Origin of the sequence: Nocardioides sp. zg-1230, assembly GCF_013155335.1 — a bacterium.
Lineage (GTDB): Bacteria > Actinomycetota > Actinomycetes > Propionibacteriales > Nocardioidaceae > Nocardioides.
On sequence record NZ_JABJQZ010000005.1, the window covers coordinates 339,322 to 454,664 of the forward strand.

Annotated in this window: 95 protein-coding genes and 4 tRNA genes (1 of these 99 running past the window's edge); 60 read left to right on the forward strand and 39 right to left on the reverse strand. The window is 71.5% G+C overall.

Annotation, left to right across the window (positions count from 1 at the left end):
* Positions 1–85 precede the first annotated feature (85 nt).
* Positions 86–1,408 (forward strand): sensor histidine kinase, encoded by a 1,323-nt coding sequence (locus HOO61_RS17450; protein WP_172260758.1) that lies wholly within the window; start codon positions 86–88, stop codon positions 1,406–1,408.
* A 1-nt stretch (position 1,409) separates the two neighbouring features.
* A complete protein-coding gene (locus HOO61_RS17455; RefSeq protein WP_172260760.1) occupies positions 1,410–3,443 on the forward strand; it encodes a histidine kinase N-terminal 7TM domain-containing protein in 2,034 nt (677 codons plus the stop codon).
* Position 3,444: 1 nt separating this feature from the next.
* On the opposite strand, the gene HOO61_RS17460 is transcribed toward HOO61_RS17455, so the two are convergent.
* The gene (locus HOO61_RS17460; protein WP_172260762.1) at positions 3,445–3,816 is read right to left on the reverse strand and encodes a response regulator transcription factor; all 372 of its coding nucleotides are present in this window, start codon (positions 3,814–3,816) and stop codon (positions 3,445–3,447) included.
* Between the two features lie 205 nt (positions 3,817–4,021).
* Here HOO61_RS17460 and HOO61_RS17465 point away from each other — a divergent pair, with 205 nt between their 5' ends.
* Positions 4,022–5,278: an alpha/beta hydrolase gene (locus tag HOO61_RS17465; protein WP_172260764.1), complete on the forward strand. Its 1,257-nt coding sequence runs from the start codon at positions 4,022–4,024 to the stop codon at positions 5,276–5,278.
* Between the two features lie 80 nt (positions 5,279–5,358).
* Here HOO61_RS17465 and HOO61_RS17470 read toward each other — a convergent pair.
* The 3 genes from HOO61_RS17470 to HOO61_RS17480 form a co-directional block, all read right to left on the reverse strand.
* Positions 5,359–5,433 (reverse strand) — tRNA-Val (locus HOO61_RS17470).
* Between the two features lie 35 nt (positions 5,434–5,468).
* A tRNA-Cys gene (locus tag HOO61_RS17475) sits at positions 5,469–5,539 on the reverse strand.
* A gap of 35 nt (positions 5,540–5,574) precedes the next feature.
* Positions 5,575–5,647: transfer RNA gene (locus HOO61_RS17480), tRNA-Gly, on the reverse strand.
* A 148-nt stretch (positions 5,648–5,795) separates the two neighbouring features.
* Between HOO61_RS17480 and HOO61_RS17485 the strand changes: the two genes are divergently transcribed.
* The 12 genes from HOO61_RS17485 (at position 5,796) to pyk (ending at position 20,239) form a co-directional block, all read left to right on the forward strand.
* Positions 5,796–6,623, forward strand: a complete 828-nt coding sequence (locus tag HOO61_RS17485; protein WP_172260766.1) for an aminotransferase class IV — start codon at positions 5,796–5,798, stop codon at positions 6,621–6,623.
* Positions 6,620–6,982, forward strand: coding sequence for a phosphoribosyl-AMP cyclohydrolase (gene hisI, locus HOO61_RS17490; RefSeq protein WP_172260768.1), 363 nt, complete (start codon positions 6,620–6,622; stop codon positions 6,980–6,982). Before HOO61_RS17485 ends, hisI begins: the two co-directional genes overlap by 4 nt.
* A complete protein-coding gene (locus HOO61_RS17495) occupies positions 6,975–7,607 on the forward strand; it encodes a Trp biosynthesis-associated membrane protein (protein ID WP_172260770.1) in 633 nt (210 codons plus the stop codon). The genes hisI and HOO61_RS17495 overlap by 8 nt, the downstream gene beginning before the upstream one ends.
* A gap of 52 nt (positions 7,608–7,659) precedes the next feature.
* Positions 7,660–7,860, forward strand: coding sequence for an HGxxPAAW family protein (locus tag HOO61_RS17500; protein WP_172260772.1), 201 nt, complete (start codon positions 7,660–7,662; stop codon positions 7,858–7,860).
* 81 nt (positions 7,861–7,941) lie between these two features.
* Positions 7,942–8,739, forward strand: a complete 798-nt coding sequence (gene trpC, locus HOO61_RS17505; RefSeq protein WP_172260774.1) for an indole-3-glycerol phosphate synthase TrpC — start codon at positions 7,942–7,944, stop codon at positions 8,737–8,739.
* A gap of 2 nt (positions 8,740–8,741) precedes the next feature.
* The gene (gene trpB / locus HOO61_RS17510) at positions 8,742–10,061 is read left to right on the forward strand and encodes a tryptophan synthase subunit beta (protein ID WP_172261056.1); all 1,320 of its coding nucleotides are present in this window, start codon (positions 8,742–8,744) and stop codon (positions 10,059–10,061) included.
* A complete protein-coding gene (trpA, locus tag HOO61_RS17515) occupies positions 10,058–10,861 on the forward strand; it encodes a tryptophan synthase subunit alpha (RefSeq protein WP_172260776.1) in 804 nt (267 codons plus the stop codon). The genes trpB and trpA overlap by 4 nt, the downstream gene beginning before the upstream one ends.
* Positions 10,851–11,450 carry an SCO family protein gene (locus tag HOO61_RS17520; RefSeq protein WP_172260778.1) on the forward strand — a complete coding sequence of 200 codons (600 nt, stop codon included), beginning with the start codon at positions 10,851–10,853 and terminating at the stop codon, positions 11,448–11,450. The genes trpA and HOO61_RS17520 overlap by 11 nt, the downstream gene beginning before the upstream one ends.
* Before the next feature lie 8 nt (positions 11,451–11,458).
* On the forward strand, positions 11,459–12,412 hold the full coding sequence (gene lgt / locus HOO61_RS17525) for a prolipoprotein diacylglyceryl transferase (protein WP_172260780.1): 954 nt from the start codon (positions 11,459–11,461) through the stop codon (positions 12,410–12,412).
* 146 nt (positions 12,413–12,558) lie between these two features.
* On the forward strand, positions 12,559–17,100 hold the full coding sequence (gene gltB, locus HOO61_RS17530) for a glutamate synthase large subunit (protein WP_172260782.1): 4,542 nt from the start codon (positions 12,559–12,561) through the stop codon (positions 17,098–17,100).
* A 56-nt stretch (positions 17,101–17,156) separates the two neighbouring features.
* Complete coding sequence (locus tag HOO61_RS17535) at positions 17,157–18,641, forward strand: glutamate synthase subunit beta (protein WP_172260784.1); 1,485 nt, start codon at positions 17,157–17,159, stop codon at positions 18,639–18,641.
* A 149-nt stretch (positions 18,642–18,790) separates the two neighbouring features.
* Complete coding sequence (gene pyk, locus HOO61_RS17540; protein WP_172260786.1) at positions 18,791–20,239, forward strand: pyruvate kinase; 1,449 nt, start codon at positions 18,791–18,793, stop codon at positions 20,237–20,239.
* 1 nt (position 20,240) lies between these two features.
* Here the strand turns inward: pyk and HOO61_RS24270 are convergent, their stop codons facing one another.
* Both HOO61_RS24270 and HOO61_RS17550 read right to left on the reverse strand, forming a co-directional pair.
* Entirely contained in the window at positions 20,241–20,687 is a 447-nt protein-coding gene (locus HOO61_RS24270; protein ID WP_253942528.1) for a hypothetical protein, read from the reverse strand.
* Positions 20,688–21,025: 338 nt separating this feature from the next.
* A tRNA-Leu gene (locus tag HOO61_RS17550) sits at positions 21,026–21,098 on the reverse strand.
* A gap of 41 nt (positions 21,099–21,139) precedes the next feature.
* On the opposite strand from HOO61_RS17550, the gene HOO61_RS17555 reads away from it, so the two are divergent.
* The 7 genes from HOO61_RS17555 to HOO61_RS17585 all read left to right on the forward strand — a co-directional run bounded on the left by HOO61_RS17555 (position 21,140) and on the right by HOO61_RS17585 (position 27,659).
* Entirely contained in the window at positions 21,140–21,784 is a 645-nt protein-coding gene (locus HOO61_RS17555; protein ID WP_367650227.1) for an ANTAR domain-containing response regulator, read from the forward strand.
* Between the two features lie 211 nt (positions 21,785–21,995).
* Entirely contained in the window at positions 21,996–23,144 is a 1,149-nt protein-coding gene (locus HOO61_RS17560; protein ID WP_172260788.1) for a branched-chain amino acid ABC transporter substrate-binding protein, read from the forward strand.
* Positions 23,145–23,272: 128 nt separating this feature from the next.
* On the forward strand, positions 23,273–24,217 hold the full coding sequence (locus HOO61_RS17565) for a branched-chain amino acid ABC transporter permease (protein WP_253942529.1): 945 nt from the start codon (positions 23,273–23,275) through the stop codon (positions 24,215–24,217).
* Positions 24,214–25,353 (forward strand): branched-chain amino acid ABC transporter permease, encoded by a 1,140-nt coding sequence (locus HOO61_RS17570; protein ID WP_172260792.1) that lies wholly within the window; start codon positions 24,214–24,216, stop codon positions 25,351–25,353. Before HOO61_RS17565 ends, HOO61_RS17570 begins: the two co-directional genes overlap by 4 nt.
* Positions 25,346–26,299 carry an ABC transporter ATP-binding protein gene (locus tag HOO61_RS17575; protein WP_253942530.1) on the forward strand — a complete coding sequence of 318 codons (954 nt, stop codon included), beginning with the start codon at positions 25,346–25,348 and terminating at the stop codon, positions 26,297–26,299. Before HOO61_RS17570 ends, HOO61_RS17575 begins: the two co-directional genes overlap by 8 nt.
* Positions 26,292–26,999 carry an ABC transporter ATP-binding protein gene (locus tag HOO61_RS17580; protein WP_367650244.1) on the forward strand — a complete coding sequence of 236 codons (708 nt, stop codon included), beginning with the start codon at positions 26,292–26,294 and terminating at the stop codon, positions 26,997–26,999. The genes HOO61_RS17575 and HOO61_RS17580 overlap by 8 nt, the downstream gene beginning before the upstream one ends.
* Before the next feature lie 90 nt (positions 27,000–27,089).
* Entirely contained in the window at positions 27,090–27,659 is a 570-nt protein-coding gene (locus HOO61_RS17585; protein ID WP_172260796.1) for a GNAT family N-acetyltransferase, read from the forward strand.
* 22 nt (positions 27,660–27,681) lie between these two features.
* On the opposite strand, the gene HOO61_RS17590 is transcribed toward HOO61_RS17585, so the two are convergent.
* A complete protein-coding gene (locus HOO61_RS17590; RefSeq protein ID WP_216659048.1) occupies positions 27,682–28,122 on the reverse strand; it encodes a hotdog fold thioesterase in 441 nt (146 codons plus the stop codon).
* Between the two features lie 42 nt (positions 28,123–28,164).
* On the opposite strand from HOO61_RS17590, the gene polA reads away from it, so the two are divergent.
* Entirely contained in the window at positions 28,165–30,867 is a 2,703-nt protein-coding gene (polA, locus tag HOO61_RS17595) for a DNA polymerase I (RefSeq protein WP_172260801.1), read from the forward strand.
* A 32-nt stretch (positions 30,868–30,899) separates the two neighbouring features.
* Here the strand turns inward: polA and HOO61_RS17600 are convergent, their stop codons facing one another.
* The gene (locus HOO61_RS17600; RefSeq protein WP_172261064.1) at positions 30,900–32,150 is read right to left on the reverse strand and encodes a lipopolysaccharide biosynthesis protein; all 1,251 of its coding nucleotides are present in this window, start codon (positions 32,148–32,150) and stop codon (positions 30,900–30,902) included.
* Positions 32,151–32,265: 115 nt separating this feature from the next.
* On the opposite strand from HOO61_RS17600, the gene HOO61_RS17605 reads away from it, so the two are divergent.
* Positions 32,266–33,522 carry a PQQ-binding-like beta-propeller repeat protein gene (locus tag HOO61_RS17605; protein ID WP_172260803.1) on the forward strand — a complete coding sequence of 419 codons (1,257 nt, stop codon included), beginning with the start codon at positions 32,266–32,268 and terminating at the stop codon, positions 33,520–33,522.
* Between the two features lie 37 nt (positions 33,523–33,559).
* Here HOO61_RS17605 and HOO61_RS17610 read toward each other — a convergent pair whose 3' ends face one another.
* The gene (locus HOO61_RS17610) at positions 33,560–34,249 is read right to left on the reverse strand and encodes a class I SAM-dependent methyltransferase (RefSeq protein WP_172260805.1); all 690 of its coding nucleotides are present in this window, start codon (positions 34,247–34,249) and stop codon (positions 33,560–33,562) included.
* A gap of 117 nt (positions 34,250–34,366) precedes the next feature.
* On the opposite strand from HOO61_RS17610, the gene HOO61_RS17615 reads away from it, so the two are divergent.
* Together HOO61_RS17615 and HOO61_RS24605 are read left to right on the forward strand one after the other, a co-directional pair.
* On the forward strand, positions 34,367–36,046 hold the full coding sequence (locus tag HOO61_RS17615) for a hypothetical protein (protein WP_172260807.1): 1,680 nt from the start codon (positions 34,367–34,369) through the stop codon (positions 36,044–36,046).
* Positions 36,047–36,129: 83 nt separating this feature from the next.
* Positions 36,130–36,264, forward strand: coding sequence for a hypothetical protein (locus HOO61_RS24605; protein ID WP_301539077.1), 135 nt, complete (start codon positions 36,130–36,132; stop codon positions 36,262–36,264).
* Here HOO61_RS24605 and HOO61_RS17620 read toward each other — a convergent pair.
* The 3 genes from HOO61_RS17620 to HOO61_RS17630 are packed head-to-tail and all read right to left on the reverse strand — an operon-like array spanning position 36,252 to position 40,856.
* Entirely contained in the window at positions 36,252–37,373 is a 1,122-nt protein-coding gene (locus HOO61_RS17620) for a glycosyltransferase family 4 protein (protein ID WP_172260809.1), read from the reverse strand. The genes HOO61_RS24605 and HOO61_RS17620 overlap by 13 nt on opposite strands.
* The gene (locus HOO61_RS17625; protein ID WP_172260811.1) at positions 37,366–39,399 is read right to left on the reverse strand and encodes a hypothetical protein; all 2,034 of its coding nucleotides are present in this window, start codon (positions 39,397–39,399) and stop codon (positions 37,366–37,368) included. The genes HOO61_RS17620 and HOO61_RS17625 overlap by 8 nt, the downstream gene beginning before the upstream one ends.
* On the reverse strand, positions 39,396–40,856 hold the full coding sequence (locus tag HOO61_RS17630; RefSeq protein ID WP_216659049.1) for a bifunctional glycosyltransferase/class I SAM-dependent methyltransferase: 1,461 nt from the start codon (positions 40,854–40,856) through the stop codon (positions 39,396–39,398). Before HOO61_RS17630 ends, HOO61_RS17625 begins: the two co-directional genes overlap by 4 nt.
* An 89-nt stretch (positions 40,857–40,945) precedes the next feature.
* On the opposite strand from HOO61_RS17630, the gene HOO61_RS17635 reads away from it, so the two are divergent.
* The gene (locus tag HOO61_RS17635) at positions 40,946–41,794 is read left to right on the forward strand and encodes a 2OG-Fe(II) oxygenase (protein ID WP_172260813.1); all 849 of its coding nucleotides are present in this window, start codon (positions 40,946–40,948) and stop codon (positions 41,792–41,794) included.
* Here HOO61_RS17635 and HOO61_RS17640 read toward each other — a convergent pair.
* Positions 41,718–43,040: an acyltransferase gene (locus HOO61_RS17640; protein ID WP_172260815.1), complete on the reverse strand. Its 1,323-nt coding sequence runs from the start codon at positions 43,038–43,040 to the stop codon at positions 41,718–41,720. The two genes, HOO61_RS17635 and HOO61_RS17640, sit on opposite strands and share 77 nt — an antisense overlap.
* A gap of 37 nt (positions 43,041–43,077) precedes the next feature.
* On the opposite strand from HOO61_RS17640, the gene HOO61_RS17645 reads away from it, so the two are divergent.
* The 6 genes from HOO61_RS17645 (at position 43,078) to HOO61_RS17670 (ending at position 50,970) form a co-directional block, all read left to right on the forward strand.
* Positions 43,078–44,061, forward strand: coding sequence for a DUF3068 domain-containing protein (locus HOO61_RS17645; protein ID WP_301539078.1), 984 nt, complete (start codon positions 43,078–43,080; stop codon positions 44,059–44,061).
* A gap of 55 nt (positions 44,062–44,116) precedes the next feature.
* Positions 44,117–45,256, forward strand: a complete 1,140-nt coding sequence (locus tag HOO61_RS17650; RefSeq protein ID WP_172260819.1) for an acyltransferase — start codon at positions 44,117–44,119, stop codon at positions 45,254–45,256.
* Positions 45,253–46,440 (forward strand): hypothetical protein, encoded by a 1,188-nt coding sequence (locus tag HOO61_RS17655; protein ID WP_172260821.1) that lies wholly within the window; start codon positions 45,253–45,255, stop codon positions 46,438–46,440. The genes HOO61_RS17650 and HOO61_RS17655 overlap by 4 nt, the downstream gene beginning before the upstream one ends.
* A gap of 101 nt (positions 46,441–46,541) precedes the next feature.
* A complete protein-coding gene (locus HOO61_RS17660) occupies positions 46,542–47,519 on the forward strand; it encodes a MoxR family ATPase (RefSeq protein ID WP_172260823.1) in 978 nt (325 codons plus the stop codon).
* A 122-nt stretch (positions 47,520–47,641) separates the two neighbouring features.
* Positions 47,642–48,730, forward strand: coding sequence for a DUF58 domain-containing protein (locus HOO61_RS17665; protein WP_172260825.1), 1,089 nt, complete (start codon positions 47,642–47,644; stop codon positions 48,728–48,730).
* Complete coding sequence (locus HOO61_RS17670) at positions 48,727–50,970, forward strand: transglutaminase domain-containing protein (protein WP_172260827.1); 2,244 nt, start codon at positions 48,727–48,729, stop codon at positions 50,968–50,970. Before HOO61_RS17665 ends, HOO61_RS17670 begins: the two co-directional genes overlap by 4 nt.
* Here the strand turns inward: HOO61_RS17670 and HOO61_RS17675 are convergent.
* Positions 50,908–51,726: a class I SAM-dependent methyltransferase gene (locus HOO61_RS17675; RefSeq protein ID WP_172260829.1), complete on the reverse strand. Its 819-nt coding sequence runs from the start codon at positions 51,724–51,726 to the stop codon at positions 50,908–50,910. The two genes, HOO61_RS17670 and HOO61_RS17675, sit on opposite strands and share 63 nt — an antisense overlap.
* 59 nt (positions 51,727–51,785) lie before the next feature.
* Between HOO61_RS17675 and HOO61_RS17680 the strand changes: the two genes are divergently transcribed.
* From HOO61_RS17680 to HOO61_RS17690, 3 genes are all read left to right on the forward strand, one after another.
* Positions 51,786–52,688 carry a phosphotransferase family protein gene (locus HOO61_RS17680; protein WP_172260831.1) on the forward strand — a complete coding sequence of 301 codons (903 nt, stop codon included), beginning with the start codon at positions 51,786–51,788 and terminating at the stop codon, positions 52,686–52,688.
* Positions 52,689–52,907: 219 nt separating this feature from the next.
* Positions 52,908–54,398 carry a 30S ribosomal protein S1 gene (gene rpsA / locus HOO61_RS17685; RefSeq protein WP_172260833.1) on the forward strand — a complete coding sequence of 497 codons (1,491 nt, stop codon included), beginning with the start codon at positions 52,908–52,910 and terminating at the stop codon, positions 54,396–54,398.
* A gap of 125 nt (positions 54,399–54,523) precedes the next feature.
* On the forward strand, positions 54,524–55,366 hold the full coding sequence (locus HOO61_RS17690) for a patatin-like phospholipase family protein (RefSeq protein ID WP_172260835.1): 843 nt from the start codon (positions 54,524–54,526) through the stop codon (positions 55,364–55,366).
* Between the two features lie 46 nt (positions 55,367–55,412).
* On the opposite strand, the gene HOO61_RS17695 is transcribed toward HOO61_RS17690, so the two are convergent.
* The 4 genes from HOO61_RS17695 to HOO61_RS17750 form a co-directional block, all read right to left on the reverse strand.
* Positions 55,413–57,668, reverse strand: a complete 2,256-nt coding sequence (locus HOO61_RS17695) for an arylsulfotransferase family protein (RefSeq protein ID WP_172260837.1) — start codon at positions 57,666–57,668, stop codon at positions 55,413–55,415.
* Between the two features lie 9 nt (positions 57,669–57,677).
* Positions 57,678–58,952 (reverse strand): class I adenylate-forming enzyme family protein, encoded by a 1,275-nt coding sequence (locus tag HOO61_RS17700; protein WP_172260839.1) that lies wholly within the window; start codon positions 58,950–58,952, stop codon positions 57,678–57,680.
* An 80-nt stretch (positions 58,953–59,032) separates the two neighbouring features.
* The gene (locus HOO61_RS23785) at positions 59,033–66,985 is read right to left on the reverse strand and encodes a PKD domain-containing protein (protein WP_216659050.1); all 7,953 of its coding nucleotides are present in this window, start codon (positions 66,983–66,985) and stop codon (positions 59,033–59,035) included.
* A gap of 124 nt (positions 66,986–67,109) precedes the next feature.
* Positions 67,110–67,268, reverse strand: coding sequence for a hypothetical protein (locus HOO61_RS17750; protein ID WP_172260841.1), 159 nt, complete (start codon positions 67,266–67,268; stop codon positions 67,110–67,112).
* Between the two features lie 94 nt (positions 67,269–67,362).
* Between HOO61_RS17750 and HOO61_RS17755 the strand changes: the two genes are divergently transcribed.
* On the forward strand, positions 67,363–68,313 hold the full coding sequence (locus HOO61_RS17755; RefSeq protein ID WP_172260843.1) for a GlxA family transcriptional regulator: 951 nt from the start codon (positions 67,363–67,365) through the stop codon (positions 68,311–68,313).
* A gap of 121 nt (positions 68,314–68,434) precedes the next feature.
* Positions 68,435–69,721, forward strand: coding sequence for an aminotransferase class I/II-fold pyridoxal phosphate-dependent enzyme (locus HOO61_RS17760; protein ID WP_172260845.1), 1,287 nt, complete (start codon positions 68,435–68,437; stop codon positions 69,719–69,721).
* Positions 69,722–69,736: 15 nt separating this feature from the next.
* Here the strand turns inward: HOO61_RS17760 and HOO61_RS17765 are convergent, their stop codons facing one another.
* Positions 69,737–71,581 (reverse strand): ABC transporter ATP-binding protein, encoded by a 1,845-nt coding sequence (locus HOO61_RS17765; RefSeq protein WP_172260847.1) that lies wholly within the window; start codon positions 71,579–71,581, stop codon positions 69,737–69,739.
* Between the two features lie 83 nt (positions 71,582–71,664).
* On the opposite strand from HOO61_RS17765, the gene HOO61_RS24275 reads away from it, so the two are divergent.
* Genes HOO61_RS24275 through HOO61_RS17780 form a run of 3 tightly spaced genes read left to right on the forward strand, consistent with a single transcriptional unit; the run spans position 71,665 to position 74,053 of the window.
* Entirely contained in the window at positions 71,665–72,096 is a 432-nt protein-coding gene (locus HOO61_RS24275; RefSeq protein WP_367650228.1) for a MarR family winged helix-turn-helix transcriptional regulator, read from the forward strand.
* Positions 72,093–72,689, forward strand: coding sequence for a dephospho-CoA kinase (gene coaE, locus HOO61_RS24280; protein WP_172260849.1), 597 nt, complete (start codon positions 72,093–72,095; stop codon positions 72,687–72,689). The genes HOO61_RS24275 and coaE overlap by 4 nt, the downstream gene beginning before the upstream one ends.
* Positions 72,690–72,730: 41 nt before the next feature.
* Positions 72,731–74,053 carry a glycoside hydrolase family 3 N-terminal domain-containing protein gene (locus tag HOO61_RS17780; RefSeq protein WP_367650229.1) on the forward strand — a complete coding sequence of 441 codons (1,323 nt, stop codon included), beginning with the start codon at positions 72,731–72,733 and terminating at the stop codon, positions 74,051–74,053.
* Between the two features lie 163 nt (positions 74,054–74,216).
* On the opposite strand, the gene HOO61_RS17785 is transcribed toward HOO61_RS17780, so the two are convergent.
* Positions 74,217–75,179 (reverse strand): RNA polymerase sigma factor RpoD/SigA, encoded by a 963-nt coding sequence (locus HOO61_RS17785; protein ID WP_172260851.1) that lies wholly within the window; start codon positions 75,177–75,179, stop codon positions 74,217–74,219.
* A gap of 184 nt (positions 75,180–75,363) precedes the next feature.
* Here HOO61_RS17785 and HOO61_RS17790 point away from each other — a divergent pair, with 184 nt between their 5' ends.
* The 3 genes from HOO61_RS17790 to HOO61_RS17800 all read left to right on the forward strand — a co-directional run bounded on the left by HOO61_RS17790 (position 75,364) and on the right by HOO61_RS17800 (position 77,925).
* Positions 75,364–76,083 (forward strand): 5-oxoprolinase subunit PxpA, encoded by a 720-nt coding sequence (locus HOO61_RS17790; RefSeq protein WP_172260853.1) that lies wholly within the window; start codon positions 75,364–75,366, stop codon positions 76,081–76,083.
* 388 nt (positions 76,084–76,471) lie between these two features.
* The gene (locus HOO61_RS17795; protein ID WP_172260855.1) at positions 76,472–77,074 is read left to right on the forward strand and encodes an allophanate hydrolase subunit 1; all 603 of its coding nucleotides are present in this window, start codon (positions 76,472–76,474) and stop codon (positions 77,072–77,074) included.
* Complete coding sequence (locus HOO61_RS17800) at positions 77,071–77,925, forward strand: biotin-dependent carboxyltransferase family protein (RefSeq protein ID WP_172260857.1); 855 nt, start codon at positions 77,071–77,073, stop codon at positions 77,923–77,925. The genes HOO61_RS17795 and HOO61_RS17800 overlap by 4 nt, the downstream gene beginning before the upstream one ends.
* Positions 77,926–77,941: 16 nt before the next feature.
* Here HOO61_RS17800 and HOO61_RS17805 read toward each other — a convergent pair whose 3' ends face one another.
* Positions 77,942–79,243 (reverse strand): DNA polymerase IV, encoded by a 1,302-nt coding sequence (locus HOO61_RS17805; protein WP_172260859.1) that lies wholly within the window; start codon positions 79,241–79,243, stop codon positions 77,942–77,944.
* A gap of 188 nt (positions 79,244–79,431) precedes the next feature.
* Between HOO61_RS17805 and HOO61_RS17810 the strand changes: the two genes are divergently transcribed.
* Together HOO61_RS17810 and HOO61_RS17815 are read left to right on the forward strand one after the other, a co-directional pair.
* Entirely contained in the window at positions 79,432–80,457 is a 1,026-nt protein-coding gene (locus tag HOO61_RS17810) for a DUF4192 domain-containing protein (RefSeq protein ID WP_172260861.1), read from the forward strand.
* Between the two features lie 53 nt (positions 80,458–80,510).
* A complete protein-coding gene (locus HOO61_RS17815; RefSeq protein ID WP_172260863.1) occupies positions 80,511–81,974 on the forward strand; it encodes a glutamate-cysteine ligase family protein in 1,464 nt (487 codons plus the stop codon).
* A 24-nt stretch (positions 81,975–81,998) separates the two neighbouring features.
* On the opposite strand, the gene HOO61_RS17820 is transcribed toward HOO61_RS17815, so the two are convergent.
* Positions 81,999–82,463 carry a hypothetical protein gene (locus tag HOO61_RS17820; protein ID WP_172260865.1) on the reverse strand — a complete coding sequence of 155 codons (465 nt, stop codon included), beginning with the start codon at positions 82,461–82,463 and terminating at the stop codon, positions 81,999–82,001.
* Positions 82,464–82,587: 124 nt separating this feature from the next.
* Here HOO61_RS17820 and HOO61_RS17825 point away from each other — a divergent pair, with 124 nt between their 5' ends.
* The 4 genes from HOO61_RS17825 to HOO61_RS17840 all read left to right on the forward strand — a co-directional run bounded on the left by HOO61_RS17825 (position 82,588) and on the right by HOO61_RS17840 (position 86,436).
* Positions 82,588–82,989, forward strand: coding sequence for a universal stress protein (locus tag HOO61_RS17825; RefSeq protein WP_172260867.1), 402 nt, complete (start codon positions 82,588–82,590; stop codon positions 82,987–82,989).
* Between the two features lie 74 nt (positions 82,990–83,063).
* Positions 83,064–83,630, forward strand: coding sequence for an HhH-GPD-type base excision DNA repair protein (locus tag HOO61_RS17830; protein ID WP_172260869.1), 567 nt, complete (start codon positions 83,064–83,066; stop codon positions 83,628–83,630).
* Positions 83,631–83,777: 147 nt separating this feature from the next.
* On the forward strand, positions 83,778–85,283 hold the full coding sequence (locus tag HOO61_RS17835) for an RNA polymerase sigma factor (protein WP_367650230.1): 1,506 nt from the start codon (positions 83,778–83,780) through the stop codon (positions 85,281–85,283).
* 340 nt (positions 85,284–85,623) lie between these two features.
* Positions 85,624–86,436, forward strand: coding sequence for a M28 family metallopeptidase (locus HOO61_RS17840; RefSeq protein WP_367650231.1), 813 nt, complete (start codon positions 85,624–85,626; stop codon positions 86,434–86,436).
* 6 nt (positions 86,437–86,442) lie between these two features.
* Here HOO61_RS17840 and HOO61_RS17845 read toward each other — a convergent pair whose 3' ends face one another.
* Complete coding sequence (locus HOO61_RS17845) at positions 86,443–87,390, reverse strand: CapA family protein (protein ID WP_172260871.1); 948 nt, start codon at positions 87,388–87,390, stop codon at positions 86,443–86,445.
* Positions 87,391–87,658: 268 nt separating this feature from the next.
* On the opposite strand from HOO61_RS17845, the gene HOO61_RS17850 reads away from it, so the two are divergent.
* A complete protein-coding gene (locus HOO61_RS17850) occupies positions 87,659–88,204 on the forward strand; it encodes a hypothetical protein (RefSeq protein WP_172260873.1) in 546 nt (181 codons plus the stop codon).
* 10 nt (positions 88,205–88,214) lie between these two features.
* Here the strand turns inward: HOO61_RS17850 and HOO61_RS17855 are convergent, their stop codons facing one another.
* From HOO61_RS17855 to HOO61_RS17880, 6 genes are all read right to left on the reverse strand, one after another.
* Positions 88,215–88,631 carry an ATP-binding protein gene (locus HOO61_RS17855; protein ID WP_172260875.1) on the reverse strand — a complete coding sequence of 139 codons (417 nt, stop codon included), beginning with the start codon at positions 88,629–88,631 and terminating at the stop codon, positions 88,215–88,217.
* Positions 88,621–88,953 carry an STAS domain-containing protein gene (locus HOO61_RS17860; protein WP_172260877.1) on the reverse strand — a complete coding sequence of 111 codons (333 nt, stop codon included), beginning with the start codon at positions 88,951–88,953 and terminating at the stop codon, positions 88,621–88,623. The genes HOO61_RS17855 and HOO61_RS17860 overlap by 11 nt, the downstream gene beginning before the upstream one ends.
* The gene (locus HOO61_RS17865) at positions 88,950–90,932 is read right to left on the reverse strand and encodes a glycosyltransferase family 2 protein (RefSeq protein WP_172260879.1); all 1,983 of its coding nucleotides are present in this window, start codon (positions 90,930–90,932) and stop codon (positions 88,950–88,952) included. The genes HOO61_RS17860 and HOO61_RS17865 overlap by 4 nt, the downstream gene beginning before the upstream one ends.
* Positions 90,929–92,089 carry a SpoIIE family protein phosphatase gene (locus tag HOO61_RS24995; RefSeq protein ID WP_172260881.1) on the reverse strand — a complete coding sequence of 387 codons (1,161 nt, stop codon included), beginning with the start codon at positions 92,087–92,089 and terminating at the stop codon, positions 90,929–90,931. The genes HOO61_RS17865 and HOO61_RS24995 overlap by 4 nt, the downstream gene beginning before the upstream one ends.
* Before the next feature lie 69 nt (positions 92,090–92,158).
* Positions 92,159–92,635 carry a DUF456 domain-containing protein gene (locus tag HOO61_RS17875; RefSeq protein ID WP_172260883.1) on the reverse strand — a complete coding sequence of 159 codons (477 nt, stop codon included), beginning with the start codon at positions 92,633–92,635 and terminating at the stop codon, positions 92,159–92,161.
* Between the two features lie 106 nt (positions 92,636–92,741).
* Positions 92,742–92,987 carry a hypothetical protein gene (locus HOO61_RS17880; protein ID WP_216659052.1) on the reverse strand — a complete coding sequence of 82 codons (246 nt, stop codon included), beginning with the start codon at positions 92,985–92,987 and terminating at the stop codon, positions 92,742–92,744.
* Between the two features lie 234 nt (positions 92,988–93,221).
* On the opposite strand from HOO61_RS17880, the gene HOO61_RS17885 reads away from it, so the two are divergent.
* Positions 93,222–95,294 (forward strand): type IIA DNA topoisomerase subunit B, encoded by a 2,073-nt coding sequence (locus HOO61_RS17885; protein ID WP_367650232.1) that lies wholly within the window; start codon positions 93,222–93,224, stop codon positions 95,292–95,294.
* 222 nt (positions 95,295–95,516) lie between these two features.
* Here HOO61_RS17885 and HOO61_RS17890 read toward each other — a convergent pair whose 3' ends face one another.
* The 4 genes from HOO61_RS17890 to HOO61_RS17905 are packed head-to-tail and all read right to left on the reverse strand — an operon-like array spanning position 95,517 to position 101,053.
* On the reverse strand, positions 95,517–96,011 hold the full coding sequence (locus tag HOO61_RS17890; RefSeq protein WP_367650233.1) for a beta-class carbonic anhydrase: 495 nt from the start codon (positions 96,009–96,011) through the stop codon (positions 95,517–95,519).
* Between the two features lie 20 nt (positions 96,012–96,031).
* Positions 96,032–97,807 carry an MFS transporter gene (locus HOO61_RS17895; protein WP_367650234.1) on the reverse strand — a complete coding sequence of 592 codons (1,776 nt, stop codon included), beginning with the start codon at positions 97,805–97,807 and terminating at the stop codon, positions 96,032–96,034.
* Positions 97,804–98,532, reverse strand: a complete 729-nt coding sequence (locus HOO61_RS17900) for an LppX_LprAFG lipoprotein (protein WP_172260889.1) — start codon at positions 98,530–98,532, stop codon at positions 97,804–97,806. The genes HOO61_RS17895 and HOO61_RS17900 overlap by 4 nt, the downstream gene beginning before the upstream one ends.
* 4 nt (positions 98,533–98,536) lie before the next feature.
* The gene (locus HOO61_RS17905; protein ID WP_172260891.1) at positions 98,537–101,053 is read right to left on the reverse strand and encodes a DNA topoisomerase (ATP-hydrolyzing) subunit A; all 2,517 of its coding nucleotides are present in this window, start codon (positions 101,051–101,053) and stop codon (positions 98,537–98,539) included.
* 76 nt (positions 101,054–101,129) lie between these two features.
* Here HOO61_RS17905 and HOO61_RS17910 point away from each other — a divergent pair, with 76 nt between their 5' ends.
* The 3 genes from HOO61_RS17910 to HOO61_RS17920 are packed head-to-tail and all read left to right on the forward strand — an operon-like array spanning position 101,130 to position 105,576.
* Positions 101,130–103,853 (forward strand): GNAT family N-acetyltransferase, encoded by a 2,724-nt coding sequence (locus tag HOO61_RS17910; protein WP_367650235.1) that lies wholly within the window; start codon positions 101,130–101,132, stop codon positions 103,851–103,853.
* Positions 103,854–103,876: 23 nt separating this feature from the next.
* On the forward strand, positions 103,877–104,458 hold the full coding sequence (locus HOO61_RS17915) for a DUF5998 family protein (protein WP_172260893.1): 582 nt from the start codon (positions 103,877–103,879) through the stop codon (positions 104,456–104,458).
* A complete protein-coding gene (locus tag HOO61_RS17920; RefSeq protein WP_172260895.1) occupies positions 104,455–105,576 on the forward strand; it encodes an alkaline phosphatase family protein in 1,122 nt (373 codons plus the stop codon). Before HOO61_RS17915 ends, HOO61_RS17920 begins: the two co-directional genes overlap by 4 nt.
* A 7-nt stretch (positions 105,577–105,583) precedes the next feature.
* On the opposite strand, the gene HOO61_RS17925 is transcribed toward HOO61_RS17920, so the two are convergent.
* Positions 105,584–106,246, reverse strand: coding sequence for a thymidine kinase (locus HOO61_RS17925; RefSeq protein WP_172260897.1), 663 nt, complete (start codon positions 106,244–106,246; stop codon positions 105,584–105,586).
* A gap of 54 nt (positions 106,247–106,300) precedes the next feature.
* Between HOO61_RS17925 and HOO61_RS17930 the strand changes: the two genes are divergently transcribed.
* The gene (locus HOO61_RS17930; protein ID WP_367650236.1) at positions 106,301–107,140 is read left to right on the forward strand and encodes a sulfurtransferase; all 840 of its coding nucleotides are present in this window, start codon (positions 106,301–106,303) and stop codon (positions 107,138–107,140) included.
* On the opposite strand, the gene HOO61_RS17935 is transcribed toward HOO61_RS17930, so the two are convergent.
* Both HOO61_RS17935 and sepH read right to left on the reverse strand, forming a co-directional pair.
* Positions 107,141–107,980: an MOSC domain-containing protein gene (locus tag HOO61_RS17935; RefSeq protein WP_172260899.1), complete on the reverse strand. Its 840-nt coding sequence runs from the start codon at positions 107,978–107,980 to the stop codon at positions 107,141–107,143.
* A 3-nt stretch (positions 107,981–107,983) separates the two neighbouring features.
* A complete protein-coding gene (sepH, locus tag HOO61_RS17940) occupies positions 107,984–108,970 on the reverse strand; it encodes a septation protein SepH (RefSeq protein WP_172260901.1) in 987 nt (328 codons plus the stop codon).
* A gap of 140 nt (positions 108,971–109,110) precedes the next feature.
* Between sepH and HOO61_RS17945 the strand changes: the two genes are divergently transcribed.
* On the forward strand, positions 109,111–109,746 hold the full coding sequence (locus tag HOO61_RS17945) for a trimeric intracellular cation channel family protein (RefSeq protein WP_172260903.1): 636 nt from the start codon (positions 109,111–109,113) through the stop codon (positions 109,744–109,746).
* Between the two features lie 15 nt (positions 109,747–109,761).
* Here the strand turns inward: HOO61_RS17945 and HOO61_RS17950 are convergent, their stop codons facing one another.
* Positions 109,762–111,084, reverse strand: coding sequence for a D-arabinono-1,4-lactone oxidase (locus HOO61_RS17950; protein WP_172260905.1), 1,323 nt, complete (start codon positions 111,082–111,084; stop codon positions 109,762–109,764).
* On the reverse strand, positions 111,081–112,265 hold the full coding sequence (locus tag HOO61_RS17955; protein ID WP_172260907.1) for an MFS transporter: 1,185 nt from the start codon (positions 112,263–112,265) through the stop codon (positions 111,081–111,083). The genes HOO61_RS17950 and HOO61_RS17955 overlap by 4 nt, the downstream gene beginning before the upstream one ends.
* Before the next feature lie 33 nt (positions 112,266–112,298).
* Between HOO61_RS17955 and HOO61_RS17960 the strand changes: the two genes are divergently transcribed.
* From HOO61_RS17960 to HOO61_RS17970, 3 genes are all read left to right on the forward strand, one after another.
* Positions 112,299–113,414, forward strand: coding sequence for a ferrochelatase (locus tag HOO61_RS17960; RefSeq protein ID WP_172260909.1), 1,116 nt, complete (start codon positions 112,299–112,301; stop codon positions 113,412–113,414).
* Complete coding sequence (locus tag HOO61_RS17965; RefSeq protein ID WP_172260911.1) at positions 113,411–114,220, forward strand: inositol monophosphatase; 810 nt, start codon at positions 113,411–113,413, stop codon at positions 114,218–114,220. Before HOO61_RS17960 ends, HOO61_RS17965 begins: the two co-directional genes overlap by 4 nt.
* Positions 114,221–114,421: 201 nt before the next feature.
* Entirely contained in the window at positions 114,422–114,712 is a 291-nt protein-coding gene (locus tag HOO61_RS17970; RefSeq protein ID WP_056600397.1) for a DUF4193 domain-containing protein, read from the forward strand.
* A 74-nt stretch (positions 114,713–114,786) separates the two neighbouring features.
* Here HOO61_RS17970 and HOO61_RS17975 read toward each other — a convergent pair whose 3' ends face one another.
* A protein-coding gene (locus HOO61_RS17975; RefSeq protein ID WP_172260913.1) for a helix-turn-helix transcriptional regulator crosses the window boundary here: on the reverse strand, positions 114,787–115,343 show its 3' portion. It continues 76 nt past the right edge of the window; the window shows 557 of its 633 coding nt (coding positions 77–633); its start codon lies off the right edge, out of view; it ends in the stop codon at positions 114,787–114,789.

Consider the following 115,343-nt stretch of genomic DNA (forward strand, 5'->3'; position numbering starts at 1 on the left):
CGACCCCTCGACGTGCGGCTGACCCACCCCTGCCGGGCGGTCACGCGCCTGACCCGACCGGGCCGGGGAGGGCGACACTTGACCCATGGGCAACTTGGGCACGCTGAGCGCTGTCGCCCGGCGCGGCGACTCGCTCGCCGGTTGGGCCGCCGCAGCCGTCCTGACCGTGGCGGTCTACGTGGTGATGGTCGTGGTCGGCGGACAGCTGGTGGGGCGCACCGGCACGCCCGACCTCGCCCTCTCCGTCCTGGCGACCTTGGTGGTCGCGGGCGTGCTGGAGCCGGTCCGGGCCCGTGCACAAGCGTATGCCGCCCGACGCCTGAGCCCTGCGTCCTCCTCCCCCTACGACCTCTTGGCCGACTTTCCCCGGCAGCTGGCCGCTCCGGGGAGCCATCGACAGGCGCCCGCGGTCATCGCGCGGATGCTTGCGACCGGCCTCGGCGTGCAGTGGGCCCAGGTGTGGGTCCTGACGGGGGACCGGCTGAGTCTGGTCGCCACCTATCCCCGGGGCGACGGGCAGGACGAGCCTCCGCCCTCGCTCTACGACAACCACCCGCACGGCGTCGTGCGCTCGGTCACCGTGGCGCACGCCCAACGGCCACTGGGCGTCCTGCGGGTGCGGGAGGACCCGTCCCGTCCCATGACTCCGGTCGAGGAGCGACTGCTGGGCGGCCTGGCCGCCCAGGCGGGAATGGTCCTGGAGACCGCGCAGCTGCGGGAGGAGCTCTCCCTGCGGCTGGAGGAGCTGAGCAGTCGGGAGCTCCAGCTGCGTCGGACCCGCGAACGGCTCGTGACAGCTCAGGACAGGGAGCGTCGTCAGCTCGAGCGGGACATCCATGACGGGGCGCAGCAGCAGCTGGTGGCCATCGCCATCAACCTGAAGCTCGCCGGAGCGCTGCTCGAAACCGACACCGCCCAGGCATACCGAGTCCTCGAGGAGCAGGCGGACGCCGCCGCCGACGCCGTGCGCAATCTCTCCGACCTGTCCGCCGGTCTCCTGCCCGAGTCCTTGGGGCGAGAGGGGTTGGCGGGCGCCGTACGAGCGGCGACGGCGAACAATCCGGTGCCGGTGCAGGTGCACCCCTCGTCCCTCGAGCGGCTGGCGCCGGCCGTCGAGGCGACCCTGTACTTCTGCGTGCTGGAGGCGGTCCAGAACGCGACGAAGCACGCGGACGCCCGTCGCATCGACGTCCGGCTGGTCGCGGAGCACGCGCGGACCACCGTCGAGGTCCACGACGACGGTCGAGGGATTGCCCCCGCCCGGCCGGATGGCAGTGGCCTGGCGAACCTGCGGGAGCGGGTCACCGCTCTGGGCGGAGAGCTCACCGTCGACGGGACGGGCGGTGAGGGGACCACGGTCCGAGTGACCCTCCCGCACGTCGCGCCGGCAGAGCGCGGGGTGGCGTGACATGCGGGCACGACTGGCGAGAGGTCTGTTCGGCCTGACCCTGCTGGTGAGCGTGGTCCACGTCTTGCTCCTCGCTTCGTCCGAGCGTTCGATGTTCCACACGGACGTGATCAGCGACGGCTTCCCGCTCGTCACACTGGGCGCCATCGCCGGAGCGGGGGTGGGCGCCGTCATCGTCTCCCGCTACCCCGGACACGTCATCGGTTGGCTGCTGGTGGTGGGACAGCTCGTCAGCGAGCTCGGCCTGATGCTGCGCGCCTACGGCCACAACGTCCTGGCCGGTGAGCTCGGCAGCGCACCGGGGGGAGAGGTCGCGAACTGGCTCTCCCTCCAAGCCGGGGGACTCTTCGTCGTCGCGCTCCTCACGATCCTCTTCCTGCTGGCGCCGGACGGTCAGCCGACCTCCCGCTGGTCGCGCCGCGCCGTGGCCCTTCCTCTCCTGGGCCTGGCGATCAACACGCTGGCCATCTGCACGGTCCCGCCGAGCCGGCTCGACGCCGACGCCCAGCTCGAGAGCCACCCCGGCCGCCTGCTGGAGGTGGCGCTGGTCGCGGCGTTCCTCCTCGTCAGTGCCGGGGCGGTGGCCGCCGCCGTGCTGCTGTTCCGCCGGCTCCGACGCGCCACCGGCGACGAACGGGCCCAGCTTCGCTGGGTGGCCGTGGCTGCGATCGTCCTGGCCTTCGGAGTCGTGGTCAACGTCGGTCTCGCCGCGCTCCCCACTTCCGTCTGGTTCCAGCCGTTGCCGGTCATGGTCGGCTACCTCTCCATCCCGTTCTTCCTGGGCATCGCGATCCTGCGTTACCGGCTCTACGAGATCGACGTGTTCCTCAACCGCGCCATCGTCATGGGCGTGCTCACCGGGATCGTCACGGTCGGCTACGTAGGGCTGGTCGTGGCGATCGGCCGGGTCTTCCCGATGACCGACGGGAAGGTGTGGCCCTCGATCCTCGCGACCGCGCTGGTGGCCGTCGCCGCCCAACCCTTGCGGGCCCGCGTCGGGCGGATGGCCGGCCGGATCGTGTACGGCGCGCGGGCTGCGCCGTACCTGGAGCTCGCGAGCTTCAGCAGCCGTCTGCAGGAGGCGCCCAGCACCCAGGAGCTGCTCCGCCGGGTGAGCGAGGCCGTCGGCGACGCGGTCGGTGCCCGCAGCACCACGATCCGCGCCGAGGTCCCGGGAGGGCCTGCCAGTCTGGTGACCTGGCCGGAGCACGTCACCGGTGCCTCCGGGCCGGCCTCCACCTTGCCAGTCATCGAGCAGGGCGAGCGACTCGGGGAGCTGACGGTGACGATGCCTCCCGGAAGATCGCTGCGGGCCGATGACCAGCGTCTGCTCGCCGACTTCGCGGTGCAGCTGGGACGCGCCTTCCGCAACATCAGCCTCGAGTCGGCTCTGGCCCAGCGTTTGAAGGACCTGCGCGCCAGCATGGAAGACCTCGAAGCCTCCTCCCGACGTCTCGACCTCGCCCAGGAGCTCGAGCGACAACGGTTCGAGTCCGACCTCGCCGAGAACGTCGTACCGCACCTGCGCGTGGTGGAGGGGCAGGTCAGGGAGATCCTGGCCGCGGGCCCCCCAGACGCCACTACACGGCATCGCTTGGACGGGCTGCACCGGGAGGTGCAGGTCGCCCTCGAGGCGCTGCGTACTCTGACGCGGGGCGTATTTCCTGCGCAGCTTGCCCGTCTGGGGCTGTCGGCGGCGCTCACCGGGCTGCTCTCGCGGACGGGGATGGGCACGCTCGTGGGTGACCTACAGCCCGGACGTCGGTTCGAACCCGCGATCGAGAGCGCCGCCTACTTCTGCGTCGCGGAGGTCCTGCGCGTCGTCGGCTCCGGCATCGAGGTGCGCATCGAGGAGGGTGAGCAACGCCTCTCGCTGACGATCCGGGCGTCCACACCGGCCCCGGAGCCGCAGAGGCTGCTGCACCTGAGCGACCGCGCGGCGGCGCTGTCCGGACAGCTGACACTGCCACGCGAGGGTGGGCAGACCGTCGTGTCCTTGGACCTGCCCGTGACCCTGCCGATGCCCACCCCGTGACTCAGCCGGCTGACTCGCGCCAGACCTGGCGCAGCCGGGCAGAATCGAAGTCGGCCTTGGCGAGGTAGGCGTGCGCCCCACACTCGAGGGGGTCAGCGCCCAGCTCGGTCAGCTCGTAGGTGGAGAGCAGGACGACGACGGGCGACGGCTCCAGCTGCTTGATCCGGCGCGTCGCCTCCAGCCCGTCGATGCCGGGAAGGTTGACGTCCATGAGCACGAGGTCCGGACGGTGACGGAGCACGGAGGTCAAGGACTGCTCGCCGTCGCTGGCGTAGCCGACCAGCTCGAAACCTTGGCTGGCGTCGACGACCGCTCCGGCGGCGCGGCGGAACGGCTCCTGGTCGTCGACGACCACCACGCGCACGTCCGCCATCCTGAACCTCCTGCTCACAGCCTGCCGGATCCTGCGGCGCGCGCGCAGGGTGGTTCCCGCACGACGTCCGGGCGGGTTCCCACCCGATGACGTGCGGACCGCGCCTGGAGCGTGAGCGGTCAGCCCGGTCCCTCCGAGCGGCCGCGACACCTAGCGTCGATGGCGAGCCAGGACCGTCCCGGCTCACTCGATGCAGGAGAAACCGATGACCTCGTCGAAGCCGTCGTGGCGCACTGACCGCCCCTTTCTCGTCTTCCTCGCCGGCACCGTCGCCGGGCTCGTGCACGCCCTCGACGACGCCGTGTTGCACCGCCAGCCGGGCGTCCCGGGCGACCAGCACCTGCTCGCGTTGGCCGTGGTGTCCGTCGCAGCGGCGGTAGCCCTGTGGTGGTTCCGCCATGCGGGCACCGGCGTCCGCGCCATGCTGGCCCTCGTCGTGGGTGCAGTCACCGTGGCCAACGGCGCGATGCACGTCATGCACGTGGCCGTCAGCGACTCCATCTCGGGCAGCGATGTCACCGGGATGATCGCGGCAGTGTTCGCCGCCGCGCTGCTGGTGATGGCAGCGCTCCTGCCGCTGCTCCACCGCGGCGAGCGGGGGACCACACGGCGCCGTACGTGGGCCGTCAGGGTGCTCGTCACGAGCGCCGTGGTGTTGGGCGTCACCTTCGTGCTGATGCCGGTGGGGGTCGGCATCGGCCAGACGCACCTCTTCAGGTCTCCGGTGGGGGACCCACCGGACGACCGTTTCCGGCCCGTCAGCTTCGACTCCTCGGACGGCCTGTCGCTGTCGGGCTGGTACGCGCCCTCGCAGAACGGGGCGGCCGTGCTCCTGGTCAGCAGCGCCCGGGGCGACCGGAGCGCCGCTGTCGACCACGCCGCAATGCTGGCCGACCACGGCTACGGCGCGCTGCTGTACGACGCCCGGGGCACGGGCCGCAGCGAGGGCACGCCCAACGGCTATGGCTGGGGATGGGGGGATGACGTCGCCGGGGCCCTCGACTACCTCGAGGCCCGCCGGGACGTCGACGCCTCCCGGATCGGCGGACTGGGGCTCTCGACCGGCGCCGACGTGCTGATCGAGGCCGCCGCACACGACCGAAGGCTGTCGGCGGTGGTGGCGGACGGTGCAACGATTCGCTCGCTGGCCGACATCCCGCCGGAGCAGGCGAGCAACGTCGCAATGATGGCGCCGGTGCTGGCCACGGCGCAGTTGTTCTCCGGAGAGTCGCCCGGCGACCCGTTGGTCGAGCTGGTGCCACAGGTCGCCCCCACGCCGCTCCTCCTCGTGGCGACCGGGTCCTTGGCCGGTGAGCTGGATGTGAACGAGCGGTACGCGGAGGTCGCGGGACCGGGCACGGTGCTCTGGGCGCTGCCGGAGGCAAGGCACACGGCGGCGATCCACGACGAAGCGGCGGAGTACGAGCGCAGGGTCGTGGCGCACTTCGAGGACGCCCTGTGAGCCAGCCACTACGAGATCGCCGACAGTGGCCTGTTGCACGACAGGCCGGTTCCCTGACGGGAACCGGCCTCTCGTGGTGCTGGTGGGCGATACTGGGTTTGAACCAGTGACCTCTTCCGTGTCAAGGAAGCGCGCTACCGCTGCGCCAATCGCCCAAGTCTTGAGTTGTGTCGGTGTCGATCTCTGGCGGAGGTGGGTACGGGATTTGAACCCGTGTAGACGGATTTGCAGTCCGTTGCCTCGCCTCTCGGCCAACCCACCGTGGAGGTTCCGAAATGAACGGGGGAGACCTTCCGAGCGGACAACGAGACTCGAACTCGCGACCTCAACCTTGGCAAGGTTGCGCTCTACCAACTGAGCTATGTCCGCCTGCATCCTGTGCCGTTTCACCGGCCCTGAGTGCGAGTGGAACAGTAGTACATGCCCGACGAGGCGCCAAAATCGCCCCCCTCGTCCGTGTGTCCCACCCGTCCCACGAGCACCCGCGCGGCACCCGGCCGGCCCCTAGAGTGACGCCATGCGCGCGTGGATCGACGGTGACCTCCTGGCCGACCCGACCCAGGGGGCGATCGCGGTCACCGACCACGGGTTCACCGTGGGTGACGGGGTCTTCGAGGCGGTCAAGACCCTGCACGGCGAGCCCTTCGCGCTGACCCGCCACCTCACCCGGCTCGAGCGGAGCGCGGCCGGCCTGGGGCTGCCCGCGCCCGACCTCGACGACGTACGACGTGGCGTCGCGGCCGTCCTCGACGGCGCGCAGGGCGACCCGATCGGCCGGCTCCGCGTCACCTGGACCGCCGGGCCGCACCGGATGGGGTCGGGGCGCGGCGGGGGACCGGCGACCCTCGTCGTCGCCTACAGCGCGATCGACCACGCGCCCGCCGAGACCACCGTCGTGACCGTTCCCTGGACCCGCAACGAGAACGGCGCGACCGCGGGCCTCAAGACCACGTCGTACGCCGAGAACGTGATCGCCCTCGCGCACGCCCACCGGCACGGTGGGACCGAGGCGGTGTTCGCCAACACCGCGGGCAACCTCTGCGAGGGCACCGGGTCCAACGTGTTCTACGTCCTCGACGGCGAGCTGCGCACCCCGAGCCTGGCGTCGGGGTGCCTCGCCGGCATCACCCGCGAGCTCGTCCTCGAATGGTCCGGTGCCCGGGAGGTCGACGAGCCGCTGGCCGAGGTGCGGGCCGACGCGAGCGAGGCCTTCCTCGTCTCCACGACCCGCGACGTCCAGGCCATCACCCGCTGGGACGACCGCGACCTCCCCGCGCCCGGTCCGGTCACGAAGCAGTGCGCGGAGACGTGGGCCGCCCGCGAGGCTGAGACCATGGACCCATGACGAGCCCCCACTCCTCCCTCGACCCGGCGATCGCCGCCCGCCTGCGCCACACCGCCGAGGGCCTCGTCCCCGTCGTCGTGCAGCAGCAGGGCTCCGGCGAGGTGCTGATGCTGGCCTGGGTCGACGACGAGGCGCTCGCCCGCACCATCGAGTCCGGGCGGGCGACGTACTGGTCGCGGTCGCGGCGCGAGTACTGGGTCAAGGGCGACACCTCCGGCCACGTGCAGTGGCTCAAGGAGGTCCGCCTCGACTGCGACGGCGACACGCTGCTCTTCGTCGTCGACCAGGTGGGTGCCGCCTGCCACACCGGTGACCACACCTGCTTCGACGCCGACCTGGTGCACCGGGTCGATGACTGAGCCGAGCGCGCAGCGTCCCGCCGGCCGGCGCACCTTCGGACCGGTCGTCCTGGTCGGCGTCGCGTCCGCGGCACTGGCAGCGTGGGCCGCCAGCAAGCCGTGGGTCTCGGGCACCGGTGCCGACTCGTCGGCGCAGGCGTCCCTCTCCGTCGCCACGACCGCCGCCGGGGAGATCGCGTCCTCCCCGCTCGGGACGGCACTCGCCTTCGTCGTGCTCGCCTGCTGGGGCGTCCTGCTGGTGACCCGCGGGCGGTTCCGCCGGGTGATCGCGGGGCTCGCCGTGCTGGCGGCGACGGGCTACGTCGCGACCGTCGTCTGGGCGCCGTTCAGCCTGCCCGACCACCTCGTCGAGCAGGTGCGCCGGAGGACGGGCGTCACGCTCGAGGACACTGCGCTGACCGGATGGTTCTGGCTCGCGTGCGTGGCGGCGCTCCTGGTGCTCGCCTCGACCGTCCTGGCGCTGCGCCTGGTGCGCACCTGGCCCGAGATGGGGACGAGGTACGACGCCCCCACGGGAGCCCGGGCCACCGGCGGTGTCGACCCGGCGCAGGCGCCGGGCGACCGCCCCACCGAGAACATCGACATCTGGAAGGCCCTCGACGACGGCCGCGACCCGACCGCCTAGACTCGTAGCGCACTCGCCCGACCGCGCACCGACCGACGAAGGAGCACCCACGATGGCTGCTGGCCACGGCAACACCCCCGCTGCATGGACCGCCGTGGGGATCGCGATGCTCGGCTTCGTCGTGGGCAGCGTCGCGCTGCTGCAGGTCCCGACCCAGATGACCCTGCTGTGGATCGGCATCATCATCGCGGTGGTCGCGTTCCCCCTGTTCCTGGTGCTGTCCAAGCTCGGCTTCAACTCCTCCGACCACTGAGCCACGCACCCGGTCGTCGTACCCGTCCGTCCACTGGGCACCGGCCCAGGTCGGGCTGGGGCCGGGTGAGAGGCTGAGTCCATGCCAGCGACCGGTTCCGTGCTCGACGACATCGTCGCGGGGGCACGTGACGACCTCGCCCGCCGCGAGGCCGCGCTCCCGCTCGGCGAGCTCCGCGCCCACCTCGCCGACGCCCCGCCCCCGCGCGACCCGATGCCGCACTTCCGCGCTGCCGGGTCGAGCGTGATCGCCGAGGTCAAGCGCCGCAGCCCGAGCAAGGGCGCGCTCGCCGACATCCCCGACCCCGCCTCGCTCGCGCAGGCCTATGCCCGCGGCGGTGCCGCGGCCATCTCGGTGCTGACCGAGGAGCGCCGCTTCGGCGGCAGCCTGGCCGACCTGCGCACCGTGCGTGCCGCCGTCGAGACCCCGATCCTGCGCAAGGACTTCATCGTCGAGGGCTACCAGCTCGTGGAGGCCCGCGCGGCCGGTGCCGACCTCGCGCTGCTGATCGTGGCGGCCCTCGACGACACCACCCTCCGCCGGCTCCACGACGAGGCGACGGCGCTCGGGCTGACCGTGCTGGTCGAGGTGCACGACGAGGCGGAGGCCGAGCGCGCACTGGCGCTGGATGCCGCGCTGATCGGCGTCAACAGCCGCAACCTCAAGACCCTCGAGGTGGACCCCGACGTGTTCGGGCGCCTCGCCCCCCAGATCCGGGGCGACGCGGTCCTCGTCGCCGAGAGCGGCATCACCGGCGTCGCCGACGTCGAGCGCTTCGTCTCCGAGGGAGCAGGCGTCGTGCTGGTCGGCGAGGCACTGGTCAAGGACGGCGACCCCGAGGCCGCCGTACGAGCGATGACAGGAGTGACGGCACCGTGAGCGTGCAGTCGAGCGTGCCCACGAGCGGCACCGGGACCACCAGGTACGACGCCGACGAGCGCGGCTACTTCGGCCAGACGTGGGGCGGGCGGTTCATGCCCGAGGCCCTCGTCGCCGCGCTGGACGAGCTGACCGAGGCCTGGCAGGACGCGATGGCCGACGCGGCGTTCGTCGCCGACTTCGAGCGGGTGCTGCGCGAGTACGCCGGCACGCCGAGCCGGCTCTACCACGCCGAGCGGCTCTCCGAGCTCGTCGGCGCCCGGGTCCTGCTCAAGCGCGAGGACCTCAACCACACCGGCGCCCACAAGATCCGAAACGTCCTCGGCCAGGCCCTGCTGACCAAGCGGATGGGCAAGACCCGCGTGATCGCCGAGACCGGTGCCGGCCAGCACGGCGTCGCCAGCGCGACTGCCGCGGCGTGGTTCGACCTCGACTGCACCGTCTACATGGGTGCCGTCGACACGCGCCGCCAGGCGCTCAACGTCGCCCGCATGCAGCTGCTCGGCGCCAAGGTCGTGCCGGTGGAGTCCGGCAGCGCGACGCTCAAGGACGCGATCAACGAAGCCCTGCGCGACTGGGTCGCCAGCGTCGACCACACCGCCTACCTCTTCGGCACCGCCGCCGGGCCGCACCCGTTCCCGAGCATGGTCCGCGACTTCTGCCGCGGCATCGGCGACGAGGCCCGCGAGCAGTGCCTCGAGCAGTACGGCGTCCTGCCGGACGCGGTCGCGGCCTGCGTGGGCGGTGGCTCCAACGCGATCGGCCTGTTCACCGCGTTCCTCGAGGACGAGGGCGTCGAGATCCACGGCTTCGAGCCCGGCGGCGACGGCGTGGAGACCGGGCGCCACGCGGCGACCATCCACGCCGGCGAGGCGGGCGTGCTGCACGGTGCCCGCACCTACGTCCTCCAGGACGACGACGGCCAGACGGTGGAGTCCCACTCCATCTCCGCCGGTCTCGACTACCCCGGCGTGGGCCCGCAGCACTCCTGGCTGGCCGCGTCCGGGCGGGCGACGTACACGCCGGTCACCGACGCGCAGGCGATGGACGCGATGGCCCTGCTGAGCCGCACCGAGGGCATCATCCCGGCCATCGAGTCGGCCCACGCGATCGCCGGCGCGCTCGACGTCGCCACGCGGCTCGGCCAGGAGAAGGGCCCCGACGCGACGGTGATCATCAACCTCAGCGGTCGCGGCGACAAGGACATGGGCACGGCCATCGAGTGGTTCGGCCTCGGCGACGCCGAGGAGGGCCCCGAGGCCGACCTCGAGCAGGTCGAGGCCGACGCGGCGACCGAGCTCGACACGGAGGCGCAGCAGTGACCTCCACCAGCACCGCCTTCGCGACCGCGAGGGCCGAGGGTCGTGCCGCGCTCATCGGCTACCTGCCCGCCGGCTACCCGACCGTTGACGGCTCGATCGAGGCCATGAAGGTGATGGTCGAGGCCGGTTGCGACGCCATCGAGATCGGCCTGCCCTACAGCGACCCGGTGATGGACGGCCCCACGATCCAGGCCGCCGCCCAGGCGGCGCTCGACGGCGGTGTCCGCACCTCCGACGTCATGCGGGTGGTCGAGGAGGTCGCCGCGACGGGCGTGCCCACGCTGGTGATGACCTACTGGAACCCCGTCGAGCGCTACGGCGTCGAGCGGTTCGCCGCCGACCTGGCCGCGGCCGGCGGGGCCGGGCTCATCACGCCCGACATCACCCCCGACCACGGGTCGGAGTGGATCGCCGCGGCCGACGCGCACGACCTCGACAAGATCTTCCTCGTCGCCCCCAGCTCGACCGACGAGCGCATCGCGATGACGGCCCACGAGAGCCGCGGCTTCGTCTACGCCGCCGCCGTCATGGGCGTCACCGGTGCGCGCGACGCCACCTCCGACCTCGCGGGCCCGCTGGTCGGCCGGGTCCGGAGCGCCGGTGACGTACCCGTCGCCGTCGGCATCGGGGTCAGCAACGGCGACCAGGCGGCCGAGGTCGCCGGCTTCGCCGACGGCGTCATCGTGGGCTCTGCGTTCGTCCGGTGCCTGCTCGACCACGAGGGCGACCTGGCCGCCGGTCTCGACGCCCTGCGCAGCCTCACCGCCGACCTCGCCGAGGGCGTACGACGTGCGCGCTAGGGCAGCGCTCGCGATGGTCCCACTGCTCGCGCTGCTGGCGGCCTGCGGCGGGGGAGCGCAGTCGGCCGAGCTGACCGGCACGGTCCTCGACCCGCCGTTCGAGGTCTCCTCGACGCCGCTCGTCGGCACGGACGGCGAGCCGTTCAGCCTGACCGACGACACCGACAAGGACCTCACGCTCGTCTTCTTCGGCTACACCAACTGCCCCGACATCTGCGGCCAGGTGATGGCCACCCTCGCCGGCACGTTGACGCGGTTCGACGAGGAGCAGAAGGAGCGGCTCGACGTCGTCTTCGTGACGACCGACCCCGCCCGCGACGACGAGGCCGTGACGCAGGACTACGTCGAGGCGTTCGACCCGAGCATCATCGGCCTGACGGGCGACCTCGACGACATCGTCGAGGTCGGCGAGAGCCTCGCGGTCGGGATCGACAAGGGGGACAAGCTCCCCAGCGGTGGCTACGACGTCACCCACGGCACCCGTGTCTACGCCGTCGACGCCGACGACGAGTCGCCGATGATGTGGGACCACGACGTCTCGCAGGCCCAGCTGGCCGGTGACGTGCTGACGTTGCTCGACCAAGGATGATGCTCCCCATGCTGATCGTCCCGACCGTCTCGACCGTCCTGGGCTCGCCGCTGGTGACCCTGATGTCCATCCCGAGCCCCGCCGACGGCGTGTGGAACCTCGGACCGGTGCCGATCCGCGGCTACGCGCTCAGCATCATCCTCGGCATCGTGCTCGCGATCTGGATCGGTGAGCGGCGCTGGGTCGCGCGCGGCGGCACGGCGGGCGAGGTCAGCGACCTGGCGCTGTGGGCCGTGCCGTTCGGGCTGATCGGCGGTCGGCTCTACCACGTGATCACCGACTGGGAGCTCTACTTCGGCGAGGACCGCAACCCGGTCACCGCGCTCTACGTCTGGCGCGGCGGTCTCGGGGTGTGGGGGGCGATCGCCCTCGGCGCGTTCGGGGTGTGGCTCGGGGCGCGGACGAAGGGCATCAAGCTGCTGCCGCTGCTCGACGCGCTGGCTCCCGGCGTGCTCGTGGCGCAGGCCGTCGGACGCTGGGGCAACTGGTTCAACCAGGAGCTCTACGGCCGTCCCACCGACCTGCCATGGGGCCTGGAGATCGACGTCGCCCACCGTCCCGCGCAGTACCTCGACCAGGCGACGTTCCACCCGGCCTTCCTCTACGAGTGCCTGTGGAACCTGGCGGCGTTCGCCGTGATCATCTGGGCCGACCGGCGCTTCCGCCTCGGCCACGGACGGGTCGTCGCGCTCTACGTCATGCTCTACACGCTCGGCCGCGGCTGGATCGAGAACCTCCGTATCGACGACGTGCAGATGGACGACGTTCTGGGGCTGCGCCTCAACGTGTGGACCTCGATCGTGCTCTTCGTCCTGGCCGCGGTGTGGTTCGTCTGGTCGGCGAAGCGGTACCCCGGTCGCGAGGAGGTGGTCCGCACCCGCGAGCCGCAGGTCGACGGCGACGAGGACGCAGAGGACGCAGAGGACGCCGAGGACGGGCGTCGCGCCGGTCCCACGGCCTGACACAGCGCGCCCCGGCAGCTCGCGCCGGTGATAGGTTCCGTCTTGCTCGGGCCAACGTCGTCCCCAGCGTCGATTCCACCCCCTCGCCCGTCGCGGACCGGCCACCGGTCCCTGGCGCGCGGAGACGACGACGGGAGAATGCCTCCATGCACGCATTCCCGCCGAGCCAGGGTCTCTACGACCCTCGCCACGAGAAGGACGCCTGCGGCGTCGCCATGGTGGCGACGCTGACCGGGGAGGCCAGCCACGACATCGTGGCCAAGGCGCTCACCGCCCTGCGCAACCTCGACCACCGCGGTGCCGCCGGCGCCGAGGTGAACTCCGGTGACGGCGCCGGGATCCTGATGCAGGTCCCCGACGCCTTCCTCCGCGAGGTGGTGGACTTCGAGCTGCCGCCCGCGAGGGCGTACGCCGTCGGCACCGCGTTCCTGCCCGGCGACGCCGACGCGGTGGCCAAGACCCGCCAGCGGATCGAGGAGATCGCCGACGAGGAGGGCCTCACGGTCCTCGGGTGGCGCGAGCTGCCCGTCGACGACACGACGCTGGGTGCCACCGCGCGCAGCGTGATGCCGAGCTTCGCCCAGGTCTTCGTGGCCGGCCGCGGTGCCCGGGTGAGCGGGATGGCGCTGGAGCGCCGGGCGTTCTGCCTGCGCAAGCGCGCCGAGTCCGAGACGGACGTCTACTTCCCCTCCCTCTCCTCACGCACGCTGGCCTACAAGGGCATGCTCACCACCGACCAGCTCGACCAGGTCTTCCCCGACCTGACCGACGAGCGGGTCGCCTCGGCGATGGCGGTCGTGCACTCCCGCTTCTCCACCAACACGTTCCCGAGCTGGCCGCTGGCCCACCCGTTCCGGTTCATCGCGCACAACGGCGAGATCAACACCGTGATGGGCAACCGCAACTGGATGCGCGCCCGTGAGGCGCTCCTCGAGAGCGACCTGATCCCGGGCGACCTCGAGCGGCTCTTCCCGATCTGCACGCCCGGCGCCTCGGACTCCGCGTCGTTCGACGAGGTCCTCGAGCTGCTGCACCTCGCCGGCCGCTCGCTGCCGCACGCCGTGCTGATGATGATCCCCGAGGCCTGGGAGAACCACCGCGAGATGGACCCCCGGCGCCGGGCGTTCTACGAGTTCCATTCCATGCTCATGGAGCCGTGGGACGGACCCGCGTGCGTGGTCTTCACCGACGGCACCCAGATCGGTGCCGTCCTCGACCGCAACGGCCTGCGCCCCTCGCGCTACTGGGTCACCGACGACGGCCTCGTGGTCCTCGCCTCCGAGGTCGGCGTGCTCGACCTCGACCCCGCCACCGTCGTCCGCAAGGGCCGGCTGCAGCCGGGCCGCATGTTCCTCGTCGACACCGAGGAGCACCGGATCATCGAGGACGAGGAGATCAAGAGCCAGCTCGCCGCCGAGCAGCCGTACGACGAGTGGCTGCACGCCGGGCTGATCCACCTCGACGACATCGACGACCTCGAGCACATCGTCCACACCCACGCGTCGGTCACCCGCCGCCAGCAGATCTTCGGCTACACCGAGGAGGAGCTGCGGATCCTGCTGAGCCCGATGGCCAACACCGGCGGCGAGGCGCTCGGCTCGATGGGCACCGACACCCCGATCGCGGCGTTGAGCGACAAGCCGCGGATGCTGTTCGACTACTTCTCCCAGCTGTTCGCGCAGGTGACCAACCCGCCGCTCGACGCGATCCGCGAGGAGCTGGTGACGTCGCTGAGCGGGTCGATCGGCCCCGAGGCCAACCTGCTCGAGCCGACCCCCGCGTCGTGCCGGCAGATCGTGCTGCCGTTCCCGGTGTTCTCCAACGACGACCTGGCCAAGATCCGCCACATCAACCGCAACGGCGACATGCCGGGCTTCCAGGTCCACGTCGTGCGCGGCCTGTACGACGTCGAGGGCGGGGGAGCGGCGCTCGAGGCCCGTCTCGAGGAGCTCTGCGCCGAGGTGTCGGCTGCCATCGCCGCCGGCGCCCGCATCATCGTGCTCTCCGACCGCCACTCGACCGCCGAGCTCGCCCCGATCCCGTCGCTGCTCCTCACCGGCGCGGTCCACCACCACCTCGTCCGCGAGAAGACCCGCACGCAGGTCGGCCTGCTGGTCGAGGCCGGTGACGTCCGCGAGGTCCACCACGTGGCCCTGCTGGTCGGCTACGGCGCGGCCGCGGTCAACCCCTACCTCGCCATGGAGTCGGTCGAGGACCTTGCCCGCGAGGCCTACTACGTGAAGGTCGACGCCGAGAAGGCGGTCGCCAACCTGATCAAGGCGCTCGGCAAGGGCGTGCTCAAGGTGATGTCCAAGATGGGCGTCTCGACGGTCGCGTCCTACACCGGCGCGAAGATCTTCGAGTCCGTCGGCCTGTCGCAGGCAGTCATCGACCGCTACTTCACCGGCACGACCTCCAAGCTCGGGGGCATCGAGCTCGACACGATCGCCGAGGAGGTCGCCCGCCGCCACGCGACGGCGTACCCCCGCAAGGGCATCGCCCCCGCGCACCGCGAGCTGACCATCGGCGGGGAGTACCAGTGGCGCCGCGAGGGCGAGCCGCACCTGTTCGACCCGGAGACGGTCTTCCGGCTCCAGCACTCCACCCGCACGGGCAGCTACGACATCTTCAAGCAGTACACCGACCGGGTGAACCAGCAGTCCGAGCGGTTGATGACGCTGCGCGGCCTGTTCACGTTCAAGGACGGTGTGCGCGAGCCGATCGACATCGACGAGGTCGAGCCGGTCTCGGAGATCGTCAAGCGCTTCTGCACCGGCGCGATGTCCTACGGCTCGATCAGCCAGGAGGCCCACGAGACCCTCGCCATCGCGATGAACCGGCTGGGCGGCAAGTCCAACACCGGTGAGGGCGGCGAGGACCCGGACCGGCTCTACGACCCAGAGCGCCGCTCGGCGATCAAGCAGGTCGCCTCGGGCCGCTTCGGCGTGACGTCGGAGTACCTCACCAACGCCGACGACATCCAGATCAAGATGGCGCAGGGCGCGAAGCCCGGCGAGGGCGGGCAGCTGCCCGGCCACAAGGTCTACCCGTGGGTCGCCAAGACCAGGCACTCGACGCCCGGCGTCGGTCTCATCAGCCCGCCGCCGCACCACGACATCTACTCGATCGAGGACCTGGCGCAGCTGATCCACGACCTCAAGAACGCCAACCCGGCGGCGCGCATCCACGTGAAGCTCGTCTCCGAGGTCGGCATCGGCACCGTCGCCGCGGGTGTCTCCAAGGCGCATGCGGACGTCGTCCTGGTCTCCGGGCACGACGGCGGCACCGGCGCGTCCCCGCTGACCTCGCTCAAGCACGCCGGCGGACCGTGGGAGCTCGGCCTGGCCGAGACGCAGCAGACGCTGCTGCTCAACGGCCTGCGCGACCGGATCGTGGTGCAGGCGGACGGCCAGCTCAAGACCGGACGCGACGTCGTCATCGCCGCGCTGCTCGGCGCTGAGGAGTACGGCTTCGCGACCGCGCCGCTGGTCGTGAGCGGCTGCATCATGATGCGGGTCTGCCACCTCGACACCTGCCCGGTGGGCGTGGCGACCCAGAACCCGGTGCTGCGCGAGCGCTACAGCGGCAAGGCCGAGTACGTCGTCAACTTCTTCGAGTTCATCGCCCAGGAGGTCCGCGAGCTGCTCGCCGAGCTCGGCTTCCGCAGCCTCGACGAGGCGATCGGCCAGGTCGGCACCCTCGACGTGGCGAGCGCGGTCGACCACTGGAAGGCCTCGGGGCTCGACCTCAGGCCGATCCTCCACCAGGCCTCGGCCCACGGCGAGTTCGGCCAGTTCGAGCACCAGGACCTGCGCAACACCAGGACGCAGGACCACGGCCTCGCCAAGGCGCTCGACAACGAGCTCATCGCCATCGCCGCCCCGGCGCTCGAGTCCGGCGAGCCGGTGCGCGCGCAGGTCGCGATCCGCAACGTCAACCGCACCGTCGGCACGATGCTCGGTCACGAGGTCACCAAGCGCTACCGCGGGGACGGCCTGCCCGACGGCACGATCGACATCACCCTGACCGGCTCGGCCGGCCAGTCCTTCGGCGCGTTCCTGCCGCGCGGGGTGACCCTGCGGCTCGAGGGCGACGCCAACGATTACGTAGGCAAGGGCCTGTCCGGCGGCCGCCTCGTCGTACGGCCCGACCGGGCCGCGACGTTCGAGCCGGCGGAGCAGATCATCGCCGGCAACACGATCGGCTACGGCGCGACGTCGGGCCAGGTCTTCCTGAGTGGTCGCGTCGGCGAGCGCTTCTGCGTCCGCAACTCCGGCGCCACGGCCGTGGTCGAGGGTGTGGGCGACCACGGGTGCGAGTACATGACCGGCGGTGTCGTCGTCGTCCTCGGACCGACGGGCCGCAACTTCGCCGCCGGCATGTCGGGCGGCTACGCCTTCGTGCTCGACCTCGACGAGCAGCGGGTCAACCCCGAGCTGGTCGAGCTCGCGCCCGTCACCGGCAAGGCGGCCCACGAGCTGAAGGCCCTCGTCGAGCAGCACGCCGAGGAGACCGGCTCCGCCGTCGCCACTGCGCTCCTCGACGTCTGGGACGCCTCCCTCGCCCGCTTCACCGAGGTGATGCCCAGCGACTTCAAGCGCGTGCTCGAGGCGCGCGAGGAGGCGCTGGAGGACGGGCTCAACGAGGACGAGGCCGCCGCTCGGATCATGGAGGTCCTCCATGGGTGAGCGCGCACGTCCCTGCTCGACGTACGACCCCCGACCCGCGAAGAAGGTGAACCAGCATGGCTGACCCCAAGGGCTTCCTGAAGCACGGCCGCGAGGTCGCCTCCCGTCGGGACGTCGCCGAGCGCGTCCACGACTGGAACGAGGTCTACCCCGACGGCATCGGGCGCGCGCTGCTCCCGATCATCAACACCCAGGCCGGCCGCTGCATGGACTGCGGCATCCCGTTCTGCCACCAGGGCTGCCCGCTGGGCAACATCATCCCGGAGTGGAACGACCTGGTCTGGCGTGACGACTGGGACGGCGCGATGGACCGGCTCCACGCGACCAACAACTTCCCGGAGTTCACCGGGCGCCTGTGCCCCGCGCCGTGCGAGACGGCCTGCGTGCTGGGCATCAACCAGGACCCGGTGACGATCAAGAACGTCGAGGTCTCGATCATCGACCGCGCCTGGGGATCGGGCTACGTCCGCCCCCAGCCGCCCGAGTGGCTCTCCGGCAAGACCGTGGCCGTGATCGGGTCCGGGCCCGCCGGGCTCGCCGCCGCCCAGCAGCTGACCCGCGCCGGCCACACCGTCGCTGTCTACGAGCGCGCCGACAAGATCGGCGGCCTGCTGCGCTACGGAATCCCCGAGTTCAAGATGGAGAAGAAGCACCTCGACCGGCGCCTGGACCAGATGCGCCGCGAGGGCACGGTCTTCCGGGCCGGCGTGGACGTCGGTGGCGACCTGACCGGCGACAAGCTGCTCGACCGCTACGACGCCGTGGTGCTGGCGATGGGTGCCACCGCGGCGCGCGACCTCCCCGTCCCCGGGCGCGAGCTCGGCGGGATCCACCAGGCGATGGAGTTCCTGCCGCAGGCCAACCGCGTCGCCCTGGGCGAGGCGGCGACGTCGGACGGCTCGGACCAGATCGTGGCCACCGACAAGGACGTCGTCATCATCGGCGGCGGTGACACCGGCGCCGACTGCCTCGGCACGTCCATCCGGCAGGGAGCCCGTTCGATCACGCAGCTGGAGATCATGCCGCAGCCGGGCGAGGACCGGCCCGCGGGCCAGCCGTGGCCGACGTACCCGATGACCTTCCGGGTCTCCTCCGCCCACGAGGAGGGCGGTGACCGGGTCTACGCCGTCTCGACGCAGGAGTTCGTCGGCGACGACGACGGCCGGGTCGCCTCGCTCCGCCTGGTCGAGGTCGACGCGAAGTTCCAGCCCGTCGAGGGCACCGAGCGCGACATCCCGGCCCAGCTGGTGCTGCTCGCGATGGGGTTCACCGGCCCCGAGCGCACCCGTCCCGAGGGCCCGGGCCTCATCGACCAGCTCGGCGTCGACCTCGACGAGCGCGGCAATGTCAGCCGCGACGCGTCGTACGCCGCCTCCGTGCCCGGCGTCTACGTCGCCGGCGACGTGGGCCGCGGTCAGTCGCTGATCGTGTGGGCCATCGCCGAGGGTCGCAGCGCGGCCGCGTCCGTCGACGCCTACCTCACCGGCTCGACCACGCTCCCGTCGCCGATCAAGCCGAACGAGCGCCCGCTCGTCGTCTGACCCGCCACCACTCGCTGTAACGCCGGGTTACTGCAACTACCCACCCTGATGCATCAGGGTGGGTACAGCTCTGAACCCGGCGTTACAGGGCGTCCAGCCGGCGGGGCGGCCTTGCTTGGAACGATCCAAAGTCCGCTAGGGTGACGGACGTGCGTAGAGCAAAGATCGTCTGCACCCTCGGCCCCGCGGTGAACACCCCCGAGGGGATCCGGTCCCTCGTCGAGGCCGGCATGGACGTCGCGCGGCTCAACATGAGCCACGGGGCGTACGCCGACCACGAGGCCGTCTACCGGATGGTCCGCGAGGCCTCCGACGAGAGCGGCCACGCGATCGGCATCTTCGCCGACCTCCAGGGTCCGAAGATCCGGCTCGAGACGTTCGCCGACGGGCCGGTGAAGCTCAAGCGGGGATCGACCTTCACCATCACCACGCGTGACGTCGAGGGCACCGCGGAGATCTGCGGCACGACCTACAAGGGCCTGCCGGGCGACGTGAAGCCGGGTGACCCGCTCCTCATCGACGACGGCAAGGTCCGTCTCAGGGCGACCGAGGTCACCGACACCGACGTGGTCACCGAGGTCGTCGTGCCGGGCAAGGTCTCCAACAACAAGGGCATCAACCTGCCCGGCGTCGCGGTGTCGGTGCCCGCCCTGTCCGAGAAGGACACCGAGGACCTGCGCTGGGCCCTGAGGCTGGGTGTCGACTTCATCGCGCTGAGCTTCGTGCGCCACGGCGGCGACGCCGACGACGTACGCGCCGTGATGCGCGAGGAGAACATCTCCGTCCCCGTCATCGCCAAGATCGAGAAGCCGCAGGCCCTCGACAACATCGACGAGATCGTCGACGCCTTCGACGGCCTCATGGTCGCTCGCGGCGACCTCGGCGTGGAGTGCCCGCTCGAGGACGTGCCGATCCACCAGAAGCGGATCATCGACAAGGCGCGGCGCAACGCCAAGCCCGTCATCGTGGCCACCCAGATGCTCGAGTCGATGATCACCTCGCCCGCGCCGACCCGCGCCGAGGCGAGCGACGTGGCCAACGCGGTCCTCGACGGCGCCGACGCGGTGATGTTGTCGGGCGAGACGAGCGTGGGGGAGCACCCCATCGTCGCCGTCGAGACGATGGCCCGCATCGTCCAGTCGACCGAGGTGCACGGCCTCGGCCACATGGCGGAGGTGGAGTGGCAGCCGCACACCCGGGGCGGCATCATCGCCAAGGCGGCCGCCGAGGTCGCGGAGCGTGTCGAGGCGAAGTACGTCGTCGCCTTCACCACGAGCGGCGACTCGGCGAAGCGGCTCTCGCGCTACCGCGGCCCGATCCCGGTCCTCGCCTTCACCCCGAAGGCCCGCACCCGTTCGCAGCTGGCGCTGACCTGGGGCGTCGAGACGTTCCAGGCGGGCGAGGTCGAGCACACCGACGAGATGGTGCGGCAGGTCGACGAGGCGCTCCTCAACATCGGACGGGTCAAGGAGGGTGACCTCGTCGTCATCATCGCCGGCAGCCCGCCCGGCATCCCGGGCTCGACCAACGCGTTGCGCATCCACCGCATGGGCGATGCCATCAACGAGGTCACCCCGGCCTACCGCCGCACCCGCTGATTCAGCACTTCGGTCCGATGAGGGCGTCGAGTCGCGCGACTGCCTCCTTCCGTGAGACGGACACCGTCCAGGGCCCGGATTGCCTCCAGTCGACGTATGCGAGGTCGAGCGCCCAGCAGCAGAGGTCGATGATGTCGTCGGAGCGGTTGCTGAACTGCCAGCGCGGGTAGTCGTAGCGGCGCTTCTCGCCGTCGACCATCCGGGTGGCCCAGTTGTTGACACGAGACCCGTCGGAATGGAAGAGGCCGCGGAGGAAGGCTCCCGGAAAGGCTGTCACCACGTCGACCTGCCACGGCTCGAGGACGATCGCGCGCTCGTGCTTGCGCCCGCTGCCGTGCTGAGGGAACAGGCACGGCCAGTGCTTCCAGTTGCTTTGGACCACAGTCGTGCCCGGTGCGTTGACGGTGAAGACGCCGCCCGGCTGAAGGGACTTCACGAGCGCTGACACGTCGTCGACTATCCCGGGGAGGGAGGCGTCGCACGCGACGCGGAGCGTCGTGTGTGCCCCATGGCGAGATACGCATCCGTCGCCGAGATAGAAGCCGAGCAGCGCCGCATAGTCCCAAGCCGGGCACGGCACGGCGCCTCGACAGACGACACATCCTGGGTCGACTCGCGGCGCACCTGTCAACCACGACCGGATCGTCGATCTGGCGATCCCTGTCTCCCGGCTCGCGGCGCTCACAGTCGCGCCCGCAGACACAAGACCGATCGCGCGGGAGCGGTCCAGGACTGAATACACGTAGGTCACCGTGGCACCAAGCACTGACAGCCACGTCGAGAAGGTGCCCCGGGTGAGATTCGAACTCACACTGGATGTGGTTTGAGCACATTTCCTCTGCCGTTGGGATACCGGGGCGGAATCGGCGTCGGAACCCTATCCGAACTAGCCTTGCGACCGTGACCCAGCCCGTGGACAGCAGCGCCCCCGCAGACGGCGTACGCCGTGTCGTGATCGCCGAGGACGAGGCGCTCATCCGCATGGACCTCGCCGAGATGCTGGCCGAGGAGGGGTACGACGTCGTGGGCCAGGCCGGCGACGGACAGCGGGCGATCGAGCTCGCGCGCGAGCTGCGGCCCGACCTGGTGATCCTCGACGTCAAGATGCCGGTGCTCGACGGCATCGCGGCGGCCGAGACGATCGCGGGGGAGCGGATCGCGCCCGTGGTCATCCTCACCGCGTTCTCCCAGCGCGACCTGGTGTCTCGGGCGCGCGACGCCGGCGCGATGGCGTACCTGGTCAAGCCGTTCCAGCGCGGTGACCTCGTGCCGGCCATCGAGATGGCGGTGAGCCGCTACGCCGAGATCGCGGTCCTCGAACGCGAGGTGTCCGACCTCCAGGAGTCGCTCGCGACCCGCAAGTCGGTCGACCGCGCCAAGAGCGTCCTGCAGGAGAAGCTCGGGCTCAGCGAGCCCGACGCGTTCCGCTGGATCCAGAAGACCGCGATGGACCTGCGGCTGTCGATGAAGCAGGTCGCCGACGGCGTCGTGGAGCACGGCGTGGCCGGGCTCGGCGACGGTTCCGGGGGATCAGCCCCCGCCTGACCCACCGACCTGACCCCCGCCTCGTCAAGGTCTCGTCAAGGCTTGGGTGGCTGCCGTGTTTCGCGGACGTTTCCGGTACAGACCGGTTGGTCACGAAACGGCAACGGCGGAAGACTCGGGCGGTGCAATCGTGTCCTGGGCCACATCCCGAGTGTTAGGTTCCCGCCACGAGGCTGCCGAGGTGGACAGCCCAGAGAACTACGGAGGGTCCATGATCCGCTCATCCAAGACGTGGCAGGTCGCCGCAGTGGCGTCCGTCGCCGGTCTGGTGCTCAGCGCATGCGGAACGACCGACACCGATGGTGGCGGCGACGCGTCCGGCGAGGACTGCAACTTCAAGATCGGCGTGATGGGAGCCCTCTCGGGTGCCAACGCCAGCATCGTCCTCCCGTCCGTCGACGGCGCCGAGCTCGCGCTCAAGCAGTGGGAGAACGACGAGTGCGAGATCACGCTCGAGAAGTTCGACACCGAGGGCGACCCGGCCAAGGCGACTCCGGTCGCCACCCAGATCGCGGGCGACGACACCTTCATCGGTGTCATCGGCGGCGCGTTCTCCGGTGAGACCCGTGCGACGAAGAGCATCTACAACGACGCCGGCGTGACCATGGTCAGCCAGTCGGCCACCGCGACCGACCTCACCCAGGAGGACCCGGTGGAGGTCTTCCACCGCCTCGTCCCCTACGACGACTACCAGGGTGCCGCGATCGCCAACTACCTCACCGACGAGGTCGGCGCGAGCAAGGTGTTCGTCGTCGACAACTCGGAGGCCTACGGCGAGCCGCTGGCCGACCGCGTCGAGGAGACCCTCGGTGACGCGATGGTCCAGCGCGACAAGACCGAGGTCGGCCAGACTGACTTCGCGCCCACCATCTCCAAGATGGAGTCCGCAGAGCCCGACGCGATCTTCTACGGTGGCTACATCGCCGAGGCCGCGCCGCTGCTCAAGCAGATCCGCGACGCCGGCATCGAGGCTCCGTTCGTCGGTGGTGACGGCCTCTACGGTGCCGACTTCGGCAACGCGGTCGGCGAGGCGGGCGAGGGTGCCGTCGTGATGTGCCCCTGCGCCCCCATCGAGGAGGACAGCACGTTCGCTGCCGACTACGAGGAGGAGTTCGGCAGTGCCCCCGGCGCCTACGCGGCTGAGGGCTTCGACGCGATGAGCACGTTCCTGGCCGCTCTCGACGACGGTGCTCGTACCCGCGAGGAGGTCGAGGCGTTCATCGACGACTACACCGGCGAGGGCCTCAGCAAGGAGATCGCCTTCGACGAGAACGGCGACGTCCCGCAGGAGAACGTCTCCTACTGGGCCTACAAGAACGAGGGCGGCACCCTCGTTCCCGAGGTCGAGGTCACGCCCTGATCCTCACGGATTGACCATGTACGACGGGGGCGGTCGGGTCTTGTGCCTGACCGCCCCCGATCCATGGCCCGGACCGGGCCACGACCAGGGAGGGCCCTGAGTTGGACTTCGATGCCTTGATCAGCGGGTTGGACCGTCACACACTGGACGGGATCACCCGCGGATCCATCTACGCGCTCGTCGCGCTCGGCTACACCATGGTGTACGGCGTGATGAAGCTGATCAACTTCGCCCACTCCGAGGTGTTCATGGTGGGCACCTGGGCAGTCCTGGGTGTCTACACCGTCATCGGAGCCACCGCCGGGATGGGCGTCGGCATGGTCATCCTGGCCACGCTGCTGGCGCTGGTGGGCGCCATGCTGGCCTCCGCCGGCACCGCGCTCGCGGTCGAGCGCATCGCCTACCGGCCGCTGCGCAAGAAGGGCGCTCCACCCCTCATCTTCCTCATCACCGGCATCGGGTGCTCGATGGTCCTCGTCGAGACCTTCGGCCAGGTGTTCGAGGTCTTCTTCGGTGACCCGTTCGGCCGCGTGACGGTCAACATCCCCTCCGTCCTGGCGACGAAGGAGCTGTTCACCATCCCGGGGATCGACCTGGTCATCACCAACACCCGGGTCATCATCATCGTGGGCGCTGTCTTGATGATGCTGGCGCTGGACACGTTCGTGAACAAGAGTCGACTCGGTCGCGGCGTCCGCGCCGTCGCGCAGGACCCCGACACCGCCTCGCTCATGGGCGTCAACCAGAACCGCGTCATCATGCTGGTCTTCGTCCTCGGTGGTGCAATGGCAGGTGTGGCCGCGTTGCTCTACACGATCCAGTACGACATCACGAAGTTCGACATCGGATTCATCATCGGCCTGAAGGCCTTCACCGCCGCCGTCCTCGGCGGCATCGGCAACCTGCGGGGCGCTCTCGTGGGTGGTCTGCTGCTCGGCATCGCCGAGGTCTACGCCTCGACGATCTGGAGCTCCGAATGGGCCAACGTGACGGCGTTCGTCGTCCTCGTCGTGGTCCTGATGTTCCGCCCGACCGGTCTGCTGGGCGAGTCGCTCGGAAAGGCACGCGCATGAGCCAGATCCTTGACACCGTCCGCGGCCTCGGCATCCGCGACCGCATCGCCCGCGCCCCCGGCTGGGCGCGCAAGATCGGCATGCTCCTGGTGATCGCGTTCGCGTTCTACCTGCCGTTCCTCAACATCCTGCCGTTCGCCTACATCCGCACCGACCTCACCTCGAGGGGCTCCGACTGGGCCAGCGTGCTGTTCCTCGTCGTCGTCTACATGATCGTGGCCGTCGGGCTCAACGTCGTGATCGGCTTCGCCGGACTGCTCGACCTCGGTTACGTCGGCTTCTACGCCCTGGGTGCCTACTCGATCGCCCTGTTCGGCTCGCCGTCCTCGCCGGTGGTGGAGGCCCTGCAGAGCAGGTTCGGCCTCTCCGAGACATGGGCCGTCCCGTTCGCGATGTGCATCCCGATCGCGATTGCGATGTCCCTTATCGCCGGCGTGATCCTGGGCGCCCCCACCCTGCGCCTGCGTGGCGACTACCTGGCCATCGTCACCCTGGGCTTCGGCGAGATCATCCGCATCACCGCCCGCAACCTGGACAACGTGACCAACGGCGCGACGGGCATCACCAACGTCCCGACGCCGCCCGGTCCGGAGATCGACGGCCGTTCGTTCTTCAACACGGTCGACGCCGAGCGGTGGTACTGGCTCGCGCTGACCATCCTGATCGTCATCATCTGGCTGGCGTTCCGGCTCGAGCACAGCCGGGTCGGCCGGGCCTGGCTCGCCATCCGCGAGGACGAGGACGCCGCCGCGATCATGGGCGTGGCCGCCTTCAAGTTCAAGCTGTGGGCATTCGCCATCGGCGCCTCCGTCGGTGGCCTCGCAGGCCTGCTGTTCGGCAGCAAGCAGCAGTACGTCGAGCCCAACGCGTTCATGGTCAACCTGTCGTTCCTCTTCGTGGCGATGGTGGTCATCGGAGGCTCGGGCAACATCTACGGCGTGCTGCTCGGAGCGTTCCTGCTCACCTACCTCCCCGAGCGGTTCCGCGAGTTCCAGGAGTGGCGCCCGTTCGCGTTCGGCGTGGCGCTCGTGCTCGTCATGATCCTGCGCCCGCAGGGACTGGTGCCGAGCAGACGCAGGGCACGAGAATTCGAGGACCGCAAGCTCGAGGCCGAGGAGGCTGCCGCCGATGCCTGAGGACACCATGCACGACGAGACGACGGCGGACGGCGCGACCACGGTCGCTCCGGACACCTCCGACCACGAGGCGCTCAGCATCCACGTCGGCCCCGAGGGGGAGACGCTGCTCGAGATCGACCACGTCACGCTGCGCTTCGGCGGTGTGGTCGCGCTCAACGACGTCGACTTCTCGATCAAGCGAGGCGAGATCCTCGGCCTGATCGGGCCCAACGGCGCCGGCAAGACCACGTGCTTCAACGTCATGACCGGGGTCTACACGCCGACCTCCGGCGAGGTGCGCTTCAACGGCAGGGTGATCAGCGGCAACAAGCCGCACAAGATCAACCACCTCGGCATCGCCCGGACCTTCCAGAACATCCGGCTCTTCCCGGAGATGTCGGCACTGGAGAACGTCCTGGTCGGGTGCGACGCGCGCCACAAGACCAGCGTGCTGGGCGTGCTGTTCCGTGCCTATCGTGTCCGCCCGACGGAGGACCAGCTCCCGGACAACGGGCTCAAGCGCGCCTTCGCCAAGGTGTTCGGCATGAGCCGGCACACCCTGGAGGAGCGCGGTGGTCGCATCCGGGCCATGGAGCTGCTCAAGTTCGTGGGCATCGCCGACCGCGCCCACGAGCTGTCACGCAACCTGCCCTACGGCTACCAGAGGCGCCTCGAGATCGCCCGCGCTCTGGCCACGGAGCCCGAGCTGCTGTGCCTCGACGAGCCGGCTGCCGGCTTCAACCCCGCGGAGAAGGAGGACCTCATGGACCTCATCCGCCGCATCCGCGACCTCGGGCACACGGTCCTGGTCATCGAGCACGACATGAAGCTCGTGCTCGGCGTCACGGACCGGATCATCGTCCTCGAGTTCGGCCAGAAGATCGCCGAGGGCACGCCTGACGAGGTCGCCCGCAACCCGAAGGTCATCGCCGCCTACCTGGGAGAGCCCGACGATGCTGCTTGAGATGAAGGACGCCGTGCTCAGCTACGGCAAGATCGAGGCGCTCCACGGCATCAGCGTGGAGGTGGCCCAGGGTGAGGTGGTCTCGCTCATCGGCGCCAACGGCGCCGGCAAGACGTCGACGATGCGTGCGCTCTCCGGCGTGCGCGGGCTCTCCGCGGGCTCCGTCATCTTCGACGGCGAGGACGTCACCAAGCTGCGCGCCGACCAGCGCCTGCGCAAGGGCCTCGTGCTGTGCCCCGAGGGCCGGGGGATCTTCCCCGGCATGACGGTCACCGAGAACCTCAACATGGGTGCGTACGCGCGCAAGGACAAGGACGCCCTCGACGAGGACTACGACCGCGTCTTCGGCCTCTTCCCGCGACTCCTCGAGCGCAAGAAGCAGGTCGCCGGCACGATGTCGGGCGGCGAGCAGCAGATGCTCGCGATCGGGCGCTCCCTCATGTCGCGACCCAAGCTGCTCATGCTGGACGAGCCGTCGATGGGGCTCGCGCCCATGCTGATCCAGCAGATCTTCGACATCATCACCGAGATCTCGCAGCAGGGCACCACGATCCTGGTCGTGGAGCAGAACGCCAAGCAGGCGCTCACCCGCAGCGACCGGGCCTACGTGCTGGAGACCGGTCGGATCGTCAAGACGGGCACCGGTTCGGAGCTCCTCGACGATCCGTCGGTGCGCGAGGCCTACCTCGGCGTAGCCTGATCCCGGCAACGGGGCTAAGGTCTGTCCCCGTGTGGTGCCGCGAGAGGGCGGCTGGGGGCCACCGTGGGTGCTCGAGGAAGTGGTGGGTCGATGAGTCGGACGCCGGTGACCGTACGCGTGGCAGAGGCCACGGACGTCCCCTCCCTGCGTGAGCTGTGGAGCGACATCCTGCGCCGTGGCGCGCTCGACGAGCAGCTCGCCGACGTGGCGGGGATCGTGGCCACCGCCGACTCACGCGAGGACCAGTGCGTCGTCGTGGCCGAGGTCGACGGCGAGGTCGCCGGTGCGGTCTACCTCGAGGCGACGACGTTCACCCCCCTCAACCTCGAGCCGGCCGTCCTGGCCGTCTCGCCGCACGTGTTCACGCAGTTCCGCCGCAAGGGGGTCGGCAGCGCGCTCATGGAGGCGGCCTGCCGCTTCGCCGAGCAGCACGGCATCAGCCACGTCCAGACGGCCGCGGCCGCCGAGGCGCGCGACGCCAACCGCTTCATGGCCCGCCTGTCGTTCACCCCGCAGGCGACGCTGCGCGCGGCCACCACGAGCGCCGTACGCGCCCGGCTGCCACAGGCGCGCCAGGTGACGCAGGCGGCGACGAGCCGTCAGCGGATCGACCGGGTCCTGGCCGCCCGGCGGATCCGCCGCGAGCGCGTCCCGGGCTGAGCCCGAGGACGACGCTCGTCGCTCAGGCAGTCGGCGCGTCGAGCAGCGCGCAGGTGATGCGCGAGGTGCACACGCGCCGGCCCAGCTCGTCGGTGATGACGATGTCGTACGACGTCGAGGACCGGCCGAGGTGGATGGCGGTCGCGACGCCGGTGACGGTGCCCGAGGTCGCCGCGCGGTGGTGGGTGGCGTTGATGTCCACCCCGACGGCGATCTTGGCGGGGTAGGCGTGGATCGCCGACCCGATCGAGCCGAGGGTCTCGGCAAGCACGACCGACGCGCCGCCGTGCAGGAGGCCGAAGGGCTGCGTGTTGCCCTCCACCGGCATGGTCGCCACGACGCGCTCTGCGGCCACCTCGACCAGCTGGACGCCCATCTTGTCGTTGAGGCGCCCGTTGCCGTCGGGCATGAAGTCGATCAGCTCCTCGACGCTCAGCCCGGCCAGTGTCTGTGGAGTCGTCATGGCGGCCATTCTGCTGTCGGTCGCGACGGATAGAGTCGGCGGGTGCCTGAGACGAGCGAGACGACCCGCCCCCGCCTCCTGCTGCTGGACGGCCACTCCCTGGCCTACCGGGCGTTCTTCGCGTTGCCCGTGGAGAACTTCGCGACCGCCTCCGGGCAGCACACCAACGCGGTCTACGGCTTCACCTCGATGCTCGTCAACGTGCTGCGTGACGAGCAGCCGACCCACGTGGCGGTGGCGTTCGACAAGTCGCGCCAGACCTTCCGGCTCGAGGAGTACAGCGACTACAAGGCCAAGCGCAACAAGACCCCCGACGAGTTCGGCAGCCAGCTGCCGCTGATCCGGAGGGTGCTCGACGCGCTCCACATCCAGCACCTCTCGATGGAGGGCTACGAGGCCGACGACATCATCGCGACGCTCGCGACCCAGGCGCTGGCGGAGGGGATGCAGGTCCTGATCATGACCGGCGACCGCGACTCCATCCAGCTCGTCACCGACGACTCCACCGTGCTCTACACGATGCGCGGGGTGAGCGAGCTGGCGCGGCTGACGCCCGCTGCGGTGCAGGAGAAGTACGGCGTCCCGCCCCACCGCTATCCCGAGCTCGCCGCGATCGTCGGGGAGACCTCCGACAACCTGCCGGGCGTGCCGGGCGTCGGCCAGGGCTACGCGGCGAAGTGGATCAACCAGTTCGACGGCCTCGACAACGTCATCGCCCGTGCCGACGAGATCACCGGCAAGAAGGGCGAGGCGCTGCGCGCCCACCTCGGCGACGTCATCCGCAACCGCCGGCTCAACGCCCTCGTGCGCGACCTGACCCTGCCGGTGCGTCCCGACGGGCTGGCCCGGCAGCAGTGGGACCGCACGGCCGGGCTCGAGCTCCTCGACGAGCTGGAGTTCCGCGGGGAGCTGCGCACCCGGCTGCTCGACACGATCGACCCCGACCCGGGCGACGTGGCCGAGGCCGAGTCCGGCTTCGAGCTCGACGGGCGCCGCCTGGGCGCGGGCGAGGCCGCGTCATGGCTCGCCGAGCACGCGCCCGCCGGCACCCGGGTGGGCGTGTCGGTGCAGGGCAGCTGGCGCGCCGGCACGGGCGAGGTGCTCTCGCTCGCCGTGGCGACCCGGGAGGGGCAGGCGGCCTGGATCGACGTGGCCGACATCGGCACCGACGACGACGCCGCGGTCGCGGCGTGGCTGGCCGACCCCGAGCGGCCCAAGGCGGTCCACGACGCCAAGGGGCCGAGCCTCGCCCTGGCGGCGCGTGGATGGGAGCTGGCCGGGCTCCAGGTCGACACCGCGCTCGCCGCCTACCTCGTCCAGCCCGACCAGCGCTCCTACGACCTCGCCGACCTGACGCTGCGCTACCTCAAGCGCGAGCTGCGCCAGGACACCGTCGACGCCGACCAGCTCAGCTTCGACGCAATGGACGACACGACGGCCAGCGACACCGCGATGCTGACCGCCCGGGCGGTCCTCGACCTCGCCGACGCGCTCGACGACGCGGTCGAGGAGCACGGCGGCACCCGCCTCCTGCGCGAGGTCGAGCTCCCGCTCATCGCCACCCTCGCGCGCATGGAGCAGGTGGGCATCGCGGTCGACATCGACTACCTCGAGGCCCTGGAGTCGGAGTTCAGCGACCAGGTGCGTGCCGCGGCGACCGATGCCTACGACGTCATCGGCAAGGAGATCAACCTCGGCTCGCCCAAGCAGCTGCAGGTGGTCCTCTTCGACGAGCTCGACATGCCCAAGACCAAGCGCACCAAGACCGGCTACACCACCGACGCCGACGCCCTGCAGCAGCTCTTCGAGAAGACCGAGCACCCCTTCCTGCAGCACCTGCTGCGCCACCGCGACGTGATCCGCCTGCGCCAGACCGTCGAGGGTCTGCTCAAGACCGTCGCCTCCGACGGCCGCATCCACACGACCTACAACCAGATCATCGCCGCGACGGGCCGGCTGTCGAGCACCGACCCCAACCTGCAGAACATCCCCATCCGCACCGAGGCCGGTCGCCGCATCCGCGAGGGTTTCGTCGTCGGACCCGACGGGGAGTCGCTGATGACGGCCGACTACAGCCAGGTCGAGATGCGGATCATGGCCCACCTGTCGGAGGACGCGCTCCTCATCGAGACGTTCCGCTCCGGGCAGGACTTCCACTCCATCACCGCCGCGCGCGTCTTCGGTGTCGCGGCCGAGGACGTCAGCGTCGAGCAGCGCGCCAAGATCAAAGCGATGAACTACGGCCTCGCCTACGGCCTGTCCGCCTTCGGCCTCTCGCAGCAGCTGCGCATCGACACCTCCGAGGCGCGCGGCCTGATGGACGAGTACTTCGAGACCTTCGGGGGTGTGCGCGACTACCTCGGTGGCATCGTCGACGAAGCACGCCGGTCGGGCTTCACCGAGACCATCCTGGGCCGCCGCCGCTACCTGCCCGACCTCACCAGCGACAACCGCCAGCGCCGTGAGATGGCCGAGCGGATGGCGCTCAACGCGCCGATCCAGGGCTCGGCAGCCGACCTGGTCAAGGTCGCCATGCTCGGCGTCGAGCGCGCGTTGGCGGAGCAAGGCCTGCGCTCCCGGATGCTGCTCCAGGTCCACGACGAGCTCGTCTTCGAGGTGGCCCCGGGGGAGGGCGACGCGCTCGCCGCGCTCGTCCGCGCGGAGATGGGTGGCGCCGCCGACCTCGCCGTGCCCCTCGACGTCTCCATCGGCACCGGGCGCAGCTGGCACGACGCCGCCCACTGAGTCGGGACGTCCCGGACCGGGGCCGGTGGTCGTCAGGCAGGCGGCGCGGCGGCGACGGGCGGGGCCGGCACCCTCCGGGCGATCCGCAGGCTGGCTAGCGTGAGCACCACCAGCAGCACCGCGTCGACGACGACGACCGTGGTCACCAGGCCCGCCACCGAGTCCGTTCGCAGCCCCAGCACCACGAGCGCAACCAGTGCACCCCAGACGAGCACCACCGGGCGGCGACCCTGCCGGGCCAGGACCGCGTAGACCTGCAGCTGGAGCATGGCCAGGACGGTGCCGAGCGCCGCGAACACCCACAGCAGGTCCTGGACCTCGACGAAGGCGGAGCCGCCGACGAAGACCAGGGCCACCGGGGCGAGCAGCTTCGCCGCCACGACGGCGATCGCACCGACTCCGGTGATCGCCGCGAGGCTGCGGACCAGCGCCCTCTGGCGATGCTCCGGGGTGGCCATGTCGGGGAAGGCGATGACGATGACGAACTGGGGGAGGAACAGCATCACTTTCGACACGATCAGTCCCGCGGCATACAGGCCAGCGTCGTGGTCGTCCAGCACGTGGCGCGCGAGGATGATGTCGACGCTCGACAGCGCGAAGTAGGCGAAGAGGACCTGCGCGTTGTGCACGGTCTCGACAAGCAGCGCCCGGACCGAGTGCCCCGAAGCAGCCGCGTCGGGCTGCCGTCGGTGCCGCAGCGCCCACCAGCCAACCAGGAGCGGGAACACGTACCCGATGCCGACGCCCAGGATCGCGCTGGTCGCGCTGGGTTGCCACAGGACGAGTGCCGTTCCGACGACGAGCCGTGGAAGGCCCCCGGCGAGGTAGAAGAGGGCGAGACTTCCCCAGCGCCGCTCGCCCTGCAGGATGCCCGCTTGCCCGCCTGCCATGGTCAACGGCACCGACGCGGCGGCAACGACTGCCGCGGCAAGCAGGCTGTCGAGGTTGAGCAGTGCGTCGATCGCCGGGACGAGAACGAGCAGGATGACACCCACCGTCAGGGACACTCGTGTGGTCAGCGACAGGATGGCACGCTCGATCGCCGCCACGTTGCCACGGTCGACGGCGATGCGTCGCGCCGCGGTGGCCTGCAGGCCGAGCGCGACGACCTGGACAACGATCAGCAGGTTGAGGCAAGCCACGAACGCGCCATACTCGCTCGGACCGATGATCCGTGCGGCCAGGATGGTGAACCCGTAGGTCGCGACGTTCATCACGCTCGTGGCCACCGCGACGGTGCCGCTGTCGAACGAGCGGCGTGTGCGGGTCTGCGCGGCCGTCATCACCCGGAGATACTAGGTGTGCCGAACGGCGCATGTGGTCGAAGTCGGCGTCGATGCTACCTTCCGGTAGGTCGCGGACAGCGGCCGCAGGACTGAAGAGAAGGGCAGGCCGAGGATGCGTGCCGCGAAGTACCTGGTCGTCGTGCTCGTGTGCCTGGTCGCCGGTGGTTGCGCGCTGGTCTCGTCTCCGAGCGACGAGACGTCGCCGTCGCCAGGGCCGACCGAGTCGACCGAGTCGGCCGGCGCGGAGCAGTCGCCGGAGCGGGACGACGACGAGGCGGTCGACCCGTCGTCCTTTCCGACCTCCTTCGACGCGGACGACCTGACCGTGCTCCCCGAGAAGCCGGTATACGACGGCATCGTCGTCGGTGCCCGCGCGGTGACGATGACGCTGGACCGGATCAGCGCGCGGACGCTTCCCGACCTCGACACGGCTTGGCAGATGACCCCGGCCGGCTTCTTCGTCGACGTCGAGCAGCGCGACGAGCAGCTCTACGTCCTCGATCTCCGCGTGCTCGAGGGCACGGGCACGAGTGCGGGGCGGCTCTCGATGACGCTGAGCCGGGTGTCGCCGTCCACGGGCGCGGTGCTCGGCGAGGCGACCTGGGAGAAGCGGCAGGACGTCCAGACCTCGGGCGACCCTGTCATGAAGATCGTCGCGATCGAGGACGACGTCGTCCTCGTGGAGTCGAGCAGCAGCGAGGAGGACAGTCGCGTCACCCTCACAGCCGTGGACATGTCCACCGGGGACGAGCTGTGGACACGCCGCCCGGGCACCTTCGTGGCGGTGGAGGACGGGGTCGTCGTGGCCAGCACGGAGACGAGCTCCGACAGTGGCTCGCTGATTGCACTTGACACCGAGACCGGCAAGCGGTTCTGGACGGGGCCGAGGGACCTGACCGCGGTCAGCGGCGTGGGCGTGCACGACGGCGTCCTCACAGTCGCGACCGAGTCGGCCGGGGCGACCTCGCCCACGCTCCAGAGGGTGTCCATGGAAGACGGGACGGTGGAGGCACGCGAGCCCACCAGGTTCGTCGACTGGACGTGCCACCCGGCCGAGGACTCGGTGGTCGTCTGCTCACTCCCCGGCGAGCGGGCGGTCGGTCACGACCTGGCCACTGGGCGTGACTTGTGGCAGCTGCCGACGTCCGGACGCTACGGCGTCTGGGTCAGCTCGGTGCGGGGTCCGTACGTCTACGGCTTCACCTCGGGTGCGCGCTCGGTGGTGCTTGACGCGGCCACCGGCAAGGACGTCGCCGAGTCGGCTGGCGCGGCGCCGGTGTCGTCCAACGGCTACGGCGGGATCATCTTCTACGGAGGACAGGCCATCTTCTACCCGGCAGCCCAGGAGAGCGCGACGACGGGGGAGTGAACCTCAGGTTCGCTTCGTCGGCCCGCCGCGGCCAGTCTCAGTAGGGATCCGCAGTGTCGTCGTGACCCAGCAGTCGCGCCACCAAAGTCAGGCGTGAGCGGAGCAGCACCTTGATGGTCAGGTTCCGGACGAACCACGGGAGCTGTGCCAGCAGCCGCGCCCGGTCGCCGAGACCGGGTGCTTCGTTCTCGAACAGGGCCAGGCTGCCCGTGCGACCGATGTACCTGCTGTGCCGCGCCGTGAACGCGATCACCAGCATCGCGAGCGTCACGCCGACCGACGAGAAGGCATCATGCACCAGAAATCGAGCGCCGCTTGGCAGCCACCGCGTCCACCGGAGGTCACGGAGGCACGAAACGACGTCGTGCTTGCCGTCGACGTAGAGCAACGCCACCCTGCCGCCCCAGCCCGCCAGGGCCTCGTGGCTCGAAATCTGTAGCAGCGTGACAGAGTCCGTCACGCCAGCGCGGGCGAGGTTGGTCCGGAAGCGATCCGCCGTGTCGGACCTGCCGTAGCGCCAGCTGTCGGGGAAGGGGTCGATCGCCACGACATGCGTGCCCGCCGAGGCCAGGACCACGGTGGACCGACCCAGGTGACTGCCGATCTCGACCACCGTGCCCTCCGCTGCAGACGCCTCGGCGTGCAGGACGCGCGCCTGGTCCTCGGTCAGCCAGCCGTCGATCGTCCTGGCGTGCTCCCACGCGTCGGCGAAGGCTTGTGCAGTCATGGCGCCTCCAGCTCCGCGGGCAAGGGTGCCACCGGGTCGTGTCGGGTGGCGAGCAAGCGGCAAGCATAGGGTGGCGGCGTGGCGGGGACTGTGGCGGGGAGAACCCCTACGCGGACGATGCTTGCCGTCATCCTCTGCTGGCCCGCACTGCTCGCCGTGGCGTTGTGCTGGCCGCTTCTGACCCGCCCCGGGCACCCGCTCGCCCGCGACCTGGTCTTCCTGCCGCACCAGCCGCTGACGTGGGCGTCGGCCGGTCTGGGCGACGGTGCCCCGCGTGCCGTGCCACTGGACGCCGTCATGTCCGTGCTCAGCACGGTTGTCGACGGGGGAGTCGTGGCTCGCGTCGTCCTCCCCCTGATCCTGGTCGTGGCGGCGGCTGGGGTCGTCCGCCTGCTCCCGTGGCTGGGGCCGGTCGCCTGGGTCGCCGCCGCAGGAGTGACGGTGTGGAACCCGTTCGTCGTGGAGCGGCTCGCGCTGGGCCAGTGGGCGCTGCTCACGTCGTACGCCGCGCTGCCGTGGCTGCTGCCGGCGCTCGCCGACCGACGTGATGGCACCGTGAGCGGCGTCGGTCCCGTGGTCGGGTGGGCGGCCCTGGCGTCGATCACCCCGACCGGCGGCCTCATCGCCGTTGCGGCAGCCTTGGCGTCGGTAGTGGCCCGAGGCCGTCGCCAGCTCGTTCCGCTCGCGCTCGTGCTGCTGCTCCAGCTGCCGTGGCTGGTGGCCGGCACGGTGGGCTCGGCCTCCCGGCTGAGCGATCCCGAAGGTGTGGCGGCGTTCGCACCGGACACCGAGGGCCGGTTCGGCGCGGCGGTGGCGGTCCTCGGCATGGGTGGCATCTGGGACTCGCTCAGCGAGCCGTCCAGCAGGACGACGGTCCTCGCGGTGGTGACCGCGGCCGTGGTCGTCGTGGCACTGGTCTCCTCGGCCCGCGAGCTCCACGAGCGGCTGGACCTCGCTCTGGCGTGGTGGATCCTGGGGGTCGGTGGCCTCCTCTTCGCCTTGGTGATGACGACGCCCCCCGGCCAGGCGGCACTGCGTGTCCTGGTGGCCGAGGTCCCGGCCTCCGGGTTGCTCCGCGATGCACAGAAGTTCCTCGTGCCGACCGTGCTGCTCGTTGCGCTCGCCGTCGGCGTCGCAGTGGACCGAGTCGTCCGCACCCTGCGCGGCAGGCTGCCCGACGCGGTGGAGCTCAGGCTGGTGCTGGCCGTGCCTCTGGTCGTCGCACCCCTGTTGCTCCTGCCGGACGGCGCTCGTCTGGTCTGGCAGACCCTTGACCCGGTGCGGGTGCCGATGTCGAGCTACGCCGAGGTGGATCGGATCACCGGGGACTCCTCACACGCCGTCGCCGTGCTGCCGTGGCGCGCCTACCGGCGTTTCGCGTGGGGGCACGGTCTCACCTCCTCGGACCCGGCCCCCCGAGCACTGCGTGCCCGCACCGTCGTGTCCGACGACCTCCAGGTGGGTACGCGGCGGGTGCAGGGAGAGGGCGCCCTGGCCGGCCGGGTGGGCGAGGTGCTCGACGGCGACGGGGCAGCACGCGACCTGGGGGCGCTCGGCATCGGGTGGGTGGTCGTCTACCCGGACGATCCGGACGCCGCCTCCGTCGACGTCACCGGATTGGTGCCGCGCTACGAGGACGCCGTCCTGTCGTTGTACGAGGTCCCGGACGCGGTCTCGGTCGAAGGTCCGTCCGTCGGCGCACGGGTGCTCTTGGCGGTCGCCTACGCCGTGGCTGTGGCTCTGCTCGCCTGTGTGGCGTGCGCGCGGCTCACCGCGTTCGTGCGTCGGCGGCGATGAGGCGTGCGCAACGCCAGTCTGTTGTATGCTGCGGCCGAACCAGTCCACCCCGAGGAGTCCGCGTGCCGTCTTCCATGTCCGTTGTGCTCAAGCTCCTTGTCGCGCCCCTCGTCGGCGTGCTGCTGGGCTTGCTGGCCATGTTCGGCCTCGTGTACTCGCAGACCCAGGCGCCGGAGACCAACCCGGCGTCGCAGCCGGTCCTGACCTACGGCGACTGACGCGGCCCGACCACGCTCTCGATCACGTGCTCGAAGGCGGTCGCGGTCGCGGGCCAGGTGAAGCGCAGCGCGTTTTCGCGCGCCTCCGCCGAGAGCCGTAGGCGCTCTTCGTCGTCCGAGAGCAATCGCTCGGTCGTCGCCACCAGTCCTGGCAGGTCGTCGACCAGCGCGCCCGTCCGGCCGTCGATGATCGACTCGGTCACTCCGCCGGCAGAGCGGTACGCAATGGTCGGCGTGCCCTGGGCCGCTGCCTCCGTGACAGCCAGCCCCCAACCTTCCTTGACCGACGGTAGGAGCATCAGGGCAGAGCCCGCCAAGATCTCGTCGCGTCGATGCGCCGGCACCCGGCCGTGGAAGACGACCCGGCCGAGCACCCCGTGCGCCCGGGCCGACTCCACGAGCTGGTCGTGCCACCACCCGTCGCCGATGACGTCGAGCCGAAGATCCGGGTGGGCCGCACCCAGCTCCGCAAGGACCGCGAAGGCATGGTCGATCTGCTTGTGCGGCACGAGCCGCGCCAGCACGCTGATCCGCTCGTCGTCACGGTCGACCCGCACCGGCGCTGCCACATCCAGTCCGTTGTGCGCGAGATGGATGCGGTCAGCGGGGATGCCGAGCGCGACGAGGTCGCGTCGCGAGCTCTCGGAGACGGTGACGTGCTCGACGTGGCGGTACAGCCACGGGGTGAGGCGGCTCTCGATCCACCACCCGAGCGTGCCGCGCCAGTCTGGGTAGATGATCCGCCACTGCTCGCGGTGCACGTGGTGCACGAGGGCAATCAGCCCCCGTCGGCGGGCCAAGCAGGACAGGAACGGCAGACCGTTGATGACGTCGACCACGACGTCGGTGCGCCGACCCGAGGTGAGCGTCCACCAGAACGCACGCGGATAGACGGTGAGTCGGCCGCCCCGCCGCACGAGCTCAACCCCGTCGCGCACCTCGCGACGCAGGCTGCCGGAGTGGCGCGCACACCGCACCTGCACCCGGTGCCCGCGTGCCGCGAGCTCTCGCGCGACCGACTCGACATAGACCTCCGACCCGCCCCCGTCAGGATGCCCGAGGTCGCGCCAGGTCAGGAAGGCGATGGACAGGCGGGCTTCGTCAGCCATGACGCGCGCGATCCGCCAGGATGCGCTGGCAGGTCGGCGGTGTGACGCCCCGCTCCTCCTTCAAGCGCACCCCTCGTCGGGCCAGCTCCGTGGCGTCGCCCAGCGACACCTCGATGGGGATCGCCCGGCGGACCCAGTCAGAGCTCCAGCTGAAGGACCGGATGAACCCAACGTAGCCGCCGGGAGTCGAGCCGACTTCCGCGTAGCCCCACTCGGGCAGGTCGCGGACGCCGATCCGGATCTCGTAGGGAGGCAGCACCTCGAACCACGGCCCGTACCACGGACCGTCCTCGTGCTGCAGCACGATCCGTGCCTGCCCGTCGTCGTCGGTCTGGAGTCGCACCCAGCGCCGCGGCTCCGTGCCGATCGTGATGACGATCGAGCTGGAGGACTCGAAGTCCGGCTCGAGGTGCGCGACGACGACCGCACTCCGGCGCTCAGCGAGCGCCCAGCGGTCGGCGTCCTCGCCCGTCTCGACGTAGAGGGCCTCGCAGTCGCCCTGGATGTGGATGGTGTCCGCGGTCGCCCGGTCGTCGGGCGACTGGTCGCTCACCGTCGTCAGGCGCGCCTGGGCGCCCGGGCTGAGGTCCTCCTGGATGGCGAGGTACCTGGTCAGCGTTGGTCCGGGTGCGGTGAAAGCAGCGGTCTGGAAGCCGACCAGCAGGTGGGCGGCGGTGGAGTAGGTCGCCCCAAGTGCCACCACGCCGACCATTGCCGCGGAGATGACTGGCCGAGCCCGTACGGCGGTGCCCGCCAGAACGACGCCCGTCACGATCGTCCCGACCACGAGAGCCGGCACGATGTCGCCGGTGTAGCGGTAGGCGTAGTAGCCGTAGTTCATGATTGCGCCGGTGATCAGGACCATGGCGGCGATCGGGAGCCACAGCACCTTGGCCTTCGCCCGCACGGAGGGGAGAGCCATCAGTGGGAGGCTCGCCACCGCCATGACCAGGCTGAGGGGCATGAAGGCGGTCACTGATCCGGTTCGGTAGCTCTGGTCGATGAAAGCAGAGCCGACCGCGCGGGCAGGTTCGGCTGGAAAAGTCACCCACGGGAAGTAGTCGACGAACCGGATGCCGTCGAGCCGGAAGTAGGTGAAGAGCCCGGTAGTGAAGAACTGAGTTCCTGTGATGCTTCCGCCGTTGACGCGCAGTGCCTCGCGTCGGTGCGCGTTGAGCTGGGTCCAGGACTGGTTCTCGAGAGGAAACATGAACGGGTGGCCGAACTTCGCCATGTTCACTGCGGCTCCGACGCCGAGGCACGCCGCTCCGCCGAGCACGATCACTGCGCCGACCCGTCGTCGAGCTCGGGGGTGGCGTCCGGCGAGCATCCACGCTCCGAGGGCCAGCGTGGCCAGGCCCACCGCGAAGCCCCCCGGCGTACGAGTCAGGACCAGGGCCAGGACGAACCCGAGCAGCCAGGCGATGGACCGCGGCCGAGGGTCGAGCTGCACGCGCACGAGCCAGTAGGCGGCACCCACCGCCAGTGCAATGGCCCAGGCGTAGACCTCGTGGTAGACCCAGGGCAGGGACGCGTTGAAGGTCAGCGAGGTGCCTGCGAGGCACAGGGTCAGGACCACGCACAGCCAGGCCGCTTCACGGGTGGAGACGGGCGCATCCGCGGGCCGGAGCCGGTCCCGCACCAGCCACAGGAGACGGATGGTCATGACGGCGAAGACGACGTAGGCGGCCAGCATCGACACGACCGTCAGCCGCCCGTCGAACTCCGTCGTGGTCCACAGGACGGGGATGCGCAGGAGGGCAGGGAAGAGCCCGAAGTACATGTACTCGCGGCCGTCGACGTGGAAGGCCTCGATCCCCAAGGAGCCCGGGGTGACCCACAGGTGTCCGTCCATGATGGCCCGCGCCTGCGTGTCGAAGAAGTTGGACGCGTAGCCCAACGGGTTCGCTGTGCGGTCGAGGTCGGCGGACCAGTTCAGGAGGGCGCCGAGCTGCACGACGATGCCGACGAGGACAGCGACGGACGTCGCGGTGATGCGTGCAGTTCGGTCGGAGCGCGCGGTCAAGCACGCTCCAGGCGATAGAGGAGCTGGTAGCCGAAGAGTGTCGGCCACGCGCGGGTCGCGGCGCGGTCGGCGACGGCGACGCCCCGAGCGACCCGGAGCAGGCTCTCGGACACGTCGGCACGTTCGAGCACGTCTACCGGAGAGCCGACCGTGACCCGCTCGACGATACGCATGCCCGCCCGCTCGACCAGCTTCTCGAAGCTGCGACGGGTGAAGAACCGGACATGGCCGTGGTCGAGCGGACCACGCTGGTCGTAGTCGAAACGGCCGGCCGCCACCCGTGCGCGGGGGTACCAGTGGCCGAAGTTGGGGACGGACACGAGCACCTCGCCGCGCGGAGTGAGGCGGTCGCCGAGCTGCTGGAGGAGCGCGAGGGGGTCGATCACGTGCTCGAGGACGTCGCCCGCGACGACCGTGTCGAACTGGCTGGGCAGGTCATCGGGCAGGCCGGCGTTGAGGTCCGCGACGTGGAAGGCGTCGAGCCGCTCGGTGACACCGGGGTGCTCGAGCAGGTCCACACCGGTCACGTGGTGCCCGAGCTCGCGCGCGAGCGAGCCGAAGCCCCCGTCGGAGCAGCCCACGTCCAGGACCTTGCCCGTGTCGCGCGAGTCGAGCCAATGCAGAAGGACTCCGTGCGAGGAGTGCGGTGAGGGCTTCAGGTCGTAGGCCGTGGACGAGGCGTCTGGACCGTCACCGAAGCCCATCTGCGACGCCCGGTAGCGCAGGACGTCCTTGGCGACGTTCCTGGCGTAGGCGAGCCCGTTGACGTAGCAGATCTCGTCGCCGTAGTAGGTGGGGATCGGCACCTCGACGATGCGGCGGTGCTGCGCGTGGAGTCCGAGGATGATCTCGGTGTCGAAGTCGAAGTCGTCGGTGTAGAGCTCAAGGTCGAGTGCCGCGAGGGCGTCGACGCGGTAGGCGCGGTAGCCGCTGTGCCACTCGCTGAGGTCGAGGCCGACCATCTTGTTCTGGAACGTCGTCAGGATCCGGTTGCCGACGAACTTGTAGGCCGGCATCCCGCCGGCGCGCGCGCCACCCTTGACCATCATCCGCGACCCGAAGACGGCGTCGGCCTCACCCGCCACCAGCGGCGTGACCAGGTCCTCGATGCACTCCGGGGCGTACTGGCCGTCACCGTGCAGGAGGACGACGATGTCGAGGCCGTGCGAGATGGCCCACTCGTAGCCGGCCTTCTGGTTGCCCCCGTAGCCGAGGTTCTTCTCGTGCCGGATGACGGTCATCGGCAGCGTGCTGCCGTTGGCGAACCGGACTCCGACCTCGTAGGTGTCGTCCTGGCTGCAGTCGTCGCTCACGAGGACGTGGTCGACACGCCGGCGGAACGCCTCGGGCAGGCGCTCGAGCGTCGAGGCGAGCGTCGAGGAAGCGTTGTAGGCGACGACAAGCACGCCGATCCGAGGTGCCGGGTCGGTGGGTTGCCTCAGTGCAGGCGCGGACATGACCCTCCAGTAACTTCTGTGCCGACTGAGTGTAACCGGACGGCGTCCGATCGGCTGCGGTCTTGCGACAGGCGTGGTTGGATGCGCGCATGGAAGCACTTGCGCTCGTGAACCTGCCGCGCCTGATGGACCAGGTGGACGATCTTGCCACCGCCTACCGGAGTGGTCAGCCGTTCCCGCACATCGTCCTCGACGACGTCCTGCATCCCGACGTGTTCGAGCGCGCGGTGGCTGAGTTCCCTGGCATACGCGACGAGTTCTGGAAGGGCTACCTCCACGTCAACGAGACGAAGTACTCCAACACCCAGCCCGACTCGTGGGGCGAGACACTTCGTTCGGTGGCCCTGGAGTTCTGCTCACCGCCTTTCGTTGAGTTCCTGACGAGGCTCACCGGCATCGAGAACCTCATGCCCGACTGGTCGATGGACGGCGGAGGTCTTCACCAGACCCTCCGCGGCGGCCACCTCAACATCCACGCCGACTTCACCACGCACCACGACCACGACAACTGGGCGCGGCGGGTCAACATCCTGCTCTACCTCAACGAGTCGTGGGATGCCGACGAGTGGGGTGGCCAGCTCGAGCTCTGGGACCCGGGGATGACTTCCTGCCAGGCCAGGGTGACCCCGGCCGGCAACCGGATGCTGGTGTTCACGACGACGTTCGACAGCTTCCACGGGCACCCCGACCCGCTGACCTGCCCGGAGGACGTCGCCCGACGGTCGATGGCCCTCTACTACTTCACCGAGGAGGAGCAGGCCGTGCGCCGCTCCACCAACTACCAGGCGCGACCCGACGAGAGTGCGTTCAAGAAGGCGGCCGTGTGGGCCGACCGGCGCGCGCTGGACGCGTACGACCGGGTCAAGCGTCGTCTGGGCGTGTCGGACGAGGCTGCTCAGAAGCTGCTGGCGCGGCTGGATGGGCTTCGGCGCCGCTGAGCTGGTGGCGCTTGTCGGTCGCGGGGGAGGGACGAGCCGGAGGCCGGGTGTCGTCGGCCCGCTGCCGCGGAGCGCTGGCGGAGGTGTGTCGAACGGCAGCGCGCGTCAGCGCGGACAGGTAGGCCGGGGCCCCGCGGTCCAGGCGGCTCCACCGCGGGTCGATCAGTGCGCGCCCTACCCAGTGCTCGACGGTGCGGTCGTTCACAGCGGCCACCGCCACCGTCAGCGCCACCGCTACCACGGTCCGCAGCTGGTAGCTCCACGACTCCGTGTGGTGGTAGAGGTACATGTAGATCGGGAAGTGCCAGATGTAGAGGCTGAGTGAGCGGCGACCGAGATAAGCGAGCGGCGCGAACCCGACCACACGGGTGAGGCGATGCGAGACGGGCGCGACCGAGCACGCGATGACGAAGAGCGCGAGGAAGACGTCGACCGAGTCGCCGGCGACCCGGAAGAAGGCGACATCGTCCACGGTTGCGAACGACAACGCGAGCAGCGCCAGGAGCGAGGTCACGGCGATCTGTGTCGCCCAGCGGGCAAGCCCGCGCACGTAGGGGAGCAGGCAAGCGGCGAGGGCGCCCGAAAGGGGAGCGTCCATCCGGGCGTTGGTGCGGAGCAGGGCCTGGTAGAGGCCCTCTGTCTGGTAGACGTGGGTGCGCCACGTGAAGACCATCATCAAGATGACCGCGAGCGTCCCGATCAGCCACCACGGCCGCTTGTGCAGCAGCCAGACCAGGAGCAGCACCAGCAGGAACACCTGCATGTCGACCGAGAGGTACCACAGGTGGCCCAGGTCCGGTCTGGCCACGAGAGGGTTGTCCTTGACGTACCAGTTCCACGTGTACGTCACGACCGAGCGCGCCGAATCTCCGAGGTGCAGCCCCTCGTACGTCGGAGTGGGCTCGAGCGCTGCGACGCACGCCAGAACACCGAGCAGCACGAGCACGGTGGGCGTCAGGCGGAGGTAGCGGCGGACGACCTGGACGCCGGGGTGCAGGCCGTTCGGGGCCGACGCCCGCGTCAGGAGGCTGCGGGTGTAGAGGAACGCGCCGACCACGAAGAAGATGGAGACAGCGAAGTTGCCGTTCTCCAGGAGAGCGCGGGTGACGATGCTTCCTTCGCCGCGCACGTGGGGCCACGTCAGCCACGCGGTGTGGGACAGCATCACCAACACGATTGCGATCCCGCGCAGACCGTCGAAGACCTGGACGCGGTCGCGGACGACGGTGTGGGGGCGGTCCGACATGGGCGGAACTCTAGCCCGGCTCGACGGCGCGACGCGCATGTTCACAACTACGTTACTCGCGGGTCATCTCGCTGCTACAGTTCCCACGGTTTTTGTCGGAGGCACCCTTGGAGGGCATGTCGTGCAGCGAATTATCGGGTCCGTCCTGGCGCTGTTGGGCGCATTCTTGATCACCGTAGCGGTGCTGGCCCAGTTCTACGCCGCGCCGCGTCTGGAGAAGACGCCGCTGGACGTCGACAGCACCACGCTCCTCTCCGGAACGGTCCAGCTCTCCGACGGGAGCGGCGGGCTCGAGGAGTCCCCCGTGAAGGCCTTCAGCATCACCAAGGCCGACTCGGAGCGGTCGGACGACGACGTGGTCGTCTTCGCCAACTCGAGCTGCCTGGTCAAGGACGAGGGCGGCCTCGACGAGTGCGTATCTGCCGACGACCCGCAGGACCGGCTCGTCTCTGCCTCGACCGACGACTTCGCCACCGACCGTTCCACGGCGTTGGCGGTCAACGACCCGAAGTACCTCCCGCCGAGCGCGGAGGAGAAGAGCGGCCTGGTCAACAAGTGGCCCTTCGGTGCGGAGAAGAAGACGTACCCCTACTGGGACAGTCTGGCCGGTGAGGCTCTCGACGCCGAGTACGACCGCACCGAGTCGATTGACGGCCTCGAGGTGTACGTGTACCGCGTCGTCCAGAGCGGCACGCCGATCGAGCTCTCCGCGGGCGTGCCTGGCAGCCTCGACGCCGAGAAGGAGCTGTTCATTGAGCCCGTGACCGGCTCGATCATCCACCAGGTGGACCACCAGGACCGGCTCGACTCCGACGGCAACCCGGCCATCGTGCTGGACCTCGCCTTCACCGACGAGCAGGTCGCGGCCAATGTCGAGGACTCCGAGAGCAACGTCTCGAGCCTCAACCTCGTCACGGGCACAGTCCCCGTCGTCGGACTGGCCGTGGGCATCCCCGCGCTCCTCATCGGTCTCGGTCTGCTGGTCGTCGCGCACCGCCGCCGGAGCGTCAGCCCTGACTGAGCCACCCCTGCACGGCAACGGGCCGGCTCCGCGAGCAGCGGAGCCGGCCCGTTCGATGCCCCCGCAAGACGTCCGCCGCGCACGCAACGCCGCGCTGGACGGCCTGCGGGGCATCGCGATCGGCCTCGTCGTGGCCGGACACGCCGGGTCCGCCATGTGGCCGCAGCTCGCTGCCGGCGAGGAGGGGCCCTACGGCGTCCCGGTGCTACGCGGCCTGCTCGGAGGCGGGGCCGTCGTCGTCTTCTTCGTCGTCGGGGGATTCATCGTCGCTGACGGACTTCTCCGGGAGCGGGACCGAGGGTCCATGGACTCCGTCCGCTTCCTGCTGCGCAGACTGGTGCGACTAGGCGTGCAGCTGACCCTTCTCTCGGCAGCACTCGTGGCAGTCCAGATCCTCGACCCGACGGCGCCGGGGTCGATGAAGGGGCTGACGCAGAACCTGAGCCACGTGCTGACGTACACCCTCAACCTGATGCCGTTGGACCTCTCGGTCCCTGCCCGGGCAGACGTGGGCCACCTCTGGTACCTGTCGGTCCAGCAACAGTGCTACCTGGTGCTGCCGCTGTTCCTCCTCGCCTTCGGTCGTCGGCGCGTGCTCGGCTCCCTCGTGCTCGCGGTGCTCATCGGACTGGTCTACGTCCACCGGGTCGACGTCAACGACGAGTTCGGGTGGCTGCTCGCGACGGTGTTGACGACCACCCGCTCGGACGGGCTGATGTGGGGCGTGCTGCTCGCCATGAGCCTTCCCCTCCTCGGCCGCTGGCGATGGTGGTCCTGGGTCCTGGTGATCGCTGGAGCGGGGACGCTCGCCTGCCAGCTGGCCATCCAGGAGCTGCCACCACTCTCCTACCTGGGGCCGTGGTCACTGGTCTACCAGTTCTTCATCGGCGCGATGGTCGTCGCGATCTGGCTGCAGACGTCACCGTCGCTGGTGTCGAGAGCGCTTGCGGCCGCGCCGTTGACCTGGTTGGGGAGGAACTCCCTCTCCATCTACTTCTGGCACCTCCCACTCTTCTTCGTGGTCGCGCGGCACCTTGGTGACCAGCCGTGGTGGGTCGCGGCCGGGATCGCGCTGGTGATCCTCGGACTGCTGGTCGTCGTGCTCGAACGAGGGGTCGAGGAGCCCACCCGTCGGCTTCTGGCGACCCATCCGCTCTTCCGTCGGAGCAGGTCGCCCGCAGGGGGAACGGCATGAACGCCGGGCAGTCCGTCATGGCGCGATTCGTGCTCGCCGTCGGTGGCGTCCTGGTCGTCCTCGGCTCGATCCCCGTGATCGTCGGCCCGGACAGGTTGGACTGGATCGCGCCGCTCGACGCGCTGTTCCACAGCAGCGCGGTGGGCGGCGCACTGATCCTCGCGGCGCTGGGCCACCTCACGTGCTCAGCGCTCCTGGCCTCACGTGAGCGCGGCCGCCTGGCGACCGTCCACGTGCTGGTGGTCTGGGTCGTCCTGATCTCGGTGCTCCAGCAGGTCGTCCTGCTGGCTGCGAGCGCGACGAGGCTGGTCGACAGCCTCGCGCCGGACGAGTCGATCAGCGGGGAGGTGTGGGCTGCCGTGTCCACCTTCCGCTGGAACTTCTGGGTCGCCGACCACGTGCTCGACGTACCCGCGGAGCTCCTCGGCCTGACCCTCTTCAGCATCGCGGTGCAGCTCATCGCCTTGCTGACCGTCGCGGTCCTCTTGGTCCCGCGCCGCTGGAGCTCGACCCTCCTGGCCATCGCGGCAGCGCTCGCGGTGCTGGTGGTCGTCCTCCTGCGATGGCGCGCCGTCGACTTCCAGGACCCCTACCTCCTCTCGCTGGACACGTTTGCCCGCTCGGACGCCTTCTTCGTCGGTGTGCTCGTCGCCTGCGTCTCACGTAGAGGGTGGCGACTGGGACCGTCGTGGTCGAGCGCTTCGGCTCTGCTGGTGGTCGGCGCGGTGCTCGCCACCAGCTTCGTCTCGATCACCCAGCACCTCGCGGTGCAGCTGCCCGCCACCGCCCTGATCGCCGGGTTGATGATGCTTGACGACGGTTCGGAAGGCGGGGACTGGATCCTTCGGCCAGTGGTTGGCTCTCGCGAGGTCGAGGCGCTCGCCTCGTCTTGGGCGCCGCTGGTGGCGGTCGCGCCGCTGGCGGCAGCGGTGATCGGGCGCCGGACAGAGGTCAACTGGATCCTCCGCGTAGTCGTCCTTCTGCTCGTCCTGGCAATCGTTCTCCGGGTGTCACGTGCCGTCGCCGTTCGCGTCCGCCTGCCGGAGCGGACCATCAGTGTCGCCGACTGGGGAGAGACCTGGCGTCGCGTCGTCGCCGATGCGGACGCTGACATCACGAGTGGCCGCAGGGGCAAACACGCACGCGACCCCGAGAGCGACGATGGTCGTCCCCCTGCTGACTGACGTGGTGACTCCCAGCAGCGCCAGTGGACTAGGTTGTCCGCCACCCGACCTCTGCTCGCACGACGCCGAGCTCCGAACCCGAGAGGCAGCTGCTCGAGCGCATGTCTGACATCGCGACCGTCCATCCAGATGACGTCCGCTGGTACGCCGACTCGTTCGAGCGGGTGGTCCACAACGTCGAGTCCGCCGTCCTCGGCAAGCGGCACGTCGTTCGCCTCGCGCTGACGTGTCTCGTCTCTGGCGGACACCTCCTCCTCGAGGACCTGCCCGGCACCGGCAAGACGATGCTCGCACGCGCTCTGGCAAAGTCGCTGGACTGTTCCTTCGCACGGATCCAGTTCACGCCGGACCTGCTGCCGTCCGACGTAACGGGCGTGACCGTGTACGACCAGGCCCACGGGGAGTTCTCGTTCCATGCCGGGCCGATCTTCCACAGCGTGGTGCTGGCCGACGAGATCAACCGCGCCTCACCCAAGACGCAGTCGGCACTCCTCGAGGTGATGGAGGAGGGCCACGTCACGGTCGACGGGCAGGCACACGACGTGGGGACCCCCTTCATGGTGATCGCCACCCAGAACCCGATCGAGCAGGCCGGCACCTACCAGCTGCCGGAGGCCCAGCTCGACAGGTTCCTGATGCGCACGAGCGTCGGTCATCCGGACGCCGAGTCGACTGAGGCCCTCCTCGCGGAGTCGCGGGTCCGCGACCGCGCCGCGGGGCTGCGGCCCGTGATCGCTGCCGCCGAGATCACCCAGATGGCGCAGCTCGCCGACATGGTCCACGTCGACCGCGCCATCATCAGCTATGTGCGGCGCCTCTCCGAGGCGTCGCGCGAGGTCACCGACGTCCGGGTGGGTCTCTCCACGCGCGGATCGCTGGCCTGGATCCGTGCCGCCAAGGCGTGGGCGCTCGCAGACGGGCGCGGTCACGTGGTGCCCGAGGACGTCGCGACCCTCGCATCGCCGGTGCTCGGCCACCGGCTGCTCATGGCATCGGGCGCCGTCTACGGCGGGATCACGCCCGAGGAGGTCATCCACGACCTGCTGGCGCAGGTCCAAGCGCCTCGCGACCACGCGTGAACTCGCTGCAGGCGCCGTCCGTCCCCGGGTGGCGAGGGTCCCGACTGCGTTGGCTTGCAGTGGCACCCTTCCGGCTCCTGACCCCATTGGGCCGGAGCGTCCTGGCCCTGGGGTGCGTCGTCATGGCCGTCGCGGTGTGGCTCAACTGGCACGAGTTTGTCCAGCTCGGGGCTGTCGCCTTCGGGCTGTTCGTCGTCGGTCTGCTGTGGCAGGTGTTGCCCGGCACGCCCACGGCGGCGCTCGAGCTGCGTCCGAACCGGACGACCGAGGGAGCCGCGCCACCCACGGTGACGCTGCGGGTGCAGGCCGGCGCCGCCCCCATGCTCTACCCCAAGCTGTCCGTCCCGGCGGGGCCTCGCGACGTCAGCGTGCGCTCACCCTTCCTCGGTCCGTTCGCCCACCACGTGGAGACGTTCCCGCTCCCGGGGCTGCCGCGCGGCGTCCACGTCGTGGGCCCGGTGGCGTACGACAAGACCGACCCGGTGGGGCTGGTGACCCGGCGCTTCGAGACGGGTGCTGCCCTCGAGCTCTTCGTTGCCCCGCGGGTCACCGACCTGACCGTCTTCGCGGGAGGGCTCACCAACGACCTGGACGGCGCGACCAGCCAGCAGCTGTCGATGAGCGACCTGGCGTTCCATGCGCTGCGCGAGTACGTCCCGGGAGACGACCTGCGCCACGTGCACTGGCGGTCCTCGGCCAAGGCCGGCGAGCTGCTCGTTCGGCAGTACCACGAGACCCGGCGGGGTCACGTGACGGTCCTCGTGGACCCCAGCACGTCGTCGTACCAGAGGCGCCGTGACTTCGAGCTCGCGGTCTCGATCGCTGCTTCGATCGCACTTCGAGCCGTGCGTGACGACTTCGACACCTACTTCCGGTGCGGACCGCACGTGGCCCACGGCAGGAGCGCGGCCGCGATGACCGACGCCTCGTGCCGCTTCGTGTCCACCCACGACGACACCTACCTTGTCGAGTCCGCCGACGCAGCGGCGACTGTTGCGGGGTCGGGTCTCGTGGTGCAGGTGACGGGACCTCGACGGCCGCTCATGGACCTCGACGCTGCGGCGCGGCGGTTCGACCTGGGCGCCGACTGGCTCGTCGTGCGCGCCGACAGTGCGGGGGAGGCACGTCTGACGGACACGCCGCGGTTTCGCGAGCTGGCCGTCCCGGACCTGGCCGACCTGCGTGACCTGCTCGCTCGGGGCCTTCGATGACCGGCCGGTTCAGGGGCGGCTCGGGCCCCACCGTCGACGCGCTGGTGGTCCTCGGGATCCTGGCCCTGGTCCTCACGCTGCTCGACGAGAGCTTCTGGACTCGCGACTACCTCGTTGCGGGCCTCGTGCCCGTTGTCGGCCTGCTCGCCCTGGCGTTCGCCCTGCGCAGGCTCGCGGACGGCGTGTGGATCTACATGGTCGTGGCCCTGCTCGCCTATGCACCCGTGGGCGCTCTCGCCGCGCTCCGCCGTCCCGGGCCCTGGGTCGTGCCAGCTCCGGAGACGATGAACCAGGTGCTGGGCGACACCTTCGTGGCACCCAGGTTGTTGGTGAGCACACTCCCACCGGTGGAGGCCTCCGGCACGCTCATGCTGCTGCCGTACGCCGTCGGCTACGCCGCCGCTCTCCCCTCAGCGTGGCTCGCCCTCGCGACTCCACGACCTGTTGCTCCGGCCGTCCCGCTCGTGGCCGCCCTTGCTGCCACGATCCCGGTCTCCGTGCTGGTGCCCGACCACTACATCCTGCGCGGAGTGGTGATCGCCGTCGTGCTCACCACCTGGACGGCGGCCCGCGCCCGGCGCGCCGAGTCCCTCGTCCGTGACCGACGCTCCGGGGTGGCGGGCACGCTGGCGGCCGTCGTGGTGGTGTCCGCGGTTGCGGGGATGGTGAGCGTGATCGTGCCCGACAACGACCAGACGGACCGCACGCTCCTCAACCCCGCCGCGGACGAGGCGGTGGTCCGCGACGTCGCGGACTCGGTCGTGCCTCCGGTCGGCGGGCGCCGGGAGCTGTTCCGGGTGATCGGAGCGCCTGAGGGGGCCAGCATGCGGTTCGGGGCCCTCGATCTCTACGACGGCCAGGCCTGGGTGCCGTCCGAGCAGACCCCGGGGGCGGGCGCCGCTGGCACCTTCCGCCGGATCAGCGGCACCATCGCCCCGCCGCGTCCGGGCCCCGAGGTGGAGGTGCGGGTGCGGATCCGGCCCGCCTACGCGGGCAGCTGGCTGCCGACGCTCGGAGACCTGACCAGCATCGACCTCGACTACAGGGACGGCCGCAGCCAGCTCAGGGACGTCCGCTACAACCAGGCGACCTCGAGTGCGCTCGTGCTGGGCGGGGTCGATCCGCGGGACAACTACACCTTCACCTCCGTGCTGCCACCCGGGGGCTTCACCCGCACGTCGGCGACGATGCGCGCCACCGAGGAGCAGCGTCAGCCGGCCGGGGCGTTCCTCGACCAGTTCCTCGTGCCCTTCGACCGCGCCGAGCTCGAGCCCGTGCAGCGCGTGCTCCTGCTCGCGCGCTACCTCCGGCTCAACGGCGCAGTGAGGCTGACGGGACCTTCGTCGCAGGAGCCGATCGACCTCGGCCTCCGGATGCTGGGCGCCGATCGGATGTCCGGCACACCGTTCCAGTACTCCGCCGTGACGGCGCTCGGCGCATCCAGGCTGGGAGTCCCGGCACGCGTGGTGGTGGGTGCGCGACCCGGCCGCCGAGGCGTCGTCCGAGAGACCGATGTGTACTCGTGGGTCGAGCTGCAGCTGGCCGACGGCTCGTGGCGCGTCCTAGAGCCGCACCGCTACACCGGCGTCCACCAACGGGCCCAGGAGGAGGTGGACGAGACGACAGTGGGCGCGGCGGCATGGGTCGCGGGTGCGCTCCAGCCCGACGGGGACCGGAAGGTGCGGGTGAAGATCCCCAAGGGCGCGGACATCGAGCTGTCACCGGGCGCCGTCATCGAGCCGCCGTCGCGGCCGTGGCGCACCGCAGGGCTGGTCGCACTCGGCCTGCTCGCGCTGGGGTTGCTGGCGATGCTCGCAGTGCCGGGCGCGAAGGTGCTCCGGCGCAGGCGTCGCCGGTCCGCCGGTGGCTGGTCAGGGCCCTACGTCAACGGCTGGCAGGAAGTGCTCGACGCGGCCCGCGACCGGGGGACTGCGGTGCCCGAGACGTGGAGCCGTCTGGCGCAAGCCCAACGTCTGGGTGCTGCGGCCGACCTGGCCCGCAGGGCTGACGCGGCCGTCTTCGCACCGCTGCCTGCGTCACCCGAGGAGGGGCGCGCCTTCTGGGACGATTGCATGTCGCTGCGCCGCACGCTCCTGCGCGAGGCCGGCCTGCGCCACGACTGGTGGGCGATGTTCAACCCGGCGTCGCTGATGGCCGGCTGGGCGCGCCGGCGACGGTCAGCCCGGCAGGTGCGCGACGAAGATCGCGGTGCCCGGCGTCAACAGGCCGCGGGTGCGTGACCACCCACCCCAGACCCGGTCGTGGTGCTCGGGCCACTCGGGCTCGACGAGGTCGACCAGCCTGAAGTCGTGCGCGGCGAGCAGGCGTACCCAGTCACCCAGCGTGCGGTGGTGCTCGACGTAGGACACCACCCCCGTCGCGTCGTCGACCTCCACGTAGGGCGTGCGGTCCCAGTAGGACTGCGTCGCGGTGAGGCCTGCCTCGCCCGGGTCGTCGGGGAACATCCACCGCGTCGGGTGGGTAACCGAGAAGGCGAACCGGCCGCCCGGCCGCAGCACACGGGCCACCTCACCGACCGCGACGTCGATGTCGCTGACGAACTGCAGGGCGCCGAACGAGCAGAACACGACGTCGAAGCTGCCGGGGGCGTAGGGGAGGGCCGTGGCGGTGCCGCGCACGGACGGCACGGCCACGCCGGTCTCCGCGTCCAGGCGGAGCGAGTGCTGCAGCTGGCGGTGGGACAGGTCCAGGCCGAACCCCCGTCCGCCGTGCGTGCGCACCCAGCGGGAGCACTGCCCCGCGCCGCTGCCCACCTCGAGGACGTCGAGGCCGGCCACGTCGCCGAGGATCCCGAGCTCGTCCTCGGTGTGCCCCTCGGGTCCCCAGACGAAGCCGGCGTCGCCGAGGAAGGTGCCGTGGGTGGCCTGGTACTCGTCGGCGTAGCGGTCCCAGTCGGGCCCGTTGGCGGCGCGCGACTCGTGCTCGGAGACGGGACGCCGTTCGACCCGAACGGACTGCGGCAGGTGATCCTCCACGCCCGGAGCGTACTTCCCGGCCGTCCGGCCCACGGCGCCACCGTGGCACGATGCGGGCGATGAGCGACCTCGGACCCACGCTTCAGCCGCTGACCGGCGGGCACTCGGGGCGCACCTTCCTCGGGGAGGTCGGTGGCGAGCGCGCCGTCGTACGCCTCTACCCGCCCGACGACCCCCGCGGCGACGCGGCTCCCGAGGTGGACCAGGCGGTGCTGCGGCTGGTGCGCGGCCTGCTGCCCGTGCCGGAGGTCCTCGAGGTGCGCCGGGCCGATGCGGCGACGGGCAGGCCCGGGCTGCTCGTGACCTCGTGGCTGCCGGGGGAGCGGGGCGACCTCGTGGTGGAGCGGCTCACCGGCGCCGACGACACCGACGGGCTGCGTCGTCTCGGGGGCAGCACGGGCGGGGTGGCTGCCGCGCTGGCGGGCATGCCGATGCTGCGCCCCGGGCCCTTCGTGGACGCGGAGCTGGCCGTGGGCAGCTTCGGTGACGGCGGTCTGGACGAGTGGGTCGACGCGCGGCTGGCCCACTGGCCGGACGCGGAGCGCGTTGCGCTCGCCGAGGTGGCCCGCCGGGCGCAGGACCTGCTCGACTCGGTGCAGCGCACCTGCCTGGTCCACAGCGACCTCAACCCCAAGAACCTGCTCGTCGACCCGGACAGCCTCGAGGTCGCGGGCGTGCTCGACTGGGAGTTCGCCCACGCCGGGCACCCGTGGACCGACCTCGGCAACCTGCTGCGGTTCGAGCGCGACCCGTCCTACGTGGCCGGCGTGCTCGACGCCTGGACGACCCGGCACGGCGGCTCGGCCGATGCCCTGCTGGAGGGAGCGCGCGCCGCCGACCTGTGGGCACTGGTCGACCTCGCCGCCCGCGCCGGCGACAACCCCGTCGCCGACCGGTCCGCGAGCCTCCTCAGGGCCGTCGCGGAGACCGGCGACACGCACGCCCGGCCGCGCGGGGCCTGACACCGGTCTGAGCGTGGGCTGAGCGTGCCGTGCCGGTTGGACGCGGGACGCGACGCACGCGTAGTCTTGGGTGTTGCGCCAGTCGTCTGCCCGGCTTCCATACCGAGCGAACCCGGGCTCGCCGCGTCACCGCGAATGATCCGTCACCGTCGGGGACCAGTGAAACGGACAGCTGCACGCGTCCGCACGACTCCATCCATCCAAGGAAATTCCTTCCATATGACGAGCACGCTCTCCACTCTTCCGGACTACGACGCGCCCCAGGTGGCTGTCAACGACATCGGGTCCGAAGAGGACTTCCTCGCGGCGATCGACGCGACGATCAAGTACTTCAACGACGGTGACATCGTCGACGGCACCATCGTCAAGGTGGACCGCGACGAGGTCCTCCTCGACATCGGCTACAAGACCGAGGGCGTCATCCCCTCGCGCGAGCTGTCGATCAAGCACGACGTCGACCCCAACGAGGTCGTCACCGTCGGCGACAAGGTCGAGGCCCTGGTCCTCCAGAAGGAGGACAAGGAAGGCCGCCTGATCCTGTCCAAGAAGCGTGCTCAGTACGAGCGTGCCTGGGGCACCATCGAGCAGGTCAAGGAGGAGGACGGCGTCGTCGAGGGCACCGTCATCGAGGTCGTCAAGGGTGGCCTCATCCTCGACATCGGCCTCCGCGGCTTCCTCCCCGCCTCGCTGGTGGAGATGCGTCGCGTCCGCGACCTGCAGCCCTACGTCGGCCAGACGCTCGAGGCGAAGATCATCGAGCTCGACAAGAACCGCAACAACGTGGTCCTGTCGCGCCGTGCCTGGCTCGAGCAGACCCAGTCCGAGGTCCGCCACGGCTTCCTGACCCAGCTCCAGAAGGGCCAGATCCGCAAGGGCGTCGTCTCCTCGATCGTCAACTTCGGTGCGTTCGTGGACCTCGGCGGCGTCGACGGCCTCGTCCACGTCTCCGAGCTGTCGTGGAAGCACATCGACCACCCGTCCGAGGTCGTCGCCGTGGGCGACGAGGTCACCGTCGAGGTCCTCGACGTCGACATGGACCGCGAGCGTGTCTCCCTGTCGCTGAAGGCGACGCAGGAGGACCCCTGGCAGCACTTCGCCCGGACCCACCAGATCGGCCAGATCGTGCCCGGCAAGGTCACCAAGCTGGTCCCGTTCGGCTCGTTCGTCCGCGTCGAGGAGGGCATCGAGGGCCTGGTGCACATCTCCGAGCTCGCCGAGCGTCACGTCGAGATCCCCGAGCAGGTCGTCCAGGTCAACGACGACGTCATGGTCAAGATCATCGACATCGACCTCGAGCGTCGTCGGATCTCGCTGTCGCTCAAGCAGGCCAACGAGACCGCTGCCGCAGCCGACGTGGAGGAGTTCGACCCCACGCTCTACGGCATGACCGCGACCTACGACGAGCAGGGCAACTACGTCTACCCCGAGGGCTTCGACCCCGAGACGGGCGAGTGGCTCGAGGGCTTCGACGAGCAGCGTGCGGTCTGGGAGGACCAGTACGCCAAGGCGCACGCGCGCTGGGAGCAGCACGTCAAGCAGCAGGCCGAGGCCAAGGTCGCCGAGGCCGAGGCGGGCGAGGCCACCTCGTACTCCTCCGGCGGCGACGTCGCCGAGGGTGGTGCCGAGTCCGGTGGCGACACCGGCGGCTCGCTCGCGTCCGACGAGGCGCTGCAGGCGCTCCGTGAGAAGCTGACGGGTGGGCAGGCCTGATCGCCTGACCCGCTGATCTGACGCACCGCAGCACGACGGCCCGCCGGGGAGACCCGGCGGGCCGTCGTCGTCTGTCGTCTGCCGATGGGTGCCCTTGTCAGGGTCGATCCGCTAGAACTGGCGGCATGACAGGACGCGGCACGTCGGCACTGGTCCTCGGCGGTGGGGGCATCACCGGCATCGCCTGGCAGCTCGGGGTCCTCACCGGACTGGCGCGGGCGGGTGTCGACCTCACCGGCGCCGACACGGTCGTCGGCACCTCGGCCGGGTCGGTCGTGGGTGCGCAGGTGACCAACGGCCTCGCGCTGGAGGAGCTCTACGCCACCCAGCTCGAGCCGGCCGACGCCGAGCTGGGCGGCCGGATGTCGCGCATCGCGGTGCTCAAGCTGGTCCCGCCCTACGTGCTGCCCGGGAGCGGCCGCGACAAGCTCGCCCGCGTCGGGCGGGTGGCCCACGCGTCCCACGCACCCGGCAGCGTCGACCGGGAGGGCGTGATCCGCGCCCGGCTGCCGGTCCACGACTGGCCCGACCGCGACCTGCGCATCACTGCCGTCGACGCCACCAGCGGCGAGTTCACGGTCTTCCGACCCGACTCCGGGGTCGACCTGGTCGCGGCGGTCGCGGCCAGCTGCGCCGTCCCCACCGTGTGGCCGCCGGTGGAGATCGGCGGGCGCACCTACATGGACGGCGGGATGCGGTCCACGGCCAACGTCGACGTGGCCCGTGGGGCCGAGCGGGTCATCGTCCTGGCGCCCCTGCCGCGGTCGGTGAGCAAGAAGGTGTCGATCCGCGCCCAGCTCGAACGCGTCGCGCCGCGTGCGTGGTCAGTGGTGACGCCGGACCCGGAGGCGCTGGCCGCCTTCGGCCGCAACCTGCTCGACCCCGCCAAGCGCGCCGTCGCGGCCGAGGCCGGCCTGCGCCAGTCCCGGGACCTGGTCGACCAGGTCGGACCCGTCTGGTCGGCCTGACGAGGTCGGCGGGGGCGCAAGCCGCGCCAGCTTCGCGCTCGCCGGGTCAGCGGAACGACACCCGCGCGCGTACGACGTCCGGGTCGGCGTCGCGGCTCCGTGCTGCCAGCCGGACGATGGACCGCCCCGTCGCTCCGTCGCGGGGTACGACGACGAGTCGCAGGCGGACGGACCGTCCCGGGTCGAGGCGGACAGTGCGGTAGGTGCCGGCGCGCACCCGCGCCGTCACGTCGCGCCGACCGGCGTACCACCGTCCGGTCGCCCAGCGCTTGCCGGTGGTGCCCTCCAGCCTGAGACGGCCCGGTGCGTCGCCGCTGTTGCGGACCCGGACGCGCACGGTGGCCGGCCTGCCCGGGCGCGCGCGGAGGTCGACCGTCTGCCTGCGGACGGTGTAGAGGTCGCGCCCCTTCCACGCACCGCCGGTGGTGCGGATCGTCGCGTCGGCGCGGGCCGAGGTGGGCTCGACCGGCGTCGGGAGCGTCGTCGTCGGAGACGTCGTCGTCGGGACGGCCGTGGGTGCCGTCGTCGGAGACGGCGTCGGCGTGGAGCCGGGCGAGGGAGCCGGTGCCGGCGGTGCGGTGACGGAGTAGCTGATGGTGCGGGTCGATTCGTTGCCCGCGCCGTCAGTGGCTCGCACGACCACCTGGTGGGTCCCTGCCTCGTCGGTCGGCAGGTCGGCGCCGCTCATTTGGCCTCCGGCGCTGCACTCGTCGAGGTTCGAACCGCCGGTGTCGCTGCAACCGAAGTCGAGCGGGAGGTCCGCTCCCAGCTCGACCGTCGGCGGCTCCGTGGGCCACGAGACGGCGACCTCAGGCGCGATCCTGTCGGGGGCGTCGTACTTAAAGGCACGGTAGGAGAAGTGGCCGCCGCCGGTCATGGACCAGATCTCCTCGCCGCCGGCGGTCACCTCGGTGGCGATGGGTGCCTGCCCGGACGGCACCTCGGACCGCGACCATCCCGCCAGTGTGTTGCCGTTGGCCAAGCGCTGCGCGTTGCCAGCGAACGGCGCGTAGCGCCCGGCGGGCACGTGGCTCCAGACCATCCTGGCCGTGGGCGGCGTCGTGCTCGTGTCGAGGACGTACTCTGTGATCCGGGACTGCGGGCGTGCCACCCGTGGACCGTCGGGGTCGGTGGGATCAGGACACATGTCTGCGGTCTGCAGTGCGATCGGTCCACTGTCGTCACGCCGGGACCCGTTGTCGAAGATCATCAGGTGCCCGTTGGGGAGCACCTGCGCCGCATGCTGCGCGCATGGTCCGCCGTAGGGGTCGTCGACGAACTCGAAGTCGTTGCGCAGGCCCCCCAGACGCCAGATGACGTCACCGCGGGAGAAGCCGTCGTGATCGCTGCCGGCGATGAGCATCACCTGGCTGAGGTTGCGGAAGGAGGCCACGACGTCGCCCGAGGCGAGCTCCTGCATCGAGTTGATGTGGGCGTAGTCGTGTGGGGTCCGGTCGACCAGCCCTTCTGCCTCGTCGACGTGGTCCTTGCTGTTCCACGTCCAGGCGGCATCCCCATCCGGGTCGAGGCGCTGGATGATCGCGTCGGTCCACGCGCCCCCGTCGCGGGCGAGGTAGTCATAACCCATCAGCAGTGCGGATCCGTCAGGGAACAGGGTGGAATCGTGGAAATCGGTGCTGTTCGCCTTGTCGCCGGCGAGCCGGAAGCTCCGCACCTCGCGGTACTGCTCGTCCAGCTCGGTGATCCGGTCACCGCCGCTCTCGTCGGGCAGGGCGACGGAGAAATGCGCAGGGTCCGAGCTGGACTGCTTGAAGTCGCTGCCCCTCTGGGCAGACACCATGGCCGGCACCCCGCGCTCGTCGAGCACGGCCGAGAAGGGCGGCGCGACGAAGGACGAGAGGGTCACGAAAGCCTTGCCCGGCGCCAGTCCGGGGTGGGGTCCGGTGGTCCTCACGTCTGGAAACCGAGGCGGAAGGACGATCCACGACTGGTTCGAGGTGCCGGAGGCGTCTGTGATCTGGACGTTGACTTCCTCGCCCGGCGCAAGGCCTTCCACCACGTGTGCAGTGCCGTTGCCGGCCGGGCGTCCGTTGACCGCGATGGTGGCCTTGGGGTCGCTGGAAGTGGCTGTCACCGACAACCGGTCGACGGTCTCGGCAGATCGGACCGAGAACCGGTCGATACCGGGCTCGAACGCCGGATACGTCGTGACCGACGAACCCGGCAGCGCGCTGACCACGATGTCGTGGACCGGTTGCTCCGCAGCCGTCGACGTGGCCGTCTGCAGGTAGGGCGCGGAGAGCGAGCCAGCGGCGAGCGCCAACGCAACGAGGGAACGCATGTTCGCACCCTAGGCCAGTCCGGGCAGCTGGTCCCGACGCACCTTGCCGGTGGCGGTCATCGGCAGGTCAGCGACGCCCAGGTAGTCCTTGGGTCGTTTGGCGGGTGCGAGGACCGACCTGGCGTGGGCGTCGAGCGCGTCCGTGGTGGCGTCGCCGACGACAGCGGCACACACCCGCTGCCCCCACCGGGGGTCGGGCACGCCGAAGACGGCGACGTCGTCGACGCCGTCGACCTCGCGCAGGGCGTTCTCGACCTCGAGCGGGTAGACGTTGACGCCGCCGGTGATGATCAGGTCGGTGCGCCGGCCCTCGAGGTGGAGGTAGCCGTCGGGGTCGATCCGCCCCACGTCACCGACGGTGAACGCCGGGCCGTGCACGGTGTCCCGCCAGGCGGCCGCTGTCTGCTCGGGGGCGCCGAGGTAGGTGAACCGGGCGTGCCGCGGCACGGCGCACCAGATCCGGCCGTCGTCGTCGATGGTGAGGGTGCGACCGGGTCGGGCCCGCCCCACCGTGCCGGGGTGGTCCAGCCACTCCTCGGAGCGGCAGGCAGTGAACTGGCCCTCGGTCGAGCCGTAGAACTCCCACGTCGAGCCGCCGGGGAACAGCTCGATCAGCCGCTGCTTGACCTGCGGCGGGCACGGGGCGCCCGCGTGGGCGACCAGCCGGAACGACGACAGGTCCGGCACGCCGACCGCGTCCCAGTAGGCGAACAACCGCTGCATGTGGGTCGGCACGCAGAACATCGTCGTCGGCCGGTCGCGCTCGATCGCCGCCGTCACCGCTGCGGGGTCGAACCTGCCCGGCACCACGATCCTGCCGCCGGCGAGCAGGGTGCCGGTCGCGCACCGGAGCGGGGCGGAGTGGTGGAGCGGGCTCAGCACGAGGTTGACGTCGTCCGCCTCGAAACCCCAGAGCTCGCGCTCCTCGGCGACCAGGGCGGCCGCCTCGGTCTCGGGGAGGAGACCCGACCACACGCCCTTCGGGGTGCCGGTCGTGCCGCTCGTGCAGTGGACCGGCCGGCCGAGCGGCAGCGACCGGGACCGGTCCGCCCGGGCGGCGAGCAGCCGCTTCACCTGCGCCTGGGACGTGATGACGAGGTCGGGGGAGATGGGCGCGAGGATCCGATGCCGCTCCGCCGGTGTGAGCGCCGGGTCGAGCGGCACCGGGAAGACCCCGTCGGCGAGCAGGGCCAGGACCAGGTCGACGTACGCCGGGGAACCGGCGACCAGCAGCGCCACCCGGGCTCCGGCGGCGAGGGCGTCACCGGCGCCTGGTCCGACCATGGGGGCATTGTGCCCGCCGTCGTGCACGCGCCCGCACCCGCCGGGGTCACCGGCGGGTGCGGGCGCTTGGGGCGTCGGTGTCAGCGGCGCACGGTGAGCCACCAGCGGACGGTGCGCTTGTTGCCCGCCTCGTCACGGATGACCAGCACCACGCGGTGACGACCCGGGTCGAGCCGCTTCGACGTCGCGACCATGACGCCCTTGCGGTTGACCCGCACCTTCGCCGCGGCCCGACCGTCGAAGCGGACCTTCACGTCGCGGGCCCGCAGGTCGTCGTGCCGGTCACCGATGCGCACACGCACCGTCGGCGTCCGGTCGCTGGTCGGCCTGGGTCCCGTCAGCACCTTCGCCGTCGGCTTGCCCCGGTCGACCGTCCAGGTGCGGACGGCCGGGCTGGCGTCGGTGTTGCCCGCCGCGTCGGTGGCCCGCACCCGCAGCTCGTGCCCGCCCTGCCCGAGCTTGTTGAACGTCGCCGGGGAGCTGCACGGTGCCCAGGCTCCGCCGTCCAGGCTGCACTCGAAGGTGCTGCCGGGCTCGGAGGAGGTGAAGGTGAACGTCGCAGCCGGACCTCGCCCCTGGCCCATCGGGCCGCGGGTGATGGTGGTGTCCGGGGCGGTGGTGTCACCCGGGGCCGGCTTGGCCTTGACGGTGACGGTCACCTCGTCCTGACCTGCCGCGACCTCGTCGCTGCCGGCGTACGCCGCGGTGAACGTCACGGGGCCCGGCTGGGTGAACGGACCGACCGTGAAGGTGGCGGTGCCGTCGTCCAGCGTGGTGGGGCCGTAGGTCCTGCCGCCGCCGGTGAGGGTGATCTCGCCGGTCGGGGTGGTGCCCTCGGCCGTGACCTGGACCGACACCCGGGTGGTGTCGTCCACCGTGACCTCCGACGGCGTCGCCGTGGCCGTGACCGTCGACGCGACCGGGTCGGTCGGGTCGGTGGGGTCGTCGCCCGTGACGACGACCTCGACGGTGTCGGTGACCTCGTCCGTGCCGCCCTCCATGGCGGTCGTGACGGTGGCCTCGTAGGTGCCGGGCTCGGTGTAGGTGTGGGTCGGGTCCGCCCCCTCGGCCTCCTCGCCGTCACCGAAGTCCCAGGCGTAGGTGAGCCCGTCGATGCTCGGGTCGAGGTCCACGCACCCGATCCGCTTGGCGGGGTTGTCCGGGTCGTGAATCACGATGGCCATCGCGTCGGCCCCGGCGCGCTGGTCGCTCGTCACGACCACCTCGCCACTGGCGCCCTCCTCGTCACTGGTGAACGGCAGCCAGATCTCGTTGTCCTCCGCGAACGGCAGGTCGGTGTCGAAGCGGAAGTGCGCTCCGCCGTTGCCGTCGGTGCAGGACTGTTCGTGGACGTGGACCATGTGCTTGGCGTCGGGCTTGAGGCCGGTGACGTCGAGCGTGGTGACCGTCGTGTCGCGCGAGCGGACCATGGACGCGGTGCCGGTGAGGTCGGGGTAGGTGGCGGTGCCGTCGGCGAAAGCCGAGAACTCGCCTCCCGTGCTGACCTCGGTGGAGAAGTCCACCTCCAGCGGTGCGTCGCCGCTCGCCGGCGTGGCGGTGGCCTCGATCTCCGGTAGTGCGTCCACGCTGATGTCGACGCTGTCGCTGCCCGTGTTGCCGTCGGGGTCGGTCACGGTGAGCGTGGCGGTGTAGCTGCCCGACGCCGTGTAGACGTGGTTCAGCGGAGGCTTCGGACCCGTGTACGTCGTCCCGTCGCCGTAGTCCCACGTGTAGCTGAGCGGGCCGCCCTGGTCGTCGATCGCACTGATGTCGAACGCGACCGGCAGGGGAGCGGGACCGCTGGTGGGCGTCGCCTCGATGGAGACGCGCGGCGCGTCACCGGTGACGGCGATCTCGAACTCCTCCTCGTAGGTCCCGCCCTTCCCGTCGCTGACGGTCAGGGTCGCGGTGTACCGCCCGGGGTCGGTGTACGTCACGTGGGCGTGCGACGACGTCGACGTGTCGGACGGCCCGTCGCCCTGCCCGAAGTCCCACAGGTAGGTGAGCGCGTCACCGTCGGGGTCGCTGGCGCGGGCCTCGAAGTGGACGTAGAGCGGTGCTGCGCCCTCCCGCGGGTCGACCAACGGGTCGGCCGTCGGGGCCTGGTTGTCCTCGGCGGGCTCCTCCACGATCACGGTGCCGCGCATGGTGGCGCCGTGGATGCTGCACCAGTACTCGTAGGTGCCGGGCTTCGTGAAGGTGTAGCGAACCGGCTCACCGCCGGAACCGCGGTACTCGGCGAGCGCGGGGTTCCAGGCGTCGGCGCTGTCGAGAGAGGTCAGGTCGTGGCCCATCGTGGCCTGGTCGAACTGCCACTCCACGGTGTCGCCGACCTCGATGGTGACCGTCGAGGTGCCGTTGTCCTCCGAGACCCACTGGTTGTCGGTGGCCGAGTCGACCGCGTCGACGACCCAGGTGCGTCCCTCGGCGGGCTCGTCGACGACGACCTCGACGGTGTCCTCACCGGTCTGGCCCTCGGGGTCGGTGACCGTCACCGTGGCCGTGTAGGTGCCGGGCTCGGTGTAGGTCCAGCTCGCGTCGGCGGTGTCGGCGGTGTCGTCCTGCGTGCCGCCCACACCGAAGTCCCACGCGTAGGTGAGGTCGCCGCCCTCGGGGTCGGCGCCCTCGGCGGTGAACTCGACGTCCAGCGGCGCGGTGCCGGAGGTCGGCTCGGCGGCCGCGGTCACGCTCGGCGCCTCGCCCTGCTCGACGCCGGACCATCGGAAGAAGTCGAAGTCGGCCACCGGGTTGCCCCCGGCGCCGCCCGTCAGCGCCATCACGCCGACCCGCGGGTTGGTGATCCCGGCCAGGGTGCGCGGGTCACCCACCTCGGTGAACGCCTCGCCGTCGGTGGAGTACCACCCGCGCAGCTGGGAGCCGTCGGAGGTGAACCGCAGCCAGAACGTGGTGGGAAAGTCGCCGGGCAGGAACGGCCCGTCGAAGCTGCCGCCACCGGTGTTCCAGTCGCCGGTGAACTCGAAGTCGTTGTTGCTCGGGCTCGACGACTTGAGGAACTCGATCCACTCCCTGTCCTCGCCCTTGTCGACGAAGGTCAGCTTGGCGAACCCGGAGCCGCCGCTGCCGGCGACCACGAGCCCGGCCTGCTGGCCGGCCTCGGTCGGGTCCCAGGTGAGCTTGGTCGTCGCCGTCCAGGCGCCGTCGGGCGCGTCCTGGGTGATGATGTTGGCGGTGTCGTTGTACTCACCGGTGCGGGCGGTCAGGTGCAGCGCGCCGTCGGAGACGTCGTACGCCGTCTCGTCGGGGCGGCGCACCGTCCAGTGGCAGTTGTCGAGCAGCTCCGTGTCGTCGAACTCGTCGGAGCGCTGGGGCTGCTCGCACGGCGGCGCGGGCTCCTCGCCCCGGACGCCGGAGACGCCGAAGACGTGCAGCTTCGGGTCGACGGGGAGCGTCAGGGTGTCAGGCTGCTTGCCGGACTCGAGCGCGATCCGCTGGGTGAAGATCATGACCCGCGGAGACGTGTTGCCCCCGCCGTTGTGGCGGTAGGGCATGTCGATGGCGATCTCCTCGCCGAACTTCGGCGTCACGGCCCAGTCGGTGAACCGCAGCGGGACCTGCACGGTGGTGCCGTCGTTGTAGGTGAGCGTGCCCTCCTTCTGGACGTCACCGTTGTGCGCCGTGGCGAGGATGCTCAGCTCGTCGTAGGTCCCCGTCGGCAGGGTGATCACCTGGCCGTCGGACTCGACGTTGTTGAGCTGGCCGTCGGCCGGGCTGCCGAAGTCGTAGTCGACGCCGTTGAGCCTGACCGGGCCGCCGTTGTCCTGCACGGCCGGCGGGAGGAGCTCGGCGGCGAAGGTCCAGCCGCCGCCGTCGAAGTTGCCGTCACCGGGGTTGGCGTCGGTGGAGATGCCGTCGTTGTTGAACAGCTCCGACAGGTCCGCCACAGGCCGGCACTCGCCGTCGGCCAGCACCTCGATGCGCACCGAGCTGGTCCCGGTGTTGCCGTCGGGGTCGGTCGCGATGACGGTCGCGGTGTACTCGCCGGCCGCCGTGTAGGTGTACGACGGCGACTTCTCGGTCGAGGTGTCGTCGTTCGTGCCGTCGACGCCGAAGTCCCACGCCCAGGTCACGGCCTGGTCCTGCGGGTCGGTCGCGGAGGCGTCGAAGTCGACGTCGAGCGGCAGCACGCCGCAGCGCGGGGTCGCGGTCGCGGTGGCGACCGGGTCGACGAGGACGGTGATCTCCTCCGTCGTCCGGGTGAGGCCGCGGTTGCCCTCGGCGTCGACCGGCGTGACCTCCGCGGTGAACGTGCCGCCTTCGGTGTAGGTGTGGGAGATGGTGCCGGCGGCACCGGTGACGGGGTCGGACCCGTCGCCGAAGTCCCACTCGTAGGTGATCGCGTCGTCCTGGCGGTCGATGCCCTCGGCGGTGAAGTCCACCGTGAGCGGCGCGCCGCCGCGGACCGGGTCGGCCGTCAGCTCGTTGACGAACGGCTCCTGGACCTCGAGCTCCTTGACCTGGATGTTGCGGAAGCTCACGGTGTCGGCGTTGCCGTGGTTCTGCAGGCCGATGTAGCCACCGGTGCCGCGGGTGCCATCGGAGGTGTACTCGTTCACCACCTCCCCGTTGAGCGCCATCGTGTAGGTCTGGCCCTCGACCGTGATCGCGTAGTCGTTCCACTCGCCGGGCGGGTTGGCGTTGCGCGCGTCCTCCCGGTCGAAGTTGTAGACCGACCCGGTCTTCTGCGGCTCGTCGTTGGGCTGACCCTCCTTGATCTGGATCTCGTGGCCGTTGTCCACCGCGACGTAGGGGTCGTTGCCCGGGTCGGGGAAGCGGGTGAAGACGCCGGAGTTGTCGCCGTCGTCGGAGAGCTTGAACTGCAGCTTGACCGTGTAGTCGTCGAAGGTGCGCTCGGAGTACCAGAACAGCCCGAGGCCGCCGACGCTGGTGAGCTCGCAGTTCTCGACGACGAACCCGCCGGGGCCGGACTGCTTCCAGCCGGACACGTCGGTGCCGTCGAACAGCAGCTCGTAGCCCTCGTCGGGGGTGGGTGCGGTCGCGCAGGGCTGCCGCACGTTCACCTCGACGGCCTGGCTGGTGGACTTGCCGGTCTCGTCCTCGACGGTGAGCGTGGCGGTGTAGGTGCCGGGCTCGGGGTAGGTCCACGTGGCCGTCGCCGTGCTGGCGGTGTCGTCGTCGGTGCCCTCGACGCCGAAGTCCCACGCGTAGGTGATGTCGTCACCGTCGGGGTCGTCGGCCTCGGCGGCGAACTCGACCTCGAGCGGCGCGAGACCATCGGCCGGGGTGGCCGTGGCGGAGGTGATCACCGGTGACGTGTTGCCGGCGACGCCCATGCCCTCGACGGAGAACTCGTCGAAGTTCATCTCGCCGTTGCCGGCGTAGACGAAGTAGAGCGGGCGACCGCCCGCGTCGGCGTCACGAGCGGTGATGGCGGCGCTGACGGTCTTGTAGAAGTACTGGCCCTGGGTGCCGCCGTCGAGGGGCACGGTCGCCACGACGGGTCCGTCCGCTGCCCCCGCCCGCACCTGGATGGTGGCGCCGGACTGCGGCCCACCGGAGTAGCGGATCGACACGTCGGTCATGTTGAGCAGGCTCATCGGGTCGAACATCACCCAGTCGCCGTTGCCCATGCCGGTGATGAGCCCACCGCCGCCCGGACGGGTGCCGGACTTGTCGTCGTAGCCGGTGTAGCCGACGCCCTGCCGGTCGGTCGCGTGCTCGGCCTGGCGCAGCTTGGGCTGGAGGATGACGGTGTCGCTGCCCTGGAGGGGCGCGTTGGCGCCGTCGTTGGCGCCGGTGTCGCGGTAGGTGGCGATGAGGACGCCGTACGTGTTGGCGTCGGGGCCGTGGTCGGCCGAGGCCGCGGTGCGGATCGTGCCCTCGCAGCCGTTGACGGAGAGGTTCGGGTGGACGTGGATGTCGTGGCCGAGTCCTTCCTGGACCACGACCTGGCTGCAGTCGACCGTCTCCTCGGCGTCCTGCACGTCGACGACGAACGGGATGTCGTCGCCGGAGGCGTAGAAGCCGCCGTCGACCGGCAGCTCGATCTGCACGGTCGGCGCGGTGTTGCCGACGTTGACCGTGACCTGCGACGTCGCGGTCTTGCCGGTCGCGTCGGTCACCGTCAGCACCACGGTGTAGTCGCCGGCGTCCTCGTAGGTCCAGGACGGGTCGGCGTCGGTCGAGTCGGTCTCGCCGTCGCCGTCGAGGTCCCAGGCGTAGGTGACGTCGTCGCCGTCGGGGTCGCTGGTGCCGTCGCTGCTGAACTGCACGGCGAGCGGTGCCGCGCCCTCGGTCACGTCGGCGCTGGCGCGGGCCACGGGGGCCGAGCCGTTGACGGCGTAGTCGATGCGCACGAGCTTGGTCTGCGGGGAGCCGGAGAAGAACCCGGTGCCGTACTCGAGCACGTACATCGAGCCGTCGGGGCCGAACTCGAGGTCACCGGGAGCGACGAAGCCGCTCATGAAGTCGTTGATCGACTCGATGTTGCCCTCGGCGTCGGTGCGAACCTCCTTGATCCAGCCGCGGCTCATCTCAGACATGAAGTACGAGCCCTCGAAGTACGCCGGGAACGCGGTGTCCTTCGCCGAGGTGTTCTGCGACTGCCGGTAGACCTGGCCGCCGGTCGGGGTGGAGCCCTGGACGGCGGGGTACTTGTAGGGGGCGACGTCGGAGTAGGGGATCCAGGCGTCGGTCATCGGCGGCAGCGTCTGCAGGCCCGTGCTGTTGGGGGAGTCGTTGACGCCGGCCATCTCGTCGGGGTCGTTGCAGGGGAAGCGCTTGGGCGTGCCGTCGGGGTTGGTGCGGTAGCGGTTGGCGACGAAGTCCCAGTCGACGTAGGCGCCGCCGAAGTCCATCTTGGTGAGGTCGTCGCCGACCTCGCCGCCGCAGTAGGGCCAGCCGCCGTTCATCGCGGTGTCGGTGCGGTTGAACTCCTCGAAGTGGCGCGGGCCGCGGTTGGGGCTGTTGACGCGCGAGTCCGGGCCGACCTCGCCCCAGTAGACGACGTCGGTGTCGGCGTCGACGCCGAGGCGGTAGGGGTTGCGCAGGCCCATTGCGAAGATCTCGGGCCGCGTCTTCGCCGGGTCTGCGTCCGGGTACTTCGCGGTCGGGTGGGCGCCGCCCTCGCCGAACAGGTTGCCCTCAGGGATGTCGTAGGAGATGCCGTCGCCGGCCGTCGGGTCGACGTCGCCGTCATCGTCGTTGCGGGGGATGACGCGCAGGATCTTGCCGCGCAGGTCGTTGGTGTTGGCCGAGGACTTCTGGGCGTCGTAGTCGGAGCGTCCGGGACGCTCGTCGTGGGGGGAGTAGCCGTCGTTGTCCGAGGACGAGGTGTTGTCACCGGTCGCGAGGTGCAGGACGCCACCGTCGCCGAACTGGACCGAGCCGGCGGAGTGGCAGCACACGTTGCGCTGCGTGCCGACCTCCAGTATGACCTTCTCCGACTCCTTGTCGATGAAGGTCTCGCCATCGGTGTCGGTCTCGACGGTGAGCCGGGCGAGCCGGTTGGCGTTGTACGACGCCGGCAGCGGCGCGTAGTAGACGTAGATCCAGCCGTTGTCGGTGAAGGCCGGGTCGAGGGTGATGCCGAGCCCACCGTCCTCGAGACCACTCCACACCCCCAGGCTGGGGTTGTTCATGATGATCTCGATGCTGCCGTCGGCCGGGTCGTACATCGAGATGTCGCCGGCGCGGGTGATGAAGAAGACCCGTCCGTCCGGGGCGACGGTGAGCTCCATGACCTCGCCGAGGCCGGTGCCCTGGCCGAGGACGACCTTCTGGAACTTGGAGAGGTCCGGCGGGTCGTCGGCCGCCGCCGTGGCGGACTCGGCGGAGCTCGCGTCGCGGGGCGTCGCCTTCTTCGGCGCGTCGGAACCGGCGTCGTCCTCCACCTCGGCCTCGGGCGCCGGCCCCGTCGTGGCACCGGACGTGGACCGGTCCGGTCGGGGGTCGGGCACGGCGGCCGCCATCGGGGCGGTCAGCCCCAGGGCGAGCGCCAGGCCCGTCACAAGGGCGAGCAACGAGACGACGAGCTGACGAGACCGCACAGGCATGATGCGCCTTCCACAACCGAGTTTGAGGAGCGTCACCGGCGAGACGGCCGTGTGACTCGCATCACGCTAGGCGGGACTTTTGTGTCAGGTCAAGCAAAAGTTGATTTCTGCTCGCCGGAACCGCTCAGGCGCGGGGGACGAGGTGGAACCGCTCCTCGACCGGACCGAGGTCGTCGACCGGGTGGGCGGTGGAGGCGGGGCCGGCGAACCGGTCGTGGCGGGCGTAGCTGACCAGCAGCGAGGCGATGGCGGTCAGGACCAGGAGGGCGATGATCGTGTTCATGGCAGCAATCATTCGCTCATTTACTTCCTGCCACCAGTGGCAGGAATGACAGTATTGGTTGATTTCCTGCCACCACTCGTGCGACGCTGCTGTCATGCAGAAGGTCGCCGTGGTCGTGCAGGAGCAGCCCGAGCCGTTCGGCCTCGGAGCGTTGTGCGAGGTCTGGGCCGAGCCCTACCACCCCGAGGACGACAACCCCGTCTTCGACTTCACCGTCGTCACGCCTCGCCCCGGCCGGTTGCGCACGCGCGCCGGGTTCGACCTGCACGTCGAGCACGGGCTCGACGCGGCCGCGGACGCCGACCTGATCTGCCTGGCGCCCAAGAGCGACCACCGCGGCACCTCGCCGGAGGTCTCGGAGCTCCTGCAGTCCGCCCACGCGCGGGGAGCGATGCTCTTCGCCCACTGCTCGGCGACCTTCATGCTGGGCGAGGCCGGGCTCCTCGACGGCCGTCGCTGCACCACCCACTGGCGCTACGCCGCCGAGCTGGCCGCGCGCTTCCCCGAGGCGGAGGTCGACCCCGACGTGCTCTACGTCCAGGACGGGTCCATCGTCACCGGCGCGGGCTCCGCGGCCGCCCTCGACGCCGCGCTGCACGTGATGCGCCAGCAGTTCGGCGCCCGGGTCGCCGCTGCCACGGCGCGGCGCATGGTCGTGCCGCCGCACCGCGACGGCGGCCAGGCACAGTTCATCGCCCGCCCGGTGCCGGTGTGCGAGTCCGAGGCACTGGCCCCGCTGCTGGCCTGGATCAGCGCCCACCTCGCCGAGGACCTCGACGTCGAGACCCTTGCGCGCCAGATGCACATGTCGGCGAGGACGTTCGCCCGGCGCTTCAAGGAGGAGACGGGCACCACGCCCTACAGCTGGATCCTCGGCGAGCGCGTCCGCGCCGCGCAGGAGCTGCTCGAGCAGACCGACCACTCCGTGGACTGGGTGGCCTCGGAGGTGGGCTTCGGCAACGCCGCCACGCTGCGCCACCACTTCGGCCGCGCCCGCGGGGTCAGCCCGCAGGAGTACCGACGCACGTTCCGCCTGACCGCCTGATCCGTCCTACGGCAAGGCGGGCGTCATCTCGATCCGCACCGATGGCAACCCATCCGGATGACGCAACCGGTGGGCGGAACGGGCACGGGCGCGCGGACCGGCGACCTCTAGGCTGGAGCCCGTGAACGCGACTGCGCTGGCCGACCTGTCCGCCGACGACCTCACCGCGCTGCTCGAGGAGCAGCGGGCTGCCTACGAGCAGCTCAAGGCGCAGGGGCTCAAGCTCGACCTCACGCGTGGCAAGCCCTCGGCGCAGCAGCTCGACCTCGCCGACGCGCTGCTGCACCTGCCGACGTCGACGAAGGACGCCAGCGGGGTCGACGTACGCAACTACGGCGGGCTCGAGGGCCTGCGCGAGCTGCGCGAGATGTTCGCCGAGCTGCTGTGGGTCGAGCCCGACCAGATCGTGGCCGGCGGCAACTCCAGCCTGTCGATCATGCGCGACTGCCTGGTGTGGATGATGCTCTTCGGCGCCGTCGACTCCGAGCGTCCGTGGGGCAAGGAGGAGAAGGTCCGCTTCGTGTGCCCGGTGCCGGGCTACGACCGCCACTTCACGCTGCTCGAGAGCCTCGGCATCGAGATGGTGACCGTCCCGATGAACGACGACGGCCCCGACGTGGACGCCGTCGCCGCCCTGGTCGCGGTCGACCCGAGCATCAAGGGCATGTGGATCGTTCCCACGTACGCCAATCCGACGGGCGCGATCTGCAGCCAGGACGTCGCCGCCCGGCTCGCCGCCATGCCGACCGCCGCGCCGGACTTCAAGATCTTCTGGGACAACGCCTACGCGCTGCACCACCTGACCGAGGACGAGGCCAAGAGCGCCGACATCCTCACGCTGGCCTCGGCCGCCGGCCACCCCGACCGGCCGATCATGTTCGCCTCGACCTCCAAGATCAGCTACGCCGGTGCGGGGGTCGCGTTCCTTGCGGCCTCGGCCGGCAACGTCGGCTGGTACCTCAAGCACCTCGGCAACGGCTCCATCGGACCCGACAAGGTCAACCAGCTCCGCCACGCCGAGTTCTTCGGCTCCCCGCAGGGCGTGCGCGACCACATGGCGAAGCACCGCGCGATCATCGCGCCCAAGTTCGCCGAGGTGGACCGGGTCCTGACCGAGCGCCTCGGTGGCCGCGGGGTGGCGACCTGGAACTCCCCGACCGGTGGCTACTTCGTGAACCTCGACGTGGTGCCCGGCACCGCGACCCGCGTCGTCGCGCTCGCCAAGGACGCCGGCATCGCCCTGACGCCTGCCGGGTCGTCGTTCCCCTACAAGCAGGACCCCGACGACACCAACATCCGCCTGGCGCCCACGATGCCGCCCCTCGCCGAGGTCACCCAGGCGATGGAGGCCGTGGCCACCTGCGTGCTGCTCGCCGCGGCGGAGAAGGCGGCCGGCGGGACCGCCTGAGGCGGATCAGGCGGATCAGGCGGCCACGGGATCCGCGCCGAGCCCGCCGCGCACCAGGTCGGCGTAGCGGCCGCCCTGCAGCAGCAGCTCCTCGTGGGTGCCGAGCTCGACGACGCGTCCACGGTGGAGCACGGCGATCTGGTCGGCGTCGCGGACGGTGGAGAGCCGGTGCGCGATGGTGATCGTCGTACGGCTCCGGGTCACCTCGTCGAGGGTCGCGAGGATGGCGCGCTCGGTCTCGTTGTCGAGTGCGCTCGTCGCCTCGTCGAGCACGAGTACGGCCGGGTCACGCAGCAGGGTGCGGGCGATGGCCAGTCGTTGCTGCTCGCCGCCGGAGAACCGGTGCCCGCGCGAGCCCACGACGGTGTCGTAGCCGTCGGGCAGCGACGTGATCAGGTCGTGGATGCGCGCGGTGCGGCAGGCCTGCTCGATCGCGGCGTCGGTGGCCTCCGGGCGGGCGTGGCGCAGGTTGTCGCGCACGCTCGCGTGCATCAGGTAGGTCTCCTGGGTGACGACCCCGACGACGGCGGCGAGGTCGGTGGCGGCCAGGTCGCGCACGTCCACGCCGTCGATGCGTACGGCGCCGGCCGTGACGTCGTGCAGCCGGGGCACGAGCGAGGCGAGCGTCGACTTGCCGCTGCCGGTCTCGCCGACCAGGGCGAGCGTGCCGCCCGCAGGGACGACGAGGTCGACGTCGGACAACACCGGGCGCTCCCCGTCGTACGTGAAGCCGACGCCCTCGAACCGGACCTCGCCGCGCACGCGGTCGCGGTCGAACCGGCGGGGCTCCTCGGGCTCGGTGATGTCGACCGGCAGGTCGGCGTACTCGAAGATCCGGCTGAACAACGCCAGGGAGGCGGTGAGGTCGACACCGACGTTGAGCAGCCCCATCAGCGGGCGGAACAAGGTGCCCTGCAGGGCGACGAACGCCACGAGGGTGCCGATCGTCATCCCGCCCGACGTGGCGGGGAAGCCGGCGGCGAGGTAGATCGCCGCGGGCACCGCCGCGAAGACGACGTTCATCGTCGCCATCCGCCAACGACCGGCGAGGCGCGAGCGGATCTCGAGGCCGACGAGGTCGGAGGAGGTCTCCTCGAACCTCGCGGTCAGGCGCGGTGAGGCGCCGAGGGTCTTGGTGAGCAGCACGCCACTGACCGAGAGGCCTTCCTCGATCTGGACGTGGAGGTCGGCGAGGCGGCGCTGCCGCTCGCCGGTGATGCGGTGGCGCATCCGGGCGACCTGCCGGGTGAGGAGCACGGCGGGCGGCAGCACCACGAGCGAGATCAGCGCCAGGCGCCAGCTCAGGGCCACCATCGCCACGGCCGTGCCGACGACCACGGTGACGTTGGCGGCGATCGACGTCGCCGTCTGGGTGACGACGCCCTGCATGCTTCCTATGTCGTTGACCAGGCGCGACTGGACCTCGCCGCCGCGGGTGCGGGTGAAGAAGTCGAGCGACTGCCGCTGCAGGTGGGCGAACAGGTCGCTCCGCAGGCGGTGCATGACGCGTTGGCCGACCGAGGTGGAGAGCCAGGTCTGCACCACGCCGATCACGGCGGTGGCGACGGCGACGGCGAGCATGGCGCCCACGAGGAGGAGCAGCAGGCCCACGTCCTGGCGGGGGAGTGCCTCGTCGATGACGTGCCGGACGAGGAACGGCTGGGCGAGCCCTACGAGCGAGCTCAGCACGATCAGTGCCACGACCACGGACAGGGTCGCGCGGTGCGGCGCGAAGAGCCGGGCGATGCGGCGCAGCGACACGGGAGACTCCGCGAGCTGGCGCACGTCGGCGGGATCGGGGCGACCGCCGCGCGCGCGACGGCCCCCGGAGTCCGGGCGGGAGTCGTGGTGGTCAGCCATCCGACCACCTCCTCTCGGTTGAGGGATAAGGTGAGGTAGCCTCACTATGAGGGTCCAACCGACCTGCAGGCGGAGGTATTCCCGTGGACCGAGACGATGGGCCGGACCCGACGACCGGCGACCTGGTGATGGCGCTCGCCCGGCGCGTACGACGTGCACACGTGGAGGCCCTCACCGCGTGGGGCGTGACCCCGTCGCAGGCCAGGGCGCTGCGCGTGCTGGGCGGCGCCGACGCGATGCGACCCTCGGCCCTGGCCGAGGCGCTGCGCATCGCTCCCCGGTCCGCGACCGAGGTGGCCGACGCGCTCGAGGAGCGGGGCTGGGTCCGTCGCGAGCCCGACCCCACGGACCGCCGGGCCACCCGGCTGGTGCCCACCGAGGAGGGCCGTCGGCTGCTGGCCCAGGTCGACGACGTACGCCGCGACGCGTCGCAGCGGGTCCTCGACGTGCTCACGCCCGCCCAGCGTCGTACGCTCCACGAGATCCTGGCCGTCGTCGTGGGGGAGGACCTGTGACCGTTCGCGTCGGCCTGACCGGCGGCATCGCCTCGGGCAAGAGCACGGTGTCGGCGATCCTCGCCGAGCGGGGTGCCGTCGTCATCGACGCCGACCTGCTCGCACGCGAGGTGGTGGCTCGCGGGACGCCCGGCCTGGCCGCCGTGGTCGAGGAGTTCGGGCCCGAGGTCCTCACGTCCGACGGCGAGCTCGACCGGGCAGCGGTGGGGGCCTTGGTCTTCGCCGACCCCGACGCGCGCCGCCGGCTCGAGGCGATCATCCACCCGCTGGTGCACCGGCGCAGCGCCGAGCAGGAGGCCGCCGCACCGGAGGACGCGGTCGTCGTCCACGACATCCCGCTCCTGGCCGAGGTCGGCCGGGTCGGCTCCTTCGACGCGGTCGTGGTGGTCGACGCCCCGGCCGAGCTGCAGGTGCAGCGGATGGTCGAGGACCGCGGCTGGACCCGTGAGGAGGCCGAGTCCCGCATCGCGGCCCAGGCGACCCGCGAGCAGCGGCTCGCGATCGCCACGCACGTCGTCGACAACACCGGCTCGCTCGACGACCTGCGTCGGCAGGTCGAGGCGATCTACGACGAGCTCGCCGGGCAGGCCTGACGTTTCCGGGTCGAGGGGGTCGGCCGGGTAACCTGCCGGGCGTGCTCTCGATCCGACCCCGCCTGGCCGTGATCGCGACCGGCGTCCTGCTGGTGAGCGGGTGCGCCGGGCTCGGCCAGACGCCCGACGACACCGAGCCGGCCACGTCCAGCCCCACGCCCTCGTCGTCGAGGACGCAGTCCGCAGACCCCGCCCAGCCGGACGCGGAGGCGACCGAGGACCCGGACACCCCGACGACGTGGGGCCCGACGGCGGGCGAGCTGGAGCAGGCGCAGGAGCTGGTCGCCGGGTGGTCGTCCGAGCAGCTCGCAGGCGGTGTCATCGTCGGACGCTTCCACGGCACCGATCCGCAGGAGCCCGCGCGGATGGTGCGCGACCTGCACCTCGCGGGCGTCTCGGTCACCGGGGCCAACGTGGCCGACCGCGACCAGGTGCTGGCGATGACCGCGGCGATCACCGCGGCCGCCGAGGCCGACGGTCGCGACCACCCGCCGGTGATCGGCGTCGACCAGGAGGGCGGCTACGTCTCGCACCTGCGCGGCATCGCCACCGACTTCCCCCACTTCCAGACGGCCGGGCTCGCCGTGGCGGCCGACGCCCGCGTCGGCCGACGGGTGACCCGCGCCGCGGCCCTGGCCACCGGGCTCGAGCTGCGCGACCTCGGCTTCACGTGGGTCTTCGCCCCGGTCGCCGACGTGACGATCGGCGCCGCCGACCCGACCATCGGGGCGCGATCGCCCTCGCAGGACCCGCGCCTGGCGGCCCAGGCCGTCGGGGCCGCGATCAAGGGCTACGACGACGCTGGCGTCGTCTCCACGGTCAAGCACTTCCCGGGTCACGGCGGCGCGACCAGCGACAGCCACGACACCCTCCCGGTGCTCGACGCGACCCTCGCCGAGCTCGAGGCGCACGACCTGCCGCCCTTCGAGTCCGCCATCCGCCAGCAGGCGCCGGCGGTCATGCTGAGCCACCTCGACCTCACCGACATCGCCCCCGGCGTGCCGGCCAGCATGGCGCCCGAGGTCTACGACCTGCTGCGCGACGACCTCGGCTTCGAGGGCGTGACCATCACCGACTCGCTCGGCATGGGCGCCGTCGGCGGCCGGCCGACCCCGGCCCTGCAGGCGCTGCAGGCCGGCGCCGACCTGCTCCTCATGCCGGTCGACACCGCGACCACGCACCGGATCGTCGCCGACGCGATCGACTCCGGCCTCGTCTCGAAGGCCCGCGTCGAGGAGGCCGCCGCCCGGGTGGTGGCGGTCCAGCTGTGGCAGGCGCGGGTGGCAGCACGACGGCCCGTCCCCGCCGACGTGGTCGAGCGGGCACGGGCCGCGAGCGCGGACCTGGAGTCCGCGGCGTACTAGAGGGGCAGTCGTCACCAGCCGCCGGGCGGTGAGTGACGCAGGCACTTGACGCCAGGCGCTGGGAAGGTGCCTCACGCACCGCTGGGGCAGCCGGGTGCGGGCAGCCCGGACACGACAGGACCGCCGGGCGCGGCCCGGCGGTCCTGTGACGGCGTGCGGAGGATCAGGCTGCCAGGTCGGGGTCCCCGGCGCGACGGAGCTTCTGCAGGGCCTCGCGCTCGAGCTGGCGGACCCGCTCGGCGGAGATGCCGTGACGGGCACCGATGTCGGCGAGCTTGTGCTGGCGACCGTCCGCGAGGCCGTAGCGGGCGCGGACGATGTCGGCGGAGCGCTCGTCGAGGATGCCGACGAGGTCCTCCAGCCGCTGGCGGGCCTCGGCGTCCAGGACGTTGAGGTCCGGGCCGGGCGCGGTCTCCTGGGCCATCAGGTCGCCGAGGGAGGTGTCGCCGTCCTCGTCGACCGGGGTGTCCAGCGAGACGTGGTCGCGGCCCCAGCTCATCAGGTCGAGGACCCGGTCGAGGTCCATGCCGAGCTCGGTGGCGATCTCCTGCGGCTCCGGGTCGCGGCCGAGCTGGCGCTCGAGCGTGCGCCGGGCGCTGCCGACCTGGTTGAGCTCCTCGACGACGTGCACGGGCAGGCGTACGACGCGGGCCTGCTGCGCGATGCCGCGGGTGATCGCCTGGCGGACCCACCACGTGGCGTAGGTCGAGAACTTGTAGCCCTTGGTGTAGTCGAACTTCTCGACCGCGCGGATCAGGCCGGTGTTGCCCTCCTGGATGAGGTCGAGCATCGGCATCTGCGAGCGGCCGTACTTGCGCGCGATGGAGACGACGAGGCGCAGGTTGGCCTCGATGAAGCGGTCGACGGCGAGCCGGCCCTGCTCGGCGAGCCACTCGAGCTCGGCCTCGTTGGCGCTCATCGGCGCACCGCCCTTGCGGCGACCTACGCGGCCGGTGTCGAGGAGGTGCTGGGCCAGCAGGCCCGCCTCGATGGTCTTGGACAGCTCGACCTCGGTCTCGGCGTCGAGGAGCGGGGTGCGAGCGATCTCGTCGAGGTAGAGGCCCACGCTGTCGCGGCCCTCGATCTCACGAGTGGTGGTGGTGCGCTTGCCCTGTGCAGTGCTCATCTCGTCCTCCTGCTCCCGTGCGACCACCCCGTGTCGCACATCTGTTCCAACGCCTGTGTCCGCCGCGGGATTCCCGCTCCGGATGTGGTGCCTTCACCTGCCTTGACGAGCCAGTACCCACCGGAGTTGCATGTTCGACCAACTCTCAGGGACTTCTCAGGGGTGCCCCGTGGAGACTGGTTCCATGCAGGACCCCGAAGGCCCCCACACGGTCGACCTCAACGCCGACCTCGGTGAGGAGGTCACCGACGACGACGGCCTGCTCGCGGTGGTCACCAGCGCCAACGTGGCGTGCGGCTTCCACGCCGGCACGCTCGAGACGATGCGCGCGGTCTGCGCGGGCGCCGTGCTCCGCGGGGTGACGCTCGGCGCCCAGGTGTCGTACGCCGACCGGGCCCGCTTCGGCCGGGTCGAGCTCGAGGTGCCGGCCCACCTGCTACGCCAGCAGGTGGCCGACCAGGTCGGGACCCTGTCGGCCATCGCCGTCGCCGCAGGCGCCGAGGTGGCATACGTCAAGCCGCACGGTGCGCTCTACCACCGGGTCGCCCGCGACGAGGAGCAGGCGGCGGCGGTGCTGGACGGCTCCGGCGGCCTGCCCGTCCTCGGGATGCCCGGGTCGCTGCTGCTGTCGATGGCGCGCGAGCGCGGCCGCGGCTCGCGGCTGGAGGGCTTCCCCGACCGGGGCTACGGCTCCGACGGCCGGCTGCTGCCGCGTGACCGGCCCGGCGCCCTCGTGACAGACCCCGGCCAGGTGGCGTCCCGAGCGGTCGAGCTGGCCGTCTCCGTTGACTCGGTGTGCGTGCACGGTGACTCCGCGGGGGCCGTGCGGACCGCCGCTGCCGTACGACGCGCGCTCGAGGCGGCCGGGGCGGCCGTGGTGACGTGCTGGTCCTCCACAGCCTGAGCCCGCGCCTGTGGAGGGACGCGCCTGGGTTGTGGAGCAGCGGACGACTTCTGTGGGGAACCCTGTGGGACTGCAGATTTGTCGAGGAGAACCCTTGCGGACGGTCGTCCGGAGGACGTAGAACTCTCCTACCGATCCCGCTCCGGCGGGGCCGGGGATCGGATCGGACGAACAGCTCCAGACGGCGACTTGCTCGCCGCGCAGGCCCGGTGGCGGGGACTGTGGGGGCCGGGAGGCCGGTCCGGTGGATCGGACGTCACCACCCCGATCACATCGAGGGGCTCCTGATGCTCATACCATCGGGAGCCCCTCACCTGTGTGCGCCCACGAGGTTGCCAAAGGTGGGGGAGCGGTGGCAACTCCCCGCGGGTCGGCGTGCCGGTGAACAATGGCTGACGTGAAGGTCGAGGACGTCGGTGCTCGCGCCTGCCTCGTCGAGGTCGAGGACGCGCTGGTCGCCGCGGCGCTCGCCACCTGGGTGCGCGCCGCCGGCCTGGCGGCCCACGAGGTCGTGCCGGCGGCCAGGACGGTCCTCCTCGACGGCGTCGACCCCGTCGCCGTGCGCGAGGCCCTCAGAGGCTGGGCCACGGACCACGCGTCGCGGCCGGGCCCGCTCGTGCGCGTCGAGGTCGACTACACCGGCCCCGACCTCGCCCGCGTCGCCGACCACTGGGGATGCACGTCGCAGGAGGTGGTCGAGCTGCACACGTCCGTGGAGTTCACGTCCACCTTCTGCGGGTTCGCCCCCGGGTTCGCCTACCTCGCGGGGCTCCCCGTGGAGCGGGCCGTGCCGCGCCTGGACTCCCCGCGGACCAGGGTGCCACCCGGGTCGGTCGCCCTCGCCGACACGTGGTGCGGCGTCTACCCGAGCGCCTCGCCCGGCGGGTGGCTGCTGATCGGCGTCACTGACGCCAGGCTGTGGGACGTGGGCCGTCCGCAGCCGGCGCTCCTCGCCCCGGGGACCCGGGTGCGGTTCGAGGTGGCCGGGTGACGGACGGACGCACCGTCGAGGTCATCGACCCGGGTCCGCTCTCGACCCTCCAGGACCGGGGGCGGCGTGGGTGGGCGCACCTGGGCGTCCCCCGCGCGGGCGCCCTCGACCGGGGCGCCGCAGCCCTCGCCCGGCGGCTCGTCGGCGGGGGGCCCGACGACGCCGTCGTCGAGACGACCGTCGGCGGCATCGTGCTGAGGCCACGGCGCGCGGTGACGCTGGCCGTGACGGGCGCCACCTGCGACGTCCGAGTCGGTGTGCGGGCCGTCGCCCACGGCGCCCCGGTCACCGTGCCGGGCGGGGTACTCGTCACCGTGGGCCCGGCCTCGACCGGCGTGCGGTCCTACGTCGCCTTCGGCGGCGGGCTCGCGGTCAGCCCGGTGCTGGGTTCGCGCTCCACCGACACGCTCGCATGGGTCGGGCCACCGCGTCTCGCGGCAGGCGACGTGCTCGTGCTCGGTCCGCCCGGACCGCTTCCCGCAGCGCCCGCGGCACCCGTCGTACGACCGCGCGAGCCGGTGCTGCGGCTGCGTCGCGGGCCGCGCGCCGAGTGGCTCGACCACGAGGGCTGGCGTCGCCTCGACGGGGCGTCGTACGCCGTCGCGCCCGACAGCGACCGGATCGGCCTGCGGCTCACCGGGCGACCCCTCCGTCGGCGTGGGGGCGAGCTGGCGAGCGAGGGGATCGTGCACGGCGCCGTCCAGCTCCCGCCGTCGGGCCAGCCGGTCGTGTTCCTGGCCGACCACCCGACCACGGGCGGCTACCCAGTGGTGGCGGTGGTCGAGGACGACGACCTCGACCTCTGCGCCCAGCTGCGCCCCGGCGACGAGGTCCGGCTCCGGCTGGCGTGACGGCGTCGGCCGTCCGTCACTCCTCGGCCGGCGGCTCGAAGCGGTGGAGGGCCGGGTCGTCGGCCCGGAAGCTGCGCACCGGGCCCGGCGGGGTGTCGGCGGTCTCGAAGCGCACGGTGACGACGCCGGAGCCGGAGCCCCAGACCCAGCCCGGGCCCATCTCGTCGTGGACGACGTCAGCGCCCGGTGGCCACGCGCGCCGTGGCGGCTCGGGGAGCACCACCTCGACCTCGTCGTCCTCGCCGGTCTCGCCGAAGAGGTCCTCCTGCACCCAGTCCGCCAGCCCGGACACGCCGACGCCCAGGAGCCGTACGCCGCCGGTGGTGTCGAGGTCGGCCAGCAGCGCGCGGGCCATCCGGGCGATGGTCGCGCCGTCGTCGGTCGGGCTGGTCAGCGTGCTCGACCGGCTGAGGGTGGTGAAGTCGTGCAGGCGGACCTTGATCGTGACGGTCCGACCGGAGTGGCCGTTCTTCCGCATCCGGGTGCCCACCTCGCGGGCCTGCCTGGTCAGCAGCCCCTCCATCAGCCGGCGGTCGGTGAGGTCGGTGTCGTAGGTGCCCTCGACGCTGATCGACTTCGCCTCGCGCTCGGCGACGACCGGGCGCGAGTCCTGCGCCCGGGCCAGCTGCCACAGCCCGTGTCCCTGCGCCTGACCCAGCAGCCGCACGAGCTCGTCCTCGCTGACCGTCTCGAGCTCGGCCACGGTGTGGACGCCGGCGCGACGCAGGCGCTCGGCGGTGGCCGGACCGACGCCCGGGATCACCTTCACCTTCATCGGTCTGAGGAGGTCGAGCTCCGTGCCGGGAGGGACCACGGTCATGCCGTCGGGCTTGTCGAGCTCGCTGGCGACCTTGGCGAGGAACTTCGAGGAGGCGATGCCGACCGTCGCGGTGAGCCCGCCCGTGACCTCGTGCACGCGTCGCCGCAGCTCGGCCCCTGCCGCGGTCACGGTCTCGACATCGAGGTCGGGCAGACCGGCGGCCGCGAGGTCGACGAAAGCCTCGTCCAGCGAGAGCGGCTCGACGAGGGGGGAGAGGTCGCGGAGCACCTCCATGACCTTCTTGCTGGTCGCGCGGTAGGCGTGGAAGCGGCCGCTGAGGAACGCCGCGTGCGGGCAGCGCGCGCGTGCTTCTCGCCCCGACATCGCGGACCCGACGCCGTAGCGACGCGCCTCGTACGACGCGGTGGACACCACGCCGCGGCCGCCGGTGCCACCGACGATGACCGGCTTGCCGCGCAGCGAGGGCTTGTCGCGTTGCTCGACAGCGGCGAAGAAGGCGTCCAGGTCCAGGTGGAGGATCGACGCGGTGCTGCGCATCAGCCGGTGGGGCCGGGAGCGAGCAGCAACGTCACGGTGTCATTCTCCCGCATCCCGCGTGGGCGCTGGATCGCCCTCCGTCCGGTCGTGCGCCACCAACCGTCCACAGGAGCCTTGAGACAGCCACTGTCCACAGGCGGAAGCAGGTCCGGGCGCGGAGGTTCGGTGCTCGCGGGAAGCGTGTCGGCATGGAACCTCACGAGCTCGTCCCCGACCCGCCGCCCTCCCTTTCCTCCCAGTCCTCCCCGACCCCCTCCTCGGGCGGTCCGACCACCTTGCGCGTGCGCACCCCGGGCGACATCGCCGCCTTCGTGCCCCTCGCGATGGGCTTCGTGCCGCAGCGGTCGGTCGTCGTGGTGAGCGTCGGCGGCACCGGCGGCGGCATGCACGCCCGCGTCGACCTGCCACACGACGTCGATGACGTCGACGACGTCGTCGAGGCGCTCCTGCGGCCCGCGCGGCGCAACGGCGTGGCCGACGTCGTCGTCGTGGTCTACGACGACGACACGACGGTCGCCGACGAGGCGGCCTGGTCGGTGCACGACGAGTTCACCGCGGCCGGGATCACCGTCCGCGAGGTGCTGCGCGTCCACGACGACCACTGGTACGCCGTCCTTCCGGGCGCCCCGCTCGCCGCCTACCGGGGTGTCCCGTTCGTCCGGGCCGAGCACCCCTTCACGGCGCAGGCCGTCTTCGAGGGGCGGGTCACCCACGCCAGCCGCGAGGCACTGCGTGAGACCCTCGCGCCCGACGTGGCGGCAGCGAGGCTGGTCGTGCCCCACCTTGCCGGCGCGAGGCCGCTCCCTGCGGGCGCGCTGGAGGCGTTGGTCCGTCGCCACCTCGGCGCCGGCACGACCTTCTCGGCTCCCGAGCTCGCCTCTGTCGCGGCGACCGTGCGCACCGGTGAGCGGCGCGACGAGGCGTGGGCCTGGCTCGACCGCGTGGACGCCCGCGGAGCCGTCGGGCTCTGGTCCGACGCGGTGCGCCGACTGCCCACGACCCACGTCGCCGGTCCCGCCGCCGTGCTGGCGTTCGCGGCGTGGCTCGTCGGTGACGGCGCCCTCGCGTGGTGCGCCGTCGACCGCTGTCGCGAGGGCGAGCCGGCCCATTCGCTGGCCGGGCTCGTGTCCCAGCTGCTGGAGTCGGCGACCCCGCCGGACTCGTGGGCGGACCTGCGGCCCGTGCTCGACGTCAGCGGTGACCCGGCGGCGTGAGACCAGCCCTGTGGACGGTTCCCGCGCGATGCCGCCGTGACTAGGGTGCCGTCATGGGAGAAGAGGTCGACCAGCAGGAGTTCAGTCGAGCCGACCGGACGCGTCATCGCGAGAAGGTGCGCCGCAACCTCGACGTGTTCGCCCGCATGCTGCGCGAGGCCGCGTTCGACACCGACGACCCGATGACCGGTCTGGAGATGGAGCTCAACCTCATCGACGAGGCCGGCGACCCGGCGCTGAAGAACGCCGAGGTCCTCGAGGCCATCGCCGACCCCGACTTCCAGACCGAGCTGGGCCAGTTCAACATCGAGATCAACGTCGCCCCGGCCAAGCTCCGCGAGGGTGGTCTCTCGAAGTTCGAGGACAGCCTGCGCCGTTCGCTCAACTACGCCGAGGAGAAGGGCTCGAAGGTCGGGGCCCACCAGGTGATGATCGGGATCCTCCCGACACTGGCGGAGGGCCACATGAACGTGTCCTCCCTCAGCTCCAACCCACGCTACAAGCTCCTGTCGGAGCAGATCCTCGCTGCCCGCGGTGAGGACATCACGATCAGCATCTCCGGCAAGGAGCGCCTCACCACGACCGCGGACTCGATCGTCCCCGAGGCGGCGTGCACCAGCACCCAGTTCCACGTGCAGACCTCGCCCGACCAGTTCGCCGCCCACTGGAACGCCGCCCAGGCGATCGCGGGCGTGCAGCTGGCGGTGTCCGCGAACTCGCCCTACCTGCTCGGCAAGGAGCTGTGGCGCGAGACCCGCATCCCGTTGTTCGAGCAGGCGACCGACACGCGCAGCGAGGAGCTCAAGGCGCAGGGCGTCCGGCCGCGGGTGTGGTTCGGGGAGCGGTGGATCACCTCGGTCTTCGACCTCTTCGAGGAGAACGTCCGCTACTTCCCGGCGCTGCTGCCCGTCACCGACGACGAGGACCCGCTCGAGGTCCTCGAGTCCGGTGGCACCCCCAGCCTCCACGAGCTCAAGCTCCACAACGGCACGATCTACCGCTGGAACCGCCCCGTCTACGACATCTCGGAGGGCAGGCCGCACCTGCGCGTGGAGAACCGGCTCCTCGCGGCCGGTCCGACGGTCGCCGACACCATCGCCAACGCCGCGCTCTGGTTCGGCCTGGTCCGCTACCTCGTCGAGAGCGAGCGGCCGCTGTGGTCGCAGATGTCGTTCTCCGCAGCGGAGGAGAACTTCCACGTCGCCGCCCAGATGGGCGTCGACGCCCAGGTCTACTGGCCGGGCCTCGGGCAGGTCCGGGCCACCGAGCTGGTGCTGCGCCGACTGCTGCCGATGGCGCGCGCCGGACTCGACTCCTGGGGCGTCCCGTCGGAGGAGAGCGACCGCTACCTCGGCATCATCGAGCAGCGCTGCCAGACCGAGGCCAGTGGCGCGGGGTGGTTCGTCGACCGCGTCCGCGAGCGCGGGGGAGAGGACCGCTACGACGCACTCCGGGGCACGCTGCTCGACTACCGCGACCGGATGCACAGCAACGAGCCCGTCCACACCTGGGACTGACCCGAAGGCCCGTCGCTCCCCGGGTCAGGTGCGCGCCGCGAGCGGTCGGGGTCGCAGCCGGCGCCACTCCCGGCGTACGCCGCTGACCGGGTCGAACCACCCCCGCCGGGTCACGACGACCAGGCTCGCGGGCATGCCGAGGGCGTGAGCAGCCCACGCCGCGGGCCCGAGCCAGCACAGGTCGTCGTCGTGGGGGCTGAGCTCGCCGGGCCGGGTGAGCCACAGCAGCGGGCGCGGGGTGAGCGCGGCTGAGGTCCTCAGCAGGGCGAGGACGACGTCAGCCCGCAGCCCGGCGTCGGACAGGGGCGGGTCCTCGACGTGCCGGACGTGTCGTCCGGGCACCCCGGCGTGGACCGCCACCGGGAAGCGGCGTCGGTCCTCGCCCTCGACCAGCTCGAGCGTGGCCGCGCGCAGGACGGCATGCGTGTAGCGGTCGATGGGCGCCTGAAGTGCGGGCTGGAGTGCGGGCTGGAGCGCGAGCGGGTGCACCGTCCCACCCTGCCGCAGCACGGAGCGTCCGACCCACCCCTCCACAGGCTGCCCAAGGACTGTGGTTTCCGTTACGGTGCCAGCAGGCCAGCGGCGAGGCGTCGTGGCCCCGAGAGGAGACACCATGGGCACCGTCGTCGTCGGGTACGTCCCCAAGCCAGAGGGTGAAGCGGCGCTTGCCGCCGGCATCAACGAGGCCAAGCTGCGTGGCAGCAAGCTGGTCGTGGTGAACTCCCACCGGGGAGGTCAGGAGTTCGACGGGCCGGCCGCCCGCTCCTCCGAGGACGACCTCACCGGCATCCAGAAGCGGCTCGAGGAGGCCGGCGTCGAGCACGACGTCCGCCAGCTTGTGCGTGGCTTCGAGCCCGCCGAGGACCTGATCAGCATCGCCGAGGCCAACGGAGCCGAGCTGCTTGTGATCGGTCTGCGCCGCCGCTCGCCCGTCGGCAAGCTCATCCTCGGCAGCAACGCCCAGCGCGTGCTCCTCGACGCCCCGTGCCCGGTGCTGGCGGTCAAGGCGCAGTAGCGGCGCTCCACACCGCCCGCGGCTCGCGCGCGTGCGCGGGCCACGCGGCGGCGTCCGTCGGGCAGGATGGCCCCATGGGCTTCCAGATCACGGGCGACCCCGCCGCCGACAAGGTTCTCGACGACTCCGCGTTCGCCCTGCTGGTGGGCATGATGCTCGACCAGCAGTACCCCATGGAGCACGCCTTCCGCGGGCCCGCCAAGGTCCTCGAGCGGTTCGGGACGGTCGAGCCCGAGGCGATCGCGGCGGCCGACCCCGAGGAGTTCGCGGCGATGGCCGCCACCCCTCCGGCGATCCACCGCTTCCCGGGCTCGATGGCGGCGCGCCTGCAGGAGCTGGCTCGCATCGTGGAGGACTCCTACGGCGGCGACGCCTCGCGGCTCTGGACCGAGGCCGCGGACGGCAGGGACCTGCTCAAGCGAGTGATGGCGCTGCCGGGGTTCGGCAAGCAGAAGGCGCAGATCTTCGTCGCCCTCCTCGCCAAACAGCTCGACGTACGTCCCGACGGCTGGGAGGACGTCGTCGGTGACTACGCGCTCGAGGGACACCGCTCGGTCGCCGACGTCGTGGACGCCGAGTCGCTGCAGAAGGTGCGCGAGTTCAAGAAGTCCAAGAAGGCCGCCGCGAAGGCCTCGGACTGACGGTCGCCACGCGGACCCGGCGCGCCGAGGTCACGGACACGCGCGTCGACATGCTGATGTCGGCCCTTCTGGGAGGCCGTGGCAGAATGACGGCGCGGCTCTTGACGTCACCGGGCCTCGCCGCGCCCCGAAGTTGCTCGACGAGAGGTGTTCGTGTCCTCACACGCACGCAAGTTGCTCCCCGCGGAGGTGCTGACGCACCCCTCCATCGCTGCCCTGGTCGCCGGTGCCACTCCCACCGGCACCGTGTCCCCCGAGGACGTACGGCGCGCCAGTGACGAGGCCGGGGTCGAGCCCCGGCACCTCAAGGCGCTGCTCGTGCACCTGGGCGGCCTCGGGATCTCCGTCCAGATCGACGCCGCCGGCATGCGTGCCGTCGCCGCCACGAGCAAGCGGGCCGCGACGTCGTCTGCTGCGAAGAAGGCGCCGGCGAAGAAGGCGCCCGCCAAGAAGGCCGCCGCTCCCGCCGCGTCCAAGGCTGCGGCGCCGGCGAAGAAGGCTGCTGCCAAGAAGGCCGCGACGTCCGCCGTGACGCCCGCAGCCGACGAGGTCGTCGACCTCGGCGCCGTCGAGGCCCCGGTCGTCGGGCCGGACGGCAAGAAGGTCCTGCCGGACATCCCGGACGCGGAGTTCGAGAAGGACGTCGCCAAGGACCCGACGATCAAGGAGGACGAGAAGCAGGCCTTCACCGTCTCCGCGGCCGACGAGACCGACGAGCCCGAGCAGCAGGTGATGGTGGCCGGCGCCACCGCCGACCCGGTCAAGGACTACCTGAAGCAGATCGGCAAGGTGCCCCTCCTCAACGCCGAGATGGAGGTCGAGCTCGCCAAGCGGATCGAGGCTGGCCTGTTCTCGGAGGAGAAGCTCGCCAAGGGCGGGCGGATCAGCCCGAAGATGCTCGAGGAGTACGAATGGATCGCCGAGGACGGGCGTCGGGCGAAGAACCACCTCCTCGAGGCCAACCTGCGACTCGTCGTCTCGCTGGCCAAGCGTTACACCGGTCGCGGGATGCTCTTCCTCGACCTCATCCAGGAGGGCAACCTCGGCCTGATCCGTGCGGTCGAGAAGTTCGACTACACCAAGGGCTACAAGTTCTCGACCTACGCCACGTGGTGGATCCGTCAGGCGATCACCCGCGCGATGGCCGACCAGGCCCGCACCATCCGCATCCCGGTGCACATGGTCGAGGTCATCAACAAGCTCGCGCGCGTGCAGCGCCAGATGCTCCAGGACCTGGGCCGCGAGCCCACGCCGGAGGAGCTGGCCAAGGAGCTCGATATGACCCCGGAGAAGGTCATCGAGGTCCAGAAGTACGGCCGCGAGCCCATCTCGCTGCACACGCCCCTCGGCGAGGACGGCGACTCCGAGTTCGGTGACCTCATCGAGGACTCCGAAGCCATCGTCCCGGCCGACGCGGTGTCGTTCACCCTGCTCCAGGAGCAGCTGCACGCGGTGCTCGACACCCTCTCGGAGCGTGAGGCCGGCGTGGTCTCGATGCGCTTCGGCCTCACCGACGGCCAGCCCAAGACCCTCGACGAGATCGGCAAGGTCTACGGCGTGACACGCGAGCGGATCCGCCAGATCGAGTCGAAGACGATGTCGAAGCTGCGCCACCCGAGCCGCTCGCAGGTCCTGCGCGACTACCTGGACTGAGCCCCGGCTCGTCCCGCACGTCACGAGCAGCGCCGTCCGGTCGGGCGGCGCTGCTCGGCAATTCGCGGGGCCACCGCGTGGCGGACAGGTGCCCCGGCGCGGGTGGGGCTGGCAGGCTGGCACCGTGACGACGGGCCGCCCGCACCTCCGACGTGCCCTCTGCGGTGCCGTGGCGGTGCTGGCGACGGCTGCGTGCACCACGGAGCAACCCGCACCCGAGGGGTCCGCGCAGCGGACGGCGGCACCCGAGGAGACGGCTGAGTCGTCCCCGTCCCCGCAGGCGACGGAGCCGGCGCCGGGGACGGCGACGCAGACAGGGGAGCCAGAGCCTGCCCCCGACGTGCCCATCTCCGCCGACGACGTCGACCCCGCCATCGCGGTCCGGGCGGTGCGCCACCTCGCCGGGCGGATCGGTCCGCGCGAGGCCACGGGGGCGGCGTACGCACGCGCGGCTCGCTGGGTCTCCGCCGAGCTGTCGCGGCTCGGGTACGACGTCGAGCAGCAGCGCGTGGACGTCCCGGCGGGGGAGTCGTGGGGCGTCCCCGTGCCGGCCGGGCGGTCCGTCAACGTCGTCGCGGCCCCGACCGGCTTCGACCCGACCCGACCGCACCTCGTGGTCGGGGCGCACCTCGACACGGTGCCGCAGGCACCCGGAGCCGAGGACAACGCCTCGGGGGTGGGCGTGGTGCTCGCGGTCGCCGAGGCGGCCTCCCGGCGCTCCACCCGACTTCCCACGGTGTTCGTCGCGTTCGGTGCCGAGGAGCCCCGCGGCGACCCGGAGGACCACCACTACGGCTCACGACGCTACGTCGCGCAGCTCGGTCCGCAGGAGCGCGCCGCGGTGCGCGAGATGGTGTCGCTCGACCGGGTCGGCGTGGGTGACCGGGTGCCGGTCGGGTCCGCGAACGGCTCCGACCCGGTGCAGCGAGCGCTGCTGGCAGCGGCCCGGCGTGCCGGCGCCGCGGCCGTCGCCGAGAGCGGTCAGCGCAGCAGCGACCACTGGTCCTTCGTCCGTGACGGCCTGCCGGGTGCGCGGCTGGGTTCGACGCCGTACGCCGGCTACCACTCCGCCGGTGACGTGCCGGCGGTCGTCTCCGCGGCGCAGCTCGAGCGGGTCGGCCGGATCGTCGCGGAGTGGCTGGCCCCGCGATGACGCGGCTCAACCCAGTCCGGCGCACTCCCGCAGCGCCGCCCGGCGGTCCCGGGACGCGGCCGCTGCCGCGCCGGTGTCGCGGGTGGCGAGGCCGTCGGCGCCGATCGTCGCGGGCCACCAGCGCGACGCGGTGACCTCGGCCCGGCCCGCCGGGTCGCGGGGTGGCCGGACGGTGAGCGTCAGGACGCCGGTGGGCCCGGGGGAGTACCACGCGAAGTTGCCCAGGCCGTAGGCGACGTAGCCGGGGCCGAGTCGCCCATCGCCCTGCAGCTCGTGCGCGTGGCTGCCCACCACGACGTCCGCACCCGACGCGACGAGCCGACGCGCCAGCGAGCGCTGGTCGTCCGAGGGGCAGCGCTCGCCCTGCACGCCCCAGTGGAGGTAGGCGACGAGGATGTCGGCAGTGCGGCCGGCCAGGCGGACCTCGCGGAGCAGGCGCCGCGGGTCCAGTGCACCGGCGACGCCGGACCTGTCCGGACCCGCGGCCCAGGCGCCGGTCGGGTCCGCGGTCGGGTCCTGGTCCGCCGCCGAGGCGGCGATCGTCGCCACTCGCGTGCCGGCCACGTCGGTGAGGGCCGCGGCGAAGGCCTCCTCCTCGTCGGCACCGATCCCGGCGACGGCCAGCCGCGGGTCCGCGGCGGCCGCGCGGCGGGCCGCCCGGAGCGTCGAGGGGAGCCGCGATCGACCGAAGTCGAGCGCGTGGTTGTTGGCCATGCTGGCGACGTCGACGCCTGCCGCGGCCAGGGCGGTGAAGGCCGACGCGGCGGCGGAGAACGTGAACCGCTTCCCGGGCTCCGGACGCCCACCCGAGCCGACGGAGGTCTCGAGGTTGACGATCGCGACGTCCGCTGCCGCAAGAGCGGCCGAGGCCGGGGCGAGGGCGGTGGCAGGGCGGCGCAGGCGTGGGGCGAGCGCCCCCTCGAAGTGCACGTCTCCCGCGACCGCGATGCGCACCGGAGCCGGGCGCCGTTCTCGCGGATCGGGCGCGGGAGCGGCCTCCCGGGGCGCTTCTGCCGGCGCACCTGACGCGGGCGGCGAGGACGGCTCATCCGCGGGGCTGCAGCCTGCGAGCACGGCGCACCCGAGGAGCGCGACCACCGTTCCGCGGCGACGTACGCCCCTGCGCCCCGCCCCGGTCATGGGGCCATCGTGCCACCGGCGAACCGCCCACCTCCCGAAGTGGGTGGACGTGACGGGGGTGGGCGGTGACACACTCGGCAGCATGACATCTCGGATCGCACTGACAGTCGGCTCGGCGGTCGTGGTGGCAGGCCTCGGCGCCGCTCCCGCGCACGCAGAGTTCTACAGCACCTCCGACCCCGCTGACGCGAAGGGCTCGCTCACCGACATCCGGGCCGTGCGTGCCAAGCACGGCGCGGCCAACGTGGTGGTGAAAGTCCGTTTCCAGGACCTGACGCGCTCGAGCGCGGCGGGGCTCTCGATCTTCGTCGACACGGACCGGGGCGCGAAGGGAGCCGAGTTCGTCCTGAGCAGCGGGTTGAACGACGGGACGGACTACGTGCTGACCGAGGCGTCGGGCTGGCGGGGCACCGACCAGCGCGTCGACTGCGACTACCAGGCGAAGCTCCGGTGGGGCGCCAAGAACTCGGTTCGGGCGCGGATCGACCGCTCCTGCCTGGGGGAGCCGCAGTCGGTCAGGGTCTCGGTCAAGATGGCGGATCCCACGGACGGCTCCGCCCGGGTCGTCGACTGGTCGCCTGAGCGCCGCCGCTGGAGCCTCCCAATGGAGCCCGGCCTCGGAGCGTGAGGCCGGCCCCTCACGCCTGCCAGCGACGCACCATCGTCCACACGTTGCTCTCGCCCTCGCGCCGGTAGCCGAGCTCGTCGAGCACGGCCGAGGCGAGCGGGAGGCCGCGCCCGGACTCGGCCATCTCGCCGGGCATGTCGTGCGTGGCGGCCGCGTCCCACTCGGCGTACTCCTCGCCGGAGTCGGCGAGCCGGGCGGTGAGCGCGCCCGGGGACACGTCGAGACGGAAGTGCCAGGCGACCTGCCCGACCGGGCGTCCGTGCTCGACGACGTTGTTGGCCAGCTCCATCACCGCGGTCTCGAACATCATCACGTCGGACGCGGGGATGTGCGGGTGCTCGGTCGAGACCCGTTCGAGCAGGTCGTGCAGCTGCTCCATGTCGCGCGGGACCGCGAGGCCGGCGATCTCGTAGTGCTCACCAGTCACGACGCGCGTCCTCGACCGTGTCGTGGGGACGAAGGATGCGGTCGAGGTTGGTGAGCCGGAGGACCGTGCGCACCTGCTCGCCAGCCGCGGCGATCCTGAGGTCGCCGCCCGCCTGGCGACACGTCTTGAGCCCGCTCACGAGCGCCCCGAGCCCGGAGGAGTCGATGAACGCCGTCGGCCCGAGGTCGACGACCACCTTGGGTGCCTGGGCGACGGCCGCCGCGATGGCCTCGCGGAAGGGCGTCGCCACCGCCATCGACACCCGCGCCGGGCACACGATCACCGCCACGCCGTCGCTGACGTCGGTCTGCCACTCGGTCATGCTGCTCTCTCCTCCACCTGGTCGGGGAACTCCGGCACGCGGAACCGCGCGGCCTCGATGATCACGCTGAGCACCAGCAGGTCGTAGGCGACCCACAGCCAGTTGACGCCGGTGCCGATCACCGACGTGGTCGTCCCGGCCCACAGCCGCAGCCCGCCCACCACGCAGGCGACGACGAGGACGGCCATGGCCGTCAGCTGCGGCCAGATCAGCCGCCACGGGAAGGGCTGGCTCGCCTGGCGCGTCTTGGGGGTGACGACGAACCCCAGGGGTCGCCCGAACCAGACGTTGGCGGCCGCGGTCACGCAGGCGCGTATCCACAGCGGGAACAGCGCCAGGCTGTACTGGTGGCCGCGCCAGGTCTTCACCCCGTAGCCGATGATCGCGAACAACAGCTGGTTGAGCACGACGTAGGGGACGAAGTAGGCGAGGAAGGTCAGGCCGTAGGCCTTGACCGGCAGGATGCCGAGGCAGAGGTAGACCACGGGCGCGGCGAGGTAGATGACGGCCGCGAACCCGGAGAGGTAGCTCCACATCGTCGCGAAGTACATAAGCCGCTGGCCCGCGCTCATCCCGCGCTGGGTGAGCGGGTTCTCGCGCAGCAGCACCTGCAGCGTGCCCTGCGCCCACCGGAGGCGCTGCTGCAGCATGGTGCGCAGGTCCTCCGGCGCCAGCCCGTGGGCGAGGACCTCGTGGTGGTAGACCGACTTCCAGCCGTTGGCGTGCAGACGCATGCAGGTAGCCATGTCCTCGGTCACCGAGACCGTGGCGAGCGGCATCATGGGCTGGGCCTCGTCGGCACGGTCGACGTCGACAGCGGTCATGAGGCGGCGTACGGAGTCGACGGCGGCGAGGGGGGACAGCTCACGCCGGGAGAGCTGGTCGAGCGCCGCGTCGTCAACGACAGGCAGGCCCAGCTCCGCGTCGACCTCGACCGGCAGCAGGCCCAGCGCGTCGTCGGTCAGCAGCTCGAGGTCGGCGAGGTCGGCCCGGATGGCCGCGAGGTCGTCGCTGACGACCGATTTGCTGGCCTCCTGCACCGCCTGCTGGAACGCGTACGTGACCTCCGAGACCGGGACGCCCTCGTCGAGCCGCCGCTGGGCGACGTGGACCGCGTCGAGCACCTCGCTGATCGAGGGGACCAGCTCCGGGGTCTCCTTGCGGGCGCGTGCGACGGCCTTGTCGAGGACGCGCCGGGACGCCTGGAGCGTGTCGCGCACGGCGCGCTCGACCTCCCGGACGTAGCCGACGATGCCGAGCTGCATGAGCGCGTCGCGACGCAGCAGGGCATTGGACCCGCAGAAGAACGCGGCGTTCCAGCCGTCCTTGCCCTGCTGGATGGGTCCGTAGAAGAGGGGCGCCTGGCTCCCGAGCGGGTCGCTGTCGGTGACGTTGCTGAACCACTGGGGCGTCTGCACCAGCGCCACCTCCGGGTCCCGGAACCAGCCCAAGGTCTTGCCGAGGATCAGGGGGTCGGGCACCTGGTCGGCGTCGAGGATCAGCAGGAACTCTCCCTCGGTGCGGAAGAGGGCACTGTTGAGGTTGCCGGCCTTGGCGTGGCGTGGCATGTCCTGCCACTCGTCGCCCCGGGTGAGGTAGCCGACGCCCAGCCGCTCGGCGGCGGCCCGCATCTCCGGTCGGTCGCCGTCGTCGAGGATCCACGTCGTGTGGGGGTGGACGATCCGCTCGGAAGCCTTCGCGGTCGCGGTCACCATCTCGACCGGCTCGTTGTAGGTCGTGATCAGCACGTCGACGGTCGCGCCCTCGGGCGGCGGCGGCGCCTCCCCACGCTCCTTGCGACGCCACATCGTGAGGCCGAAGAGGTAGGAGTCGACGAGCGAGTAGGTCTCGGCCAGCACGAGGGGGACGGCGATCCACCAGTTGGGCCAGTTGACCGAGAACAGCCAGCGCCAGCCGACGTAGAGCGTGCCGCTCGTCAGGGTGAGCAGGACCAGGATCCTGACGGACAGCTGCTTCACGTGGTCTCCCGTCGTACCGCGATCACGGTCAGGTCGTCGCTCGTGGTGAGCTCGCTCACCCGCTCGGTCACCAGCTCGACGATCGTGGCCGGGTCCGGTGTCTGTGCTGCGAGGTCCCGCGCTGCCGCGAGCGCGTCCTCAGCGCTCGCGAACGCGTCGAGGACGCCGTCGCTGACCGCGAGCAGCGTCTCGCCGGGCGCCAGGACACCCGACCGGGCCGTCCAGTCGTCCCCTGCCATCGCCCCCAGTGGGAGGTCGCCCGAGGCGAGGCGCCGCACGTCGCCGTCGGGCTGCAGGACGAACGCGAGGCCGTGGCCGGCGTCGACGTACTCCATCTCGCCGCTCCGCGGGTCGATGCGGACGGCGAACAGGGTGACGAACGTGCCCGCGTCGTCGAGGTCGTCCTGGCTGTCCACGGCCGCGCGGGTGACGGTGGCGGCCACGCTGTTGAAGGGGGAGGTGCCCCGCACGAGGGTGCGCACCTGGGCGGCGATCATGGCGGCGACCAGGCCCTTGCCCATCACGTCCGCGAGCACCACCTGGAGCCGGCCGTCGAGCGCCTGCCAGTCGTAGAAGTCGCCGCCGACCGAGCGGGCGGGCTGGCAGTGGCCGGCGATCTCGAGACCGGGGACCCGCACGTCCTGGCGCGGCAGCAGGCGGCGCTGGACCTCGCGGGCCTCGCGCTGGTCGCGATCGCGGTCGAGCTCCTGCTCGACCCACGCGGCGAGGTCGCCCAGCATCCTGTCCTCGGCCTCGCTCAGCTCACGCGGCCGGTCGTCAGCGAGGCAGAGGGTGCCGACGACGTGGCCGTCGGCACGCAGCGGTCGTCCGGCGTAGAAGATCGCCGGCTCGTCGGACACGACCGCCGGGTGCTGCGCGAGCTCCGGGTCCTCACGGGCGTCGGGGAGGACGACAGGGCGGTCCTCGATGACCGCGACCGCGCAGAGCGACTCCGACACGGGCCGCACCGACGAGGTCAGCCCGACCTGCGCGAGGCTGACCTGCTGACGGTCGTCGACGAGGTTGACCGCGGCGACGGGCACGTCGAAGAGGCGTCGCGCCATGCGTACGACGCGGTCGAACCGATCGTCGCGGTCTCCGAACGCCACGAGGCTCTCGACCGCGGCGAGGCGTGCAGGATCGTCGAGCCGAGACACGCCGCGACCCTAGCAACAGAACGAGGTGGTCTGGACCGGTATCTGCGAACTCGAGCGGGTGTCGGTGGTTCAGGTGGCCGCGACGCCGGCGGCCCACACCACGGCGGCGAGGAAGGCGGCGACGAGCTCGATCAGGATCGACGTGGCCACGGCGTGCAGGGCGCCCTTGGTCGAGGGCCACGCGAGTGCACCGCCGACGCGGGCCCGCTCGGCGAGGTAGACGCCGAGGACGAAACCGATGAACATCCCGATGACGGGGACCACGAAGAAGCCGGCGAACGCGAGCAGGCCACCCGCGAGGAGGGTCCGCGTCGGCACTCCGGAGGCCTTGAGCCGCCGGCCGGGGACGAGGTACTTCACGACCGACCCGCCGACGAGGAGCACCGCGCTGACCCCCAGGACGGCCCAGGCGGTCGACGTGCCGATGTCGAGGGCCCACACCAGGATCGCGCCGAGCACGAGGATCGTCCCCGGCAGGACGGGGACGATGATGCCCGCGATGCCGACGGCGATCGCGAGGGCGACGAGGATCTCGAGGGGGGTCACGGTCTCAGCCTCCCAGACGCCGCCCACCAGCCGGACGCGGACGCAGAACGGCCCCGGAGAGCGTGTCCGGGGCCGTTCGGGAGTCGGTGGGTGGGTGGGGTCTGTCTCAGGCCTCGCTGCCTGCGGCGGGCGTGTCCAGCTTGTGGGTCTCGTCGTGGACGGTCGCGGCGACCTCGCGGAGCTTCTCGCCGTGCTCGCGGGCGTGGTGGGCGCAGAACAGCAGCTCGCCGCCGGTCTGGAGCTCCACCCGCAGGTAGGCCTGGGCGCCGCAGCGGTCGCAGCGGTCACCAGCCGTGAGGACGGCCTGGGTGGGTGCGGTGGCAGTGGTCACGTCAGCCTCATTTCTGTTCATCGGTGTCTGGCCCAACGTAGCCAGTCGGACAAAGATTCCCCGCTGGTGCTTCCGGATCGAGACTCCTGAAGTCAATCACGTCACACTCTTCCGCGCTGGCGTTGTCCTCAAGCGTGGACGAGCCGTTGCAGAAGCGATACCTGTCAGGTGCCCCACGCTAGCCCGGCCCATGCGCGGCGCGAGGCAGGCGTGCCTCCGTCGGCGCCCGGCGTGTCGCAGGTAGGTTCTTCCCTTGTGGCAGCACCATCGGACAACACCTACAACGCCGCACACCTCCTCGTCCTCGAGGGGCTCGACGCGGTTCGCAAGCGACCGGGCATGTACATCGGCTCGACCGACACGCGCGGGCTGATGCACTGCCTCTGGGAGATCATCGACAACGGCGTGGACGAGGCACTGGCCGGTGTCGCGCACCGCGTCGAGGTGACGCTCCACGACGACGGCTCCGTCGAGGTGTACGACGACGGGCGCGGCATCCCGACCGACAAGGAGCCCAAGACCGGGCTGTCGGGCGTCGAGGTCGTGGCCACCAAGCTGCACGCCGGCGGCAAGTTCGGCGGTGGCTCCTACGTCGCCACCGGCGGTCTGCACGGCGTCGGCCTGTCGGTGGTCAACGCGCTCTCCGCCCGCATGGACATCGACGTCGACCGCTCGCCCTCCCAGCAGGGCCTGTCCTTCCAGCGCGGGGTGCCGGGCGTCTTCGACGGCGACGGACCCGGAGCGTCCTTCACCCCCACGTCCGGTCTGTCCCGCAAGGGCAAGCGCGTGGCGAAGGGGAAGACGGGCACGCGGATCCGCTTCTGGCCCGACCGGCAGATCTTCACCAAGGACGCCCGGTTCGAGATGGACGGCCTCATCGGCCGCGCCCGCCAGACGTCGTACATCGTCCCGGGCCTCGAGCTCGTCATCCGCGACCAGCGCACCGACGAGATGGTCGAGGAGAAGTTCCGTCACGACGGCGGCATCGCGGAGTTCGTCGAGTTCCTCTCCCACGGCGAGCCGGTCACCGACATCCTGCGCCTGCAGGGCACCGACACCTTCACCGAGACGGTGCCCCTGCTCGACGACAAGGGCCACATGACGCCGCAGGAGGTCGAGCGCGAGCTCACCGTCGACGTCGCGGTGCGGTGGGACACGGCGTACGACACCGAGCTGCGCTCGTTCGTCAACGTGATCGCGACGCCGAAGGGCGGCACCCACGTCAGCGGCTTCGAGGCCGCCCTGACCAAGACCTTCAACGACGCCATGCGCGCCGCGAAGGTGCTGAAGGCCGCCGACACCGATGTCATCAAGGACGACGTGCTCGAGGGCCTGACCGCGGTGGTGACCGTGCGGCTCGCGGAGCCTCAGTTCGAGGGCCAGACCAAGGAGATCCTCGGCACGCCGGCCGCGCGCAGCGTCGTGCGCAAGGTCGTGGCCGGCGAGCTCAAGGCGTTCCTCACCTCGACCAAGCGGGCCGAGAAGGCGCAGGCCAAGCTGCTCATGGAGAAGGTCGCGGGGGCGTCGAAGACCCGGCTGGCCGCACGCCAGCACAAGGAGAACCAGCGCCGCAAGAACGCGCTGGAGTCCTCCGCGCTGCCGGCCAAGCTCTTCGACTGCCGCAGCACCGACACCGAGCGCACCGAGCTGTTCATCGTCGAGGGCGACTCGGCGATGGGCACGGCGAAGGCCGCCCGGAGCAGCGAGTTCCAGGCGCTGCTCCCGATCCGCGGCAAGATCCTCAACGTCCAGAAGGCCACCGTCGGCGACATGCTGAAGAACGCCGAGTGCGCCTCGATCATCCAGGTCGTCGGCGCCGGCTCCGGCCGTACGTTCGACCTCGAGGCGGCTCGCTACGGCCGGATCATCCTGATGGCTGACGCCGACTCCGACGGTGCCCACATCCGGTGCCTGCTGGCCACGCTGTTCTTCAAGTACATGCCCGAGCTGGTGCGCGACGGACGGCTCTTCTCGGCCGTGCCGCCGCTGCACCGCATCGAGCTGTCCAACCCCAAGAAGGGGATGGACAAGTACATCTACACCTATTCCGACGACGAGCTGCAGCGCAAGCTGGCCGAGCTCAAGAAGAAGAACGTCCGCTGGAAGGACCCGGTCCAGCGCTACAAGGGCCTCGGCGAGATGGACGCCGACCAGCTGGCCGAGACGACCATGGACCCCCGCCACCGCACGCTGCGCAAGCTCACCATCGACGACGTCGACGAGGCGAGCAAGGTCTTCGACCTGCTGATGGGGTCCGACGTCGCCCCGCGCAAGGAGTTCATCGTGCAGGGCGCCTACGAGGTCGACGTGGAGACGCTGGACGCGTGACGGGCGAGCACCATGCAGGCAGTTCGTCGCGGGCCGGGCGGCGCCGAGCGTGAGACCCGGCGCCAGGCCAACCAACTGCCTTCATGGTGCACGGCTCGGCCCGTTCAACGTAGGCAGTTCGCTCGTGCCAGCAGCTGGTCGAGCGTGGTCTCTGCAAGCAGCCTCCCGAACTGCCTATGCTGGTCGAGCTGCGCGCCCGACCAGCGCCGAGGAAAGGGCGCCTCAGGCGTGCTGGGTGAGGATCCCGGAGTCGACGTCGTAGAGGAAGCCGCCGACCTTGGCGCGCTCGCCGATGAGCGGGTGGGCGCGCACCTTGGCGACGTCCTGGCTCAGCTGCTCGAGCTGGTCGGTGACGACCCCGAAGGACTGCCAGCTCGCGTCGACGCCCGCCGACTCGCCCACCTTGTCCCGCAGCTCCTGCTCGGAGGCCGAGGCCATCGCGCAGCGGGTGTGGGGCACCACGAGGATGCGCTGCACGTTGAGCAGGTGCACACCGAGGACCAGCGCCTCGAGGGCCTGCGGCGTCACGCGCGCCCCGGGGTTGCGGAAGATCTTGGCGTCGCCGTGCCGGAGCCCGAGCATGCCCAGCGGGTCGATGCGCGAGTCCATGCAGGTCACGAGGGCGATGCCGGCATGGGCCTTGCCGTCGAAGCCGCCGAGGTCGAAGGAGTCCGCGAACGCGCGGTTGGCCTGCAACAGGTCGTCGAAGTCGCTCACGCCCGGCAGGTTAGCGCCCCTCAGGCATGCCCGGTGAAGACGTCCCGCGCTGCGAGCCGGGTGGGGCGCACCTCGCGGAACAGCACGAGGGCCAGGACGGCGGCGACGACCGCGCACCCCGCCGCTCCCCAGAAGACGGCGTGCTCCTGGGCGATGCCCGCGACCCGGAGGAGGTCGGAGAACTCCTTGCACCGGCTCTTGCCGTCGCACACCTCCTGCACCGGGGGCACGGCCAGCTGCTCGGAGTAGTAGCGGCGCAGCCCGATCGTGGTGAGCGCGGAGATGCCCACGAGCATGCCGACCATCCGGGCGACCACGACGAATGCGCTCGCGACGCCGTGCACGTCGTCGTCGGTGAAGGCGAGCAGGGCGGCGTTGACCGGGGCCAGGGCCAGTCCGAAGCCGAGCCCGCCCGTGACGAGCGCGACGTTGGCGACCGGCTCCTCGATGGTGGTGAGCCCCCAGCGCGTCATCAGCACGAAGCCGGTGGCGGCGAGCAGCATCCCGCCGGCGGTGACCAAGCCTGGGGAGAGGTAGCGGATGACGTAGCCGCCGGCCACGGCACCGACGGGCAGGGCCAGCAGGAAGCGGACGAGCACGAGGGCGGCCGGCAGCTGGTCGTCGGGGTAGACGGTGGTGCGGGCGAAGAGCGGGATGTCGATCAGGGCGGCGATCAGCGCGGCGCCGACGAAGAAGCTGACCAGCAGCGCTCCCCACGCCGGCGTACGACGCAGCGCGCCGCGGGGCACGAGCGGGCTGGCGGCGCGGCGGAGGTGCCAGGTGAAGGCCACGGCCGCGACGACCGCGCCGAGGAGGTACCACCGGCCCTGGGGGGAGAACACCTCGACCTTGGGGTCGGCGGTGGCGAAGGCCAGGATCACCCCGCCGAGGACCGCCGCGAGCAGCAGCGCGCCGACCAGGTCCGCGTCGACGAGCACGCGGGTCCAGCCGCGCAGGTCGAGCAGCGGGCGGGGCGCGAACCAGCACCACGCCAGCAGCAGCACGAACGTGACGACGGTGGCGGCGCCGATCGGGGTGAGCCAGCGCCCATCGCCGGCGAAGGGGATGAACAGCTGCCCCCACGTCAGGTCGCGCATCAGCGACGCGGGGCGCAGGAAGACCACCGCGGCGCACACGAGGGTCACCGTGACCAGCAGCAGGCCGATGAGGTCGGGCCGCCGTCCGCCGGAGCGGGACGCCCGGTCGTGGTGCGGTGCGAGGGCGCGGATGGCGGCGGCGAGCACCAGACCGACGGCGAGGTTGATCGCGAAGATCGCGCGCCAGTCGGCGACGGCGAGGACCGCCGCACCGAAGAGCGGACCCAGCACCGACCCGATCTCCTGGACCGCGGAGACCACGCCCAGCGGGACGCCGCGGCGCTCGACGGGGTAGAGGTCGGCCACCAGCGCCAGCGTGGCCGGCACCAGGCCACCGCCGCCCACGCCCTGGAGGAAGCGGCCGGCGACGATGCTGGGCATGTCGTAGGCGACCGTGGTGATGAGCGAGCCGAGGGCGAACAGCACGAGCGCCATCACCAGCACGGGCACCCGCCCGCGCAGGTCGGCGATGCGGCCGATGAGCGGGAGCATCGCGACGTAGCCGAGGAGGAAGCCGCTGACGATCGGGGCTGCTCGCTGCAGCTGGTCGATCGGCACCCCGACCCCGGTCATCATGTCCGGGAGTGCGAGGACCACGACGTAGGTGTCGGCCGCCGCGAAGGCGACGGCCACGGCCGCCATGGCGAGCAGCGCCCGCGAGGTGCGGGACACCGCGGCCTCGCCCGTGGCGGTGCTCACGGCGCGGTGATGTCCTTCTCGGTGCCGTAGTCGGCGAAGTCGACGGTGTAGGTCATCGGCTCGGCGCGCGGGTAGAAGACGCCCGTGAGCGTGGCCTTGCGCAGCTCGCCGGCGTCGCTGACCTGCCACTCCACGTCGAAGGTGTCACCGGACGACGAGGGGATGATGGCGTCCATCGCGTCTCCGGGGACCGTGCCGGAGTAGGTGGTGAGGATCTCGGAGTTGTCCGCCCCGCCGCGCACGCTCTCGCCGGCCTCGGGCGACTCGGTGAGGCCCAGCAGCCCGGCGAAGCCGTCGTCCCCGATGAGGTTGGACGGGTCGGGGGCGCCGTACTCCTTGGGGTTGACCTTGTTCCAGCCCGGGGTGAACGGCAGCTGGGCGTAGACCGTGTCGTCGACGGCGACCACGGGTACGTCGACGGTCTGGCCGGCGAACACCACGGTGATCGAGCCGTCGAAGGCGGGGGCCTGCGTGATCGTTCCGGTGGCCCTGGTGATGCCGGAGACCCCGTCGGGAAGCGAGGGCGTGGAGAGCGTGAGGTCGACGCCACTCGTCTCCGTGAGGGTCGTGGCCGCCTCGTCGAGCACCTCCTCGGGCGTCGGGCCCTCGTCGCCCTCGCCACTGGCCCCGTCGGCGCCGGAGCAGGCGGACAGGGCCGGGAGGGCGAGCACGACAGCGGTGAGCGTCGTGGCGAGTCGACCGGAGGTGCGGGCGCGAGCGAGCATGCCCTCAGCCTTCCACAGGGGCGGCTGCCCCACCGTCGCCCGCGCCCGCAGCGGCCGCTCGGGTCGCGACCTGGGCGGACACCGGTGAGGCCACGGCGGCGATGGGCTGCGGCGCCGGGACACCGGAGCCGTCACGCCGGCCGTTGGCCTCGGGCAGGTCGACGGGCGCGCCGCTCGAGGCGGCGGCGCGGGCCGGGCCCGGACCGGCCCAGGCGGTGACCAGGGTGTCCTCTCCCTTGAGGAACCGGTGGCTGCGCACGCCGCCGGTCGCGCGGCCCTTGCCGGGGTACTCGCTGAACGGGGTCACCTTGACGGCTCCGGCCTCGGTGCCGGGCAGGGCCGTGGAGGAGCCGGAGGCGGTGACGACGACGGCATCCTCGGGGACGAAGGCGCCGAAGAACGCGACCCGCTGGCCCTCGCCGAGCTTGATGCCGGCCATGCCCCCGCCGGAGCGACCCTGCGGTCGTACGCCCGAGGCGGGGAAGTGGAGCAGCTGGGCGTCGGAGGAGATGAAGCACAGCTCCTCGTCGCCGGTGACGAGCTCGACCGCCCCGACGACCTCGTCGTCGTCCTTGAGGCCGATGACCTCCCACTCGTCGCGGTTGAGGACCTCGGGGTTGACCCGCTTGACGACGCCGTCGCGCGTGCCGAGGGCGAGCCCGGGGCCGTCGGTGGGCAGCGAGGTGAGGGCCAGGGCCCGCTCGCCCGGATCGAGGGCGAGCATCTCGCTGAGCGGGAGGGTGCCCTGGAGGTTGGGGTCGTTGGCGGTGGGTGGCAGCTCCGCGTTGCTCAGGTCGAGCACGGAGAGCCGCATCACCCGGCCGCGGCTGGTGACCACGCCGATCTCCCCGCGCTTGGTGGTGCGCACCACCGAGACGGCGACGTCGTGGTTGGCCCGGTCGCCGCCGGAGCCCGGGGGCTCGGCATCGCGGGTGCGGGCGAGGAGCCCGGTGGAGGAGAGGAGGACGTAGCAGGGCTCGTCGGCGACCTCGACCGAGGCCACGGCCGCCGTGACGGCGGGCGCGGCGCCGAGCAGGACCGTGCGGCGCGGGGTGCCGTGCTCCTTGGCGACCTCGGTCAGCTCGTCGGAGACGACCTTCCGGAGCAGCTTCTCGTCGGCCAGGATCGCGTCGAGGTACTCGATCGTGCGCTCGAGCTCGCTCTTCTCCTTCTCCAGCTCGAGCCTGCTGAACTTCGTCAGGCGGCGCAACGGCATGTCGAGGATGTAGTCGGCCTGGACCTCGGAGAGGTCGAAGACCGAGATCAGGCGCTCCTTGGCCGCGGCGGCGTTGTCGGAGCCGCGGATGACCTGGATGACCTCGTCGATGTCGAGGATCGCGACGAGCAGGCCGTCGACGAGGTGCAGCCGGTCCGCGGCCTTCTGGCGGCGGAACGTGGAACGACGGCGTACGACGTCGAAGCGGTGGCCGAGGAAGACCTCGAGCATCTCCTTGAGGCCGAGCGTGCGCGGCTGGCCGTCGACCAGCGCGACGGCGTTGATGCCGAACGAGTCCTCCAGCGCCGTCTGGCGGTAGAGCTGCTCCAGGATCGCCTCGGGGACGAAGCCGTTCTTGATCTCGATGACCAGGCGGAGGCCGTGCTCGCGGTCGCTGAGGTCCTTGATGTCGGCGATGCCCTGCAGCTTCTTGGCGAGCACGAGCTTCTTGATCTGGTCCATCACGCGCTCGGTGCCGACGCCGTAGGGCAGCTCGGTGACGACGATGCCCTTGCGCCGTGCGGTCACCGACTCGATCCGGGCGGTGGCACGCATCTTGAACGTGCCACGGCCACTCTCGTAGGCGTCGCGGATACCGTCGAGGCCGACGATCTTGCCGCCGGTCGGCAGGTCGGGCCCGGGCACGAACCGCATCAGGTCGTCCAGGGACGCCTTCGGGTGGGTGATCAGGTGCTTGAGCGCCTGGACGACCTCGACGAGGTTGTGCGGGGCGATGTTGGTGGCCATGCCGACCGCGATGCCGGCCGAGCCGTTGACCAGGAGGTGGGGGATGGCGGCCGGCAGGACGACCGGCTCCATCTCCCGTGAGTCGTAGTTGGGCTTGAAGTCAACGGTGTCCTCGTCGATGGAGGCGGTCATCGCCACCGCGGCGGGTGCCATCCGGCACTCCGTGTAGCGCATGGCGGCGGGGGAGTCGTCCGGCGAGCCGAAGTTGCCGTGGCCGTCGACCGTGCGCAGCCGCATGGACCACGGCTGCGCCATCCGGACCAGCGCGTCGTAGATCGCCCCGTCGCCGTGCGGGTGCAGCCGGCCCATGACCTCACCGACGACGCGGGCGCTCTTGACGTGACCGCGGTCGGGCCGCAATGACATGTCGTCCATCGTGTAGAGGATCCGCCGCTGCACCGGCTTGAGGCCGTCGCGCGCGTCGGGCAGTGCGCGGGAGTAGATGACCGAGTAGGCGTACTCGAGGAACGACGTCTGCATCTCGTCGCGGATGTCGGTGTCGAGGATGTGCTCCTCGAAGTCGTCCGGGAGGGGCTCCTGCTTCGTACGTCGTGCCATGGCGTCATTGTCCCCGGTGCCCGCTCCCGGACCACGGGGGGCACGCCGAGGGGGCCGGGCCGGATAGATTGCAGTCGTGACCGAGACGGACGCCGCCGCAGACGAGGTGCGTACGACGCGTCCGCCCCGGCACTGGGAGGCGGACGTCCTGCTGCGCGACGGGCGCACGGCCCACATCCGTCCGATCCAGCCCGAGGACCGGGAGCTGCTGGTCGAGTTCTACAGCCGGGTCTCGGAGCAGTCGAAGTACTACCGGTTCTTCTCGCCGATGCCGGAGCTCTCCGAGCGCGACCTCGACCGGTTCACCCAGGTGGACCACCGCGACCGCGTGGCGATGATCCTCACCGTGGCCGGGCAGATGATCGCGGTCGGCCGCTACGACATGATCCGGCCCGGCTACGCCGAGGTCGCGTTCCTCGTCGAGGACAAGCACCAGGGCCGCGGGATCGGCCAGCTCCTGCTCGAGCACCTCGCCCAGGCAGGACGCGAGCGGGGCATCGAGGAGTTCGTCGCCGAGGTCCTGCCGGACAACCAGGCGATGATCCACACCTTCAAGGACGCCGGCTACCAGGTGAAGAGCACGTTCGAGGACGGCGTGATGGAGCTGGTGTTCCGGATCGACCCGACCGACACCGCGCTCGGCGTCATGGAGCAGCGGGAGCACCGTGCCGAGTACGCGTCGATCGAGCGCTTCTTCTCACCCAGGTCGGTCGCGATCATCGGCGCGAGCCGCCGTCAGGACACCATCGGGCGCGCGCTCGTACGCCACCTCGTCCTCGGCAACTTCACCGGCCGCATCCACGTGGTCAACCCGAGCGCCGACTCGGTGTCGGGCATGCCGGCGTGGAAGTCGGTGGGCGACATCCCGGGCGAGGTGGACGTGGCGATCGTGGCCGTGCCCGCCGAGTCGGTCCAGGACGTCGTCCTCGACTGCGCCGCCAAGGGCGTCCACGGCCTAGTCGTGATCTCGTCCGGCTTCGCCGAGACCGGCGAGGAGGGCCGCATGCGGCAGCGCCGCCTGGTCGGGCTCTCCCGCTCCTACGGCCTCCGCCTGATCGGGCCCAACGCGCTCGGCATCATCAACACGGACCCCGACGTGCAGCTCAACGCCTCGCTGTCCTCGGTGATGCCGCCGCGCGGCCGCGCGGGCTTCTTCTGCCAGTCGGGTGCGCTCGGATCGGCCATCCTGGAGAAGGTGCAGAACCGCGGACTGGGCCTGACCACGTTCGTCAGCGCCGGCAACCGCGCCGACGTGTCGGGCAACGACCTCCTGCAGTACTGGGAGGAGGACGACGCCACCGAGGTCGTGCTGCTCTACCTCGAGTCGATCGGGAACCCGCGCAAGTTCTCGCGCATCGCCCGCCGCGTGAGCCGGCGCAAGCCGATCGTCGCGGTGCGGTCGGGCCGCAGCTCCCAGGGCGTGCCGATGGGTCACGCGGTGCGCAAGATCGGGGCGCCGGGCGAGGCCGTCGACGCGATGTTCCGCCAGGCCGGGATCATCCAGGTCGAGTCGCTGGAGGAGATGTTCGACGTCGCCCAGCTGCTGGCCCACCAGCCGCTGCCGCGCGGGCGCCGGGTCGCGATCGTCGGCAACTCCGACGCCCTGGGCCTGCTCGCCGCCGATGCTGCGAACGGCGTCGGTCTCGTGGTCAACCGCCAGGAAGCCCTCGGCGCGGACGCCACCGCGGAGGACTTCGAGGACGCCCTCGACGCCGCCATCGACGACCCGGAGGTCGACGCGGTCGTCGCGATCTTCATCCCGCCGCTCAACGTGGCGGGAGCCCGCGAGGACGTCGCCAACGTGCTCGCGGCGGTGGGCGAGCAGTCCGACAAGCCCATCGTGTCGACCTTCCTCGGCACCGAGGGCGTTCCCGAGCTGCTGCGCGTGCCCGACGTCGCCGGGTCCAGCGCCGGCCGCGGGTCGGTGCCGTCGTACCCCGCTGTCGAGGCCGCGGTGCGGGCGCTGGCGCGCGTCGTCGAGTACGCCGTGTGGCTGCGCGTGCCGCAGGCGCCCCTCGTCGACCCGGGCGTCAACGACCTCGACGCCGCCCGCCACCTCGTCAACGAGGTCCTCATGCGGCACCCCGAGGGCCGCGACCTCGACTTCGACGAGCAGTACCGCCTGCTCACCGCCTACGGCATCGACCTGTGGGACACCTACGCCGTCGCCACGCTCGACGAGGCCACCACCGCGGGCGAGGCCCTGGGCTGGGACGTGGTGCTCAAGGCGACCGCCGACCACCTGCGCGACCGGCCCGACCTGGCCCACGTGTGGCGCAACATCGACAACCCCGAGGAGATGGCGCAGGCCTGGCGCTCGCTCACCAGCCTGATCACCGACCCCGACAACGCCGGGTTCGTCGTGCAGCGCAACGCGCCTCCCGGGGTGCCCGTCACGATCGCGACGATGGAGGACCCGCTCTTCGGCCCGGTCCTGTCCTTCGGGATCGGCGGCCCGCTCACCGAGCTGCTGGGGGACCGGTCGTTCCGGATCCCGCCGCTCGCCGACCACGACGCCCAGGACATGGTGCGCGAGATCAAGGCGTCGCCGCTGCTCTTCGGCTACCGGGGCAGCGAGATCGTCGACGTCGCGGAGATCGAGCGGCTGGTGCGCCAGGTGGCACAGCTCCAGCACGACCTGCCGCAGGTGCGGGCGCTGCAGCTGCCGCTCGTCCTGGCCGGGGCGGAGAGCGCCACGGTCCTCGGTGCCAACGTGCGCGTCGAGCCGGTGAAGGACCCCAGGTCCGACTGGTTCGTGCGTCGGCTGAGCACGATGCCCGGGGACACCCTGCCGGACTGAGCCCGGCGTGACAGACTGCCACCATGCCCCGCTCCACCCGTGACGCGGACGTCTCCCATGACCTCCGCAAGGCGATCCACCGCACCGGCTACTACCCCGAGGTCGTCGCCGACGGCGTCTTCTCCGCGGCGGGCGGCGAGGAGGTCGTGTCCTACTTCGTCCACCACGAGACGACGTTCGACCACGAGGAGGTACGACGGCACCTCACGGCGCTGCTGCTGACGCCCACCCGGCTGGTCATCGCGCACACCGACGAGCACCCCGGCGACGACCTGCTGCCCGAGCCCTACACCTCGACCACCACCGAGGCCGTCACCCTGACCTCCATCCGGACCGTGGTCGTGACCCGGATGGTGGCCAACCCGACCAAGGGCGTCGCCCCGCCGGCCGAGGCCGTGCTGACGATCGGGTGGGGCGGCGTCGGGCGCCTCGACCTCGAGCCCGCGGCGTGCTCGGACCCCAACTGCGACGCCGACCACGGCTACACCGGCACCCTGGCCGGTGACGACTACACGCTGCGCGTGTCGGCGGCCGCCGAGGGCGCCGACGCCGTCGCCGGCCTGCTCGGCTTCGCGGAGGCGCTCTCCGCCCGCACCCGCGGATGACACAGGCCTTCACCCCGCCGGCCTACGGCGACCGCTCGCTCGCCGACGTCGTGCCCTCCGTCGCCCGCGCGCTCGGTGTCGAGCTGCCCGGGCACCCGGCCGGTCTCGAGCTCCCGCCCGCGCCGTCGTACGTCGTCTTCCTCGTCGACGGGATGGGGGCGGAGCTGCTCACCCGCTACGCCCACGCGGCGCCCTACCTGTCGTCCCTCGTCGAGGGCGGTGCCACCGGGACGGCCGGGGTGCCCTCGACGACGGCCACCTCGCTCACCTCGCTCGGCACCGGTCTGGTGCCGGGCGCGCACGGGCTCGTCGGCTTCACCGCCCGCATCCCGGGCACCGACCGGCTGCTCAACCACCTGTGGTGGGACGCAGGAGTCGACCCGCTCGAGTGGCAGCCGCACCCGACGGCGCTCGGACGGCTGGCCCACGCCGGCGTCCACGTCACGGCGGTGAACAAGCGCGACTTCGACGGGTCCGGCCTGACGCTCGCCTCGCAGCGCGGGGCGACGTACGTCGGGGCCGACCGCGTCGGCGAGCGGATCGCCGCCACCGTCGCCGCCTCGGCGGACCAGCCGTCGCTGACCTACGTCTACGACTCGGACCTGGACTGGACCGGCCACAAGTTCGGCGTGGCCTCGACCCAGTGGCTGCAGCAGCTGGCCATGGTCGACGCCGAGGCCGAGCAGCTGCGGGAGGCGCTGCCGGCCTCGACCCGACTGCTGGTCGTCGCCGACCACGGGATGGTCGACAGCCCCCGCGATGCCCGTGTCGACGTCGACGAGGTCGACGGGATGCGCGACGGGATCGCGCTGCTCGGCGGCGAGGCGCGCTTCCGCCACCTCTACTGCGCCGCCGGCGCCGTGGCCGACGTGGCGGCCACCTGGCGCGAGGTGCTGGGGGACCGGGCCACCGTGCTGACGCGTGAGGAGGCGACCGAGCGTGGCTGGTTCGGTGCGGTGTCGCCCGGTGTGCGGCCGCGCCTGGGTGACGTGATGGTCGCCTGCCACGGTGACACCGCCGTGATGTCCACCCGCGACTTCGCCTACGAGGACACCCTGGTCGGGCTCCACGGCTCGCTCACCTCGACCGAGATGTTGATCCCCATCCTCGTCGGCTGAGTCGCGGTCAGCCGAAGGGGAGCGGCTCGGGGGCGAGGGACACGGCCTTGGCGCGGGCCGCGGTGAGCCGGCGGCGGTGGTGCTGGCGGCACAGCACCTCGTAGGCCACCTCGTGGGGGCCGCCCGGCGGCTCGTCGACCTGGTCGACGTCGCCGACCACGATGACCTCGCCCTCGACGACCATCGCGCCGTTCTCGGTGCGGGCGTTGTGGGTGGCGCGCTTGCCGCACCAGCACAGCGCCTCGACCTGGAGCACGTTCATCCGGTCGGCGAGCTCGACGAGCCGCGCGCTCCCGGGGAAGAGCTGGGAGCGGAAGTCGGTGAGGATGCCGAACGCGAACACGTCGATCTGCAGCTCGTCGACGACCTTGGCCAGCTGGTCGATCTGCTCGGCCGCGTAGAACTGGGCCTCGTCGCAGATGAGGTAGTCGATCCGCCCGCCGCGCGTGAGCGTGTCGACGACGTAGGCCCAGAAGTCGAAGCCGGCGTCGACCTCGAGGGCCTCGTGGGTCAGGCCCAGGCGGCTGGACAGCACCGCCTGCCCGGACCGGTCGTGGGTCGTGAAGATCCGGCCGACGCGTCCGCGGGCGGCGTGGTTGTGGTTGGTCTGGAGCGCCAGCGTCGACTTGCCGGAGTCCATCGTGCCCGTGAAGAAGTGCAGTTCAGCCATGTCCCGCGAATCCTGTCACAGCCTCCGTCCGGCGCGACGGCTACCGTGCCGCGTGTGACCGACGACTTCGGCAGCGACCGCCGCACCAGCCCCCTGATCAGTCCCGACGAGCTCGCCGCCTCCCTGCGGGAGGTCACCGTGCTCGACGTGCGCTACCTCATGGGCGGGCCGCCCGGACGCGAGCAGCACGCGGCGGGACACGTCCCGGGAGCGGCGTACGTCGACCTCGACCAGGACCTCGCCGACCCGCCGGGCGCCGGCGGCCGGCACCCGCTGCCCGACCCGGAACGGTTCGAGGCGGCGATGCGGCGCGCCGGGGTGCGCGACGACCGGCCCGTGGTGGTGTACGACGACTGGCAGGGGCGGGCGGCCGCGCGGGCGTGGTGGCTTCTACGGCACCACGGCCACCGCGACGTCCGCGTCCTCGACGGCGGCTGGACCGCCTGGCTCGAGGACGGGCACCCGACCGAGCCCGGGCCGGTGGACGCTGAGCCGGGCGACTTCACCGTCTCGGCGGGCGACCGGGCCCCCGCCGTCGGTCCCGACGAGGTGCCCCACGTCGAGGTGCTCGTCGACGCACGGGCGCCCGAGCGATTCCGCGGGGAGTCCGAGCCGGTCGACGCCGTCGCCGGTCACGTGCCCGGCGCCGTCAACGTGCCGACGAACGCCAACCTCGACGAGCGCGGGCGCTTCCTGCCACCCGCACGGCTGCGGGAGCTGTACGCCGCCGTGGGCGCCGACACCGCGTCGTCCGTGGCTGCCTACTGCGGCTCGGGCGTGACCGCCGCGCACGACCTGCTCGCCATGGAGCTCGCCGGCATCCGCGCCGCGCTCTACCCGGGGAGCTGGAGCGGCTGGATCACCGACCCCGGGCGGCCGGTCGCGACCGGGTGATCAGCCCGCCCGGACCGCGTCGCCGACACTGATCCGACCGGTCGTCTCGGGGACGAGGTGCACGGCGAAGAACGTCTTGATGCCGTCGAGGCGCCGGTGCCGGGCCAGGGTGCGCGTCGGCTCCTTCGCGGTCGTCAGGGTCCGCGGGTCGAGGGTCGCCATGACGCACCGGCCCACCGGCTTGCCGATCCGGAAGCCGACGCCACCGACCGCGACCCGGGTCCAGGTGTCCTCGGCGAACGGCTCGTCGCCGTCGACGACGAGGTTGGCGCGGAAGCGCTCGACCGGCAGCGGCTCGGGGGGCTCCTCGCCGAGCTCGAGCGCACGCTCGAGGATCCAGTCGTTGAGCCGACGCATCGAGGCCAGGGACGCGATCGTCACGGGGAACGAGTCCGGGAAGGCGGCGTGGTCACCCGGCTGCGAGAAGCCCGGCTGCAGCGTGCGCTGCTCCGGGGCGTGGCACCACACCAGGCGCAGGTCGTCGCGTCCCAGCACCGACCGCACCCACGCGTCGGCGGCCGCCCCGGCGGGTCGGGCCTGCAGGTCGAGGGAGAACAGGTGCACGTCGACGGGTGCGGCCCGGGGGACGTCGACGAGCAGGTCGGCGTGGCCCGGGGCGCGGAGCCGGAGCGCGGCGGCGACAGACGCGTCGGTCGACGGCGTGTCCGCGACGACGTGGAAGAGGCGGTGCACCTCACGCGCGGAGACGAGGCGACCGTCGCCGTCGACGATCATCCAGGACCGGTCGTCGTCCAGGCCGCGCGGCAGCACGGTGGTGGAGCTGACCGGACGGATGGCGCCTGACTTGAGCGGGTGGACGTTGAGCTGGACGAGGCGCAAGAGTCAGTCGCCCTTGCCGCCGCCGAACATGATCTCGTCCCAGCTCGGCACGGACGCGCGACCGCGCTTCTTGGCGGGCCTGGGCTTCGGCTCGGCGGGAGCCCCAGCGGCCGGCTCCGACGCGGGCCGGTCCGGCTCCTCGGTCGTGGTGTCGCCCGTGGTGGTGTCCGTGGTGTCGCCCGCGTCCTGCTCGTCGAGGTAGGCCTCGACCGGCTGCTCGGAGCCCAGCCCGGCGTCGGCGAGCTCCATCGTGGTCTCCTCCGGCGACGCCGAGGGCTCCTCACCGGTGACCATCTCGATCGCGTCGTCCCCGAGCGGGACGTCGTCGCCGACCGAGCTGAGCCGGCGCTGACGCGCGGCGGCGAGGTCGTCGGAGGCGGGCGCGGAGGTCGCCGCGGCAGGTGTGGCGTCGCCGACCAGCCATCGCGCGTCGTCGTCGTCGAGCGTCACGAAGCTGCCGCGGGGGTCGTGGGAGAAGGTCGCGGTGCCGATGCGACCGGCCACGTCGTAGAGCGCGGTCAGCGTCCAGCGACCGTCCTCCCGGCGCCAGGCGTCCCACTCGACGCTGGCGGGGTCGACGTCGTGGGCCCGCAGGTGGGCGCTCACGGCCTCGCCGAGGGTGCGAGCGCCGGACTCGGACGCGCGGCGTCGTACGGAGGCGAGCTGGGCACGCTCGGCGACGTGGGCACGCTCGGCCATCACGGGCGCCGCGAACGGCATGATCTTCTCCACCGACGTCCCGGCGGCATGGGCCACCGCCTCGGGTGACTCACCGGCCCGGATGCGCATCTGGATGTCGCGGGGGCGGAGGCTTGATTCCATCGGGATCTCCAACTGGCCAGACGTGTCGGGGCGGCTGCTGTCGGGCGCGCCGCTGACGGCGCGACGGAGCCGGGGGTCGATCGCCAGGGTGTGCTCCTGGCCCGACTCGTCCACCAGCAGCAGGCGCTTGCCGTCCCTGCTGCGTCCGGTGAACGTCAGCTTGGCCATGGACGGCGGACTCCTGCCTGGCTGGTGGTCGGGGCGGTCAAGAGGTGGTCGGCGGTGCACGGGGCATCCGTGTCGCTCGAGCCTACGCCAGCGCGGCGCCCCGGCACGGTTGCCCCCGCGGCGCGCCCTAGGCTTCCGGTGTGCCTGAGCCGGAGTTCGCGACGCCGCTGGTCGTCCTCGACCTGACGGGGATCTTCTTCTTCGCGGTCGCCGGGGCGTTGGTGGCGGTCCGCAAGCACCTCGACCTCTTCGCCGCGCTCGTCCTCGGCGGCATCACAGGGCTGGGCGGTGGCTTCATCCGCGACGTGCTGATCGGTGCGACGCCCCCGGCCGCCCTCACCGACTGGCGCTACCTGCTGGTCCCGGTCCTGGCCGGGCTGCTCACCTTCGCCTTCCACCCCGCGGTCAGCCGGCTCGAGCGGGTGGTGACCCTCTTCGACGCCTTCGGGCTCGCGGTGTTCTGCGTGACCGGCGCGTTGAAGGCGGTCGAGTTCGGGCTCGGTCCGGTGCCCGCGGCCCTGATGGGGATGGTGACCGGGATCGGGGGCGGCATGATCCGCGACGTGCTCGTCGGCAGCGTCCCGGTGATCTTCGAGGGCGTCCTCTACGCCACCCCGGCGCTGGCGGGGGCCGCCGTCACGGTGCTCCTCGACCGGGCCGACCTCCCGTTCCTCGTGGTCGCCGCCGCCGGGTTCTCCACGTGCCTCACCTGGCGGTTGCTCGCGCTCGTCCGTGGGTGGCGCGCGCCGCTCCCCAAGGGCCCGGCCAACGTCTGATCGCCCCCACGTCCTCTAGTCGCCCAGCAGCCGCCGCAGGTGGGCGTTGGCGAAGACCCGGTCGGGGTCGAGGCGGTCGCGCAGGGCGAGGAAGTCCGCGAACCGGTCGTACGCCGGCGCCAGGTCCGCTGCCGTGCGGGTGTGCACCTTTCCCCAGTGGGGGCGCCCGCCGGCATCGCGGAGGATCGGCTCGAGGCCGCCGAAGTAGGCCGTGTGGTCGGTGTCGGCCGGCACGTGGAAGGCGAGGTAGAGGCTGTCGCGGCCGTACGCGGTGGACAGCGCGACGTCGTCGGCCCGGGCGGTGCGCACCTCCACGGGGAAGGCGATGCGCCAGTCGCTGGCGTCGATCGCCCGGCGGCACTCGCGCAGCACGTCGAGACCGACCTCGCGGGGGACGGCGTACTCCAACTCCCGGAAGCGCACCCGCCGCGGCGTCACGAAGACCCGGTGCGCGAGGTCGCTGTAGCGGCGCTCGGACTGCGCCCGGCCGGCGACCCGGTTGATGCGCGGGACCAGGCCCGGGGACCGTGAGCCGACCCGGCAGAGAGCACCGAAGACGGCGTTCGACACCACCTCGTCCTCCCACCACGCGGCGGCCCGCGACGGGGGCTGCTGCTCCCCGGGCTCGAGGTCGGTGCGCACGTTCTGCTTGACCATGAGGCGGTCCGTGTGAGGGAACCAGTACAGGTCGAGGTGGTGCGCGGCGGCCTCCATCTCGTCGTACGACGCCAGCCCGCGCTCCCACGTCATCGGCTGCTCGTGCGCCTCGACGACGAAGAGCGGCTCCACGTGGAAGGTGAGACCGGTGAGGACGCCCAGCGCGCCGAGGCCGACCCGGGCGAGGTCGAAGACGTCCGGGTTCTCGGTCGCGGAGGCCCGCAGCACCTCGCCGGTCCCGGTGACCATCTCGAGGCCGGCGAGCTGGGCGGCGAGGCCGGCCGCGACGCCGCCAGTGCCGTGGGTACCGGTCGAGACCGCGCCCGCGAGCGTCTGCTCGGCGATGTCGCCCATGTTGTGCAGGGACAGGCCGAGGCGTTCCAGCGCGAGGTTGAGGTCCTTGAGCGTGGTGCCGGCGCGGGCCGTCACCGTCATCGCCGCACGGTCGACGGACAGGATGCCGCGCAGCCCCTCGGGACGCAGCAAGGTGTGCTCGGGCGCCGCGATCGCGGTGAAGCTGTGCCCGGTGCCGGTCATCTTGACCGTCGTCCCGCCCTCGCGCGCCCGCCGTACGACGTCCACGACCGCCTCGACGGAGCCCGGCGTCTCGACGTGGCGGGGGACCGCCTCCTCGAGCCCGGACCAGTTGCGCCAGAGGTGACCGTGGAGGGCGGAGCTCATGTGCGCAGACTAGGGGCCGGACGCGCCGTCTGCGCGGCGAGCGCCCCGAGGATCCCACCGGCAAGCGCCACGGCGTACGCCGCGGAGGCCCCGCTGTGGTCCACGACGAAGCCGGCGATGCTCGCGCCGGGCGCCACGCCCGCCACGATCCCGGTGTGCAGGATCGCCATGCCCTCGGTGAGGCGGGTGGACGGCACGCCCTGCTCGACCATCGTCATCGCGCCGATCATCGTGGGCGCGATCGCCAGTCCGCCGACCAGCAGGACCACGGCCATCACCGGGACGGAGTCGACGAACATCAGCGGAGCCATCGCCAGCGCCATCGCCGCGGAGCCCCACCGGAGCCGGACGTCCGGGCCGCTGCGCCAGGCGATCGCCCCGGTGACCAGGCCGGCGACGAGGCTGCCGAGCGACCACGCCGCCAGCAGCCAGCCGGCGACCCACCGCTGGCCCTGCTCCTCGGCGAAGGCGACGGTGGTGACCTCGGCGGCGCCGAACAGGGCCCCGAGGGTCAGGCAGACCAGCGCGAGGGTCAGCACGAGGCGCCACGGCATCGGAGGGCGGGCAGCGGCGGGTGCGCTGCGCCCGGCTGGTGGCTCGGTGCGGCGCTGCGCCGCGAACGCGAAGGTGCCGATGACGCCGCTCGCGAGCGCGCAGGTGAGGCCCGCGACCGGGTGCCAGCTCGTGGCCAGCAGCGTGACGAGCACCGGGCCGACGACGAAGACGACCTCGTCGAGGACGGCCTCGAGGGCGAACGCCGTCTGCTTCTCGCCCGGCTCGTCGAGCAGGTGGGACCAGCGGGTGCGGACGCTGGCGCCGACCTGGGGGAGCGCCGCGCCGGCGACGGCTGCGAAGACGTACGTCCACACGCGGGGCCAGTCCTGCTCGACGGCGAGCATCATCAGCGCGAGCCCGGCGCCGAACACCGAGATCGCCAGCGGCAGGACCCGCGCCTGGCCGAAGTGGTCGACCCACCGGCCGTGCAGCACCGCGAACGCCGCCTCCGCCAGCACGAACACCGCCGAGACCGTCCCGGCCAGCCCGTAGGAGCCGGTGCGCTCCTCGACGAGCAGGACGATGCCGAGCCCGACCATGGAGATCGGAAGCCGGGCCACGAGGGCGGCGCTGCTGAAGGCGAACGCACCGGGCCGTGTCAGCACCCGGCGGTAGGAGTCGAGCACAAGCGGGATGGTAGGCCGCTCTACGCTGGCTCCATGAATCCTGCGGGTCACCCCGACGTGAAGCCGTACGACGCGCTCCTGGTCCTCTCCTTCGGGGGGCCTGAGAAGCCGGAGGACGTGGTGCCGTTCCTGGAGAACGTCACCCGCGGGCGGGGGATCCCGCGCGAGCGCCTCGAGCAGGTGGGGCAGCACTACTTCCTGTTCGGCGGCAAGAGCCCGATCAACGACCAGAACCGGGCGCTGATCGCCGCCCTCGAGAAGGACTTCGCCGGCCAGGGCATCGACCTGCCGGTCTACTTCGGCAACCGCAACTGGGACCCCTACCTCGCCGACACGCTCGCGAAGATGACGGCCGACGGCATCCAGCGGGCCGCTGTCTTCGCCACGTCGGCGTACTCCTCGTGGTCGTCGTGTCGGCAGTACCGCGAGAACCTGTGGGACGCCGTCGAGCAGACCGACGGCGCGCCGCGCCTCGACAAGCTGCGGCAGTACTACAACCACCCGGGCTTCCTGGAGCCGGCCGTCGACGCCTGCCTCGAGGCCCTCGCCGCGTTGCCCGACGGTGGCGACCGGGCGCGACTCGTGTTCGTCACCCACTCGATCCCGACCGCGATGGCCGAGACCAGCGGCTCGGAGGACCCGGCCGGACAGCCGCGCGGGGCGTACGTCAAGCAGCACCGCAGCGCCGCCGACGAGATCGCCCGTCGGGTCCGCGAGGCCACCGGTCGGGCCCACCGCCACGACCTCGTCTACTGCTCGCGCTCGGGGGCGCCCTCGACGCCGTGGCTGGAGCCCGACGTCAACGACCACCTCGAGGAGCTGGCCACCGACGGGGTTGGCGGCGTGGTGCTCGCGCCCATCGGCTTCGTCTCCGACCACATGGAGGTCATCTACGACCTCGACACCGAGGCGATGGCGACGGCCGAGCGGCTGGGCATCCAGGCGGTGCGCGCAGCCACGTCGGGGACCGACCCGCGGTTCGTGGCGATGGTCCGCGACCTCGTGCTCGAGCGGGCCGCTGCCGAGCGGGGCGAGTCGCCCGCGCGCCCGGCGCTCGGCTCGATGCCGGCCGGGCCCGACATCTGCGGGGCAGGTTGCTGCCCCAACCCGCGAGGTCCGCGACCGGCCCTCTGCGGGGCCGACTCGTGACGGTCACTCCCGTCGAGCTCCGCGACCTGGCCTGCGCGCTCGCCCACGAGGGCGCCGGCCTGGCTCGCGAGATGCGGCGCGGCGGGATCGACGTGGCCGACACCAAGACCAGTGCTGTCGACGTCGTGACCGAGGCCGACCGGGCGGTCGAGGAGCTGTTGCGCTCACGCATCGTCGCCCAGCGCCCCGACGACGCGATCCTGGGCGAGGAGGGCGACGACCGGGCCGGCACCTCGGGGGTGCGGTGGGTCCTCGACCCGATCGACGGGACCGTGAACTACCTCTACGGCCTGCCCGACTGCGCCGTCTCGGTGGCAGCCGAGCTCGACGGCGAGGTCGTCGCGGGTGCCGTGGTGACCATCCCCACCGGGGTGGAGTACGCCGCCGCGCTCGGGCACGGCGCCACACGCGACGGGGGAGCGATCTCCGTGCGTCCGTCGCCGCCCCTCGCCGAGCGGCTGGTGCTGACCGGGTTCGGCTACCAGCGCGAGGTGCGCGAGCACCAGGCGGGCTGCGTGGCCGCCCTGCTGCCCGAGGTCCGTGACATCCGCCGGATGGGCTCGTGCGCCCTCGACCTCTGCCACGTGGCGGACGGCAGCGGCGACGGGTACGTCGAGGCCGGACCGCAGCCGTGGGACTGGTCCGCCGGCGGGCTCGTGCTGCGCGAGGCCGGCGGCCGCTTCGAGCTCCTCGACGGCACCTTCACCCTCGACCCGTACCCGGTGCGCAACGTGGTCGTAGGGGCGCCCGCCGACGGGTGGGACGACTTCGTCGCCGCGCTCGCCGCCGCTGGTTTCCTGGCCTGAGTGTCCCTCCGTGGGGGCGGGCCCCTCACGGCTGGCGGGGTGGGAATAGGGAGACGTCACCCACTGTTCAGGCGACACGTTGCGGACCGGCTCACCACGGAACCGGTTCATGGTGCACAATCTGGCGCCGACGACGCGCACAACTGGGACGTCCCGCCGCGATCCGGCAGGACGGGTCCACAGCATGGGGAGAGGTAACCGATGGCCACCGACTACGACGCACCACGCAAGTCCGAGGAGGACCAGAGCGAGGAGAGCATCGAGGAGCTCAAGGCCCGACGTCACGACAAGAACTCCGGCAAGGTCGACGAGGACGAGACCGAGGCCGCTGAGTCCTTCGAGCTCCCCGGCGCCGACCTCTCGCACGAGGAGCTTGCGGTCGAGGTCATGCCTCGGCAGGACGACGAGTTCACCTGCATGAGCTGCTTCCTGGTGCACCACCGGTCGCAGCTGGCCGACGAGAAGAAGCTCATCTGCCGCGACTGCATCTGAGGCTCCGATCACGACAGCGCCTGTTCCTCCTCTGAGGGGCGGGCGCTGTGGCGTGTCCGGGGCCGGAGGCGCGATCACACAGCGGGCCGGGGCCGCACCGTCCGGCTCCTCCTGGCGAGCCGCTCCTCGTCGAGGTGCACCGCCTCAGCCCTGAGCTGGCGCCTGGCAGGGTGGTCCACCGGCGTGCCGAAGAGCATCCGCTCTACCCTTCGCCGGTGTGGGCACGTCCGGTAGCGGATGCACGGCGTCTCCAGCCTGCGTGAGCGGTCGACACTGGTGAAGTAGTCGATGCTCGTCATGTCCCGGAACTCCCGCGGCACCCACCACCCGGTGACCCGGAGGTCGACGTGGGCCGGGTAGCGGTTCCCGTTCCGTGCGCGAGCGCCGTCGGCCCGCATCGGCTCCACCCGCTCACCGGTCGACTCGTCGTGCAGCGAGACCGCGACGCCGGCGAGGCGCAGCATCCGCTGCAGGACGCTCACCCGAGGACTCGTCCGCTCGGTCTCCCACCGCGCCACCGCCGACTGGGACACCCCGAGCAGCCGGGCCAGTCCGCGCTGCGACACGTCGAGAATCCGTCTGATGCGTCGGACGAGCCCGGCCACACCCCCGTCGAACGGCCCCATGTGCA

What these genes read in the sequence shown, in the direction of transcription:
- HOO61_RS17450 (WP_172260758.1), top strand. Translation starts at nt 86, where the DNA reads ATGGGCAACTTGGGCACGCTGAGCGCTGTCGCCCGGCGCGGCGACTCG.
- HOO61_RS17455 (WP_172260760.1), top strand. Translation starts at nt 1,410, where the DNA reads ATGCGGGCACGACTGGCGAGAGGTCTGTTCGGCCTGACCCTGCTGGTG.
- HOO61_RS17460 (WP_172260762.1), bottom strand. Translation starts at nt 3,816, where the DNA reads ATGGCGGACGTGCGCGTGGTGGTCGTCGACGACCAGGAGCCGTTCCGC.
- HOO61_RS17465 (WP_172260764.1), top strand. Translation starts at nt 4,022, where the DNA reads ATGACCTCGTCGAAGCCGTCGTGGCGCACTGACCGCCCCTTTCTCGTC.
- HOO61_RS17485 (WP_172260766.1), top strand. Translation starts at nt 5,796, where the DNA reads ATGCGCGCGTGGATCGACGGTGACCTCCTGGCCGACCCGACCCAGGGG.
- hisI (WP_172260768.1), top strand. Translation starts at nt 6,620, where the DNA reads ATGACGAGCCCCCACTCCTCCCTCGACCCGGCGATCGCCGCCCGCCTG.
- HOO61_RS17495 (WP_172260770.1), top strand. Translation starts at nt 6,975, where the DNA reads ATGACTGAGCCGAGCGCGCAGCGTCCCGCCGGCCGGCGCACCTTCGGA.
- HOO61_RS17500 (WP_172260772.1), top strand. Translation starts at nt 7,660, where the DNA reads ATGGCTGCTGGCCACGGCAACACCCCCGCTGCATGGACCGCCGTGGGG.
- trpC (WP_172260774.1), top strand. Translation starts at nt 7,942, where the DNA reads ATGCCAGCGACCGGTTCCGTGCTCGACGACATCGTCGCGGGGGCACGT.
- lgt (WP_172260780.1), top strand. Translation starts at nt 11,459, where the DNA reads ATGCTGATCGTCCCGACCGTCTCGACCGTCCTGGGCTCGCCGCTGGTG.
- gltB (WP_172260782.1), top strand. Translation starts at nt 12,559, where the DNA reads ATGCACGCATTCCCGCCGAGCCAGGGTCTCTACGACCCTCGCCACGAG.
- HOO61_RS17535 (WP_172260784.1), top strand. Translation starts at nt 17,157, where the DNA reads ATGGCTGACCCCAAGGGCTTCCTGAAGCACGGCCGCGAGGTCGCCTCC.
- HOO61_RS17560 (WP_172260788.1), top strand. Translation starts at nt 21,996, where the DNA reads ATGATCCGCTCATCCAAGACGTGGCAGGTCGCCGCAGTGGCGTCCGTC.
- HOO61_RS17570 (WP_172260792.1), top strand. Translation starts at nt 24,214, where the DNA reads ATGAGCCAGATCCTTGACACCGTCCGCGGCCTCGGCATCCGCGACCGC.
- HOO61_RS17575 (WP_253942530.1), top strand. Translation starts at nt 25,346, where the DNA reads ATGCCTGAGGACACCATGCACGACGAGACGACGGCGGACGGCGCGACC.
- HOO61_RS17585 (WP_172260796.1), top strand. Translation starts at nt 27,090, where the DNA reads ATGAGTCGGACGCCGGTGACCGTACGCGTGGCAGAGGCCACGGACGTC.
- HOO61_RS17590 (WP_216659048.1), bottom strand. Translation starts at nt 28,122, where the DNA reads ATGACGACTCCACAGACACTGGCCGGGCTGAGCGTCGAGGAGCTGATC.
- HOO61_RS17600 (WP_172261064.1), bottom strand. Translation starts at nt 32,150, where the DNA reads ATGACGGCCGCGCAGACCCGCACACGCCGCTCGTTCGACAGCGGCACC.
- HOO61_RS17605 (WP_172260803.1), top strand. Translation starts at nt 32,266, where the DNA reads ATGCGTGCCGCGAAGTACCTGGTCGTCGTGCTCGTGTGCCTGGTCGCC.
- HOO61_RS17610 (WP_172260805.1), bottom strand. Translation starts at nt 34,249, where the DNA reads ATGACTGCACAAGCCTTCGCCGACGCGTGGGAGCACGCCAGGACGATC.
- HOO61_RS17615 (WP_172260807.1), top strand. Translation starts at nt 34,367, where the DNA reads ATGCTTGCCGTCATCCTCTGCTGGCCCGCACTGCTCGCCGTGGCGTTG.
- HOO61_RS17620 (WP_172260809.1), bottom strand. Translation starts at nt 37,373, where the DNA reads ATGGCTGACGAAGCCCGCCTGTCCATCGCCTTCCTGACCTGGCGCGAC.
- HOO61_RS17630 (WP_216659049.1), bottom strand. Translation starts at nt 40,856, where the DNA reads ATGTCCGCGCCTGCACTGAGGCAACCCACCGACCCGGCACCTCGGATC.
- HOO61_RS17635 (WP_172260813.1), top strand. Translation starts at nt 40,946, where the DNA reads ATGGAAGCACTTGCGCTCGTGAACCTGCCGCGCCTGATGGACCAGGTG.
- HOO61_RS17640 (WP_172260815.1), bottom strand. Translation starts at nt 43,040, where the DNA reads ATGTCGGACCGCCCCCACACCGTCGTCCGCGACCGCGTCCAGGTCTTC.
- HOO61_RS17645 (WP_301539078.1), top strand. Translation starts at nt 43,078, where the DNA reads ATGTTCACAACTACGTTACTCGCGGGTCATCTCGCTGCTACAGTTCCC.
- HOO61_RS17650 (WP_172260819.1), top strand. Translation starts at nt 44,117, where the DNA reads ATGCCCCCGCAAGACGTCCGCCGCGCACGCAACGCCGCGCTGGACGGC.
- HOO61_RS17655 (WP_172260821.1), top strand. Translation starts at nt 45,253, where the DNA reads ATGAACGCCGGGCAGTCCGTCATGGCGCGATTCGTGCTCGCCGTCGGT.
- HOO61_RS17660 (WP_172260823.1), top strand. Translation starts at nt 46,542, where the DNA reads ATGTCTGACATCGCGACCGTCCATCCAGATGACGTCCGCTGGTACGCC.
- HOO61_RS17665 (WP_172260825.1), top strand. Translation starts at nt 47,642, where the DNA reads ATGGCCGTCGCGGTGTGGCTCAACTGGCACGAGTTTGTCCAGCTCGGG.
- HOO61_RS17670 (WP_172260827.1), top strand. Translation starts at nt 48,727, where the DNA reads ATGACCGGCCGGTTCAGGGGCGGCTCGGGCCCCACCGTCGACGCGCTG.
- HOO61_RS17680 (WP_172260831.1), top strand. Translation starts at nt 51,786, where the DNA reads ATGAGCGACCTCGGACCCACGCTTCAGCCGCTGACCGGCGGGCACTCG.
- rpsA (WP_172260833.1), top strand. Translation starts at nt 52,908, where the DNA reads ATGACGAGCACGCTCTCCACTCTTCCGGACTACGACGCGCCCCAGGTG.
- HOO61_RS17690 (WP_172260835.1), top strand. Translation starts at nt 54,524, where the DNA reads ATGACAGGACGCGGCACGTCGGCACTGGTCCTCGGCGGTGGGGGCATC.
- HOO61_RS17695 (WP_172260837.1), bottom strand. Translation starts at nt 57,668, where the DNA reads ATGCGTTCCCTCGTTGCGTTGGCGCTCGCCGCTGGCTCGCTCTCCGCG.
- HOO61_RS17700 (WP_172260839.1), bottom strand. Translation starts at nt 58,952, where the DNA reads ATGGTCGGACCAGGCGCCGGTGACGCCCTCGCCGCCGGAGCCCGGGTG.
- HOO61_RS23785 (WP_216659050.1), bottom strand. Translation starts at nt 66,985, where the DNA reads ATGCCTGTGCGGTCTCGTCAGCTCGTCGTCTCGTTGCTCGCCCTTGTG.
- HOO61_RS17750 (WP_172260841.1), bottom strand. Translation starts at nt 67,268, where the DNA reads ATGAACACGATCATCGCCCTCCTGGTCCTGACCGCCATCGCCTCGCTG.
- HOO61_RS17755 (WP_172260843.1), top strand. Translation starts at nt 67,363, where the DNA reads ATGCAGAAGGTCGCCGTGGTCGTGCAGGAGCAGCCCGAGCCGTTCGGC.
- HOO61_RS17765 (WP_172260847.1), bottom strand. Translation starts at nt 71,581, where the DNA reads ATGGCTGACCACCACGACTCCCGCCCGGACTCCGGGGGCCGTCGCGCG.
- HOO61_RS17785 (WP_172260851.1), bottom strand. Translation starts at nt 75,179, where the DNA reads ATGAGCACTGCACAGGGCAAGCGCACCACCACCACTCGTGAGATCGAG.
- HOO61_RS17790 (WP_172260853.1), top strand. Translation starts at nt 75,364, where the DNA reads ATGCAGGACCCCGAAGGCCCCCACACGGTCGACCTCAACGCCGACCTC.
- HOO61_RS17795 (WP_172260855.1), top strand. Translation starts at nt 76,472, where the DNA reads ATGGCTGACGTGAAGGTCGAGGACGTCGGTGCTCGCGCCTGCCTCGTC.
- HOO61_RS17805 (WP_172260859.1), bottom strand. Translation starts at nt 79,243, where the DNA reads ATGCGCAGCACCGCGTCGATCCTCCACCTGGACCTGGACGCCTTCTTC.
- HOO61_RS17810 (WP_172260861.1), top strand. Translation starts at nt 79,432, where the DNA reads ATGGAACCTCACGAGCTCGTCCCCGACCCGCCGCCCTCCCTTTCCTCC.
- HOO61_RS17815 (WP_172260863.1), top strand. Translation starts at nt 80,511, where the DNA reads ATGGGAGAAGAGGTCGACCAGCAGGAGTTCAGTCGAGCCGACCGGACG.
- HOO61_RS17825 (WP_172260867.1), top strand. Translation starts at nt 82,588, where the DNA reads ATGGGCACCGTCGTCGTCGGGTACGTCCCCAAGCCAGAGGGTGAAGCG.
- HOO61_RS17830 (WP_172260869.1), top strand. Translation starts at nt 83,064, where the DNA reads ATGGGCTTCCAGATCACGGGCGACCCCGCCGCCGACAAGGTTCTCGAC.
- HOO61_RS17850 (WP_172260873.1), top strand. Translation starts at nt 87,659, where the DNA reads ATGACATCTCGGATCGCACTGACAGTCGGCTCGGCGGTCGTGGTGGCA.
- HOO61_RS17860 (WP_172260877.1), bottom strand. Translation starts at nt 88,953, where the DNA reads ATGACCGAGTGGCAGACCGACGTCAGCGACGGCGTGGCGGTGATCGTG.
- HOO61_RS17880 (WP_216659052.1), bottom strand. Translation starts at nt 92,987, where the DNA reads ATGAACAGAAATGAGGCTGACGTGACCACTGCCACCGCACCCACCCAG.
- HOO61_RS17900 (WP_172260889.1), bottom strand. Translation starts at nt 98,532, where the DNA reads ATGCTCGCTCGCGCCCGCACCTCCGGTCGACTCGCCACGACGCTCACC.
- HOO61_RS17905 (WP_172260891.1), bottom strand. Translation starts at nt 101,053, where the DNA reads ATGGCACGACGTACGAAGCAGGAGCCCCTCCCGGACGACTTCGAGGAG.
- HOO61_RS17915 (WP_172260893.1), top strand. Translation starts at nt 103,877, where the DNA reads ATGCCCCGCTCCACCCGTGACGCGGACGTCTCCCATGACCTCCGCAAG.
- HOO61_RS17920 (WP_172260895.1), top strand. Translation starts at nt 104,455, where the DNA reads ATGACACAGGCCTTCACCCCGCCGGCCTACGGCGACCGCTCGCTCGCC.
- HOO61_RS17925 (WP_172260897.1), bottom strand. Translation starts at nt 106,246, where the DNA reads ATGGCTGAACTGCACTTCTTCACGGGCACGATGGACTCCGGCAAGTCG.
- sepH (WP_172260901.1), bottom strand. Translation starts at nt 108,970, where the DNA reads ATGGCCAAGCTGACGTTCACCGGACGCAGCAGGGACGGCAAGCGCCTG.
- HOO61_RS17950 (WP_172260905.1), bottom strand. Translation starts at nt 111,084, where the DNA reads ATGAGCTCCGCCCTCCACGGTCACCTCTGGCGCAACTGGTCCGGGCTC.
- HOO61_RS17960 (WP_172260909.1), top strand. Translation starts at nt 112,299, where the DNA reads ATGAATCCTGCGGGTCACCCCGACGTGAAGCCGTACGACGCGCTCCTG.
- HOO61_RS17970 (WP_056600397.1), top strand. Translation starts at nt 114,422, where the DNA reads ATGGCCACCGACTACGACGCACCACGCAAGTCCGAGGAGGACCAGAGC.